Raw genomic sequence first — 112,573 nt, forward strand, 5'->3', positions numbered from 1 at the left:
TGGGGCTGGGTCTGCAGGATCTGGCGGTGGCCGACCTGCTGGTCGAACGGGCCCGGGCCCTGGGAGTCGGTACCGAACTGGAGCTGTCCGCATGAGCGAGGCCCTCGACCACGAGGTCCACATCCGCCGCTCCATCGAACTGGCCCACCTGGCCGTCGAGCGCGGCGACCACCCCTTCGGCGCCGTCCTGCTCTCGGCCGAGGGCGAGATGATCGCCGAGGGAATGAACGCCGTGCCCTCCACCGGCGACGTGCGCGCCCACGCCGAGCTGGAGGCCGTGGTGAACGCCCGTCGCCTGGGCCCGGCCGAGCAGATCCCCGGCGGCATCATGATCGCCAGCGGCGAGCCCTGCCCGATGTGCGCCACCGGCATGGTCTGGGCCGGCCTGTCCCGCATCGTCTTCGCCGCCGCCACACCCGACTTCGCCCAGTACCTGGCCCCCGGGCCGAGCTTCACCCTGCGCTGCCGCGACATCATCGAAAGCGCCTCCTCGAAGGTCGTTCTCGAGGGGCCGATCGAGGGTGTGGGCGCGCTCGAACCCTTCCTGGCCTTCGCCGCACGCTGAGGTGGGGGCGCCTGCAGTCAGGCGCCCCCACCCGTTCAGGCCGTGAAGTCGGACACCGAGACGCGGGAGACCTGGTAGGTGCTCTGCGAACCCGGCACGTCCGCGTCGGCCGCGCTGACCAGCGAGATCGGAGTGCCCGACTCGGCGTCGACGGTCAGCACCTGCGGTGCGCCGCCCCCGGACAGCGCCGCACCGGCGGTGAGGGTCAGGGTGGCCTGCCCCTCGGTGGTGGTCTTCTCGACCTTGACCTCGGGCACGGACGCGTACAGCCGCAGCACGCCGGCCCGCACCTCGGGGCTGCCGCTGCCGCCGTTCAGGGCGTCGAGCCCCTGGTTCCACAGGTGGGAGCCGACCAACTGCTCGAGCTTCTTGCCGGTGGGCGGGTTCTTCGGCGGCTGGTAGCCCTTGGCCTCGTAGACGTCGGCGTTCTCGGCCAGCGTCTCGTCCCAGATCTTCTGCCGCGCGGCCTCGTCCAGGCCCAGGCCCAGGCTGTTGGGCGCCGCGTCGACCATCCGGCGGCGGGCCTCCTCGAGGTCGCCGTCCACCGCGAACCGCGCTGCCTCGACACTGTTCGCGACGATCCGCGAGAAGCCCTCGTCCGAGCCCTCACCCATCGCCTGGCGCAGCGACGCCTCGTCCGCGGCGCCGAAGTAGCGGCCGTCGTCGGTGTAGAGGTTGTAGCTGACCGTGGGATCCTGACCGTCGATGGTCTGGGTGCGAACAACCAGGGACGCGTCTCCCGACCCGGTCTCGCCGGCGGCGGTCAGGCGGGTGGCCAGGGAGATCAACTCGGACTCGACCACCGGCCCCTGGGCCACCGGGGCATTCGGCGTAGCGGGCTGCGACATCGAACTGACCGCGAACACCACGGCCGCACCGGCCGCCAGCGCACCGATCCCGGCGCCGATCCACGGGGTGCGCCGCCGACGCGGCTTGAGGAAGGCCACCTTGCCCCGGCCGGAGGCTTCCTCCAGGGCCGCCCGCAGGTCGGCGCGGGCCCGCTCGTGCGCCTCCGGCCGCAGCGGCGACACCTGCAACGACTTCTTCGCCAGGTCCATCTCGTCCACCATTACCTGCTCCCTCTCACGCTGTTCAGTTCGGTCAGGAGAGCCGCGACCTCGGGGGTGCCGCGCAGTGTCTCGCGGGCCTGGTGCAGCAGACGCCGGGCCGTTCCGGCCGGAATGCCCAGCACCCGGGCGGCATCGGCGGCCGTCAGGTCCTCCCCGGCGACCAGGGTCAGCACCTCACGCTCGTCGGACCGCAGCCCCGCCAGGGCATCCCGGAACACAGCCTGGGCATCCACCCGCATCTGCACCATCGGCCACGGGTCCCACGCACCGCCCTGCTCGTTCAGGTCCGGCACCAGATCCTCGGGCGGCTGCGAGCGCCAGTGATGCCGGACCTGGTTCAACGCGACGGTGTAGAGCCAGGGGCGCGCGTCCGGGTACTGCTGGTCGTAGGTCTTACGGGCGGCGAAAGCGGCCACCCAGACCTCACCCAGCAGGTCCTCGGCCGTGTCCCGGCCCACCCGCCGCACCAGAAAGGCCCCGATCGCGGACTCGTGCCGAAGCACCATCTCCACGAAGGCCTCGGCCTCGCCGGTCAGCGACCGGCCGATCAGCTCGGCGTCCGATGCTCTGCGGCTCTTCACACCCACTAGTAGTCGGGGCGGAGGCAAAGCGTTCAGACGGCCGGCCGGCTCAGAGTGCCTCGGGGTTCTGCATGGCGGCCGACATCGCCTCGGCGTGCGGCCCGATCAGGATGAGCAGCCCGTCCGGCGTGAGCACGACCGGCTGGTCGGGGTAGGTACGCCGGGCCGCCTCCAGGTCGTCCTCGCCCCAGGCCTGCTTCAGCCCGGCCTCCTCGATCGGGAAGATCAGGGTGCCCTCGATCATCTCGATCCCGCCGACCGCCAGACCGGGCCAGCGCCACTGCCAGGCGGACGGGCTGCTGAGGGCTTGGTCCTGGTCGGACACGGTGACTCCTTGATCCGGGCGGGGCACCGGACCAGCCTAGGTCCTGTCCGAACTCGTCCCCGCGCGCCGATCAGGCGACCGGCGTGGCGATCGTCAGCAGGGCCGCGCGCAGCTTGCGCAGGTCCTCGTCGGGCGATTCGAGCAGCGGCAGGCGCACCGCGGCGCTGGGGACCACCCCGATCTCGGCGAGCGCGGCCTTGGCCATGATCGCGCCGGAGGAGGTGCGCATGATCGCGTCGGTCAGCGGGATCAGCGCCTTGGCCACCTCCTGGGCCCGCTCCAGGTCGTGCTCGCGCACCGCCTTGATCAGCTCGGCGTTGCGGTCGGCGACCACGTTGCCCACCACGCTGACCACGCCCACCGCGCCGCTGGCCAGGTAGGGCAGGTTCAGCTCGTCGATGCCGCTGTAGTAGGCCAGCCCGGTGCGGGCCATCACGGTCAGGGCCTCGAAGATGTCGCCCTTCGCGTCCTTGATCGCCTGGATCCGCGGGTGGGCGGCCAGCTCGACGATGGTGGCCGGGCTGAGCGCCAGGCCGGTCCGGGCCGGCACGTCGTAGAGCATGATCGGCAGACCGGTGGAGTCGGCCACGGCCCGGGTGTGCGCCACCACCCCGGCCTGGGTGGGGCGGTTGTAGTAGGGCGTGACCAGCAGCAGGGCGTCGGCGCCGGCCTCCTCGGCCGCCTGGGCGCGGGCGATCGTGGCCCTGGTGTCGTAGGTGCCGACCCCGGCGATCACCCGGGCCTGCCCCTGCACCTGGGCCTTGACCTGCCGGATCAGCTGCAGGCCCTCCTCGCCGGAGACGGTGGCCGACTCGCCGGTGGTGCCGTTGACCACGATGCCGTCGCAGCCGGTGCTCAGCAGGTGCGCGACCAGGCTGGTCACGGCGGCCTCGTCGATGGAGCCGTCCGGCTTCATCGGGCTCACCATGGCCACCACGTTGGAGCCGAAGAGCAGGTCAGCGGGCACACGCGTGTCGGTCATAGGTTCATCCTGACGGGCCGGAAGCCTGCGGTCCAGCGATGGATTCTTGGCGGTATTGCGTAGCCTGGCTTCATGATCGATGTGACCGCCCTGCGTGCGCTGCGTTCCGTGGCCACCCTGGGCACCCTGGCCCGGGCCGCCGAGGAGCTGGGCTTCACCGCCTCGGCAGTGTCTCAGCAGATCAAACGGCTGGAACGCGAGGTCGGCGTGCCCGTGCTGGCCCCGGCCGGTCGCGGCGTGGTGCTCACCCCAGCCGGTCAGGCCATCGTCGACACCGCTCCCTCAGTGTTCCAGGCCCTGGAGCAGTGCGCCGAGGCGGCCCGTTCCGTGGCCGACGGGGCTCCCAGCGGCACCCTGCGCGTCGTCGCCTTCTCCACCGGCGTCCGCGGCCTCCTCGCCCCCGTCGTCCCCGCGCTCGCCGCCCACGCTCCCGAGCTACGGCTGCACATCTCCGAGGAAGACCCCGAACAGGCGCTGCGTAGCGTCGAGGCCGGCACCGCCGATCTGGCCCTCACCCACGACGCCGACGGCCTGCCCGTCGCCCTCTCCCCCGCCATGATCCAGCGGCGCATCCACACAGACGTCGGCGACGTCGTCCTCCACCGCTCCCATCCCCTCGCATCCCTCGACCGCCCCCTGGCCGTCTCCGACCTGGCCGGTCACGCCTGGGTCACCTCACCCCCGGGAAGCGTGTGCCACCAATGGTTCCGCCGCCTCTTCGCCTCGTCCGGAGAAGACCCCGACGTACGCCACCTGATCGACGATTTCAGCACACAGCTGTCGTTGGTGGCCTCGGGCGACGTGATCGCCCTGATCCCCCGCCTGGCCCGCCCCCCACTACGCGAGGACCTGGTCTCACTCCCCCTGAAGCGAGCCCCCAAACGCGAGGTCTTCGCCGCCTGGCGCCGCAGTGCCAACGCCAGCCCTGCCATCCAGGCGGTCCTGCGAGAGCTGACCGCCGAGACCCCCTGGCCCGAGGCGCTTTGATGAGTTCTTCACCAACGCCGTGGCAGAACACCACCCACGACTGGGCCCGCACGGTAGACGCAAAGCACCTGGCCACCATCCGAGGCGACCCGACCGCATACGCGCCCACCGGCGTCCTTCATCTGGTGTTGGAAGTTCTGGCCTACGCGGCAGACGAGGCTGAAAGCGCTTCGCAGGTGGGGCATTGCACGGTGGCCCTGCATCGGGACGGCTCGGTGTCGGTGAGTGATGACGGGCGAGGTACCGACACGCGGCGCGACGAGCAGGGCGAGCCGGTGAAGAAGCCGGTGATGGCCACGAAAGACCTGCGCTTCTTCGACCTTCCCGATGCCGAGCAGTTGCCCGACGGACATCCGCGGCGGGGCATGTCGGTGGTGGCGGCGCTGAGTTCGTGGCTGGTGCACACCAATCGGCGGCTCGAGGGGTCCTGGACTCAGCGCTACGAGCACGGGATCCCGGTGACCGGCCTGCGGCCCGCCCCGCCGCAGAGCGGCACGGGCACGACTGTGCACTTTCTGCCCGACGCCTCGATCGATGCGCCGAAGCTGACGCTGGCCGCGGAGCTGGTGCCCGCGCTGGCCGCGTTCACGCAACTCGATGTCGAGATCGTGGGAGCGCGTGGGTGGTTGTGACACTGCCTGGAACAGCACCGGGGGCGTTCGTACGGTCGAGGCATGGTTTCTTATCAGCGCCCGATCGGGTCGGGTTTCGGTCACCACACCACCACTGAGGACGTCCTTGCCGGGGTTGATCTCACCGGTCGGGTCGCGATCGTGACGGGTGGGTATTCGGGGATCGGCATCACCACCACGCGCGCGCTCGCCGGGGCGGGCGCCACAGTGGTCGTGCCGGCGCGTCGCCCTGATGCGGCGGCCGAACAGTTGGCCGATGTGAAGAACGTCGAGATCGCTGAGCTGGATCTGGCCGACCTGGGCAGCGTGCGGGCCTTTGCACAGTCGTTCCTGGCCAGTGGCCGGGCCCTGGACATCCTGATCAACAACGCCGCGGTGATGGCGATCCCGCTGACCCGGGTGGGGCCGGGCTGGGAGGCGCAGTTCGCCACCAACCACCTCGGTCACTTCGTCCTGACCACCCAGGTGTGGCCGGCCCTGGTGCAGGCCGCAGGGGCCCGGGTGGTGAGCCTGAGTTCGTGGGGGCACAAGGGTTCCGACATCCAGTGGGACGACCTGCAGTTCCACAACTCCTACGAGAAGTGGCAGGCCTACGGGCAGGCCAAGACGGCCAACGTGCTTTTCGCCCGGCACCTGGACAAGCTCGGCGAACCCCATGGCGTGCGGGCGTTCTCGGTGTTCCCCGGGGGCATCAAGACGCCGTTGCAGCGGCATCTGCCCGACGGGGAGATGGTCGGCCTGGGGTGGATCGACGCCGAGGGCAACGACATCTACCCCTGGAAGACCCCGGAGGAGGGTGCGGCCACCAGCGTCTGGGCGGCCACGTCGGCGCAGCTCGCCGGCATGGGCGGGGTGTACTGCGAGGACGTCGACGTGGCGCACATCGCTGATCTGGGCACCCAGGAAGGCCTCGACCGGGGTGTGAACGCCTACGCGATCGACCCGGTGGCGGCCGAACGGCTGTGGACGCTCTCGGCCGGGCTGACCGGCACCGATCTTCCCTGACCCCCTTGTGACCACGGAGCCGGCGCCGGCCCGGACGGGCGCTTCAGGCCGTGGCTTCCTGCTGCTGAGCTGCGACGAACTCTTCGGGGCCCCTCTCGGCCGCCGCCGGGTCCATCCACATGATCTGCCAGCCGTGACCGTCCAGGTCGAAGAAGCTGCGCGAGCACATGAACCCGTAGTCCTCCAGGCCGTCGGCCTCGACCCCGCCGGCGGCCAGCGCGGCCTGGGAGACCGAGTCGACCTCTTCGCGGGAGGACACGCTGAAGCAGAACAGGGCCTGGGTGTGGGTGGCCGGGTCGGCCAGCGGCCGCTTCGCGAAGGTGGCGAACTTCTCCCGGGTGAGCAGCATGAAACTGGCCTGGTCGCTGACCTTCATGCAGGCCGCCGTGTCGTCGGTGAAGTTCGGGTCGAAGGTGAAGCCCAACTGGGCGAAGAAGGCCTTGCTGGCCCCGAGGTCGGCCACGGGGATGTTCACGAACAACATGCGTGCGGTCACAGCGGTCTCCAGGTGGGTGAAGCGTCGGATACGCAGTGAAGACCGGGCCGGCCGGCAGAACTCATCGCCCCCGCCCCGATAACGTGAGCCGCCAAGGACCTCCGGCGGATCGGGAGAGACATGCGCATCGTGGTCATCGGCGGGAGCGGCCACATCGGCACCTACCTCGTCCCCCGGCTCGTGCGGGCCGGTCACGAGGTGGTCAGCATCAGCCGCGGCACCCGCTCGGCCTACACCGAGGCTTCCGAGTGGACGTCGGTACAGCAGGTCGCTGCGGACCGGGAGCAGGAGGACGCGGCCGGCACGTTCGGCGACCGGGTCGCCGGACTCGGGCCCGACGTCGTCATCGATCTGATCTGCTTCACCGTCGCCTCGGCGACCGCCCTGGTCGAGCGCCTGCGCGGCGAGGTCGGGCACCTGCTGCACTGCGGATCGATCTGGCGTTACGGTCCCAGCCACCTGGCGCCGATCGCCGAGGGATCCGGCACCCCGCCGTTGGGGGAGTACGGGATCCAGAAGGACCAGATCGCTCGTCTGCTGCAGGCCGAGACCGCGGCGGGCGGCCTGGTCACGACGTCGCTGCACCCCGGCCACATCGTCGGCCCCGGCTGGATGCCGATCGGCCCGCTGGGCAACCTCGACCCCGGGGTCTGGCAGACCCTTTCCAGCGGTTCGCGGCTCCGCGTGCCCGGCCTGGGCAACGAGATGATGCATCACGTGCACGCCGACGACGTGGCCCAGGCGTTCGAACTGGCGGTGGCCCGCCGCGAGGCGGCCGCCGGCGAGGACTTCAACGTGGTGGCACCGACCGCGCTGACGGTGCGGGGTTTCGCCGAGGCCGCGGCCGGCTGGTTCGGGCAGCCGCTGTACCTGGAGCCGGTCGACTGGGACCGGTTCCGCGAGGGCATGTCCCATGAGCACGGCGAGGCCAGCTGGGAGCACCTCGTGCGCAGTCACTGCTGCTCGATCGAGAAGGCCCGCCGGCTACTGGGGTACGAACCGTCGTACACGTCACTGGAGGCGGTGCTGGAGGCGGTGCGCCGGCTGATCGAGAACGGTGACCTGACGGTCGAGCGTCCACTGGTTGTCTGATCCCTACCGTCGGCCGACCGCGACGAGCACCTCGGTCTCCGGATCGTGGGCGACCGCCGACAGCGTGCCCACGATCGCGTCGGCCCGTTCCCAGGGCTGGTCGTCGGCCAGGAAGGGGATCTCCTCGACCTCCCACTCCTCCCACTCCCGGGCGGCGGTCTCCTCGTCGAGATCGCTGCGCTGGAGCATGTCCCGGGCCAGACCGCGGCGCCGGGCCTCGTCCGGGTCCGACTGCACCCAGACGACGAAGTCGAGGTAGGGGGCCAGCGAGCGCCGGGAGACGCCGATGCCCTCGATGATCAGCATGGGCGCGTCGGCCGGGACGTCGAGGTGCCCCTCACGGCCGTGCGGAGCCCAGCCCAGCGGCTGGTAGTGCACGCCGCGGCCGGCCCGGAACGGCTCCAGCACGCCGTCCCGCATCAGGTCGCCCCAGTCGAAGCGGGCGTGGTTCCAGGCCACGTCGTCGGAGTGCACCACGACGGCCCCGGTGCGCGCGGCCAGCCGCTCGGCCAGCGAGGTCTTGCCGCTGCCGCCCCGGCCGTCGACGGCCACCACCCGTCGGCCGGTCAGCGTGGCGGCGAAGTCGTCCAAGGACGTCCTGCGCCAGTTCTCGATGCGAGGTTCCCCGGGTCCCATCCAAGAACGCTAACCGGGGGCGTCGGCCACTGGCCAGGTCGGCGACGGACGCAATCGCGGAGGCAGGTTGGTGGCGGTGGACTGGAACGCCACATAGCGTCCGTTCGGGGTGATCGACGGCTCGGCGCCCGGGCCGGTCGGGGCCAGGCCCCCGGCCCCCTTGGTGATCAGCTCGATCTACCGTCGCAGACGTTACACATGCCACGTACGAGGCGCGCGGCCACCAGGTGGCCGCGCGCCCGCCGAACTCCCGGATCAGGCCTTGCGCAGCTTCACCGTGATGCCGTCGCGGACATAACCGATGTCGGCCCGCAGGCCCTGCGGCACCTGTACGTCGCCGAACTTGCCCTTGACGCGGGCGGCCCGGATCACCACGGAGTCACCGGACTTGCCCTCCACCTGCAGCACGGTGTCGCCGCTCAGCACCAGGTCGTCGTCGATCGCGACCTTGACCTTGCCGTGGGCCTTGAGAACGCCGCCGTTCTGGCGGTATTCGCCGGACAGGCGCGCGTCTTCGGCGAACTCCAGTGTGGCGCCGTCAACCACGACGTCACCGTTACCCAGCGCGCGCTTGGCCGCCACCACGAGAGTGCCCCCGGCGACCGTGGTGCCACCCCGGTAGGAGTTCTCACCGGTCAGCGTCAGCGATCCGGTACCGGCCTTGGTCAGGCCACCCCGGCCGCTGATGTCGTTACGCCAGATGTCGCTCTTGGAGAACCCACCAGCGGACGCGTCCATGGTCACCTTGACGTCGCCGTCGAACGCGCCGTAACCGTCCGTCGCCACGAAAAGGTCCAGCCGCCCCCAGTTCTCCGGGCCGTCGAGCAGCGGGTGCCCGGCCTCCAGAGCGGTGGTGCGCAGCACCTCGCGGCGCTGTTCGGCGCTCAGGTACGGCTGGCGCGTCTCCAGCAGCACCTCCGCGCCCTTCGGCACCACCATGGCCGCCGACGAGCGCTTGGCCGGCAGGTCGTAGGTGAGCTTGTCCTCGATCAGGCGACGGTTCGCCTTGCGGTCGGCGTAGGCGTCGTTCTTACGGTCGGCGCTGTGCGCGTAGCCGATCACGTCCTCACCCACCTTGCTGGTGAAGAACGCGCGGGCCTGCTCGCGGGCCGCAGCCTTGAGCGGGGCGTTGTCCGGGTCGTTGAGGATCGCCGCGGCCAGCGCGGTGGCCAGGATCCGGCCGCCCATCACGTCCAGCGGCGAGTGCATGCCGGAGACCACGCGGGTGTGGGCCAGGTCGATGGACGAGGTGACCAGTTCCTGGAAACGCTCGGGCACGGCGTAGGCGTAGGCCAGCGAGGCCAGGTAGAAGGCGTTGGTGTGGCCGCTGGGGTAGCCGCCGTCGTCCGCCGGGGCGGTGCTGCGCTGGCGCAGGAGCTGCGGGATCACCGTCACCGGCGAGTCGTAGACCGGGTAGCCGAGTTCGTCGGTCTTCCCGGTGTCGACCACCTCGTTCTTCAGGTTCATCCGCCACGGCCGCGGGTACAGGTAGGCGGCCTTGCTCGGGTTGCCCGAGGAGTAGTTACCCCGCAGACGTCCGACCAGCGCCACGACCTGTCCGAGTTCCGAGTCCGCAGCTCCCGCACCCAGAGCCGAACCGGCCGGCGCATCGGCGGGGAGAGCGTCCTCGATCTTGGTGGCCGGCGTGCCCTTGGGAGCCTCGGTGATACCGGTGACCGCGCGGGCCGCCTCGCGGTAGAGCGGGGCCAGCGGGCCGAGGCCGACGATCGTGGCGTAGCTCTGGTGCTGGCGGTCGGCGATGAACGCGCGCTCTTCCTCGGCCAGGGTGCGGGTGCGGCTCACCTTGGCCATGTACTGCATGTTGGCGCGCAGCACCGACGACGAGAGCACGGTGCCGGTGTTCCAGGTGCTGCCGGTGCGCCACAGGCTCTGCATGCCGGACAGGGCCCGCACCGCCGCGTTGGTCTCGACGGTGACGTTGCCGGTGACGTTGGTCTTGTAGGAGTCGACGAAGGCCTCGACGGCGGCCTTGGTCGTGGCCAGGCTCTCGGCGTTGAGCGTTCTGGCGTTCGCGGTTCCGGACAGCAGGGTGGGGCCTGCGGCGATTCCGGCGGTGGAGACGAGGGCCGCGCGCAGGAGGGTGCGGCGGTTCATGGTGAGGGACACCCGCCGATGGTGGTTGGAGTGAGTCCGACCGCAGAGAACACCAGTGGGTCTCCCGGTTAACGGTGGGCGAATGTCCCTACCCACGGGTTTGCTGTGAACCGGCAGGTGAGGGACCGGTACTGACAGGGCCTCCCTCTCTGCGGCCCGGCTGCCTACGGTGAGGGCGTGCCCGTGAACGCAGCCGTCGAGGCCCCCGTCATGACCCGCCGGCTGACGCTGCTCTTCGCCGTCGCCGGAGGAGCCGCCGTCGCCAATCTCTACCTGGCCCAGCCCCTGCTCGACCTGATCGCCTCCGACCTGAACGCGTCCCCCCACACCGCGGGCTGGCTCGTGACCGCCACCCAGATCGGCTACGCAGCCGGGATCCTGCTCGTGGTCCCCCTCGGCGACGTCCGGGAGAGGCGCTATCTGCTGCCCATCGTGATGACTCTCGGCGCCGTCGCGCTGGCGGCCTGCGCGCTCGCGCCGTCGATGGGCGCACTTCTGGTCGCGATCACCCTGCTGGGCGCCACCACGGTCTCCGGGCAGATCCTCGCGCCCCTGGCCGGGGATCTCGCCGATCCGGGCAACCGAGGACGAGTGGTGGGCACCGTGGTCTCGGGCCTGCTGACCGGCATCCTGCTCTCGCGCACGCTCAGCGGCCTGATCGCCGACCGGGTCGGCTGGCGCGCGGTCTACGGCTGCGCGGTCGTGCTCACCGTGCTGCTGGCCGTCACCCTGTACCGGAACATCCCCGCCACCGGCCGTAAGACCCGGCTGCGCTACCCCAGCCTGATCGCCTCCGTGTTCCGGCTGGTGCGCACCGAACGGATCGTGCGCTGGACCCTCGCCCTGGGCCTGCTCACCTTCGCCACCTTCACGATGTTCTGGACGGCCCTGACCTTCCTGCTCAGCGCCGAGCCGTACGGCTACTCGGTCACCACGATCGGTCTGTTCGGGCTGGTCGGGCTCGCCGGCGCGGCCGCGGCCCGCAATGCCGGTTCGCTGCACGACCGCGGCCTCTCGCTGCCCGCCACCGGGATCGCGGTCGTGCTGCTGCTGGTCTCGTTCGGCATCGCCCTGGCCGGCCGCACTTCGGTGGCCGCGGTGATCGCCGCCGTCGCCCTGCTCGACGTTGCCGTGCAGGCCGTGATGATCCTCAGCCAGACCCGGCTGTTCCAGGCCGTTCCCGACGAGCTGCGCTCACGCGCCAACACGGCTTTCGTCACCTCGAACTTCATCGGCGGTGCGCTGGGTTCGGCGGCGGCTTCGGTGCTTTACGACGTCGGTGGCTGGGACGCCGTGTGCCTCACCGGGGCGGGGATCACCGCGGTGATCCTGGGGATCTGGGCGGTGGGGCGACGATCGGCACTGCGCCCGGTGGCCGCTGGTTCGCCGGCCTGATCCTCGGCGGGCGTTCTCAGACCGCGGCCAGCACCTCGACCTCGAGTTCCACACCGGGCAGGAACAGTCCGCTGACCTCCACGGTGGTGCTGGCCGGGCGCAGCGGTCCGGGGAAGAACTGGTTGCGGGCCTGGCCGTACTCCGGCAGCCGGCTGAGATCCCGCATGAAGGTTCGTAGGTGGGCTACGTCGGCCAGAGTGGCGCCGTGGGCGGTGAGCAGGTCCCGCACCATCTCGAAGATGGCCGTGGTCTGGGCGCCCACATTGCCCGGGCTCAGCACCTGCCCGGTCTCGTCCACAGCAACCTGCCCGGAGAGCACGAGCAGGGCACCGGAGCCGGTGGGGATGCGGGCGACATGGGCGAAGCGGTCGCCGAAAGGTGCTGGTACGGAGGCGGGGTTGTCCAGGGAGACGCTCATACCGACGAACGTAGGCGGCCTAATGGCATGCCACAATCAATGATCAGGCATGCTTCCCATGCGGGCTCCGCATATGGTTGCCGACGTGGACACGCAGTTGTTGAAGACGTTCCGCGCGGTGGCCGAGACCGGTTCCATCTCCCGGGCCGCCGCTCGGCTGGGATACACCCAGTCCGCGGTATCGCGTCAGATCGGCGTACTGGAGACGACTCTGGGGCGCGCTCTGCTGGATCGGCTCCCCCGCGGAGTTGCGCTGACCGAGGCCGGCCAGGCTCTGCTGCCGCACGCCCAGGCCGTGCTGGAGCGGCTGGACGCAGCCGGCCTCGAGCTGGAAGACCTGGACCAGCTTCGGCGGGGTCGCCTGCGGGTCGGGGCCTTCGCCACCGCCATCTCGACCCTGGTGCCGCAGGCCCTGGCTCGATTCCGTTCTCAGCACCCGCAGGTCACAACGACTCTGACTGAAGGCCGCACCCCGGAGCTGCTCCGGCGCCTGGACGCGGGCGAGGCCGATGTGGTGGTGGTCAGCACCGCCGAGGGCCACAACCTGCACGAACCCCGGTACCAGCTGCATCACCTGCTCGACGAGCCGATGATGCTGGCCGTGCCCCGCAACCACCGGCTGGCCCGGCGCCGCACCGTACGGCTGGCCGAGTTCACCGGCGAGGTCTTCGTGGTCGGCTCCCGCACCGACGACCAGAGTTTCCTGCAGGCCCGGCTCCCGGCGGACTCGCCACCGCGGGCCGACATCGTGGTGACCGGCTGGAATGCCAAATGGGGTTGCGTGGCAGCGGGTCTCGGGGTGGCACTGGTGCCCTCGCTGGCAGTGCGGGGCACACCGGGCGACATCGCACTGTTGCGGCTGCATCGTCAGGACGAGGCCGTTCGCCAGGTGTTCGCGGCCGTGCGGGCGGGGCGGACGATCGCCCCGCCCGTCGCGGCCTTCCTGCCCGAGCTCGGTCAGGTGGCGGCCGGGCTCCGTTGATTCAGACCTGAAGGGCCCTCAGCTGCCGACGAGTGCGCAGCCGGCCCAGGACCATCCCCATCGACAGCCCGAGAACAACCACCAGCGCTCCGCCGCCCGCGGTCCGCAGGGGGATCCCGGCGTACCGCATCACCCCGTACTCCGGGTCCAGGTCGTCCAGCTGATCGCTGCTGGCCTTGTCGCCGATGGCGTAGGCGACGATGCTGAACTTCTGATCCCCGAACCCGGACAGCTGCTGGTAAGGAAGCTTGACCTCGCCCTCGATCTGGCGGCCGGCCAGAGTCCACGAGGCCGGGCAGGTCTCGGTGGCCTGCCCGCCGCCACCTCGGCGGCGGATGACGATGCGTTCCGGCTGTTCCTCCGGCGGGCACGCTCCTGCCACGGTGACCTTGTCCCCGTAGTGGTACCGGTAGGAGTCGGCGGTGACGGTCCGCATGGCCAGGGCGCCCAGGCTGGCCACCACCAGGGCCAGACCCACCACGCAGACCACGGCCGGGATCGCGTCGTTCAGGTCTTCGCCGAAGATGGCGAGGGTGAACCCGACCACGGCGATCCCGATCAGGATCGGGCCGTAGAAGCTGAACTCGTAGGGGAAGAACAGCAGGACCACCCCGGCGATGCCGAGCAGCACGCTGACGATGGCGAGGAGGCCGAGCAGGGTGGTGCGCATCAGACGACCGGCCTTCCGGCGGCGCGAGCGGCTTCGGCGAGGCTCTCGTTGAACGGGTCATGGCCGTCGGTGAGCTCGACCGGCACGTTGATCGGCTGTCCGCTGCCGGGCACCACCTGGTACCGGTAGATCTGCCCGGCGTTCTCGCCGGCCTCGATCCGTTGCACCGTCACCTGCGCGATGTCCTCCCAGGTGTAGGCCCGCACCCTGCTGTTGTGCCGGTACACGAAGCCGCCGTCCCACAGGTAGAACGACCGCTCACCGCGCAGCAGGGCGACCAGTGCGGCGATCAGGAACCCGATGCCGAACACCAGCAGGCAGAGCGCGCCGAGCGCCAGCAGCTTGCCCAGGCTCCGGGGGAGGAAGTCGTCCGTAGACGTCGCGATCCAGGACAGGAGCAGGAAGAGCAGGCCCGCCCCCACTGCCGCGGCCAGGTAGCCGGCGGCGACCACCATGGGACGAGTGAGCTTACGGACGTCGGTCAGCGGGCCGAGGTTGTGGTCCCGGGCGGCCTGCTGGACGTCGTCGGGCACCTCGGGGGTGCCGGCGTCGGGGACGGGCGGGGTTGCGGAGTCGGACACGGGTTCTCCTGATGACAGGGCGGAGATGACCTGATCAGAAGACTGCAGCCGGGGTGTCAGGAGCAGCTTTTCCGGACCACACCAGACACTTGTGCCGTCGACGGACGGCCGGACCGGACACCTGACAGCCCAGGTGGGCGGGCGATCAGCCGGGGATCTGGGCGATCGCCACGTCGCTGATGGTCAGCTCGAAGTCCTCGGTGTTGTCCCCGACCTGGAACGTCAGCTCGCCCGCCGGATAGGTGCGGGCGGCGGTGAACGTGTAGCTGTAGGTCTTGCCGCCGGCCCCGATCTCGAGGTCGCGCTCGAACGACTCCAGGTTGGTCGGCGGGTTCTCCTGCACCCGCACCCTCATGTGCGCCGGGTGGTCGGCCTGGGCCTGGAACGTGAGCCGGTACTTGGCCCCGCCGGTCAGCGGTACACAGCTGCGCACCACGATCAGCTCCCAGGGTTCGCGTCGGCCGCCCTGCACCTGCGCATCGAAGCCGTGCTCGGCCAGGTGCCCGAACTGCAGCCACGCCTCGTTGCTGGACCACCAGAGCCGGTGCAGCGGATTCCCGGTCTGCTGCACGTCGGGCAGTGCGTCCAGCACGTTCTTCCCCTCGGCCGGTGCCGGTAGCGGGCACAGCTCCGCTCCCGTGACGGCTGCGGTGGTGGAGGTGCTCGGGGCCGGGGACGCGACCTTCGGTTCGTCCTCGTCGTCGGACAGCTGCGTCGTGACCACGGCCGTGATCACCGACAGCACCATGACCATCACCCCCGCCCCGGCCAGGAGCGCCCAGAGGTTGCGCGGCCGCACGTACTCGTACTGCGGTGCCCCCGCGCCGGCGTCGCCCCCAGGCGACCCACCGCTCTCGCCGCCGCTGCCCTCGGAGGCTGTACCCCGTCCTTTGTTCTGCCCTTCGGACCCCACCGCGGCCCGTTGCTGACGGCGCTGCTCCTCGTAGGAGCGCTCCAGCTCAGCGTGCCGCTTCCGCCACTGCGCCACCTCTTCGTCGGTACCCCCGCAGGCCCGGACGAACGGCTCCACGAAGCCGGAGAAATCCGGGGGACGCCGGATCTCGCCTTTGAGGATCGAGTAGAAGTGCCCCCGGCTGACCGACAACTGCGCCGCCAGGGCGGCCGCGCTGCGCGAGGACCGGCGCCGCAGTTCCCCCAGGTCGGCGCAGAAGGCAGGGACCGAATCCCCTGACATTGGACACTCTCCCCTTTTCTGGACTTCGCACATGCTAGGCATTGAAGGGACGATTGCCCGACCCGCACCGGTCCCGTCCATCCGTTCAGGCCCTGCCCGCTTCTGCCGATTGGCTCGCCATGGCCCCCGTGCATCAGCTGACGCAGGACAGCGCCGTCCGGGAGCTGGCGGCGCAGCTGAACTCCGGTCAGCGCACCCGCCCGGCCGTGGTGGTCACCGTGCCCACCGGCCGCGCCGAGCCCTGGATCAAGCCCGACCGGATCGCCGACGAACTGGCCGACCTGGCCGACGTGTACCTGCTGGCCAACGCCGCCACCGGCTGGGCCTTCACCTCCCAGATGCCCGACGGCACCAGCGTCTACGGGGGCGCGGGACGGGTGTACCCGCCCGACATCGCCTGGGTGCACAACCCCTTCCTGTCGCGACTGCACCTGGCCTACTCCGACGAGGAGGCCGAGCACGCCACCACCGCACTGATCGAGAGCGCTCTGGACGCGGCCGCCGCCTGCGGCCTGATCGGTGCTCCTCCACCCACCGGACACGCCAAGGAGGTCACCGGCGAGGTGGTGGGCTTCCCGACCGCCTCCCAGGTGATGGTCAACGCGAGCGACGGGTGGATCGCGATGATCCGGGTGTCCACGCTCGTGCCCGGGGTGGACTCGAACCAGCTCTTCTCGGTCGGCATGCAGGTGAAGGGCGTGCTCGACACCGAGAGCCGGGTACTGGACGTCCGTGGCCGGCTGCCCGACCCGAGGGCCCAGCTGGAGCAGCTGAGCGAGGGCCAGTACATCTGGGCCCGGGTCGAACGGGTCGAGGCCGACCGGGCCGTTCTGCTGCCCTGTCCGGGGGCACCGGTGACGGTGTCGGTGAAGGACGTGATCGCCGACGCCGTCGGTGACCTGCGCGACCTTCTCACCGAGAACGAGACGGTGGCCGTGCGCGTCGGGCCCGGCCGAGACGGCGTGACGCTGAAACTGGTGGCCTTCGAGTCGCTCAGCGAGCAGGCTCAGCAACGTATTTCGGCGCTGCCGTTCCTTCCGGGCGGGCCGCCCTGGCTCACCCCTCCGGGTCCTGCCGCACCACCACGCGAAACGCCGGCGGTGCGCTCCGACCCTGTTCCCAGCGCACCACCACCGGCCCGCATCCCCACCCCGGCCGAGCTTTACGGCATTCCACGCCCTCCCGAAACCCCGCCCGAGACCAGGGCTCCCACCCCGGCCCGCCGCGTCCCAACTCCCGCCGACCTGTTTCCCGGCGTTTTCCGCAGAGACAGCACCGACGAACTGCAGCAGCTGAGAACCCAGCTCGACGCCGCCCGCTCCTCGCTCAGCACGCTGAACCAGAGCCTGACCGACCTCACCGCGCGCCTGACCGATGCCCAGCACCAGATCCGGGTGCAGGAATCGGATGCGTCGCAGCAGCGAATGACGTTGAAGGAGAAGGACAAAGATCTCACCCGGCTACGACGCGAGCTCCGGGACGCCAAGCGCTCCCAGCGCTCCGGCGACTTCCTCTTCCTCGACCCCGAGGCCCAGTTCCGCCACGATCTGTACGAGCACTGGGTGCACCGGGTCCACGCCTCGGAGAAGGCCGAAAGACCGCTTCTGGACTACAGCCTGGGCCCCGAGTTCCTACCGTCGCTGGACGCTCTGGAAGGGGTTTCGCGCAGCAAGGTGCTAGACGTCCTGGTCGAGGTACTCACCGGCCGGGCCGAGACCATGACCTCCCGAGACCTGCACCGGCTACGCCGAGGGCTGGGCGGGAACGATGCACCGGTGCAGCGCGAGGACGGGGCGGTCTGCTGGCGGGTCTCGCTGCAGAACAACAGCCCTTCGGCCCGGCGGTTGCACTACTGGCGCTCGCCGGAGGGGATCGAGTTGTCGCGGGTCGTGGTGCACGACGACTACGAACCCTGAGATCGGCCACGTAATCCTCGACGTGCAGCCGCATACGATCTGCCCATGATCTCGATCCGTCCTGCCGAGACCGCAGACCACAGCACCCTGCTGGCCATCTGGCGCCGGGCCGTCGAAGCCACCCATCATTTCCTTACCCCCGCGGACATCGACGCATTAGCGCTTGATGTGGAGACGTACCTACCGCAGTTCCCTGACCTCCGTGTCGCTGCAGATACGGAAACGTCTTTCGTCGTCGGCTTCGTCGCTGTCGACGGCGACTTCATCGATGCGCTGTTCGTGGACACGTCCGCTCAGGGACGAGGCGTAGGAACGAAGCTGCTGGCGTCGGCCACGACCGGTCGTGATCTCGTGCGGGTAGACGTCAACGAGCAGAATCCCTCGGCTCTCGCCTTCTACGCTGCCCGGGGTTTCTCGGTGGTTGCCCGGTCGGAGACCGACGGCCAAGGGCGCCCCTTCCCTCTTCTCCACCTGCAGCGCAGGTTCGAGTAAGTGGTGCCCGCTCCGGCGGAAGCGAAGCCGGACCTGGTCAGGCCATGTGCATACGGCGGTCGTTCGCGACGACGATCTGCTGGTGCGGGACCCTGCGCTCGATGCTGGTCGCCGTAGCCGCACTGTGCTGCTGGGTGACCCGTTCGATGGCCTCAGCCTTCAGACGCGCAACCCGGGGCAGCGCGAACTCCTTGTCGTAGGAGAGCGGGAGGGCGGCTGCCTCGCTGGCCGCGATCGCATGGCTGATCGCCCGCCACTGCAGCTCCGTCATGGGTTCGTCCAGTTCGCCGCGGTTACGGGCCGCGGTGAACCATTCCAGCGCCTCGGAGTAGGTCAGGAGGAAGCTGCGGCGCCAGAGCTGGTCGTGGACCGTGGCGCGCACCGGGAGGTAGCCGGTGCCCCACTGCCTGGCCAGGAGGAACAGGCCCAGGTTGGCGGCCTCCAGGTGCGCGGGCGGGGCCAGCCGGCCTGCGGCCCGGAGACTGACCTGGTCGGCGGTCACGTGCATCCGGACCAGGGCCTGGTTGATGTGGCTGGGCGGTGTGGCCTCACGAATCGCGAAGAACCGGTGCTGGATCGACTCTTCGTAGGCATTCACGTACCGCTTGATACGCCGGGTGCCGAAATGTGTACCGAGAGCGCCGGACAATGTCCTCCCCAATCCCCGGAGCGCACTCATGCATCTCCGGCCCCAAAGGGAGTTATAGCGCGCCTGCGCACCTATCGGGCCGATCCGATCTCAATCGTTACGCCACCCGGGGGTCACGCACCACAGATGGTGCCCGGCACACTCTACTGAGTGAAGGCGCAGCGGCCGGTGGCTCCGTCCAGGCCCCAAGCACGCCCGAAGCCCGGGAGACGCTGCGGCAGTGCATCTCTGGACCCGTTCGGGGGACCGAAAAGCTTGCACGCGGACCCCGGTCTTGCTATATCAATAGTGCCGCCCGCGAGGCACCGGCCCCGCTGAGCGGCCCGGGATGACCGTGCAGACACAGTGTCAGGGTTTCTGTAGACGGAGGTGGTTCGCCATGCTTGTCCGCACCGATCCTTTCCGTGAGCTGGATCGTCTCACCGAGCAGTTCTTCGGCACGACCGCACGACCTGCGGTCATGCCGATGGACGCCTGGCGTGAGGGGGACAACTTCTACCTGGAGTTCGATCTGCCGGGGATCGACCCCGCATCGATCGACCTGGACCTCGAGCGCAACGCACTGACCGTGCGGGCCGAGCGTCCGATGACGGAGGTCCAGGGCCAGCACCTGGTCTCCGAGCGTCCTCGGGGCGTGTTCAGTCGCCAGGTGATCCTGGGCGACAACCTCGACACCGAGCAGATGACAGCACATTACGAGGCCGGCGTGCTGCGGCTGCAGGTGCCGGTCGCCGAGAAGGCCAAGCCACGCAAGATCGCCATCAACACGGCGTCCGACCGCCAGGCCATCAGCGCCTGAACCGGCCTTGGACTCCTCGGCCGAGGGCCGGGCCGGCGGCCCACCTTCGGGCACCGCGACCGTCGGCGACGCGTTCGTGCACCTGGTCTACGAAGACGAGGAACTGCTGCGCGCCGAGTTCGACGAGATCGTGGCTGCTCTGAAAGTTGTTCCGCCGCAGTTCAACTCTCCGTGTCCGACCACATTGTTCTGTGGTGCAGGCCGCTGTTTCGATCACCGGGAGGCCGCTCTTCCAATCCACGCCGATGACCCCGAGCGAAGAACGCCACTCCCCAAGGAGCGCTCTCCCCCGTGATTTTCGAAGCGGTCAGCAGGTTTTCTGATGAAGGGTGGTGATGTGCTGAGATCGATCGCAAGGTCGTCAACGCGCCGCATGCTTCACCTCGGCTGCGGCGGATCGGAAATGTGAGTTGCTGGCGAGCGGGTGCGGCGAATTCGGCCGCACCCGCTCTTCGTGTCCCAGGCCGGGCCTTCCGTTGCTTTATGCAACCACCGCCTCGGCGCGCTGTTCGAATGCCCGCTCAGTCGGAAGACTTACGACAGCCGTCCGCGCGATCGACCCAGTCGTCGGTCACGCATTGCAATCTCGAGTTGCCGCCACCAGCGATGCCTATTTAGGTATCAAACGGGCACCTGACTGCCCGCGATCCGGCGGACAACTCTTGCGGAGGAATGACGTGATGTTTCGGGTGCGGTCCAAGCGCTCCGTCCTGCAGGCGGCGGTAGCGATCCCGATGGCGGCGCTGCTGCTGACCGGTTGCGGTGACGAGGCGGAAGCGGAGCCGGAGGCAGCCCCGGCCACCAGTCAGGCCACCGAGACCAGTTCGGCCGCCACCGACGAGACCCAGCCCTCACCGTCGTCCTCAGCGACCCTCAAGAGCAACGAAGAGCTGGCCAGCGACATGCAGGAGCAGCTGAAACTGGCTGCCGAACAAGGCGGTTCCGCCCAGCTCGGCGCCGTGACCTGTGAGGCCGTGCGCGGGTTCATGATGACGGCCGACGAGGTGGCCGACAAGGAGGCGGTGAGCCAGGCGGCCGGCGACCTGCTGACCCCGATCCTGGAGGGTGCGAGCTCGGCCGACGAGAGCGTGAAGGCCTCCGACCTGGACAGCACCACCAAGAAGGAGTGCTCCGACCAGCGTCAGGAACTTCTGAAGGCCACCGACGCCAAGAGCCTGGAGTCCCTCACCAAGTGAGCCGCCGCCTGGGCATCGTCAGACCGCAGCAGAAGCCAGCGGCCCGACGATGCCCAGGCTGAGCCGCTCATCGACGGCCCGCGGGCTCAGCACCCGCCGCAGGGCCAGCACCGCCGTTCCCCGAGCCCCGGAATCAGCACCGTGGCTGGCGACCAGAACATCGAGGTCACGAGCGGCCACAGTGGTGGCGTCCCGGTAAAGGGTCTCCCGCAGCCCAGCCACCAGCAGGTCGTAGGCGGGCGCCATGTCCCCGCCGACCACGATCACCGCCGGGTCCAGCAAGGTGACCGCAGCCGCCAGAACCTCGCCGATGGCCTGCCCGCTGCCTCGAATAGCCCGGCGGGCCGCAACATCGCCTTCCAGGGCCAGCGCAACGACGTCGCGCACGTGTGAGACCGAACGCCCTTGGGCAGCCAGGTCCCGCACGAGCGCCCATCCGCCCGCCACCGCCTCGAGGCAACCGGTCTCCCCGCACCGGCACGGCACGTCCGAGGCACCGCGGTACTTCACGTGCCCGATGTCGCCGGCCGCGCCGCGGGCCCCGTGCTGCAGCACCCCACCGGCCACGATCCCCGCGCCCAGCCCGGTCGACGCCTTGACGATCAGGGCGTCCCGGTAGCGCGTGAGGTGATCGTCCAGCTCGGCCAGAGCGATCACGTTGGTGTCGTTCTCGATCACCACCGGCGCCGACGACAGCGCGGCGAAGTACGGCGCGATCGGCACCCCGTTCCAGCCGCGCATGATCGCCGAGTTCAGGCTCGTTCCGGCCACCGGGTCCACGGTGCCGGGGATGCTGACCCCGATCCCCAGGACATCCGCAGCGTCACGCCCGGTGCCTACGAGTAGCTGACGCAGGCGTTCAACTGCGAGCGGCATCACATCGTCAGGACCCAGTCCAACTTCCTGTTCATGTTCGTCAGCGCCCAGAACCCGCCCGGCGAGGTCACACACCGTGAACTGAGCGCGGCTGCGTCCGATGGCGGCAGCCAGGACGAGCCCGGCCCCGGCTTCGAACTCAAGACGTTTGGGAGGACGTCCGACGCCGACTCCCGGCGCTTCCGTCTCACTCACGAGCCGGGCCCCGACCAGCGCATCCACCCTGGCCGCGACCGCTGTACGGGACAGTCCGGTCATCCGGGCGACGTCCGCCCGGGAGTGCGCCTCTCCGTCCCGGACCAGCTGAAGTACATCACCAGCTGTGACCGGCGACACAGCGCCACTCACACGACCGCCTCCCCCACCGTCTCCACGCGTTCACTCTAATTTAGCTTTTGAAAATCAAAACCCCTGTACTCCGAAGACCAAACCGGCTTAGGCTCCCCGCCATGACCGGACCCACCGGGCCCATCCCGGCCATCCAGGAGATCACCGCCCGCATCGCGCGCCGTTCAGAGCCGACCCGCACCGCGTACCTCGAGCGGGTCTCCGAGGCCATCGCGTCCGGCACCTCGCGGGCCCGTCTCGGCTGCGCGAACCTCGCGCACGGGTTCGCCGCCAGCGACCCCGACGAGAAGCTGGTGCTGCGCGCCAACACCAAGCCGAACATCGCGATCGTCTCCGCGTACAACGACCTGCTCTCCGCCCACAAGCCGTTCGAGAACTACCCGGCGCGGATCAAGAAGGCGGTCGTGCGGGCGCACGGCATCGCGCAGTTCGCCGGTGGTGTGCCGGCCATGTGTGACGGGATCACCCAGGGCCGCGACGGCATGCAGCTGTCGCTGTTCAGCCGCGACGTGATCGCCATGTCCGCGGCGGTGGCCCTGTCCCACGAGATGTTCGACGGCGCCGTCATGCTCGGCGTCTGCGACAAGATCGTTCCTGGCCTGCTGATCGGCGCCCTGGCCTTCGGTCACCTGCCCACCGTCCTGATCCCGGCCGGTCCCATGACCAGTGGCATCCCCAACGGTGAGAAGGCGCGGATCCGCAAGCTCTTCGAACAGGGGCTGGTCGACCGCGAGACGCTGCTGGACACCGAGGCCGCCTCGTACCACGGCCCCGGCACGTGCACGTTCTACGGCACCGCCAACTCCAACCAGCTGCTGATGGAGATCATGGGCCTGCACCTGCCGGGTGCGAGCCTGCCCAACCCCGGCACGGAGCTGCGCGACGCGCTCACCGACGCGGCCGCCGCGCGCGTCACCAGCATCACGTCCCAGGGCTCCGAGTACACGCCCATCGCCCACGTGATCGACGAAAAGGCAGTCGTCAACGGGGTCGTGGGCCTGCTGGCCACGGGCGGCTCCACCAACCACACCATCCACCTGGTGGCCATCGCCCGCGCCGCCGGCATCGCTCTGACGTGGGACGACATCAGTGATTTAGGACGAGTCGTCCCCCTGTTGTCGCGCATCTACCCCAATGGTTCGGCGGACGTAAACCACTTCCATGCCGCCGGGGGCATCGGCCTGCTGATCCACGAACTGCTGAACGCAGGGCTCCTGCACGACGACGTCCAGACGGTCGCCGGTCCTGGGCTGCGGCGGTACACCGAGGAGCCGGTGGTCATCGACGGCACGCTGGAATGGCGCCCGGGCCCCACCAAGACGCTGGACCGCGACGTGCTGCGCCCAGTGAGCGATCCGTTCTCCCCCGAGGGCGGCGTGCGCATCATGCACGGCAACCTCGGCCAAGCCGTCGTCAAGGTTTCCGCCGTGGCCGCCGAGCACCAGGTCATCACCGCACCGGCCCGGGTCTTCGAGACCGACAAGGGCTTCCTGACCGCCTTCCGGTCCGGCGAACTCGACGGGGATGTCGTGGTCGTCATCCGGCAGCAGGGCCCGGCCGCCAACGGCATGCCCGAGCTGCACGGCCTGACCTCCGCTCTGGCCCTCATGCAGGACCGCGGTCAGCGGGTGGCGCTGGTGACCGACGGACGGATGTCCGGCGCCTCGGGCGCGATCCCGGCGGCCATCCACGTCACCCCGGAAGCGGCCTTCGGCGGTCCGATCGCCCGGGTCCAGGACGGCGACGTGATCACGCTCGACTGCACCACCAGCACCCTGCTCGTGGACGTGGACCAGGCCGAGTTCGCCGCCCGCCCGGCCGTCACCAACACCGCCCCGCCGGCCTTCGGCGCCGGCCGCGAACTGTTCGCCGCGTTCCGCGCCACGGTCGGCCCGGCCGACCTGGGCGCCAGCGTGTTCGGCGACGCCCTCGGCATGACCACCGCCCCCGCCGAACCCGCCGAACCCGCCACCCCCGGCATCACCACGTACGAATCCAGCGAAAGACTGCCCGCATGACCGCCGTTGAGGCCACCCCCGTCTCCACCACCACCTCGATCCTCGACATCGCCCCGGTCATCCCGGTCGTCGTCGTGGAAGACGTCACCAGCGCCGTGCCACTGGCCCAGGCCCTCCTGGCCGGGGGCATCGGCGTCATCGAGGTGACCCTGCGCTCGCCGGCCGCCATCGACGCGATCAAGGCCATCGCCGCCGAGGTCCCCGACATGCACGTCGGCGCCGGCACCGTCTGCTCCGAGCAGCAGGCCGAGGACTCCGCCGCCGCCGGGGCGAAGTTCCTGGTCAGCCCGGGCAGCACCGACCGTCTCCTCGACGGCTTCGCCCGGGTCGGTCTGCCCTTCCTGGCCGGCTGCGCCACGCCCTCGGACATGATGCGCCTGATCGAGCGCGGCCTGACCGAGGCCAAGCTCTTCCCGGCCACCGTGGTCGGCGGCACGGCCATGCTCAAGGCCGCCGCCGGCCCCCTGCCCCAGCTGCGCTTCTGCCCGACCGGCGGCATCACCCCCGAGACCGCGCCGGACTTCCTGGCCCTGCCCAACGTCGGCTGCGTCGGCGGCACCTGGCTCACCCCCAAAGAGGCGGTGCGCAACGCCGACTGGCAGGAGATCACCTCCCTGGCGGCCGCAACGCAGGAACTACGCCGGGCCGGCTAGACCACCGCGCCGTCGGTCTCCGTTTCGCCCGGAGACCGACGGCCGCCTGCTTCACCCCGCGGAACGGAACAGACCCACGCCCCACGCCGTTGGCGATCTGATAGAACCGTCAACTAAATGGCGACCAGGCTGGAGACACCGATGCGCGCACTGCGGAAGCTCGGATTCCTCACCATCGGGCTGTTCGACGCGGCCGACCCCCGGGCCGGGCACGAGTCGACGCTGCAGATCATCGAGCTCGGCGAGCAGCTCGGCTTCGACAGCGCGTGGCTGCGGCACCGTCACCTGCAGTTCGGCATCTCCTCGCCGGTCGCCGTGCTGGCGGCCGCCTCGCAGCGCACCCGCCGCATCGAACTGGGCACCGCAGTCACCCCGCTGGGCTGGGAAAACCCCCTGCGACTGGCCGAAGACTGGGCCACGGTGGACGTCTTGTCGGGCGGGCGGCTGAACCCCGGGCTGAGCGTGGGGCCGCCGATGAACTTCGACACGGTCAAGGACGCGCTGTACCCCGACACCGCCGAACAGGAAGATTTCTCGTACCAGCGGGTGAAGCGGCTGCTCGGCTTCGTCCGTGGCGAGAAGGCCTCCGACTTCAGCGGTGCCCGGGCCTTCGAGGAGTTCTCCGACCAGGTGCAGCCGCACTCCGCCGGTCTGGGCGAGCGGCTCTGGTACGGCGGCGGCAGCCTGAGCTCGGCGCGGTGGGCCGGGGAGAACGCGATGAACTTCCTGACCAGCAGCGTGGTCAAGGCCGAAGACGCCGAGCCCGACTTCGCCCAGATCCAGCTCAGCCACATCCAGGCCTTCCGGGCGGCGCATCCGCTGGGCGCGAAGGCGCGCGTTTCGCAGGGCCTCGTGGTCATACCGACCGACTCCGCCGGCCCCGAGCAGATTGCGAAGTACCAGGCGTACGTCGACCGGCGCACCCCGCGCACGGCCGAACCCCAGGGCCCGGCCCGGATGCTGTTCGCCCGCGACCTGATCGGCACCAGCGAGCAGATCGCTGAGCAGCTGCACGCCCACGCCGCCTTCGCCGAGGTCGACGAGGTGGCCTTCGCCCTGCCGTTCAGCTTCCAGCACGAGGACTACGTCCAGATCCTCACCGACATGGCCACCCGGCTGGGCCCGGCCCTGGGCTGGAGCAGTTCCGCCGCGGACTGAACCGGTCCGCACCCACCCGTTCCGGTTCTGTGACCCACGCCACCCTCAGTTCCGGCCCCGCTCCGGCCGATACCCACCCGATGAGTGCCGGGCCGGGCCGGACGGGGCGACGACCGAGGGAACAGCGTGGGTCAAGCGGACAGTGCGGACTTGGTCCGGCAGGCCATCGCCCGCTGGCGTGAAGAGCCGGCCGGTGACAGCCATCTGCTCGATTTCCGGCCCGACGGCACCACCACCGTCGAGATCGCCCAGCCCGACCTGCCCGGAACGCTGAGCGGTCTGCTCGCCGGGGCCAAGTACGGCTTCCGCGGACAGTCGGACCCTGGCGAAAGCACCCGGAACACCGACGTTCTGCTCACGCGGCTCGAGCAGGACGATCTGGGGGCAGCCCTGGGTGCCCTGAAACGCGCCTCCGTCCAGGAGTACACCGAACGCGGTATCTGGGTGCTGTATCTGGCGTTCGGCACCCTGAACTGGATCGATGAGAGCGGCGCGAAGCGGGTCAGCCCGCTGGTCCTGGTGCCGGTGAAGCTCACCAACGCCGCGCAGAAACTGAAGCTGGCCGATCAGGACACCACGCCGAACCCGGTCCTGGCCGCCCACCTGGCCTCGCTCGGCCTCGAACTGCCCGCGTTCGAAGACCTGACGTCACTGAACCTGGGTGAGTACTTCGAGGCGGTGGAGACCGCGGTCCGCCGTAACGCCTGGCAGGTCTCCCCCACGCTGCACCTGTCCTGTTTCCGGTTCGCCCACCACGCCGTGCACCGCGACCTGCTGGACAACGAGGACCAGATCGCCGCGCACCCGGGCGTTCAGGCGCTGGCCCTGGGATCGATCGGGTCCGGCCCGTCGTTCGACTTCGACCCCATTGCCGAGGACCGCCTCGACGAGCTGGCGTCCGTCTCCGACACCCCCCTCGTCCTGGACGCCGACTCCTACCAGAGGACGGCGGTGGCCGCCGCCCTCGCGGGTCGCTCGTTCGTGCTGGACGGGGCTCCCGGAACCGGGAAGTCCCAGACCATCGCGAACATGATCGGCGCCCTGCTGCACGCGGGCCGAAGCGTGCTGTTCGTGTCGCCCAAGGCGGCCGCGCTGGAGACGGTGCAACACCGGCTGGACCAGGCCGGCCTAGGGTCTTTCCTGCTTCCCCTGCACTCCGAACAGGCCCGCCGCAGCGCCGTCGCCCGGTCGCTGCAGCAGACCGACGATTCCGTTCCGACGCCGGTGAAGCCCCTGGACCGTGAGCAGCTCAAGCAGCGTCAGGAGGAGCTGAACGCCTACGCGGCAGCAGTCAACGACGTGCGGGAACCGCTGGGGCTGAGCCTGCACGAGGTTCTGGGCCGGCTCGAGCATCTGCGTGACGCGCCTGCGGTTCCGGTGAAGATCAAGGGTGTGAAGAGCCTGGACCGGGTGGCTCTGGCCGAGATCCAGGAGGCCGCCAACGGTCTGGCCGGTTCGTGGCGTCCACTGCTGGAAGGCCAGAACTTCCTGTGGCGGGGCGTGCGATCGCTCAAGCCGATCGATGACGCGATCGAAGGCGCCACCGCCGCGCTGCGAACTCTCACCCAGGAGCTGGCCGAACGCGCAGAAGCAGCCGAAGCCTTCGGTCTGAGCGCCGTTTCGGACGCGCCCAGACTGCGGGACCACCTGCACAAGGCCGCATCGCGCCCGCCCCGCACGCCCCAGGCCTGGCTCACCACCGCGGATCTCGAGGGTGTCCGCTCGGCCCTTCAGCACCTGCGCGACCGACCGCAGGGCGCCAGCGAGCCTGGCCCGCAGCGTGACCGCGATCGTCAGCTCATGCGGACCGCAGCCGTGCTCACCCAACGCCTGAAAGACCTGGAGAAGATTGCCTCGACGCTCGGCCTGCCCCGGCCGGGCACCCTGCGGGAGGCCATGACGCTGCTGAACGTGGCCGACATCGCCGACCAGCCGAACCGGCCGGAGCCGAACTGGTTCACCCGCGAGGGGCACCAGCGCGCCGCCGACGCCCTGACCGCGCTGAAGGCCGCGGTCAAGAAGCTGGGCGCGGCTCAGGCCTCCTGTGACGCAACCTTCACGCCGGAGGTGCTGAACGCCGACATCGAGGCCCTGATCGACGGTTTCGCCGAACCGACCACCGGCTGGCAACAACTCGTCGGCGGCCTGGCCCACAGCAGCCACACCGAACTGCAGCGCATCATCCGGGACCCCTCCCAGACCACCGAGGCCATCCAGAACCTGCACAAGGCCCGGCGCTGGAAAGAGGCCGACCACGCCTATCAAGAGGCCCTGGACGCGCACGGCCCGGCCCTGGGCGCCTACTTCCAGGGCCGCGAGACGGATTTCGACTTGGTCGCCGACGGCCTGGCGCTGAGTGAGCGGGCCCTGTCCACGGGGATGGACGTGTCGCAGGCCGGGCAGGTGCTCGGCAACGGCCGGGAGCGGCCGGACTGGCTGCCCGACCTGGCCCGCCGGGTTCGTCAGGACCTCAAGCACTGGCGCACGCAGGTCGTTCCCGACCCGAAGCTGGAGATCCCGTTCAAGCTCCTCGAGCGCCCGCTGCCGGAGAGTGTGGCCTGGCTTCTGGAACAGACCGAGAGCGGGCAGATCCCGCCCGAACTACTGCTCGACAGCTCGGCCGAGGAGGCGGATGACTTCGGCGAGCAGGAGCTCTCGGCGCTGCTGGGCGAGCTGTACCAGGGCGATGACACCGACCTGTCGAAGCTAGAACAAGCCCTTGAATGGGTCGAGAGCATGCGCCCGGAGGGGAATCCGCTGAGCGCTGAGCAGGCCGAGCACCTGCGATCGTGCGCTCCCCCGGTCGAGCTGACGATCGGGGTCAAGCGCTGGGAGGAGGCAAAGGCCGAACTTCTCGACGCCTTTGCCGACGATCAGCACCAGGACCTGGAAGACCTTTTCGAGGACTCCGAACTCACTCTGGCCTTCCTGCAGGCGCTCTGGGACGATCCGCTGGGCCGGGAAGAATGGATCGCGTACGAGGACCGGCGGAGCATCCTGCAGGACTGCGGTCTGGGGCCGGCCCTGGACCACTGCATCAGCCGGCAACTCGACGCCGAGCAGATCCCCGCCGCCTTGGAACGCAGCGTGCTGCAGACCTGGGTCGACGAGATCGTGGCCAGCGACCAGGTGCTGCGGCTGTCCAAGGGCGAGACGCGCGATTCCCAGGTGCAGGAGTACCGCGACCTCGACCGTACGGCTTCGCCCCACGCCGCGGCCGAGGTCGTGCGCACCTGCCGGTCCCGACAGCCGGTGGACGACCGACCGGTGCAAGATCTGCACGATGTCGTCCAGCAGTCGATCAGGCCCTGTTTCGTGCTCTCGCCGCTTTCGGTGAGCCGGATCCTGCCTCCGGAAACCCTTTTCGACGTGGTGGTCTTCGACGAGGCGAGCCTGATCGATGTGCCCACGGCGATCAGCTGCATCTACCGCGCCAAGAGTCTGATCGTGACCGGGGACCAGCAGCAGCTACCACCGCCCGGCGGCCCGGAGTCGATCCTGGATCTGGCCAAGAGCGCCGGCGCCCTGCGCACTCTGACCCTGCGCTGGCACTACCGTTCCCGCCACGAAGATCTGTTCTCGTTCAGCAATGCCTCCTACTACCGCAACCGCCGCATCATTTTTCCGGGTCCTCGAACCGGGGGCGCCGATGTCGGCATCGAGGTGTTCACAGCCGAGGGCGCACCAACGCCGAAGGTCGTCGAGCGGGTTCTCCATCACTACCGCACCCGGCCACACCTTTCGCTGGGCGTGATCACCTTCAGCGAGTCTCAGGCGGCCGGCATCGAGACCGCCGTCCGGGCCGCCCGGAGCGCCGATGCCGAACTCGACCAGCTCGTCCTGCGCGGTCGCCTCAACGGCTTCTTCGTCAAGCCGGTGGAATTCGCGCAGGGTGACGAACGGGACGTCATCATCCTCGTGCTCGAAGACGCCGACCGGGAGTCCGTTGATTCCAGGCGTCTCAATGTGGCCGTCACCCGGGCCCGTCACCGCAACGAGATCGTCAGCAGCATCAACGCTTCTGATGAGGACAGCGATCTCCAGCGTTACCTGAACTACGCCGTCAACGGCCAGGCAGCTCTGACCGGGGACGCCCCCCGCAGCTCGGACGGCGAGTCGCTGTTTGCCGATGCGGTTCTGGACGTCGTGCGCACCTGGGGGTACCAGGTCGAGTCGCCCACCGGCACTACCGGGCAACGGATCGATCTGGCCGTCCGCCACCCCGAACACCCGGAGTCGTTCGTGCTCGGCGTCATCTGCGACGGCCCGCGCTATCACTCCTACAAGGTGGCCCGCGACCGCGACCGGCTGCACGACAGCGTTCTGCAGGAACACGGCTGGAGCCTGTACCGCATCTGGAGTCCGGCCTGGAACCGCAACCGCACCGAAGAGACGAAGCGGCTGCGTTCAGCCATCGAGGCAGCGCTCCAGCGGCCCGTCCCGGAACCCCCGAAGCCGGAACAGCCCAAAAATACTGACAATGGACGAGTGTCAGCCTCGGTTCGCGAGCCCATCACCACCCTGCCGCACCCGCGGACACCGACGAGCACACCCGTCCATAATCAGACACCTTTGCCGCGCCCGCCGGCTCCCCGCACCGAATCCCCGGTGGCGATCGAACCCAAACACGCGTGGGCCGTCCCCTATGTCGTGACCGACACGGTGCCCCTGCGCATCGACAGCGACCCGGCCGCGTCCCACTCCCGTCCAGCGATCACCCGGGCCATCGAGGAGATCATCCGGATCGAGAGCCCCATTCACCTGGATCTGCTCGACGAGCGCCTCAAAGACGTTCTGCAGACTCAGGAACTCGGGGCGGACGTCCGCACCAACATCACCTTGGCCACCCACGCGTCCACCCAGATCCGCCAGTACGGACGTCATCTGGCCATCCCCGGCTTTCCGGTGGACCGCGCCCGCACCCCCACGCCCGCCTGCACACGCACGATCGGGCAGATCCACGACGCCGAACTGGCCGTTGCCGTGGTTCATCTCGCGGCCGAAGCGGGCAGTATCCAGACCAGCGCCCTGGTGGACCAGGTCACCGAGATCTTCGGCTGGCCCCGGATGATGGCCGATGCCCTGACCCGCCTGGACATCATCATCAACAAGCACTGTGCCAAGGGTCAGTTGGTGCGTGTCGGTACAGCGATCGCCCCGGCCGCGAGCGTGGGTGCCCGGCGTTCCTGATCCGTCGGGCGGACGGTCAGGAGAAGACGCCGGAATAGGCGTTGAGCGCAGGCTGGCCGCCGAGGTGGGCGTACAGCACCGTCGAGTCGGCGGAGATCTCACCGCCGCGGACCAGATCGATCAGTCCGGCCATCGACTTCCCCTCGTACACCGGGTCGATGATCATGCCTTCGAGCTCACCGGTCAGCCGGATCGCGTCGATCGTCGACTGCACCGGGATGCCGTACAGGTCGCCGGCCCAGCCCTCGAGCACGGTGATCTCGTCGTCCCGCAGGTCACGCTTCAGGCCGATCAGATCGGCCGTGTGCCGGGCGATCCGCTCCACCTGGGCCCGCGTCTTCTCCAGCGTGGCCGAGGCGTCGATCCCGATCACCCGGCGGGGCCGGTCCTGCTGGGCGAACCCGGCGATCATCCCGGCGTGGGTGGAGCCGGTGACCGTGCACACCACGACGGTGTCGAAGAAGACCCCGAGCTGTGCCTCCTGCTGCTCGACCTCGCGCGCCCAGTTGGCGAAACCGAGCCCGCCGAGGTGGTGTTCGGAGGCTCCGGCCGGAATGCCGTAGGGCGTGCCACCGGCCGCCCGCACGTCTTCCAGAGCCTGCTCCCACGAGCTGCGGATCCCGATGTCGAACCCGGCCGGGTCGAGCTGCACGTGCGCACCCATGATCCGGGACAACAGGATGTTGCCGACCTTGTCGTTGACCGCGTCCGGCCAGTCCACCCACTTCTCCTGCACCAGGCGGGCCTTGAGGCCCAGCTTGGCGGCCACCGCGGCCACCTGCCGGGTGTGGTTGGACTGGTAGCCACCGATCGAGACCAGCGTGTCGGCGCCGCTGGCCAGAGCATCGGGGACGATGTACTCCAGCTTGCGGGTCTTGTTGCCTCCGTAGGCCAGACCGGAGTTCACGTCCTCCCGCTTGGCCCAGATCCTCGGACCGCCCAGGTGCTGGCTCAGCCGCTCCAGCGGGTGCACCGGGCTGGGCCCGAACAGCAACGGGTAGCGGTCGAAATCGTCGAGCGACATGTGGTTCTCCTGAGGTCAGCTGGTCGGCGGCTGAAGGGTCAGCCAGTTGGCCCGGGCCAGGGCAGCAGCGCCGTCGGCGTCTGCCCGGGCGGCGTGCTCGATGATGGAACGATGCTGGGCCACCGATGAGCGGCCGCTGAGGCCGGCGAAACGCACCCGCTCCATCCGCCGGAGCAGGGGAGTGACGTCCCGCAGGACGCCGGCCAGCAACCGGTTGGCGGCCAGATCGACGAACACCCGGTGAAAGGCGTCATCCGCAGCGATCGCCCCGTCCACGTCGGCCCCGGCCAGCGCGGCCGCGAACTCGTCGTTGGCCTGCCGCATCGTGTGTAGGTGGGTCTCCTGCACGAGGGGCACCGCCTCGCGGGCCGCAAGCTCGTGCATGCTCGCCGCCACCGCCTGGGCCTCGACCGCAGCCCGCACGTCCAAGGGTGCGACAATCGTGCGGCTTCCCGGCTGGATCTGCACGAGCCCGGTCTTCTCGAGGTGGGTCAGCGCCTCCCGCACCGGCGTCCGGCTCACCCCGAGCCAGGCACAGAGCTCCGCATCGACCAGCCGCTCACCTGGTTCGAACGTGCCGTCCACGATGGCCGCCCGCAGAGTCTCGAGCGCGCGCTCCCTCAAGAGGACACGTGGGGCAGCAGCGCTGGAACGGGGAACCGGCATGTCGCCGACAGTATGCGAAATATTGCATGACGCAAAGACCCATTAGCTCGCCGCCCGGCCATCAGGACCGCCGTGCAGCCCGCCACTCATCGGCGCGCACCGCATAGATCACTTCGTCGGTCCACTCCCCCTTGCAGAACGCGTTCTGCCGCAGGCACGCCTCCTGCGTCATCCCCAGCCGCATGGCTGCCCGGGCCGAGGCAGTGTTCCGGGCATCCAGACTGGCGGTGATCCGGTGCAGGCCGAGTTCACCAAAGCCCAGCCGGAGCAGGAGTTCAGCACCTTCGGTGGCGTAGCCGTGGCCGGCGTGTTCGGGATGCGTGATGAAGCCGACCTCGCCCTGCCGGTGCTCGCGACTGGTCCACGTCAACTGCACGTCCCCGACCCGCTCACCGATCTCGTCCAGCACCATCACCAGCGTCAGCTCGTCGCCTTCGGCACGCAGGCTGGTCTGCTCCAGCTTCTGCGCCAGCGACACCCGCACCTGCTCCTCGCTGCGCGGCCCCCAGGAGATGAAGCGCAGCAGAGCGGGATCGGACTCCAGACTGAGCAGGAAGTCAAAGTCGTCCGGCCCGTAGGGGCGTAGCTGCAGCCGCTCAGTGCGCAGAGGAAAGGTTGGAAACAGCACCTCGCCGAGACTAGTCACCTGCACTGCACGGCTACCTGTAGTCACAGCGATGCAACTTTAGGTATGGTTCGCGGCTTATAAGACATCGTTGCAGCGGAGGGGCGGCCTGATGTCCAAGATCGACGAACTCGCGGAAGCGATCAGCGGCGTGACCAGCAAGATCGACGAGGCGACCAACGAGAGCACGGTCGCCTCACAGGAGGCCGAGGAGACCGCCGCCGTCGCCGAGGCCCTGGGCTCCGACGGCCTGGTCGAAGGGCTGAGCCACGTCAAGGAACAGCTGGACGCGCTGAGCGAGGTCCTCAAGGGCGCGTCCCAGCAGGCCAGCGAGATCCAGGCACTGGCCATGAGTCTGGCCGAGTCTTGAAGGCCAGGTGGCGTCACGGTCGTCACCAGCAAGAACACGGATACCTCGCCGGGCAACATACCGACGTTGTCGAGCGCCCCGAACGAGCGCGGGAAGGAGCAGAAGGCTCCGCTCTCCCGCAGGCTGAACAAGCGGATCGCCCGAGGTGCGAAGAAGACCGAAGACATCGCTGACGGCGCTGACCACTTCCAGAAGTCCTGGGAAGCGTCCGTCGAGGAACATTCGAACCTACCCGATCGCCCCACGGTCACCTCGACGCAGACCCGCGCCGACAGCTCCCCGCCGACGGTTTCCAGTGCTCCGGGGCAGGGCATCGAGGCGGGCACACTCACCAGCGCCGGCATGGCCGTAGCCGTGGCTGTGGCCGGCGCAAGTGAGATGATCAATCGCCGTCGACGGCATCGAGAGGCGTCCTCGGCCGGGTGACCCGGTGACCTCGCCCGTCAATGCACGTGATCAGAACGGCAGCGCCACACTTCCGGAATCGGGGTCTGATGTCAGACAAGATCAAGGATCTTCTGAGGTGGAACCTGGGAGCCGAGGGGGCCTCCAAGGTTTCGTTCTCCGAGGTCGGGCTCGAGGCTTCGCGGGCGGCCGGGTTCGCAGCTTTCGCACTCGCCCTGGAGAGGAGATTCGGCGAGGACCCCACCACCGAGACCATTCAGCAGTTCGTTGCGAGGACCAGAACATCGTGGGTGAAACCGGATGCGCTCAACCCGGTCCTGGCCGAACAGGTGATCCTGGCCGCCTACACCGATGATGACGACCTGCTCGACGGGGTTCCGGCAGCGGAACTGGCGCGCGTTCAGCTTCTGCTGACCTACGGGGTGGTGCGAGACATGAACATCACCGGTGATGCGTTCGAGGCGTTCCTGGACGAGATCGTCCAGTTGATGAACGAATCCGGTGACGAAGACGACTGACATGACTCGTTCACCGCGCGACATCCCCGACCTTGTGACGTCCTTCCTGCCCTTCGACGAAGACGCGATGGACACCATTTTCGCGGACAACGACGACATAGATGTTCTTGCGGCCTCCCTCGGGTCGTTCGCGGTGGCTGGATCATTCGCAATCCAGAAGCTGGACGAGTCAGGACGACGCGACTTCTGCAAGCGGCTGGCCGCCCTCTCCGAAGGGGTCGTGCCGTCCTGGACGGTGGAAGCTGTGCTGCGCAGCATTGAAGGCGATCACGACGCCCTGACCGGAACCGACCCCGCTTTGACGAGCCAGATTCACATGTATGGCCTGCTCTTGCTCAGCACCGACTACCTGACTCGGCAGGAGTGCCTGAAGCTGCATTCCGCGGCCGTCGAACGCGCCCGCGAATACAGACCCGGGCTCGCGTCGCTGCCCCGTTGAGCTACAACGACCAGCCACCCTTCATTCCAGAACCCGTTCTCCCCCAGCCTCATTGACCAGCACCATCCCCATCACCACGTCCCCGAACAACTCCACTTCCCCTTCCCCCAGGGCCTCGGCCAGCCCACGCGCCCGCGCATGCACCAGGTACAGGTTGGCCAGCGCCTCCGACGGCACGCCGGCCCGCGAGAGCTCCGGGGCCAGCCCGAGGGCCATCCGCAGTTCTTCGAGTAGCCCGGCCTGGTTCAGATCGCGCACCCGGATGGACGGGTCGCTCTCCAGGGCAGCGCGGATCTCCCGGGCGGGCCCGGCGTCGGTCACGGTGACGTCGCAGATGCCGCCGTCGAGGGAGCGCTGGTCGGTGCGCAGAACGATGAGGTGCTGGCGGGGGCCGCCGCCGAACACCATGCCGATGGCGGCGGCTCCGTCGAACTTGTACACAGCGCGCCAGGAACGCTCCAGGGTCCAGGCCACCGGCTCGGCCCAGTTCGGAAGCGTGACCCCGGCCATCCGCTCGGCCGCCTCGGTCGCGACGACGCGGGTGAGCGCGGGACCGAGCTGACCGGCGATGGTGAGGAAGCCCCGGGTGATCGGGTCGGGGACCTGCTCGCAGGCCTGGATCAGGTGTTTCACCATGTCCGCGGTCAGCATCAGGCGCTGCGCTTCGTCCACGTCGACCGGGACGTGTTCCTCGAAGACCGCGAACACCGAACCCACCACCAGTTCGGCCTCGAGCCGGTTGCGGGCGTCGAGCAGAGCCTCCAGGACGCTGTTCCCGAACGAGGCCATCCCCTGCGCCGCCCCCTCCCAGGTGACCGGCGAGGCCTCGTTCCCCACCGGCTCGAACTCGGCGAAGACCGAGATCGGCAGGGTCACCGGCACGGGAGTGGGCAGCAGACGCAGAACAGTGGACGATCGACCCGCCGGGCGCCGGGGACCTCGCCGCTTGCGGTTGGTCATGGTGCCAGCCTGCCAGGACTCGCCTGGCCGACGCGCCGAAACCGCAGCGTAGGGGCAGGATGCCAGCTGTTCTGCGGACGCCGGCTCAGTTCGTGACGTCGCCCGGGTCGAGGTGGTCGACCCGGTTCACCCACTCGGCCACTGCCTCCCCGTACTCCATCCGCAGTGACACGTGCCCCGTGTTGTCCACGGGAAACCGCCGCCACGGCGGATGCTCGAACCCGAGGGCGGAAGCGAGCACGAACTGCGCGAAGAACTGATGACTGACCAGGACCACCACGTCGTTCATCCGGTGCGTGGCCAGCAGAGCCGACAACAGACGGCGGGCGCGGGGCACCGCGGCTTCCAAGTCGGCCTCGAACCCGCCGTTCCACGGCTGCCCAGCCCCCGGGAACAGCCCCGCCGGCGCCAGCACATTACCCCCGTACACCTGCAGCTCTTCGAGAGTCGCCCCGGGCAGCGGGCCACGCTCACCGGTGTCCTCGTTCACATCCTGAATGCCGCCCACCTCATAGGCATCGGGCTGCAGCAGGATCGGCAGCCCGCTCGCCTCGGACAGCGGCCGGGCCGTGGCCACGGCCCGTAGCGTGGGGCTGGCGTAGAGATGGGTAGGGGTGAAGGGCACCTCACCGGCGGCCAGGGCCTTGCCCAGGGCCTGGGCCTGCCGCTCCCCCAGATCCGTCAGTGCGGGATCCGGCACCCGGGCCGGGTAGCCCACGATCTCCTCGGCGATCTGCGCATCCCCGGGTTCCCCCGTGTCCTGCGCCTGCTGCCGGGCCACGGCAGCGAGATAGTTGGCGTTGTTCGTCGACTGACCATGCCGGACAAGGACCAGCTGCATGCCGTTCAGTCAAGCACAGGCTCTTTCCACTGCCGGCCGGGTTGCGCTGCGAGTACCTTCCACAGGCTCTGGCATTGGAAGCCGTCAGTCCGGGCAGCGTCCGCCTGTCCAGCAACACTGCATCGGATCCAGGTCCCGGCGCGGGTGAGAAGCCAGAAACTTCTTCGTGGCCGTGAAAGACGGCTTGATGTAACGAGCGATGTTCAGTACCAAGATCTGCTCAGCCCCGGCGGCCCGGACAGCGAGCGCTGCCGACTGGGCGTGCGCACCGGTGGTCCAGGTGTCGTCGATGATCAGCACATGCTCACCAGGGACAGGGTGTTCCGACCGGTAGTGATCGGCGTTCAGAGTGCGCGGCGCAACTGTGGGCTGAGCGATGAGCTGCAGTTGTTCTCCCGGCGCGATGGCCTGGGCGATCATGTTGAGCGGGTGCTGGCGCTGGGCGGGCTTGGCCGGTAAGGAGGGCACAGTGGCCCAGAAGCGTGGGGGCCGACCGGTCAGCCGATTCAGGCAGTCCTCATGCGTGCTGAGAGCGTTCCACAGCAGGAGCGACACCACGAACTTCGAGTCGGAGTCGGGATGCGGCTGCTTGTAAAGCCGCATCATGTAGTGAGACTGCTCGCCCTCCACGGCGTACACAGCAGCTCCCACCCGATCCGCGACGGGCTGGCCCGCATGCGCGCTACAGGGGCGGCACCGGGTGTAGCCGTAGACCGGCGTGAAGCAGACGTCGCAGGTCTCGCCGACGACATAGGCCGTGTTGCGCACCGTTCCGCCGTAGGTGTCAGCCAACATGTGACGCACGTGGTCGGGGATGGCCGGAACGGGCACCTCAGGTATGGAGCAGGTTGCGCAGTGCAGCCCTTGCCTGACTTTGCTCTTCATCGATTGCGCAGATTGTCCGCATCACGTCGCTCAGCGTACGTGCTTGATGCACTCCCGGTCGCCCGATCAGCTCGGCTGCCCACTGATTGCGCGCAACCACCATGTCGGTCAGGATCACCGGCCGGCCGTGCTCCACCGCCACCCGTGCCTGGATGCGAGCCCCACTCTTCTCACCGGCCTCCACGATGACAGTCGCCATCCCGTAACCGGACATGGTGGCGTTGCGCAGCGGGAAGGTGTGCCGAGCCCCCGGCGCGTCGGGCCAGAACTGGGAGATGAGCAGGCCCCGCCGGGCGATGGTCTCCTGCAGTTCCCGGTTCTGAGCCGGGAACTGCCTCTGAATGCCGGTTCCGATGACAGCTACTGTGCGGCCACCGTTTTCGAGAGCGGCTGCGTGAGCGGCCGTGTCGATACCCTCGGCCAGGCCGGACAGAACGGTGAAGCCCTCCGCCACGAGTGACTGGGCAATGCTCGAGGCTCGCTTCAGCCCCTCGGGTGACGCCTTCCGGCTCCCCACCACGGAGACGGCGCGGTCTTCCGGGCGCACCTCGCCCCGGGTGAACAACAGCGCAGGCGCCTGATGCACGGCGCGCAGGCGCAGGGGGTAGTCCTCGTCCAGCACAGTGACGAGACGCAGCCCTTCACTGCCCCAGCGATCCACCTCCGCCGCTGCTTGCTGGCGAGGATCCGGGGCCGTGGGGTCGGCCAGTAGAGCATCGTCGGTCAGTTCGTTCCAGAGCTGCACGGCGCTACCACAATCGAGCAGCCGACTGGTCAACTGCGACAGGGGAAGCTTTTGCGGCGCACTTCGGAGCAGCGCGACGACTGCGATCCACTCTTCCCGCTGGTCGCCGCTCACAGAGCCCAGCCTAGAGGCAGACCGGGAGACCGGGTGGACAGTTCGCACACCCAGCAATACGAACACATGTTCGAGCGATGCGCCAGGCCGGCGCACCTGCCCCGAACGGCCGGAAGCCGCCGGAGACAGGCACGCCATCTGAAAGAGCTTTCACCGGGCAGAATCTGAATCGCCGAGGATGCCGTCAGGGCACCGCCGGCGATCGCCCGGACGGTGGATCAGCGGCGGGTGTCGGGGATGCCGTCACCGTCGACGTCGATGCGCTCCTTGCGCACCTCACCGCCCACGGTCTCGACCGACTCCTCGACCTCGGTGTCCAGGCGGACGCGCTCCTGCGGCACGGCCTCCTTGGAGACCACAGGACGCTCGGCGTTGAGGACGACCTCGTGCTCGTCCTCGGTGATGTCCCGGCCCGAGTAGGCCGCGTCGCGGTTGGTGTCGGTCACCGGCTCGGTGACGACGACCGCCTTCTCCTTGCGCACCGGCACGTCGACCTGCACGTTCTCGGTCTCCACCCACTTGCGCAGGCGGGCCTTGCCGGCCTGCACGCGCTCGGTGTCGACGTTCAGCTGCTCCTCGGAGCGGGTCATCGCCTGATCGGTGGTCCCGCCCGCGGTGCCGTGACCGGTGCCCGTGGTCCCGGCATTGCCGGTGGTGCTGCGGTCGGTGACGTCACTGACCTCGCGGTCGGAGTCCGCGTACTCGGTGCGTGCGGTGCCGGTGCCCGCGTAGGACGTTTCCTCGGGGTAGGAGACGTTGTAGTGGGCGTACAGCTCACGCTCTTCGGCCGGGCTCAGGTGCCCGGTCTCGTCGATGTTCGGGGCGTTCTTGATCTGCGACTTGCTGTACGGCACAACGAGATCCTCGTCGGAGATCGTGGCCTCGGCCAGCGGCACGAACGACTCGTTCGTGCCGAAGAAGCCGGTGTTCACGGTGGCCCACTCCGGCTGACCGGTCTGGTCGTCCACGTAGACCTGGCCGATGGTCCCGACCTTGTCACCATCGGTCGTGCGCAGCTTCTGGCCGATGAGCTGCTGAGCCTGAGCCTGGGTGATCATTGGTTACCTCCTGCGCAATTCGGGCGTGCGGGTGTCCTCACCCAGAAAGCCACGGATGCCGACATCGGACCATTCGAGGTGACCCCCTCCCCTGAATCCTCTTGCGGAGCACAGGTTCCTGTCCGATACAGACACGAATGGTTGAAACCACCCTTAACGGGCTTCGACTGGATGCCGACACGAGCCACCCGCACAAGTCCTGTGCGCCGACCGGCACTGCATCCCTACGGCACCGATCGGATCGCCAGGGAACGACCACAGGGCAACCGGGCTCGGCAGAGCCCCCAAGAACCGCCGCGCACACTGAACCAACCGCTCGGGCGCAGCGGCCGGGTGCACCAAGAAGGCACGCCCGTCCTGAAGCGCCACCGCCCATTTCGGCAGGTAGTCACCGAACGGGGTGGGGATGGCATAGCCGCGCGGAAGGCGGGCGTAGGCAGCAACGGCCGGGTCTGCCTCCAACTGAGCCACGAACGCCCGTTCAGCGTCGGAGGCCGGGGCAGCGTAGCGATAGACATGCTTGGCCACCGGCTCGCCTACGAGTTGCCGGGTCTGCGCGGCAGTGAAGAGGTTGTCGCCGTAGCGCTGGTCGAGCAGCTCGTAGGAGAGCCCTTCGACGATCAGGTCAGCCTTCTCAGCGCCGATCAGGCGAACGGCTTCTCCTATGAAATGCTCCACATTCAGCTGCAATTGAGCGAGGGTAGGATCAGCAATCCCTTGGAGAACTGCGCTGACCGTACGTCGCGTGAGGCCGGTGCCCGCGGCGATCTCGCCCACCACGTCGACCCGGCCGTTGGTCGACGCAGACGCTGGAGACAGGCGCTGATCAAGCACGGCGATACTGCGCCCGATCAGCCGGGCCGAGTCCAGCTGGATGCGATACGTCGCCCGGTGGTCGATCGCCTGCCACAGCGCCCGGAAATGTTCTCCGGCAAAGACTTCGCGGTTCAGAACGTTCCGGCGATAGATCCGGTCGTCGACCGGCCGGGGGAAGGCCCCCACGACTTCCCGCTGCAGTCCTTCCACGAATGCGGCGTACGACTCGTCGGTCACCACCGTCAGTTCATTGACCGAGCGATCGCGCACCCGTTCACCCTGCTGGTCGACCGCCAGCCGCAACCCTCGCCCGACCTCTTGGCGGCGGGAGATCGTGGTGCCGCTCTGCTTCAGCAGGCCCATCACGAAAACGTTCGGATTGTCCCACCCCTCACGCAGCGCCGAGTGAGAGAAGATGAACCGCACCGGCTCGGCCATCGACAACAGGCGTTCCTGGTCACGCAGGATCAGATCGTAGGCGCCCACGTCCTTCGACAGGCCGGCCTCGTCACCGCTCTTGCAGACCTCTCCGTCCACCCAGCGCTTCGTCTTCTTGTCCACCGAGAAGTAGCCCGCATGCACAGCCGAAACATCATCGCGCAGAAGATAATCGCCGTAACCCGGCTCGTCCAGGAACTCATCACGCAGGCGCAGGTACTCGTCCTCGAAAATGCCGGCATAAAGGCCCAGCGCTCCCGGCTGACTGTAGTCCCGGTACTTGACCACCTCGTCGATGAAGAACAATGACAGCACCTTCACCCCTCGGGCGAAGAGTTCCCGTTCCTTCTCCAGGTGAGCCCGGATCACCGCGCGGATCTGCAGCCGCCGCAGATCTTCGCCCGAGCAGTCCTGATCGCCCATCCCCCGCACGGCAATCTTCTTGACCAGCCCGCGATTCAGAGCGTTCACCGCGTCGAGGCGGTGAACCTTGACGTGCTCGACGCGGTGCGTGGCCGAGTACCGCACCATGAAAAGCGGCTCGAACCGGGACAACGCCTGGAGCGACTTCGCCGAACCGATCTTCTGCGGTTCGTCCAGGATCACGATCGGGCGGCTCTCCCGCAGCACATCGATGGGCCGACGCCCTTGAAAGGCGTCCAACTCTTCGTAGATCCGGCGGCTCTCCCGGCCAGGCGCATTGAACGCCTGAATGTTGATGATCAGGACCTGCACCCCTGGATCAGCGGCGAACCGTTCCACTCCGCGCAGGCCAACGGGCGAAGAGCGATAGACAGACGCTCGCGGCCGAGTTCCGTACATCTCCTGGAAGTGGTCGGCCGTTACGTCGAAAGACCGCTTCACGCCCTCACGAATCGCGATCGATGGCACCACGACCACGAACCGGCTCCACCCGTAACGCCGGTTCAGTTCGAGAATGGTCCGGATGTACACGTACGTCTTGCCGGTGCCCGTCTCCATCTCGACATCCAGATTGAGGACGCCGGGCGCGCCTGGGCTGTCAACCAGACTCATCGAGAGGGGAAGGTTCCGGATCCGCTGCCCGGCGTTCACGTTCTTCAGCAGATCAGCCGCGCTCAGAACTATCCCGGCATTGGCAACGCCCGAGCGACGAGGCTGCCCGGCGAAGACGTCGGCCACCGCATCAACGGCCTCCGTCTGGTACTGCTGTACCTTGAACCGCAGCTTCATCCCGGCTCAGATCGTCTTCACATCCGTGGCCGGCGAGAGCTCCCGGAAGATCTGCCCGGCATTGATCAGGTCCTGGTCGGATGCGAAGCCGGAATGGCGGAACGCCGCCCGCCCCGGGCATTCCCGAGCCAGGGCTTCCAGTAGGGCAAGATCGAGCCGATCCTCGAAACACGCCAGCAGATCGCCCACCGCGAAGACCCGGTGCCCGAGGACAGTGTTCTTCTTGATCACTGGATCGAGCGGCATCGCGCAGCCGAGCAGAGTCTGAAACAGCAGATCCTCGTCCGAACGATCCGGCTTCACCTTCTCCCGAAGTTGCGCGAGATCGACCCGACGGATCCCCGCTGAGTCGCGCCGCACGTCCACAAAGTTCGAAGTACTCACTCGCAGAACCCGAAAACCCACATCCAACAATGGACGATCGGTCGCCAGCAGGCGGCCGGCCCGCCTCAGGCGCTCCTTGGCTATTTCGGCAATCGTGCCGAACCCGGCCTTGGCCGCTTCGGTGGCCGGCGCGCACACCTCGGGCAGCTGAACCGCGATGAACCGACGCCGGCCGCCGTCCTCGTGATTCAGCGCGAGCACGGCATGAGCACTGCTTCCCGAGCCGGCGAAGAAGTCCAGCACCAGCGAGTCCGGGGTGGTCGCAATCGCGATCAGCTTCTTCAGCAACGCAACCGGTTTGGGATGATCGAATACGGCAACGCCGCCGAACAACTCCCGCACCTCGCGCGTTCCGGCCTCGGTGCGCACTTCCTTCTCGTCCCAGACCGTCTTCACCTTCTGCGTGGAGGGCCGGTGCTTCTCATAGATGTTCCAGGCACCACTCCGCACCCGCCGGGCCACCACTGCCGAAGCCGAAGGATCGTCCGGAACCAGCCCCGCGGCCACCTTCTCCCGCCCCCACCGCCAGCAGCCCTCCACACCCTGGCTGTTCAGCGGAACCGTCGTAACCTCATATCCAGCGGAGGATTCCAGAGCCACTGCCGCATAACCGTTGTCATCGGTCAGCGCCGGGTTCACAAACATCGGGTAGAACAGATTGGGGCGATTGGCCCGGCTGAACCGGGGATTACGGTTCCGGAGATCGCGCGGCGCGTACCGCCCCACCTCGTCGGTCAGCGGCAGGTCCGACCCGTCACGCGGCAGATCGTAGACACCGGCCCCACCACTACGCCCGTAGATCAGCAAATACTCGTGCGTCTGGGCCAGGGGCAGATAGTCCCGCCCGCCCTTGTTCGTCTGGACCACCACTTGGGCGACCCGACCGTCGTCGCCGAACAACTCGTCCAAAATCTGTGAGATCCGGGCCAGCTCATGGTCGTCGATGCTGACCGCCAGGATCCCGTCGTCGGTCAGCAGCGAGCGGGCCAGCTTCAGTCGCGCGTACATCATGCTCAGCCAGTCGCTGTGGAACCGCCCACCCGACTCCGGATTGGCCACCAGACGGGCGCCGGACTCGTCCGTCTGCCCTGAAGTTCGCAGGTACTCGGCGGCGCCGACGGTGAAATGGTCCTGGTACACGAAGTCGTTGCCGGTGTTGTAGGGCGGATCGATGTAGATCAGCTTGACCTGCCCCAGATACGACTCCTGCAGCAGCTTCAGCGCCTGAAGGTTGTCGCCCTCGATGAACAGGTTGCGCGTGGTGTCGAAGTGCACCGACTCGTCCCGCACCGGGCGCAGCGTCTGGTCAGTCGGCGCATTGGCCGCGAGCACCGCCTCGCGCTTGCCCGGCCACTCCAGGTGGTACCGCTCCTGCGGGCCCTCCACCAGCGCGCCGGCCAGCTCCTGACGCAGCAGGTCCAGATCGACCGCCGGACCCAGCACCCCGTCTTCCACCTGCTCGGTGACAACGTTGGGAAAGATCTCGGCGAGCGCAGCCACCTGGGCAGCCCTCAGGCCCGGGGAAGTGCGCCGTAGTCGCTCCGCCACTCATGCAGTATCCAGGCGCACGCCCCCGCCGTCAGCGATCCTGCTTTCCCGCAGCCCTCCGGGCCGGGCCGCAGCGCGTACGCTGACCCCCATGTCCGCAGATGAGGTTCAGCGGCCGGGCTCCTCACAGAACGGCCTGCTCGGCATCGCCCTGCGCATCCTGCTCATGTTCCTGTTCCTGTCGCTGTTCGGCCTGGCCAGCAACGGGGTCCGGCTCCCTCTGGTGCCGGGCCTGGTCGTGCTGGCCGCCGGCGTCGTCCTCAGCCTGGTCGCCGCGGTGTTCGTGTCCAACCTCGTGTGCGACCGTTACGACCGCTGGCGCGCGAGCCGGTAGACCGCGCTCACTCCTCGGCGAGGGCGGCTTCCAGGGCCTTGAGCACCTCGTCCAGGTAGGTGCTCCAGTCCTTGTCCTCGGGCAGGAACGCCGACACCAGCCACCCGCCCAGCGCGAAGCCGGTGACCGCGACGTCGCCCGGGCTCATCACGTCGAGCACGGCCTCCTCGCCCATCGCCGAGGCCATGTAGGTGCGGGCCAGATCGGCGCTCACCTCGGACCAGTCCTCCTGGGTCTCCGCGAAGTCCTCGGCCAGGTCGGAGATCTCCTGCGCCCCCGGCACCTCGCCGTCGTGCATGTCCTGCAGGACGATCGCGGTCACGTTGATGGCGAGCTGGAACGCCTCGATCGTGAAGTCGTCCCCCCGGTCCAGGATGTCCTCGATCGCCTCGTGAAAGCGGTCCGGGTCCTCCTCCACCGAAGCCTCGAAGGCGGCCCGGACGGCGGGCTCCACTGCGTCGATCTCCACGTGCGTTCTCCTGTACCTCGGGTTCAGCGCCGTGTGAACGGTAGTGCCAGTTCCGCCCGAGCTCCGCTTCAGAGCCTCTACGGCCGGCCCGCAAAAGGCGTAACCCCGGCGATGTGGCCGGAGGGCCAGTGATCGTTCCGGGGTCTTCACAGACCACGGTGACAGTGAGAGCAGCGGCCGTCAAACGCCGGGCGGGAGGTGCGAGACCGGTCTGGTGGGTCTCGCACCTCCCAGCCTGAGGGGGTGTCCTACTTCGCGTCGGCCGGGCTCAGGACCTGGTCGATCAGGTAGACCGTGGCGTTGGCGGTCTTCACGCCGCCGCAGACCACGTTCGCGCCGTTCACCATCAGCTCGTCGCCCGAGCCGGTGACCTCGACGTTGCCGCCCTGCACGGTCTTCTGCGTGCCCACCACGTCGTCGGCCGAGAGCTGGCCGGCCACCACGTGGTAGGTGAGGATGTCGGTCAGGGTCTTGGAGTCGGTCTCCAGGGTCTTCAGGGTCTTGGCCGGCACCGCCGCGAAAGCGTCGTCCACCGGGGCGAAGACGGTGAACTCGCCGCCGTTCAGGGTGTCGACCAGGTCGACGTCCGGGTTCAGCTTGCCCGAGACGGCCGCGGTAAGGGTCTTCAGCATGGGGTTGTTGCTGGCCGCGGTGGCGACCGGGTCGGTGGACATGCCCTCGACCGAACCGGCACCGTCCGGAACAGCCTCGGCATAGGCGGCGCAACCGGGGCCCACCAGGCCGGACATGGCGTCGTCGGCCGCCTCGGTGGTCATCGACGGGCTGGCCGCGGCCGTGGTGGTGTCCATCGGGGCGGCGGCGTCGGAGGTGCTCTCGTCGTCACTGCCGCAGGCGGTGAGGCTGACGGTGGCGGTGAGGGCCACTCCGGCCACCAGGATCCTGCGCATCGAGGCGTTCATGGTGATGAACCTTCTTTCCTTGGTGAGGCTTTCGGATCTTCGCCGGTAGTTCGGCGCGAGCTGTGCAGCGGATTGGTCTGAGAAGAAGATTTATTCGACGGTCACGACGACGGACTGCCAGCCGGAGGAACCGTTCGGGAAAGGCTCTGCCCTTTCCTCGATCTGGACCTCACCGTCGCCGTCGACGGCACGCACCTGAAGCGTGTGCGAGCCGGAACCGGCGTCCCAGCGCCAGACCCACTGTCGCCACAGGTCGTCGTTCACCTGTGCCGACAGTTCGGCCTCCTGCCAGGCGCCGCCGTCGACCCGCACCTCGACCTTCGAGATGCCGCGTTGCTGAGCCCAGGCCACGCCGGCCACGGCGACCGTGCCGGCCTTGGTCCGGGACAGCGGCCGGGGAGTGTCTATGCGGGAGCTGGTCTTGATCGGGGCCTGCTGGTCCCAGCCCCGGCGCACCCAGTACGGGTCGAACGCGTCGAATCGGGAGAGCTCCAGATCCACCAGCCATTTGGTGGCACTGACATAGCCGTACAGACCAGGGACGACCATCCGGCAGGGGAATCCGTGCTCCGGCAACAACGGCTCACCGTTCATGGCAATGGCCAGCATTGCTGCCCGTCCGTCCAGAACCGCCGAAACCGGTGTCCCGATCGTCATTCCGTCGATCGAGGTGCCCACCAGCTGATCGGAGTCCGGATCCACCCCGGCCTCGCGCAGCAGCGGGGCCAGTTCGACCCCCAGCCAGCGGGCGGTGCCGACCAGTTGCCCGCCGACCTCGTTGGACACACAGGTCATGGTGATGTCGTGCTCCACCATCGGCCGGGCCAGCAGGTCGTCGAAGTCGAGAGTCAGCTCTTTGCCGACCATCCCGTGAATGCGCAGCTTCCAGTCGTCCGTGGTGATTTTCGGCACCGAAAGTGCCGTGTCCACGCGATAGAAGTCAGCCGGGTCGGTGTAGAAACTGCTGACGCCCGACACCTCGAGCATGGCCCCCTCGGGCAGGGCGGCGGCCGGCTTGGCGGGAGTGGGAAGGCGCAGCGCTTTTCGGGACGCAGCCACGTCGGCCCGAATGTTCTGCAGTTGCCGACCAGCCACCCCAGCCGCACCGGCCGCGATCGCCAGCACCGACGTCATCAGTACCGCTCTTCGCCCGGGCCCTGCTGAATCGCGGTCTCGCGAACGCAGGAGCAGGGCAAGCAACCCGGCCAACCCGGCGACGGCGACCACTGCGGCCGCCAGAGAGGGCACCACGTCGATCAGTTCGAATTGAGGACGGGTCGCTGCGGCAGACGCTGCCACCAGGCCCAACAGGGCGGCACCCGCCAGTCCGATCCGGCGGTAGCGCGTGGCCACGATCCCGACCACGGCCGCGATCAGCGCGACCGTGACGAAAATACCGGCCAGAAGAACAATTTTGTCGTCCTCGCCGAACTGCTCGATGGCGAACTCCTTGAGCCACCGTGGCGTGCGGTCGATCGCCGCACCACCCACCACGATGGCCGGAGCCGCCGACCGGCCGATCGCACCCGCGACCAGCTCGGCCACTCCCAGCGCCAGACCGGCCGCGACGACCCCGGCCAAAGCGCCCCGAACGGGCCTGAACTTGCCGTTCTCCTGCGCGACCACGGTTCACCGCCTCCCGAACCCGTTGCTTGGACACAGCGGGTTCGGGGCGAGGACGGCAGCGGATTGGTCCGGATGTTGAGCGGCCCGGCGAAGTCCTTACTGCGCCTGGTCTGCGAACGCCGGCCGGAGGGCCGTGATCAGGCGATCCGGCAGACCTGCGGCGACTGCTTCCAGCGAGGGATATTCCATGACGAAGTGGTCGTCCTCGCACTGACGCACCGCTTCGATCACGTCCTCCAGCCCGACCCGGCGCTCCCGCCACCAGGGCTCGTGCTCGCCGAACAACCGGAACACCTCGTCCAGCAGCGGCCGCGACAACACCTGCTGCTCGGCCAGCAGAACGGCGTCGTACAGATCCTTGCCCTGCGGGTGCATGTCGCTGATCAACCAGAGCATCTTCCAGGCCAGCGACAACGCCGGCGACGCGGCCTGCACCTGGCCGCCGTCGGGAAGGGCGAGGGGCTGAGGAGGCTCCGGCAGCGGCTCGTTGAAGACGAAGTCGATCTGCACGTCGCCACCAGGCAGGCCCGGCGACGACCAGGGCAGCACCATGCGTCGGCCCGGTACCCGGTCGTAGGTCCAGATGTCCCCGAGTGTGGCCTGGTCGGCGGCAATCGTCAGACGGGCATCGCGCCGGCCGGCGCGCTCCTGCGCGGCCTGGGCGATGTCCGACACCATGGCTCCGGTACGCCGGCCATGAATGCTCCAGGTGTGCGGGACGACGACGAAGTCGAGGTCACGCGGCTGGCGGGCCGACTCGGGGAACCAGAGCGACATCGCCGTGCTGCCGCGCAGAACCAGGTTCTCGGCCCAGGGCGTTTCCACGATCGCCGCCAGCACCAGGTGCAGCGCTCGCCACCGGGCCTCCCGCCAGGCCCGGTCGACCGCCGGGTCCCGGAACGTCGGGTCACTCGCACGATAGGCGTTCGAGTTGTGCAGGTTCGCGGGATCGAAGACGTAACGCTGAACGGCTTCTTCGCTCCCGACCGTCCGGAACGTCCTCGGCAGCATCTGTTCCCGCAGGGCCTCGTCGCTCAGCGGCGTCTGGGGCACCTCGCGCCCCGAACCAGGCCGGCGCCCGTCCCAGTCGGCGGTCATGAGGTCTCCTCCTTGTCCTCGTCGACGATCCAGCCGTCGTCCAGCGAAAGGTCGCTGTCGTACAGCACGAACTCCTCCTCGACCTCGATGATCTGCACCCCGTCGAGATCGGCCAGCAACCGCTGCAGGGCTGCGTGCGCTGCCGGGGCGTCGACGTCGTGACACCGCTGGGTCACGAATCGCTCGTGGGCGCCGTCGGCCAGAACTCTGCGGGCGTTCCACGACACGTGCGCGCCGTGCGGCTCGGCCAGCCGAGCCAGCTGCGACAGGTCGGTCCCGGCATCCAGCCGCAGCTTGACGTGGTGCTCGAAATACTGTCCGGGACCGGGCTGCTGGGGAACTTCTGGCGCTGCCGGGGTGGACTCGATCTTCACCCGCAGCGGCTCGAATCCGGCCGTCTGCAGGCCGGCCCACAGCTCACGGGTGGCCTGCGCCTCCTGCTCGTAGGAAGCCGCGCCGGGCCGGGTCACCATGACCTGGGAACGAGTGCGGCCGCGGGCCAGCTGGATGTGGGTGAGCTTGAGGCCCGCTGTCTCCGTCCATCGTCGCAACCGTTCGGTCTCGCCCGGCCGACTACAGCGAACCGTCACATGGGTCTCGTAGAGGACATCGGTCACGGAACAGAGCGTGGCAGACCAGCCCGTTCCGAGCCGCCGAATTTCCCGGCGCGAAGCGTTTGCTCAGGCCAGTCCGGCCGATACCGCCCGCCGCACGGCGTCGGCGCGGTCGCGGATGCCGGCCTTGGCGAAAAGGTTGTTGATGTGGGTCTTCACCGTGGCCTCGCTGACGAAGAGGCGTTCGGCGATGGCCCGGTTGGACAGGCCCTGGCCGATCAGGGCGAACACCTCACGTTCGCGCGGGGTCAGGTACGCCGGGATCTCGCCCGCCGGTTCGGGAGTTCGCGTGCGGGCGGTGGCGAGCAACCGGTCCTGCACCGCGCGGTCGAGCACGGCCTGACCCGCGGCGGCCGCACGGATGGCGCGGGCGATGTCCTGGCGGCCGGCGTTCTTGGTGAGGTAGCCCCGGGCTCCGGCGCCGAGGGCGGCCAGGATCGACTCGTCGTCGGCGAAGGTGGTCAGCACGACGACGGCCACGTCGGGGAACCGCTCGCTGATGCGGCGGGTGGTCTCGGTGCCGTCGAGCACCGGCATGCGCAGGTCCATGAGAACGACGTGAGCCTGGTCGGTCTCGAGCGCCTGCAGCACCTGCTCGCCGTCGCCCACCGCCGCGACCACGTCGATGTCCGGCAGCAGGTCGAGCACCGCGGCCAGGGGTTCACGAACGGCGGCCTGGTCGTCGGCCACCACGACCTTGATGACGTCGGTGGTCACCGGGAGCCCTCCAGCGGGACGACGGCGGTGACCCGCCAGCCGCCGATCCAGTCTGCGGTATCGGCCGCCGTGATCGGCCCGGCCTCGAGGACACCCCCGAGCAGGGCCACGCGCTCGCGCATTCCGATCAGTCCCATCCCGCTTCCCGGACTCGCCGACACCGGCGCCACCACCCGTCCATTGTTGATCGTCAGCACCACATCTGCCGCGCGGCGCCGCAACTCGACCCGTACCGGTGCGCCGGGAGCGTGGCGCGCGGCGTTGGTCAGCGACTCCTGGGCGATCCGCAGCAGGTTCTGCACCACCTGGGCCGGCAGCTCACCGACGTCACCGTGGACGGTGAGGGCATCACGATGGCCGGACGACTCGATCATCGCGGTCAGGCTGTCCACCAGGGGCAAGGCGTCTTCCCGCAGGGCGTGCACGGTCCACTGCGCCTGCTGCAGGCTCTCGCGCACCAGGCTGTGCGCCTTGTCGTTGGCCTGGCGCACGCGGTCCAGGTCGCCGGTGTCGAGCAGCGCATCGGCCAGCTCGAGCTGCATGTTGATCCCGGCCAGGGAGTGCGCCAGCACGTCGTGCACATCGCGGGCGATCCGGGCCCGCTCGGCCAGCACCGCTGCCTGCGCCTCGGCCCGGGCGGCCCGCTCACCCGCCTGCGCTGCCGCCAACGCCGCCTGGGTCGCCTCCTGACGGCTGCGCCGGGCCAGGCCGATCAGGACCGGCAGGCCCAGAGTGAGGCCCACCGGCCAGGGCAGCACCGGCGCGACGGCGAACGCGGCGGCACCGGACAGGCCCGCGGCCACAGCCAGAGGAACGGCGCGGCGGGCTTCGAGGCGGACCCCGGCGTGGCCGACCAGGAAGTAGGTGAAGAGGTACGCGGTGCCCTGGTCACTGGTGGCGATCAGCGCGATCGAGGCCAGGATGCCGGTGGCCAGCCAGGGAAACGCCAGGTCGGGCCGGATGACGGGCAGGTGGCGGGCGGCCAGGGCCAGGCAGCACAGCGGCAGCAGGACGGCGATGACCAGGCCCGGGCCGGTGGCGCCGATCGGCCGGACCGTCGCCAGCCCGGCCACGCTCACGCCCACCGTGGCCAGCACCTGCAGCCCCTGCTCGCGGACCCAGGACGACACGCCGCGACGATAGCCCACCGGTCAGGCCGGCTGAGCGGCGAGCACCGGCACCGCTCCGGTCAGCGCCCGGCTGCGCAGGTAGATCGTGGCCAGCCGGGTCACCACCTCGGTCAGCGCCATCAGCACGAAGGCCGCCACCCAGGCGTCGGCACCGGTGATCGAGTGCTCGATGCTGAGCCGGGTGATCGCCTCGCCCCCGCCGTGCTCGCTCCACAGCTGGAACGCCATCCGTGAGCCCATCCCCAGCACCCACAGCAGCGCAGCCACCACCCCGGCCTTGACCAGTACGTCCTCACCCACACGCCGCACCAGGGTGAACAAGCCGCCGGCGATACCCAGCGCCGCTCCGACCGTCACCAGCGTCCCGATCAGGACGAGGTCGTTGCCGCCGGTCGGGATGGAGTGCAGATAGCTGTGGGCGACCACAGCGACGATGGCCAGCGGGAGGATGAAGCCCCGCGGGGTCAGGCGGCCCTCCCGCACCTGGCGCAGCACCAGGAGCAGGAGGACGAGGTCGGTGATCCACTCGGTCGTTGTCATGCCTCAAGACTGCTGCGACCTGCGGGAACGCACCTGCACCCAGGGGTGGAGATCCGGGTGGAGACGAGGCCTCAGGGGGCGATGAAGAAGTTGTCGCGGAACAGGCCGGTCGGGTCGTAGCGCCGCTTCAGCTCGCGCAGCCGGGTCAGGTGGGCCGGCGGGAAGGCCTCGGCCAGCACCTCCTCCCCCACGGCCGACTCGAAGCTGATGTAGAGGCCCTCGAGGTCCGGCTTCAGCCTCTCCCAGTGCTCGTCCAGCCCGCTGCGGGCCGAGCCCATGGCCACCAGGGAGAAGTTGGCCGAGCGCCAGCCGTACGCAGTGGCGTCGGCCGGTACGTCGGAGACCGCACCGCCCACCGCCCGCACCTGGAAGAAGTACGAGGCGCCGGTCTTCAGCAGCGCCTCGATCTTGCCGCCGATCTCCGGCGTCAGGTGCTCGACCAGGCCGGAGTGGGCCAGGGGCTCACCCTGCCCCTGTTGCGGGCCGTCGCTGACGAAGGCGCCGATGATCTCGTCGTAGCCCGCCAGCGACACCGACTGGTCGGCCAGCGGTGCGATCTCGGCGATCGGCTGAAGGTTCTCGATGATCACGCCCGGGTCGTCGGAGTCGACCACGAGCAGCGCCTGCGCCATGTACCGGCCACCCTGCGGCGGGCCGAGAATCACCTGCCCGGTCACGCTGCGGTCGGCCGCCTCGAGCGCCCTGCCCCAGTTCTCCAGGAACAAGGGCACATTGGGGACGTCGAACACCAGCTGGGCGAAGGCGACGCGGCCGACGCGGTGGGCGGTGAAGTCGAAGGACACGGCTACGCCGAAGTTGGCCCCGGCGCCGCGCATCCCCCAGAACAGGTCCGGATTCTCCTCGGCGGAGGCATGTTTCACGGTTCCGTCGGCCAGCACCACGTCGACCGAACGCAGGGCGTCGATGGTCAGCCCGTGCTCACGCGCGAACCAGCCCACGCCACCGGCCGTGGCCAGGCCACCCACTCCCACGCCGCCGTGGTCGCCACTGGTCAGAGCCAGACCATGAGGGGCCAGCGCCCGAGCCACGTCCACCCACCGCGCACCGGGACCGACCCGCACGTGCCCGGTGGAAGCGTCTACAATTTCGACGGTGTTGAGGGCGCCGACGTCGATGACCAGGCCGCCGTCGTTCAGCGAACGACCCGAAAGTCCGTGTCCAGCGCTGAAGATGCCCAAGGGGACGTCGCGGTGCCGGGTAGCGAAGACGACGGCGTCGGAGACTTCTGCGACGGTTTGCGGACGAAGAACCAGGCCCGGCCGGCCCGAGCGCAGATATCCGGACAGATAGCGGGCGTAGGCCGGATCAGCCGGTTCGACCGCCTTGGCCGCCAAAGACTCCGGAACACCGTCGTAGTCGATGCCGGGGCGACGACGTGCTCGCTGCGCGGCGGTGCGGGTCTGCGTCAGGCCCGAACTACGCGGTCGGGCGCGTTCCACCTTCTCCCGCACCGCCGGCGCGATCTCCTCAGCAAAACGGCGCAAGGTGCGCTCGTCGTCGCCCATCGAGATGAACGTGCTCACGCCCTCTTCGAGCGCCAGTTGCACCAGATCGTCCACTGATTCCTGGGGCGTGACATTGAGCAGACGGACGATCTCGGCCGGGTCCCGCCCGGCCTCGCGCGCTGCCTCGTCGATCACCTTGTTGCCCCGGGCCAGGTCGCCCGGCTGCAGGTAGGGCAGCGAAGGCAGCCAGCCGTCGCCCTTCTGGGCAATGAGCCGCTGCATGCGGGGTTTCAGCGCGCCGACCCAGATCGGGATGAGGTGCGCCGGAGCCGGGCCCCGCTTGGCCCCGGCCACCCGGTGGTACTGGCCGCCCGCGCGCAACGGCCCGGACTCGCTCACGTCCCAGATGCCCCGCATTACGTCGATGGCTTCCGAGAGCGCATCGACCGACTGCCCCGGGGTCAACCGCGGCCCGCCCATCGCCACGATCGGGTCCCAGAAACCGCCGGCGCCCAGGCCCACCGCCAGCCGGCCGCCGGTGAGCAGGTCCAGGCTGGCCGCAGAACGGGCGAGAACCGCGGGCTGGCGCAGCGGCACGTTGAGCACGTTGCCGGCCAGGTGGATGCGCTCGGTGCGGGCACCCACCCAGGTCAGCAGCGTCCAGGTGTCCAGGAACCCCGGCTGGTACGGGTGGTCCTGGAAAGTGACCAGGTCAAGGCCCAGTTCTTCGCTGAGCACAGCCAGCTCGCCGGGCTTGGCGGCGGGGGCGTTGGTGGGTGTGACGAAAGATCCGAAGCGCAGTGGGTGGCCGTAGTCGGGCATGTGCACCAGCGTTCGCCCTGAGCGCGGGAGCTGGCAACACGAGGGTAAGTCACTTACTCTTCACAAGTGACTATGCACCCCCTGGGGCAACCGATCAGCGACGAGGAGTGCCTGCGCGCCTCCGGCATCGTGGAGCTCACCACCGTTATCGGCAAGCGCTGGACCAGCGGCATCATGCTGGCCCTGGGCCGCGGGGCCGACCGCTTCGGGCAGATCGAGGCGATGGTGCAGGGCGTCTCCGCCCGCATGCTCTCAGTGCGCCTGCGCGAACTGGAACAGCACCGTCTGGTGGAACGGGTGGTCACTCCGACCATGCCGGTGTCGGTCACGTACTCGCTGACCCATCGCGGACGGGTGGTGCTGGCCTGGGTGCAGGATCTGGCCCTGGAGAAGCAGGGCGCACCAGTCGCCTGAGCGCCGATGAGTTCGCCCCGCCCCGAACGTCTATCTCTCCGACAGCACCGCCGCGCTCCGGGAGGCCGACATGGGCAAGCTGATCGTGACCGAGTACATGACGCTCGACGGGGTCGCCCAGGGGCCGGGCGGGCCCGAGGAGGACGAGGAAGGCAGCTTCGCGCACGGCGGCTGGCAGGCGCCGCTGATCGACCACGAGACCGGCGACGTGGTGTTCGAGCAGTCCCGGAGCATGGACGCACTGCTGCTGGGCCGCCGCACCTACGACATCTTCGCCTCCTACTGGCCGACGGCGCCCGACGACATCCCGTTCAAGGCGCTGCTCAACGGCGTGCCCAAGTACGTCGCCAGCAACACCCTGAGCGAACCGCTGAGCTGGGAGGGCACCAGCCTCCTGAAGGGCGACCTGGCCGAGTCGGTGGCCGAGATCAAGCAGCGGCACGAGACCGTCGCCGTGATCGGCAGTCTCGACCTGCTGCAGTCGCTGCTGCGCCTGGGCCTGGTCGACGAACTGCGCCTGTGGCAGTACCCGGTGCTGCTGGGCTCGGGCAAGAAGGTGTTCGGCAGCGGCACCGTACCCGCCGCCCTGCGCCTGGAGCAGGCGATCAGCTACCCCGGCGGGGCCGTGCAGCTGACCTACCAGGCTCTGGGCACCACCCCCGGCTACGGGGACATGGCCGAGGTCAGCGCAGGGTAGCCAGCGCCCCGGCGGCGATCTCGACCAGGATCTCGTCGCCCGCCTCCACCTCCATCACCTCGCCGTCGATCTGCAGCGGCGCGGCCTTGAGCACCCGGAACCGGAACTCGGTGTAGGCCGGCTGCGGCCCGAGCCCGGTGGTGGCGGCCTTGGCGGCCTTGGTCAGCACCCGCCAGCGCGGCTCGTGCGCGGTCAGCGTGACCTCGAACTCGCCGTCCTCCGGGTCGCCGTTCTCGCTCAGTTTGAGCACCTTGGCCATCTGCGGGATGTTCGAGAACACCAGGCTGTCGACCGGGAGCCGCCGGCCGTCTTCCAGCTCGATCCGCAGCGGCCGGAACTCCCCGAAAGACCGCGCCACGGTGACCAGCTCGCGCAGCGAACCCTTGGTGCCCTTCTCCAGCTCGACCGCGACCACCGGGGTCAGGCCGATGCCGATGTAGGAGTGCGCGTACCGCACGAGCTGCTTGCCCCGGCTCTGCACGGTCATCCGCAACAGGTCCATCGGGCGCACCTCTTCGGCGGCCACCGCCTCGGGCAGCGGGCGGGGGTCGGTGACCCGGTGGTGGTCGTTGGCATTGCCGGCGGCCACCACCGCGGCGACGGCATCGGGGTTGCCCGCGTCCATGATGCCGTTGACGACCTCGTTGTAGCCGCCGTCGCCGCTCACCGAGACAATCAATGGACGTCTGTGGGCACCACCGCTGCCCGGGTCGCCGAAGGCGGGGGCCGTGGTTGCGGGGGCCGAGTCGGCTGGGTCGGCCGAGGCATGGGCCCGGGTTGCTTCGGCGTCGGCACCGGCTTCGGCGTCGGCACCAGCTTCGGCGTCGGCACCGGCTTCGGCGTCGGCGCCGCTGTCGGCACCGGCTTCGGCCTTGGCAGCCTCGGCAGCACCGGTTCCGGCCAGGGGGCCAGAGGCTTCGGCAGCACCGGCTTCGGCGTCCGTGCCGGCTTCCGCGGCCTGGGCGGCCAGCAGCCGGGCGTGCCCGGCGTACTGGGTGGGCTGCATCTCGACCCGCAGACCAGGATCGAGGTCGTGCAGCGCCTTGCTGAGTTCCTCGGCCCGGCCCGGTGCATCACCGGTGCTGTTGGGGTTGAAGATCAGGACGACCCGGTCGAACGGCATGGAACGATCTTCCCGGTTCTGCGGGCAGGCGGCACCTCGGCGGGCACCCGGCCGACCCGGTGGTCGCGCGCGGCGGACCAGTGGGTCGTACCTCAGCCGCCGACCGGGCCGGAGGAGCGGCGGTGAACCGGACGATGCTGCTCATTGCGTACGCGTCGACTCCCGAGGCGTACCCGTGGAACAGTGCCGGCCGGCCCTTGTGCCCGACACCGAGCGATGCGAACCGAACCCGCTGAGGTACAGGCAGATTCGCGCTTGTTCCGGCCACCGATGAAGGTGGACCGTCAGCGCCTGGTTCCCCGAAACCCATGGGCAGCGAGACACGCTGCAGCCGAACGGGTTTGAGCTACCACCGAGAAGGGCCTACCGCCGCCTGCCAGTTACCACGCAGACGCCGTTCACCACGGTTCTGCACTTGCAGGAGGAGGATTACATCGAAGATCGCGGACCTTGCCGCGACCAGGTCGCTCATGAAGCGAAGGTGATCTCGACAATCACCAGAGGAATGAACACCAGAGCATCATGACGCCCCACCACCCCTGTGCGCAAGCCGAGAACTCACAGCCGCGCAGCGACCCGCACCAGCCGGGCCAGCGCCTCCGACCGGCTGTGCGCCGGCCAGGCGATCACGACGGTCACCGCCTCGGCATCCAAAACCGGCACTGCCGAAAGATCTTCGCGCAGATTCTCGGTGAACGACTCCGGCCCGACCACGGTGGCCCGGCCCGCGGCGATCAGCTCGAACAGCTGCGTCAGGTCCCGCACTTCCGGACCAGGACCATCGGCGTAGCGGCCGTCCGGGCCGGGCCATCGAGCCAGCGGCAGGTCGGGGAGCGCCGCCACGTCGGAGTGCCGCAGCGCATACTGCTGCCCGAGCGGGTGCGCGGCCGGAAAGACTGCGACCTGCCCCTCCGTCCAAAGGTTTTCCGACTCGAACCCGGAGACCGAATCGAGTGGCAGGTGCAGCAGCGCCACGTCGGCCCGGCCCTCCTGCAGCATCCGCCGGGTCTGGTGCACCTCACCCGGCACCACCTCGACCGCAACCGACCCCGGTTCGGCGCCGTAAGCGTCCACAAGCCTTTTCAGCAAGTCGTCCGAGGCGCCGGCCGGGGCCGCGAGCACCAGCCCGACCCGGCCGGTGGCGGCCTGCCGAGCCCGACGCTCGGCTGCCGCCATCGCACCCAACGCGGCGCGGCCCTGGGTCAGCAACACCGAGCCGGCCTCGGTCAGGCTCACCTTGCGGCTGGTGCGCTCGAGCAGAGCCACGCCGAGGCGCCGCTCAAGCTGGGTGATGGCGCGAGACAGCGGCGGCTGGGCGATTCCCAGCCGCTCCGCCGCCCGGCCGAAATGCAGCTCCTCGGCCACGGCGACGAAGTACCGCAGCTCGCGTGTCTCCACCCGACCACCCTACGCGGATCAATACCGCGCGGGTATCGCTGGCTTACCTCAGTGGTGATCGCCCTTACGCCCGAGCTCGGTCTCCGGGGTGGCGCCCGGACGCGTCCACTGCGGGGCGGGACGACCAGTACCGCCCCAGGTGGGCTTGCCCTCCGAGTCCACCCGCCAGTACCAGCACGGCCCCTCGCCCTCCGGCCAGCCCTCGGGCTTGTCCTGCCAGGTCTCGCCCCGGCCATACGGCGTCATGTCCAGTACGGCGAACGTGCCGCTGGCGACCTCGCTGCCCCGGCCGGTGGTGGAGTAGGTGAGGAAGGTGCGCTCACCCTCGCGTAGGTACGAGGTGTGGTGGCCCATCTCGCCGCCGATCGGCTCGTCCAGGTCGCGCACCGAGTACCAGGGCTCGGTGTAGCCCATGAACTCGGTGAAGGGCGCCACCTCGTCCCATACGCCGGTGGTGACGAAGGCCAGCGAGACCCCGCGCGCGTTGAGGTAGGGCTCGGTCTGCCGCAGGTGCCAGGCCGCCAGGGTGCAGCCCTCGCACTGCCCCTGGTGCGGCGCTCCGTCCCACCACATGTGCTTGTAGACCATCAGTTCCTCGCGCCCCTGGAACAACTCGATGAACGGGGTGGGCCCGTCGGGGCCGACCACCTCGATCGTTCCGTCGAACTCCACCATGGGCAGCCGGCGGCGTTCGGCGGCGAGGGCGTCACCGGCGCGGGTGTGCGCCTTCTCCTTGACCAGGAGCTCGTCACGGGCGGCCTGCCAGGTGGCCCGGTCGACTACGGGCGGGCGCTTGTCCTGCGTGCTCATGGTGCCTCCCCTGTTGGCTTGCGACGGTCACCAGATCCGACCGCCGAACCTCGCCGAACTCATCGCTCGTCCCTCGGCCGGTGGTGGTGCGTACCGGCAAAGGGGCCAATAGTGTCGAGCGGTGGACGACGCGCGGGCACGGCACTACGGATCCTTCTACGGCCTCGACCGCGTTCCGGAAGCTGACGGACGTCCATTGGTCGTTCTGCACGGAAACTGCCAGGCCGAATCGCTGCGGGTGCTCCTGAGCGCACCCGACTCGCCGGTGCGTACCGTGCGCATCCCGCCCGTGCACGAGCTCACCGGCGACGACCTGCCCTATCTGCACAAGCTTTTGGGCCAGGCCGACGGGGTGGTCTCGCAGCCGGTCCGCTCCGGCTACCGGGGTCTGCCCATCGGCACCGCCGACGTCCTGGCCGCGGCCGCGCCGGCCACCCGGCTCGTCCTGGTGCCGGTGATCCGTTGGGCCGCACTGCACCCGTTCCAGGTCATCGTGCGCTCGGCGGCCGGCGAACCGCCGATCGTCCCCTATCACGACCTGAGGACGATGGCCCTGGCGATCGATGTGAAGGCACCGCCCGTGGGTGAGGACTTCGTGCGAGCGGTACGGGACATCAGCGTGCGCGAACTGCGCGAGCGCCAGCACCGGCACGGCACCATCGACGTGGTCGACCTGCTCGTGGAGGCCGGACGGCAGGCCTGCCAGGTGGTGAACCACCCGGGCAACCCGGTGCTTCGAGGCGCAGCGGAGCGGATCGCGCTGGCGCTGGGCCAGACCTGGGAGTCACAGGACCCGGGGCGCGTGCTGCTCAACAGCGTGCACGCCCCCGTCTCGCCCCTGGTCGTCGACGCCCTGGGCCTGGACGGCGCCCCGACCCCCGACTGGCTCGTCCACGGTCGCACCGTCACCGACGACGAGGTCCGCGAGGCCCACCTGGACTGGTACCGCCGCAACCCCGGCGTGGCCTCCGACGGTCTGGAACGCCACGCCGAGGTCGCCCGGCTCCTGCTGGGGTAGCTACTCCACCCGGCGCAGCGTGGCCACCGTGACGTGCGGCCAGCTCAGCCCGGAGAAGTCCAGCAGCACGGTCTGCGTGTACTGCAGCTGCGAGGCACGGGCCTCGTTGTCCAGCTTCTCCAGCCAGAACGTCGACGTCACCTTCGCCGCCACCGCATTCGGCTCCGAGTCGCCCACCAGGAAGGCGGTGTTGGCCACCCCGCCGCCCCGCACCGCCTTGGTCTTGGTGCTGGTCGAGATCCGGATGGTGGAGGTGATGTTCTGCCCGGCGATGGCCTCGCGCAGCACGCTGTTGGGATCGTTCACCATCTTCTGGGTGATCCCCTTCAGGCCGGGGCCCGCGGTGCGGAACTTGGTCTTCGTCTTCAGGTCCATCTCTTCGAACTCGATCAGGCCCTGCGGGTCGCCGATGGTGAACGGCACGATGCTGGCCTTAGGGATCTCCGGCCGCGGGGTCTCGTCGGCGCTGGTGGAGTCACCCTGCGCCAGGATCACCGTGCCGTGCGGGATCGTCGCCATCCGCACCACCGTCACCCCTTCCTTGGGGTCGCTGGTGGCCGGCACCCGGGCGAAGATGCCGGGCTCGAAATGCAGCCCGGCCCCGACGTTCCGGTCGGTGATCTGCTGCAGGTAGTTCAGCCCGAACATGTTGACGTCCTTCTGCACCAGCCCACGGTTCGGGATCGCCCCGGCGATGCGCTGGAACTCCAGCGTCTCCGAGGTGAGGTTCAGCTCGAGGAAGTGCGCCACGTCGCCGCCGAAGTGCGGCCGCCAGATCGTGTTGAACCCGGTGCCCTGCCACTTGCCCCGCAGATCGGCCAGCCGCCCCAGCGGGTGCGGCGCCTTCGCCTTGGCCGCGACCCCGAACTCGCCCTCCTGGTCCATCTGGCTCTCGCCGATCGGCGGGAGGGGCTCGAACACGAAGCTCTTGGAGAGTTCCACGGATTCTTCTTTCGTGAGTGGGTGCCGCCACCAGAAACGCCCGACGTCCGATATGCCGGTTACGCCGGGGGTCTGCCGACCATATGCCCGCCGATCCGGCCCGAGCCAGACCTGACCGCAACACCCACCCAGACCTGCCCGAAGGTTCCTTGGGCCGAACTTTCTGCGCCGGGCCGGTGCGCGGCCAAGTCGCTCGATGGACATTTCTCTTATCACATTTGATAACATGAACCCATGGACCCGGACCTGGCCCACATGACCTCAGCCCTCTCTCGGGCGTTGGAGGACAGCGGCCTGCGGCAGGCCGACTTCGCCGCAGCCCTGGGCACCTCAGCATCCCGGTTCTCCACGTACCGCAGCGGGAAGACCATCCCGTCCGCCGTCTTCTACCTTCGGGCCCTGCGCATCGGCGCCGCCCTCGGACAAGCCGAAGAGAACGGCTGGATGACTCCACCGATGACCGCTGCAGCCATCGCCGGGGCCCTGGCCGAACCGGACGAGATCTGGGCCTTCAAGCTGGCTCTTCAGGCCCGCGACCACCTGCATGAACTTCTTGCCGTCCGACCCGATCTGGCCGGCTCCTGGGAGGCCGTTCCCTCAGAGACCGGCCGTCCCGAATGGGACACGTTCCTGGCTGCCTTGGCCGAGCACGAGTTCGACGATGCGGGACTGCCTGCTCCGGCCTGGACCCAGCACCCTGCTCTCGTCACCGACTGGGTTCTGGACAGTCCGCTGCTCGACGAGGTGGAGATCCGCCACCAGACACCTGATTGGCTGGCTCGCCGTCACATCTACGTCTCACCACGAGATCTGACCACCGTATGAATCCCGAGTTGGGCAGGAAACAGATCCAGCGCCTCCTGGATCTGCTGGACGCCCGGTTGCCAAGACCGAGAACCTGTCCCGGACATGGCTCAATCAGGCTGCTCGTCCCTGGATCCCCACTCCCGTGGTGCCCCCTCGGCCTCGGTCCTCGGGTCTGCAGGTGCTGTTCGCCCCGCCTGAGCATCTCCTGGCCATGAAGCTGGTCGCTATGAGGCGTCAGGATCTCAGGGACATAGTCACCCTCGTCGCCGAACTCGGGATGCTGAGCCGAAGCGGCTGACTACGCGGACCTCCTGCAACGGGTGTACGGGGACGAGGACGTCCTTCAGCAGCTTCTGGGCGTTCCCTATGACCAGGTCCGAACGGAGGCTCTGGCCAGGGGCGGAGCAGCAGTTCGGGCTGTGGCAAAGGTTCGGCCCGAATGAGCAAGCATCCCGCCGGCAGGCTGGTGCGGACCTCACCGCGCAGGCGTGTGCTCTTCGAAGTCGTCCGGGGACTCCTGGATCGGGATCGGGTCGAGACACAGGCCGGCCCTCACGAAGGAAGTCCGGCGTCGGCCAGGGGCTGTGGCACCTTGCTCGTGCGCCGCCCCTTCGCCTGAGTTGCGAAGCAGATGCTGACGCAGGTCAGAGGTTGTTCTGGAAGGTGGCCAGGGACGGGGTCGAACCGTCGACCTTCCGATTTTCAGTCGGACGCTCGTACCAACTGAGCTACCTGGCCGGGACCTGAGCCCTACGTTCCGGCTCAGGTGTGGCGACCCTGACGGGACTTGAACCCGCGACCTCCGCCTTGACAGGGCGGCGCGCTAACCAACTGCGCTACAGGGCCTCGTGCGTGCTGAGACAATCTACCGCACAGTGTGGGCCGCCCCGTTCACCGCCCGGTCGGAGCCGGCCGACGAACCCGGCCGGGACGCAGAAAAGCCCCCGGCCACAGGCTGGGGGCTTTTCTGGAAGGTGGCCAGGGACGGGGTCGAACCGTCGACCTTCCGATTTTCAGTCGGACGCTCGTACCAACTGAGCTACCTGGCCGAGTCCTGAGCCTCAACGAACTGACTCAAGCGCTGCGACCCTGACGGGACTTGAACCCGCGACCTCCGCCTTGACAGGGCGGCGCGCTAACCAACTGCGCTACAGGGCCTTGCATTTTCACTTTTGTGGTGCGAGCACCGTACCCCCAACGGGATTCGAACCCGTGCTACCGCCTTGAAAGGGCAGCGTCCTAGGCCACTAGACGATGGGGGCCTAGACACACGTTGGAGGTTTTGGTCTCCGTTGGTGACATGAAGAAGCATAGGGGGTCCGGGGCTTATCTCCAAAGCGACTTCCCGACCGGCGGCCAGGAAGACCCCGATCCTGCCCCTGACCTGCGAAGACACTGGTTGGCACCCAAGGTGGGCCGGGAGCCTCGAGGCGGGCCGACGTCCATAAAGAGGGTTTTTGGCTGCCCGGAAGAGACGGGCACCACACCGGACTCAGGCGAGGCGAGTGACTCTCTGCGGTGGTCGCCGTGGCGGTGGCCGACGGCGACACCACTCCTTCGTTCAGGACAGCCGGCGCACCTGGTCGGGGCCGAGCATCACATGGGGCGGGCGCAGCCCGTCCTGACCGCCGAACTCGACCTCGTAGGCCACTCTCGGATCGGTGAACACCGCCAGGACCGTACCGAGCGCACCTGGGAGCAGGCCGTGCTCGGGCAGGGTCACGGACAGGGAGACGAGGTCAAAGTTGTGCAGCACCAGCACACCTCACACGGTTGGTCGACGCTGACCGCCCGAACGCGCCCGGGCCGCACCGGCACCACCACCGGCACCCGCCGGCCCGGAAGTCGTTCATGGAAATCCCTGCTGTCGAACTTCTCAGCAATTACCCACGGCCACCATTGTCGGAGACTTCGGAAAGCTTTTCGGCCGGGTCCGGGGCCTCCTTGACAACGGTGGTCGAGGGCTAGCTTGCACGCAACCGCCGCAAAAGACGAACGACCAGGTCAGACCGGCTTTTAGCCGGATCCCCGGCCAGGTCCACAAGCACTCTGGGCAGCATCCATGTAGAGCCGACCGACAAAGGGACCTTTGGCGCCGTAGACCCCTTCTTTGGGCCGCTGCCCCTTTCTCCTGAGCGGACCAGACTCAAGGCATCAGCCGGAAAAGGAATTCCCCAGGAGGAATGATCATGTCGATCGAACCTGCCACCCCGGTCAGCCAGGGCTCGCCGTCGGCGAACAGCCACCCCGATTCCGCCGTAACCGACTGGGCCATACGGCTCTTCGCCGTACTGCGCCTGTCGGTCGGGTTCGTCTTCCTCTGGGCGGCCCTGGACAAGACCTTCGGCCTGGGCTATTCGTCCAGCGGCGAAAAGGCCTGGGTGAACGGCAATTCCCCGACCAAGGGGTTCCTGAGCTTCGTCGACCAGGGCCCCTTCGCCTCGGTCTTCAACGACCTGGCGGGCCTCGCGGTCGTCGACATCCTCTTCATGGTGGGCATGTTCGCGGTCGGAGTGGCCCTGATCGCCGGGGTGGCGATGAACGTGGCCGCCGTGAGCGGCGCCCTGATCATGGTGCTGATGTGGGCGGCCGAGTGGCCGATGGCCCAGAGCACGAACGCCGGCGAGCCCACCGGTAGCACCAACCCGTTCATGGACTACCACATCGTCTACGCCCTGGTCCTTTTCGCCCTGGTTGCGGTGCACGCGGGCCGGGTCTGGGGCCTGGGCCGCACCTGGGAACAGCTGCCGGTGGTCAAGAACCGGAAGTGGATGCACTGAGCAGGACCTTCGACCCTGCCGAGCGGCCCGCCCCGGACGCAGACTCGCTAGATCCGCACCTGGACCGCACCGGAAGGTCGAATTCGTGACCAGCACCGATCAGCAGACCACAGGCGAGGCGCCCCCCGAGGTCGGCGTGCGTGTCCTGGACCGGGCCGAGTGCCTGCGCCTGCTGGCCACCGCGCAGATCGGCCAGCTGGTCTTCACCTACCAGGCCATGCCCGACGTCCTGCCGGTCAACGTCGCGCTGGCCGACGACGCCCTGCTCATCCCCTTCGCCGACGGCTCGATGATCGAGCGCGCCGCCCGCAACACCGTGGTCGCGTTCCACGTGGACAAGATCGACGAGCAGACCCACCTGGGCTGGAGCGTCACCGTGGTGGGCCGCTCGTTCGAGCTGCGCGAGGGGGACTCGCCGGTGGTCCGGCCGCGCTCCTGGACACCCGGGCGCCACGACCGCACCCTGGCGGTCGCACTGGAACGGGTGACCGGGAGATATCTGGAACCCGGCGTGAAATGATTCAGCCGGGCAGATCCGACGGCCGGTGACGAGGTTCCAGCAGCGGTGAACGACCACCACGACAAGTCCGAAGAACGCTACGGGAACAACTGGGCGGCCAAGGAGGCGCACCGTTACTGGAGTGCCGGCCAGCCACCGCCGCTGCCCAAGCTCGGGCTCGAACGGCTGCTGCAGGAGCTGATCGGGCGCTCGCAGGAGATCATCGACACCGAGCAGCAGCTACACCGGCTGCTCGACGCGGTGGTGGCGGTGGCCAGCGACCTGAGCCTGCCCGACACCCTGCGGCGGATCACCGAACTGGCCGCCGACCTGGCCGAGGCCAAGTACGCGGCGCTGGGCCTGCTCGATCCGGAGGGCCGTGAGCTCTCCGACTTCATCACCGTGGGCATTCCGGGCCACGAGCGCATGAAGATCGGCGAACCTCCGCGCGGCAAGGGCATCCTCGGGGTGCTGATCGACCTGCCGGTGCCGTTGCGGCTGGACCGGCTGGCCGACCACCCGGCCTCGGCCGGTTTCCCCAAGCACCACCCGCCGATGGGCAGTTTCCTGGGGGTGCCGCTGCGGGTGCGCGGTGAAGTCTTCGGCAACCTCTACCTGACCGAGAAGCGTGGCGGCGGCACCTTCACCGAGCGGGACGAGCAGCTGATCATCGCGCTGGCCGCGGCGGCCGGCATCGCGATCGAGAACTCCCGCCTGTTCGACGTCACCCGCCGGCGGGAGGCCTGGCTCACGGCCGCCGGCGACGTGACCAAGTCGCTGCTGGCCGGTGCCGAGATCGAGGAGACGATGCGGCTGGTCGTCGAACGCGCGTCCACGGTGGCCGGCGGCGGGGCGAGTTTCCTGCTGCTGAACGACGCCGACGGTGGGCTGAGCGTGCGGGCCGCCCACGGCGAGAACACCGCCGCCACCCTGGGTACCTCGTACCACCCCGAAGATCCGCGGCTTACCGAGCGCCGGGCCTTCCTGGCCAACGGTTTCGTCACCGGCCCGGGCATCTCCAACCAGTACAGCGGCCCGGCGGTGCTGGTGCCGCTGGTGGTGGGGGAACACGTGATCGGGGTGCTGGCGATCGCCCGGGCGCTGCACCAGGAGCCGTACTCCGAGGCCGACATGAAGATGGTCGAGTCGTTCGCCGGCCACGCCGCCCTGGCCGTGCAGTTCAGCCGCCAGGCGGCCGACCGGCAGCGGCTGGCGGTGCTGGAGGATCGGGACCGGATCGCCCGCGACCTGCACGACCTGGTGATCCAGCGGATCTTCGCGGTCGGCCTGGGCCTGCAGAGCATCGGGATGAGCATCGCCAACCCGGCCACCGCGAGCAAGATGTCCGGGCTGATCGACGACCTGGACACCACCATCCACGCCATCCGGACCTCGATCTTCAGCCTGCAGCAGCAGGAGGAGGAGTCGACCAGCCTGCGCTCGGAGGCGCTGGGCGTGGTCAGCGAGGCCACCGGGGCCCTGGGGTTCGAGCCGGTGCTCACCTTCCGCGGCCCGGTGGACACGCTGGTGCCGGTGGAGGTGCACGGCGACCTGCTGGCCGTGCTGCGCGAGGCACTGTCGAACGCCGCCCGTCACGCCCGGGCCACCCACGTGGAGGTGCGGCTGGGGGTGGAGTCGGGGCAGGTCACGCTGGAGATCGAGGACGACGGTCAGGGCGTGGCGGCCGACGCCCGGCAGGGTACGGGCACCACGACCATGAGGACGCGGGCGGAACGTCACGGCGGTTCCTGCGCCTACGCGGCCCGGGACGACGGTTCTTCCGGCACGGTGGTGATCTGGCAGGTCCCGGTCGGCTGAAACCACGAGGGCGGGGAGGGCCATCGCCCTCCCCGCCCCCGTTCCACCCGGTTCAGCGGTGGATGAGCTCGATAACCCCTTCGACAATGGACGATCCGTCCCCGGCAACCAGCGTTCCGTCACCATCGGCGGAACGGCCCGAGAGCGTCCATCGGTAGTAGCCCTCCGGCAACTGGGCGCCCTTCGACGAGAGACCGCTCCACCACAGATCCCGCACGCTGCCGTCGGGCGCGGTGCCCTCCAGTTGGGCCACGGTCTTCTTCCCGGCCTGGTCCTGGATCTTCAGCGTGACCGAGCGCATCGGCTTGCTGATGTCGAACTGCGGCCTCCAGGCGTCGCCGTCGCCGTTGTCGTTCGGGCTGAAACCGAGCGGGGTCACCGTGGAGATCAGCCGGGGCCGGTACTTCGGCTGGAACGGCAGCGGTGACAGCTCGGCCCGGGGCATCACGCTCCAGCTCGGCGGCCGCTCGGCCAGCCGGGCGATCTGGTGGTCGTCGATCGAGAGCAGGGCCGACCGCCCGTCCAGCACCACCGGCGCGTTGTTGCCGGTGGTCAGGTCCATCACCCGGGTGCCGATGAAGCCGGTGTAGCTGTCCGACCAGGTCAGGGTGCCCTCACTGAGCGAGAGCCGGGCGAGCTCGCGGGCCTGGGTGGGAACCTGCCGCACCTGGCCGGTGTTCAGGTTCTTCCAATGGATCTGGTCGCCGCAGCTGCTGGACCAGGCCCCCAGCTCACCCCAGACGGTGACCAGCGGGGTGCCGCCGTCACAACCGGCCGCCACCTTCGCCACCTCCTTGTGGGTCTTCTTCTCGGCGTCGTCGAGCCAGACCGTCGAGCTCCCGTCGGCCTTGGTCTCGACGTAGACGACGTTGGGGCCGAACAGGTCGTCGGCGGTCGACGGAACCGGCTGGGTGTACATGTGTTTGCCGTCGGGCCGGAACGCCTTGCCCCCGATCAGCGTGTAGGCCCCCGACTGGTTCGGCTGCCCGAAGGCCTCGGCGTCGCCGGTCTCCTTCCCCCGGTCGATCAGTTGCCAGCGCCCGTTGTGCCCGGGCACCCCGACCACTCCGCGAGCGCCGGAGAAGGCGATCGCGCCGGAGGTCTGGGCGATGCTGGTCTCGGCCGAGAACGTGGCCCGCCGGTCGCTGGAGACACGGCGCTGATAGACCGGACGCGAGGCGAGGCTGGAGCGTTCGACGTAGCGCACCTGGCCTGCGCTCAGCGAGAGCTGCGCGGGCGGAAGGTCGGCCTGCGGCACGGTGGCCACTCGGGTGAACTCGTCGGCGGTGACCCGGTAGACCCCGGCATCGACGGACGCACGGGGGTCCGGCCCCAGGGTTCCGCTGCTGGCAGTGAGGAAGTGGTTCCCCACCGCGGCGAGACCGGAGGCGTCGTAGGGCAGCGCCTTGTACTTGGCGGCCGGGCCGTTGACGATCGCCAGGGTGGTCGAGGTCGCGCGGGGGCGGGCCGGATCGTCCGGGTGGTTGATCAGGTAGCCGACTCCGGCGGCGCCGACGGCCAGGTGGGCCACGTCGGCGTTCGGGTCGAGCTCGGCGTAGTGGGTGACAGCTCCTCCGGCGCGGGGCTTCTGGTGGATCTCGTAGCCACCGCCCGCGGCCTTGGTGGCCCAGACGATCCAGCCCTCCGACAGGCCCAGCCCGAGGACCTCGTCCGGGCTCTCGGCGATCCGGGTGACGGCCCCGGTCTTCAGAACGACCAGATCGAGGACGTGGGTGGCCGGCTGCACCCGGTTGTCGAGAGTCGTGCGCAGCACCGAAGTGCGGTCGGCAGCCAGGCCGTACCCGCCCAGAACACCCGGGACGTGCGGCATCAGGACATCGGCCTGCATCCCCTGGCCGGTGTCGGTGCCGGCCCGGTGGCGCACCAGCGGGTACCGCCACTGACTGGGAACGTTGGCGTAGCTCCCGGGCAGGTCGGAGAACCAGCCCTCACCGTTGAACGCGTCGGGCCGGGTGATCTGCCCGGCCTCGACCACGTCCTGGCCGGTGAGGATGTTGAGCCGGTGCGGCACCTTGGGCTGGCTACCGGCCCGTTGCAGGTTCTCGTACCAGGCCAGCTGCGTGCCGCTGACCGCCAGCAGGGTGGGCGCGGCGGAATTGCTGGTGCTCGGCCCGACCTGCGGGCGATGCTCCAGCTCCCCGCCCAGGGCACCGGTGAAGACCGGCCGGTTCTGACCGAGCGGCTGCCCCGTCGGATCGGCCTGCTGCACCGCCACACCGGCTTCGGAGGCGCCGACCAGGTGCAGGTCCGCCGCCACCGGGTGCAGCGAGATCGGCACGGTGTAGCTCGAGGCGGCCTGGCCCGGGGCGGCGGCCACCCCGGCGACCAGGGCGGTGGCCATCCCCCCCGGCCAGCCCCAGCCGTTTCAGCCCCAGCCGTTTCAGCCGGTGTGTGTTGCGCCTTCTCGTATTGATCTGAACTGCCATATTGTCCCCCCGACTCGTCGCAGTTGGGGGTGATCATGGCGGGACCCGGACGGTCCGGCCCGGCAGCCCGAACTCGGGCGAGTCCGGGACCACCCGGCCGGTACCGGATCGGCGCAGGGCTCAGGCGGGAGAGCGGGTGGCGGTGGGGGCCGGCCGGTGCATGGCGAGCTGCTGCGCGGCGGACAGCCGCACCGCCGCCTTGGCCGGGGCGAGCACCTCGGGTTCTGCCTGCCGGCCGGCCGGGCCCTGGGGCCGGGCGGAGATCCACAGCTGGGCCGTCTCGCCGGTCTTCCCGCCGAACGAGGCCAGGCTGCTGCCCCACTTCCGGGCCCGGGCCAGGTCTTCCGGCACGGCCGGGCCGAGCATCGCCTCGACCAGGAAGCGTTCGCTGGTCAGCACCTCCACCCCGCGCTGGTGCAGGCGCCGGGTGATCTGGTGCACGGCCGAGCCGTTGATGAAGCCGTTGCCGGTGCCGCAGTCGAAGGCCGCGGCCCGCCCGCCTTCCCAGTGCGGCATGCCCTCCAGCCATTCGGCCACCCCGAACGACTTGGGCGTGGCCCCCTGGGTGCCGGCCAGCGCCCGGGACAGCCGGTTGGGCAACCCCCGGTGGTGGATCGGCGCACCCACCACCAGGAGGTCGACATTCTCCAGATCCCACTCCTGGGCGGCCGCCTCGACCACCCTCGCGCTGACCCGGAACTCGGTCAGGCCGGCGGCCACGGCCTCGGCGAAGCGGTGGGTGTTGGAGAAGCAGGACTCGACGACGACCAGAACGTTCAACTCGTGATGCCCCCGTACATGCGGTTTTTCGATCGCAGACTTCCAGGACGGCGGTGGGCCGGACAGGGCCGAAGGTCCCGTCCGGACGTGCGGTGCGCATCGGATTTCCGGTCAGCACGCAACGCAGGCCGAGTGGCCCGACGAACCTCGCGTTCGTACAGGTCTCGCCCGTCCGCGGTGTCGTACAGCTTGGCACGAATCGGACCCGGCTGTCGTCGCCCCGGGCCGATCAATTTCCGGAAACCCGCATCACTGAACCCTTTACCCGGGAAATCTGCTCACGCGGGCGCTGGGTCCAGGGGTGCACCCCCGAACCCGCCGGTGACCGGGCCGACCCGGTGAGTGAGACCGCCGGACGCCGGAGCGGGTCTATCAGTCCGATCCCGTGAAACGGCTGAGATCCGGCGGGGCGACGCTGAACACCGGCCGGGCGATCTCGGTGCGCCACCACGACCCCTCCGGGCAGGCCGGGTGGGTTGCTGACGGCAGCGCCGAGCTCGGCCATGGCCCCGGCGTACCCGGTAAGTACCTCATCAAGGCTGACGCTGGCCTGAACGCCGGGGGGCGAGGGGGCGCGGCACAGCTCGACCTCGGTCCCCTCGAGGGCCGGCTGAAGCGAGAGTCGAGCAGCTCGCCTGTGCGCGAGTTCCCGCTCCAGCCGGTCCAGGTGGGAACCGCTGATGCCCGGTCGCCGGTTACTTGAAGGCGCTGGGCAGGCGCGGGGTGTAGGGCCGCTCCAGGATCTCGATCTCCTCGGCGCTCAGTTCCAGCTCGACCGCCGCGGCCGCGTCGGTGAGGTGCTCGGGCTTCGACGGGCCCACGATCGGCGCCGCCACCGACGGGTTCTTCAGCACCCAGGCCAGCGCGACCTGGGCCATCGGCACCCCGCGGGCCTCGGCCACCTGCTGCACGGCCTCGACGATCGGCCGGTTCTCGGCCTCCACGTCGTAGCGCTGGGTGAGGCGGTCGACCCCGGTGCGGCTGGTCCGGGTCTGCCACGGCCGGGCCACCCAGCCCTTGGCCAGCGGGCTCCACGGGATGCTGCCCACTCCCTGGTCGGCGAGCAGGCCGAACATCTCCCGCTCCTCCTCGCGCTGCAGCAGGCTGTACTGGTTCTGCATGGACACGAACCGGGTCCAGCCGCCCCGGTCGGCGGTGTGCTGCAGCTTGGCGAACTGCCAGGCCCACATCGACGAGGCGCCCAGGTAGCGGACCTTGCCCGCCTTCACCACGTCGTGCAGCGCCTCCATCGTCTCCTCGACCGGCGTCTCGTAGTCGAAGCGGTGGATCTGGTAGAGGTCCACGTGGTCCACCCCGAGCCGGGTCAGCGAGGCGTCGATCTGCTCGAGGATCGCCTTGCGGGAGAGCCCGGAGCCGCCCGGGCCGTCGTGCATCGGGAAGTAGACCTTGGTGGCCAGGACGATGTCCTCGCGGCGGGCGTATTTACGGATCGCCCGGCCCACCACCTCCTCGGACGAGCCGTCGACGTAGGCGTTGGCGGTGTCCCAGAAGGTGATGCCCAGCTCGACGGCCTGTTGGAAGAACGGCTGGGAGGCCTCTTCGGTCAGCGGCCAGCCGGCCTCCGGATCGGGCGGCGTACCGAAACCCATGGTGCCCAGGGCGATCCGGCTGACCTTGAGCCCCGAGCTACCGAGGCGGGTGTACTCCATGCTCCGACGGTCCCCTTCCGTGTGCGGTCACTGCAGCCTCCCCGAACATAAATGCAGTGACAATCCCTCGCCCGCCGGTCTATCAACATAGGTATGAAGAAAGGGATCACGCTCAGCAAGACCTGGACGGACGGCGAACTCGTCGCCCGCCGGGCCCTGAGCGCAGACGAACTGCAGCACCGCCTGGAGCTGAACCGTATTGCTGCGGCCGCGAACGGTGACGGCGCCCGCCGCAACCGCCGGGCCGAACGCAGCCGTCGGCTGGCCCGAGGGAAGGCCGGCCGCCATGACGACTGATGCGTTCCCAGAGGGAAAGAACCGGAGACCGGAGGCGCGCCGCACGGGCGCACCCCCGGTCTCCTTCGTTTTGCAGACCTAGTAATCGATCCGGCCGTGTCGGCTGTGGAACTCCCCCGTGGGCCCGTCCGGCCCGATCAACGCCAGCGCGACCGTCGCATCGGTACCTTCGGTGATGCTCTGGTGCCCGCTGAACCCGTTGAACTCCGTGGCCGTGTAACCGGGGTCGGAGACGTTGACCCACATCCCGGGCAGGCTCTTGGCGTACTGCACGGTCAAGGCGATCACAGCGGCCTTGGAGCTGGCGTAGGGCACACCGGTGACGTGGAACTCGTCGGCCTTGGGGTCGAGCAGGTAGCGCGGCCAGCCCACGCCGGAGGCCACGTTCACGATCACGGCGGAGGGGGAACGGCGCAGCAGGGGTAGGGCCGCCTGGGTGACACGGACGATGCCGAGCACGTTGGTGTCGAACACCTGCTGCATGGCGTCGGCGTCGAGGTCGTCGGTGCTGAACGACGTACCCAGCACGCCGGCGTTGTTGACCAGGACGTCCAGCTCGGGGAGGGACGCCAGGGCCCGGGTGATGCTCGCCTGATCGGTGACATCGAGCTGCACGGGTACGGCGCCCAGTTCGCGAGCCGCCTCGCCGTTGTCGAGGTTGCGCATCCCGGCGTAGACGGTGTGTCCGGCCTCCAGGAGGCGGCGGGTGGTTTCGAGACCGAGGCTCTTGTTGGCCCCGGTCACCAGGGTGGTGGTCATGTCTTCCAACTTGGGACGTCGGTGAGCACCTCACCAGGCATCTCTCGTCAGTGGGTCCACCGGTACCACCCACTGCGCCCGGCGCGGGAGCATGATGGCTGGATGGATGAGTTCGCCCAGGTACTGCGGGCCTGGCGGGACCGGGTCACCCCCGAACAGGCCGGGCTGGCTCCCGGGCTGAACCGCCGCACCCCCGGTCTGCGCCGAGAAGAGCTGGCCCTGCTCGCGGGGGTGAGCGTGGACTACATCGTGCGTCTGGAGCAGGGGCGCGCCCGCAACCCCTCCCCGCAGATGCTCACCGCCCTGGCCCGCGCGCTGCGCCTGGACGACAACGAACGCGAGCACCTGTTCCGGGTCGGTGGGGCGGCCCAGCCCGGCGGCGGCACGGTGCCGCGGCACGTCAGCCCCACGGTGCAGCGGATGGTCGACCGGCTGAGCGAGTTCCCGGTCGGCGTGCACACCGCCGCCTACGAGCTGGTGCTCTGGAACCCCCTGTGGGCCGCCCTGTTCGGAGACCCCTCGAGCCGCAGCCGGCTGCAGCGCAACATGGTCTGGCGCTACTTCGCCGAGGATCCGATGCCGGTGACGCACTCCCCGGCGGCCGAGGAGGAGTTCGCCTCCGACCTGGTCGGGCATCTGCGCTCGGCCCAGGGCCGCTACCCGGCCGACCCGGAGATCCCGCACCTGGTCTCCCGGCTGGTCAGGGCCTCTCCCGACTTCGCCCGGCGCTGGGCCGAGGCACCGGTCGCCGAGCTGCGCACCAGCCACAAGACGGTGCACACCCGGGTCGGTGACATCGCCATGGACTGCGACACCCTCAGCGAGGGGCCGAACGGACTGCTGATGGTGGTGATGACCGCCGAACCCGGCTCCGAGGACGAGCAGCGGCTGCAACTGCTGCGGGTGGTGGGGCTGCAGGAGCTTCTTCCCGGAGGTACTGCGTGAGGGCGTCGCGGGTCTGCGCCATCTGGGCGACCCGCTCGGCCATCTCGTCGCGGATGCGGGTGACCTGCTCCACCACGTTGCCGCAGACGTCCTGGTCGGTGTCGCCCCCGGTGCAGGGCAGCACGGTGCGCACCAGATCCATCGGGAAGCCCAGATCCATCAGCGACCGGATGGTGAGCACCGTGGCCACCGCATCGTCACCGTAGTCGCGGTAGCCGTTGGGCAGGCGCTCGGCCGCGAACAGGCCCTGCTGCTCGTAGTAGCGCAGGGACCGGGCGCTCACCCCGGTCCGGCGGCTCAGCTCGCTGATCCTCACCGGCGGTCGGCCTCCAGCCTTGACCTTGACACGATGTCAAAGTTTAGCGTTCAAACATGTCGCAGCAAACAGTCGAGGCCGGCGGACGGACCCGGACCTTCACCACGGTCGGCACATCGGCCCGGAACCTGCTTCTGGTCTTTCACGGCAGTACGCAGAACGGCCGTACCCACCAGAAGTTCACCGATCACTCCTACGACCGGCTGGCCGAGGACGGCACGGCCGTGGTGGCGTATCTGGACGGCTTCAAGGGCAACTGGAACGACGCCCGCCGTGAAAGTCGTTTCCCAGCACGTAAGAACAGCATTGATGACATTGCCTTCACCCGTGCGGTCGTCCGGAAACTAGCCGCCAGTCACGGTATCGACGAGCGCCGGGTGTTCGCGGCCGGCTACTCCAACGGCGGGCAGATGGTGATGCGCCTGATTCACGAGGCACCCGGCCTTCTCGCCGGGGCAGCCATTTTCGCCAGTACCATGCCGGTGCCGGAGAGCTTTCTGGCCCCCACGGAACCAGTCGTCGCGCTACCCGTGTTGCTCGCTCACGGCACCGCCGACCCTATCGTCCCCTTCGACGGGGGATCCATGACGTGGTGGAAGCAGAAGCTGTTCAGGGTGGGCGGGAGCAGCCTGTCGATGCCTCAGACCGCGGCCTACTTCGCCGAGCGCAACGGCATCTCCACCGAACCGGCCGTCACCCGCCTGCCCGCCCGCGAAACCACCACCTATCTGGAACGTTCCGAGTATCGCCAGGACAAACGTCCTTTAGTTGTGCTCTATCGCATTCACGGCGGCGGGCACACCGTGCCGGGCTCCAAGGACAAGCCCTTCGTCGGCCGGAGCAACCGGGACCGCACCGCTGCCGACCTGATCTCGGAACTTCTCGAGGCCCCTCAGATCGAGTGGCAACCGGACGAACAGCCCAGCCAGAGCTGAATATTGGCCCAGTCGGCGATCTCCACCCGACGCCCGGGCCGGCAGTTCAGCCATCCGCGGTCGGTGAACGCGGACAACAACGCGGCAGCCAGCGCCCCGGCCAGGTGCGGGCGGCGCTCGGTCCAGTCGAGGCAGTCCTTCAACAATGGACGTCGTTGGCGCCCCAAGGCGCTCACATCGATTTCCATTGCCGCGAGGGCCATTTCTCCTCGGGAGGTCACGCTGAGCCCGTCGAGCAACTGGTGCTCCAGCAACGCATCCCGCAGAGCCACACCGGCGCGGCCCGCGAGATGGTCGTAGCAGGTACGAGCCTCGGCCAGTCGCCGGGCCGCGGTGCTCTGCCGCAGGCTGCGCACCGGCCGGCCCGGAGCGATCGCGGCCAAGGACTCCACCGCCGTGGCCACCTCCGGCCGACTGATCCGGTAGTACCGGTGACGGCCCTGCTGAACCACTTCCAGATAGCCGGCCGCGACCAGCTGCTTCAGATGAGCACTGGCCGCCGGGCGCCCGATGCCCGCAGCCTCGGCCAGCGCCCCCGCCGGATGCGCACGCCCGTCCAGCAGCAGCGTCAGCATGGCCGCCCGGGACGCATCGGCCAGCAGCCGGGCTGCGGCGGCCACGTTCACGTCAGCGATCTGCATGTCTGACGGTAACCCGCCCACATTTCGCTGGTGGGCGAAGCGTGGGCGGGTCCAGGTCCTAGACGGAGGTCAGCTCGAGGGCCCGGTCGACGGCGGCCCCGATGTGCAGGCGGGTGGTGGGGAACGAGGGCACCGGGCAGTCGTCGGGCGAGATCAGCAGCTCGATCTCGGTGCAGCCGAGGATCACGCCCTCGGCGCCCTGTTCGACCAGACGGGTGATGATTTCGCGGTAGGCCTGGCGGGACTCGTCGCGCACGACGCCCACGCACAGCTCCTCGAAGATCACCCGGTGCACGAGCTCCCGGTCCTCGGCCGGGGGCACCAGCACCTCCAGGCCGTGCGAGGCCAGGCGGTCGCGGTAGAAGTCCTGCTCCATGGTGAAGGCGGTGCCCAGCAGGGCAACCTTGCGCACACCTTCGGCGCGGACCGCGGCGGCCGTGGTGTCGGCCAGGTGCACCAGCGGCACGGTGATCGCGGCGGCCACCTGGTCGGCCACCTTGTGCATGGTGTTCGTGCAGATCAGCACCATGTCGGCGCCGGCCGCCTGCAGATTGCGGGCCTCCTGGGCGAGCACCTGACCGGCCACGTCCCACTGGCCCGAACGCTGCAGCTGACCGATCTCGGCGAAGTCCACCGAGGACATCACCAGCCGGGCCGAGTGCAGCCCACCGAGGCGAGCGGCGACCAGCTCGTTGGCGATCCGGTAGTACTCCACCGTCGACTGCCAGCTCATTCCGCCGAGCAAACCGATCGTCAACATGTGGACCTCCCGAGGCTGTGGCTGTCCTTCTACGGTCACCCACCACGGAACCTGGGACAAGAACGTCTTGGTCAGAGCCATCCCCAAGCTCAGCTTTGGTTTCCGAGCCGGATGTGGGTGAATGGTCGACATGGCGGGAATGGGCGACGACGAAGAGCTCGCGACTCACCGGCACGTCCTGGAGCAGGCGCGGGAGTCCGGCGAACCGGTGCAGCGGCACGAGGCCGAGCACCCGGCGTCCGAGCAGGCCGACGAAGAGGTGCCGGAACGCTCGGTGCTGGGCGAGGGCAGCACCACCGCCAAGCTCGACCCGCGGCGCCTGCTGGTGTTCCGCGAAGTGGCGCACTCCGGCTCGATGGCCGCCGCCGCCCGCGAGCTCGGCTGGACCCAGCCGGCCGTCAGCCAGCACATCCGCAAGCTGGAGAAGGACCTCGGCCTGGCCCTGATCACCCGGGTCGGGCGCGGCATCGCGCTGACCGACCCGGGCCAGCTCCTGCTGCGCCACGCCGACGCCATCGACGCCCGGCTCGAGGCGGCCGGCGAAGCCCTGGCCGACCTGGCCCGCCGCCGCACCGGCCGGGTCCGCATCGCCGCCTTCCCCTCTGCCAGCGCCATTCTGGTCTCCACCGCCCTGGCCAACCTGAGCGCCGAGCACCCCGGCCTCGACGTGCGCCTCACCCAGGTGGAGCCGCCCGAGGCCCTGGTCCTGCTGGCCGAGGGCCAGTGCGATCTGGCGATCGTGTTCGACTACCCGGGAGAAGATTTCGAGCGCGGCCCACTCGAGGCGGTGACCCTGCTGAACGACCCGCTGCGCGCCGTGCTCGGGCCGGGCCACCCCCTGGCCGGGCGCGATTCGGTGAGCATGGGCGACCTGGCCGGGCAACGCTGGATCGCCGGCTGCGTCTCCTGCCGCAAACACCTGGTGCGCGAAGCGGTCAAGGCCGGCTTCACCCCCGACATCCGGCACAGCACCGACGACTACGTGGTGGTGCAGGCCCTGGTCGCCGCCGGCATCGCCGTGGCCGCCCTGCCCGGCATGGCCCTGCGGGCCAGCCTGAACCCGGCCGTCAAAGTCCTTCCCCTGGAAGGCTACCCGTCGCGAACCGTGTCCGCGGTACTGGCCCCCAGCAGCCACGGGGTGCCCGCGGTCGAGGCGGTGCTGGAACAGCTGCGCCTCGCCACGGTCTGAGGTTCAGCCGCGCTTGAGGGCTCGGTGGCTGCCGTCGCAGTAGGGGAACAGGGCGGAGGCGTCGCAGCGGCAGAGGGCGATGCAGCGGCGTCGGACCGGGGTGTCCTGGCCGTCGGCGCCGCGCACGGTGAGGGCGCCGCGGACCAGGAGGGGGCCGTCGGGGCAGTCGGTGACCCGGACCTCGGGGCCGGTGCTGGTCACCGCCTCGGGCAGGACCACCGGCTCGGCCGCCTTCACGCTGCGCTCACCTTGACTCGGGCCTGCTCGCGCAGGGCGCTGCGGCCGGCCTTCCAGTTGCTCAGCAGATGGCCGCTCGCCTCCTCGTCGAGCACCAGGGCGGTGGCCGCGCCGAAGAGGACGTCGGCGGCCAGCTCGGGCTGCTGCTCGATCAGGGCGCCGACCAGCTCGCGCAGCGCGATCTGCTCGTGCACCGCGTCGGCCTCGACGTGCTCGTCGAAGTAGAGGGTGGCGGCCTCGCCGAAGCCCAGGCGGCGAAGACCCTGGGCGTAGCGGCGGTTCGGGGTGGTCGAGGTCATCTCGAAGGCGGCCAGGTGGCCGGCCACGGCCCCGCGCAGGCGGCGGTGCAGGCCGAACAGCGACATCGCGTTGACCCCGGCCAGGATCACCGCGGGCACCTGGTCGAGGTAGTGGCCGTAGCGGGCATCCAGGCCGAGGGCCCGCATCGTCCGGGCGAACAGGTCTGCGTGGATCCAGTCGGGCCGCCCGCCGCCGTACTCGTCGGACTGCACCTCGACCATCGCGGCCTTCGGGGCTCCGGTGAGCCGGGGCAGCGCGAAGGTGTGCGGGTCGGCCTCTTTCAGGTGGTAGATCGAGCGGGTGACCAGCAGTTCGCGGTACTGGTCGGCGGTGGCCTGGCGGGCCAGGTAGGTGGACAGGCCGGGCGCCGACGTGGGGGCGGTGAGGGCCAGCAGCGTCTGCGCGACCTGTTCGCCGGTAGGCCTGGTCTCGGGGGCCGCGCCGGTGAACTCGGTGAGCATGGTGTGCACCCGTTCGCGCACGGCCCGCTCGAACACCTCCTCCAGGCCCGCCCGCACTCCGAGCAGGTCCGGATCCCACTCCCAGCGGTCGTCCACCCCCTCGACGCCGCGGTAGTGCAGTTCGTAGAGCAGGGTCAGGGCGAGCTGAACATCTTCGGCGTGCACCGGATCGGCCACGGTGACCGCCTCGGCGGCGTGTTCACGCACCGCGAGCAGACCCGTCTGCGCCTCGACCCGGCCGGTGAGAAGTTCGATCAGGGACGCGCTCAAAGGACCGCGAGCAGAAGGAGTTCGGAGCGGTAGAGCGGTGCTGTCCATGAAGGCATGCTCTGGCAGCCCCGCAGGCGGCGCACCTTCAGGCGCCCCCCTCACCCGAGCCGGCGAACCGGGCGGATCAGGGCAGATCGAAGCCCTCAGGCCCGGATACCCGTAAGGGCCAGGGCGGTCAGCCGGGCCGCCTCACCGGCTGCGTCGGGGTGCGTCTCGGTGGCCAGCGACACGGCGTTGACCAGGATCAGGAGATCGCAGGAGGCCACCTCGGAACGCACGGCTCCGGCCGCCTGCGCCCGCTGCAGCAACCGCTCGGCGGCCTCTCCGAGCAGGACGTCGCAGTCGCTCCCGGCCGGTGAGGCCGATCTGGAGATACCGGTGAGCACGGCCGAGGCCAGGCCGCGGCTGGTGGCCCCGTAGACCGCCACCGCCTGCAGCCAGTCGACCAGGGCCGTTCCCGGGTCGGCCGCATCGGCCAGCTCGTCGGCTTGGCGACAGAGCACCTCGACCCGGTCATGGAAGACCGCATCCAGCAGCGCCCAGCGGTTGGGGAAGTGCCGGTGCAGCGTGGCCGAACCGACTCCGGCCTTGCGGGCGATCTCTTCGAGCGAGGCGTTCGCCCCCGACCGGGCGATCTCGACCTCGGCCGCCGCCACGATCTGGTCGTAGTTGCGGCGGGCGTCGGCCCGCCGGGGCCGGCCGCCGAGAGTGGCCGTCCGGGTGACGACGTCCTGGTTGGCCACGGTTCGGCACTCACTTCTGCTCGTGTGCGGGAAACCCGCATCCTACGCCACGAACCATCGAAGTGGAGGGGAGCCCCGCTTGTCGTTGACAAAGTGGGGTGGCCCTCCATATCTTCGTCACGACGAAGTGGGGGCACACCCCACTTACCTGAGCGACACCTTCCGGGAGCTTCACGATGACCGAGCCCACCCCGTCCGAAATCCGAACTGTGCTGGTCACCGGGGCCAGCACCGGCTTCGGGCGACTGACTGTCGAGACCCTGGCCCGCCGGGGCCACCGGGTCTTCGCCGGCCTGCGCGACGTTTCCGGCCGCAACGCCCCGGCCGCCGCCGAGCTCACCGCGCTGGCCGCGGCGGAGCACCTCGATCTGAAGGTGCTCGAGATCGACGTGACCGACGACGCCTCCGTCGCCACCGCCGTCCGTACATTGATCGAAACCGCTGGGCAGCTCGACGTTGTCGTGAACAACGCAGGCCGCAACTTCGCCGGGCCCTTGGAGGCCTACACCGCCCACGAGGCGCAGCAACAGTTCGACGTGAACACGCTCGGCGCCCTGCGCGTGAACAACGCCGTGCTCCCCCACCTGCGGGCACAGGGGCACGGCGTACTGATCCAGGTCGGATCGCTCTCGGCCTGGATGACCCCACCGTTCAACGGGCTGTACGCCGCCAGCAAGGCGGCGCTACGCGCCCTGACCGAAGCCTGGCACCACGAACTGGCGCCCTACGGCGTCGAATCCGTCATCATCGAGCCCGCCTCGTACCCCACGAACATCGGCGCGAACGCTGCCCTGCCCGCCGACCAGGAACGGCTCGGGCTGTACAGCGAGGCGCTGACCGGTTTCGTCACCGACCTGACCCGGCGGGCCACCGAGAACGCCGAAAGCATCGGCACCGCAAGCCAGGTCAGCGACGCCCTGACCTCCTTGGTCGAGACTGCGCCGGGGAAGCGGCCGCTGCAGACGCTGGTCGCACCGTCGGCCCAGCTCGCAGCGGTGCAGGAAGTTCACCGGAAGGCGGCCCAGGCCACGCGAATCGTCGCGGACGACATGGGCATTGGTGCGTACCTGGCACTCAGGTAACAGTGGGACGCGTGCGGTTCAGTCCCCGAACGAGGGATGAGGCGCAGGCGTGACCACGGCGCTGGAGGGGCCTGCCGACCCGGCGACTGTCGCGGGGTGCGGCGGCCCGAAGGCACTCAGGACGCGGGCGGTGAGGCGTCCGGACGAAGTAATCGGCGAGCCGTGTGTCTGACGCGATGAGCCATGGTTCCCTCCGTGCTCGCCCCCGCCATTGGGTGGAACAAGCTTTCACTGCGGATACGCCTGACTGCAAGATGTAGCCGAGAATCGGAGCCAAGCGGGCACCCGAACCGGCCCGCACAACCGGCGTAACGCTCCTGGCTCGCTGCAGAACTGATTCCGGCCCGTTTCCCGGGCATCGCGCCCGGCCTGCCCACCACCGGGCGGCCCCCCTGACTCGCGCACCCGCGGAGGGGCTGCTGGTATGAACACGGAAGCAGCACGGACACGGGCAAGGCCGGGCAGCCGGCAGAACGGGAGTGCAGCAGCGTGGAGACCGTCGACGCCGTGGTCATCGGAGCGGGCCCGAACGGCCTGGTCGCCGCCTCTGCCTTGGCCGATGCCGGGTGGGACGTGCTGGTCCTGGAGGCCCAGGACGAGGTGGGCGGCGCCGTACGCTCCGGCTCGCTGTGGCCGGAGTCCCCCGAGGCCACCTCCGACCTGTTCAGCGCCTTCTACCCGCTGGCCGCCGCCTCCCCCGTGATCAAGCGCCTGGGGCTGGAGCAGCACGGCCTGACCTGGGTGCAGGCGCCCAACGTGATCGCACACGTGGCCGGCCCGGAGGACGAGACGGCCGCCGTGATCCACCGCGACCCCGACGAGACCGCCGCTGCGCTCGACCGCGACCACCCTGGGGACGGCGAGTCCTGGCTGAAGCTGCACCAGCAGTGGATGCGGGTGCGCGACCCCCTGCTGGAAGCTCTCTTCACCCCGTTCCCCCCGGTGCGCTCGGGCGCCAAGCTCCTCTGGCGCGCTGGCACGCACGACACGCTGGAACTGGCGCGCATCGCCGCTGCACCGGTGATCCGGCTTACCCAGGAGTGGTTCGGTGGCGAGCACGGCAAGTTGCTCGTCTCCGGCAACGCGATGCATGCCGACGTCCCGATGGAAGCCCCCGGCAGCGGCCTGTTCGGCTGGCTGCTGGTGATGCTCGCCCAAGACGTGGGCTTCCCCGTTCCGCAGGGCGGCGCGGGCATGCTGTCCCAGGCCATGGCCAATCGGGCCCGGGCGGCCGGGGCCCGCATCGACGTGGGCGAGAACGTCACCGACGTGGTGGTGCGCGGCGGTCGGGCCACAGCCGTACGCACAGCTTCGGGCCGGGAGGTCTCGGTGCGCCGGGCCGTTCTCGCCGATGTCGACGCACCGCGCCTGTTCAACGATCTCGTCGGGGAAGAGCACCTTCCGGCCCGCCTGCGCGCCGACCTGAACCGCTTCGAGTGGGACCTGCCCACGGTGAAGGTGAACTGGCTGGTCGACGGCGGCATCCCGTGGAAGGCCGAGCAGGCCCGGCAGGCCGGAACGGTGCACTACGGCACCGATCTGCAGGGTCTGTCGCGCTGGTCGGGCGACCTGGCCGCGGGCCGCGAGCCCGAGCAGGTGTTCGCCCTCCTGGGGCAGATGACCACGGCCGACCCGACCCGTTCCCCGGCCGGCACCGAGAGCGTCTGGGCCTACACCCACCTGCCCCGCCACCGGCACGACAACGCGCACGCCGGGAAGATCGCCGAGACGATGGAGGAGACGCTGGAAGGCATGGCCCCCGGCTTCCGCGACCGGGTGCGCCACCGCACCGTCCAGCACCCCTCCGACCTCGAGGCCGCCGACGGCAACCTGCACCACGGCGCGATCAACGGCGGCACCGCCCAGCTGCACCAGCAGCTGGTCTTCCGCCCCGCCACCGGCCTGGGCCGCCCCGAGACCGCGATCGACGGCCTCTACATCGCCAGCGCCGCCACCCACCCGGGCGGCGGCGTGCACGGCGCCTGCGGCTGGATCGCGGCCCGCTCGGCCCTGGCCGCCGAAGGCCGGCTGGGCAAGCCGACAAAGGCGGTGCGCAAGGCCGCGATGCGCAAGATCTACGGCGGTTAGTCCTCAGTTCTCGCCGAGGGGGAACTGGTCGATCCAGGCCCGGAACGAGGGCTCGTAGCGCTCCTGGGCGACCTTGACCAGGGAGTCGGCGTCGTCGATGGGCTGTAGGCCCTGGGTCTCGAGCCAGGCCACGAACTCGTCGTGGGAAGGGCTCGGCTCGTCGTACTCCTCGTCCTTGTAGAAGCTGACCCCGTCCCAGTCGACCATCGGCTCCACGTCGAAGGTCAGGATCCGGAACAGGTCACGGACGTCGGTGGCGACCACGTGGATGCCGCCCTCGTCGCCGAAGACCACTACCGGAGACGAGCCGTCTTCGGCCTGCCACAGCGCGTACATCGAGCCGCCGCCGGTGGCCCGGGCGAACGACTTGAGCCGGGCGTGGAAGGCGTCGGCGTCGCTCCAGCCCGGGGCCAGGTCCTCGCGGTCGCCGAACTCCTCGTACAGGCCGAAGCCCTGGGCGTAGCTCTCCGAGCCGTGCACCGCCTGGAAGTCCCACAGGGCGTTCAGTTCGGGAACCGGGGAATAGGTCATGATCGGCAGACTAGAGACCTTTACGAACGCGCGGTGGGCGGCCTACCGTCCTTGAGGGACGAGGGCGTCGCGTAGGAGGAGCCGTGTGTGCTGTGCCCACCTGCTGCTCACCTGACACTCGTCCGACGCCGACCCCGATCTGCCTCCCCGATCCGGAACTTCCGGTGAGCCCGGCGTTCTCCGCCGCCAGCCGCGGCCCCTGACGGCGAGCGTCCGTGAATCCCCGCTGTTCCGAGCTCTCGGATCTGGAGGATCCAGACATGAGGACCACCTCGGTGCCGACGACGTCACCAACCCGGCCCAGCTCGTCCACCATCGGGATCGTCCTGGCCGGCCATCCGGCGAAGGTGCGCCAGGGGCTGCGTGAGGTGCTGGAACTTCAGGACGATCTGCGCCTGGTCGGCGAGGCGGGCTCGCCTGCGGAGGTGGTGGCCCGGGTGGAGCAGGGCCGGCCCGACGTGGTGCTGCTGGAAGCCTCGGCCGCCGGGAGCCTGGCCACCTGCGCGGCCCTGACCAGTCGCTTCCCCGGGCTCGGGGTGCTGATGCTGAGCAGCCTGCCGGACGACCGGCTGGTCCTGGCCGCCATCCAGCACGGTGCCCGCGGCTACGTGGTGCAGGACGCCGACACGACCGAGCTGGTGCGAGCGATCCGGGCGGTGGGGCGGGGTGACAGCGCTCTGGACGCCCGCAGCACCGCCGCCATGGTCCGCAGCCTCAGCCCGGGCCCCGACCCGCACCGCCCACGCCTGACCGAGCGCGAGGTGGAGGTGCTGCGCCTGCTGGCCCAGGGCTGCTCGAACCGCATGATCGGCGGCCGGCTCTACATCTCCGAGACCACGGTGAAGTTCCACGTCAGCAATCTGATGCGCAAGCTCACCGTGTCGAGGCGGGCCGAGGCGGTGTACGCGGCCAGCAAGCTCGGCTACATCTGAGCCGCAACGATGATCTTGAAAGTCGTTGTGCGGTACTGAAACGCCTGTGAGCTTTACCTCTTCGTTACCTGGCACCGCAGCCGCCGAACCCCTGCTGAGCAGGCAACACGGCGCAATCACGAGCCTCGCGACCCGGACCTACCGACGAGCCGCTCTAGCCAGACAACCTTCGCGCGCGTAGGTTACTCTTCCGAAGGCGTAACTTACGAAAGCGTAGGTTGCCAGATCCAGCAGGAAGGCCCACCCGTGCAGACTGGACAGACCATGCCCGGCACCGACACGGCTGCGCACCCCGTGGCCGGCGGTGCCCCGCTGCCCACCGTCATCCAGGGCGGGATGGGCGCGGCGGTCTCCGACTGGAACCTGGCCAAGCAGGTGGCCATGGCCGGTCAGCTCGGTGTGGTCTCCGGCACCGCACTGGACTCCGTGGTGGTGCGCCGCCTGCAGGACGGCGACCCCGGTGGCCACATGCGCCGCGCGCTGGAGCACTTCCCGGTGCCCGCCGTGGCCGAGTGGATCATCGAGCGCTACTACAAGCCTGAGGGCCGGGAAGAGGGCCAGGCCTACCTGCCGGTGCCCAACCTGACCATGAACCCGGTGAGCAAGAGCCGCGACCTGATGGTGGCCAGCGCCTTCGTGGAGGTGTGGCTGGCCAAGGAGGGGCACTCCGGCCTGGTCGGGATCAACATCCTGGAGAAGATCCAGCTGGCGATCGTGCCCGCGCTGTACGGCTCGATGCTCGCCGGGGTCGACTACGTGCTGGTCGGGGCGGGTATCCCGTCGAAGCTGCCGCGCCTGATCAACCAGCTCAGCCGGCACGAGTACACCGAGATGGACGTCCACGTCGACGGTGCCACCCAGACCTACGCCACCGCGCTCGACCCGGCCACCGTGGTCCCGGCCGGCACCCTGCCGCCGCTGAAGCGCCCGATGTTCCTGGCGATCATCTCCTCGCACCCGCTGGCCGCCTACCTCACCAAGGAAAAGGTCACCACGCCGGACGGTTTCGTGATCGAGGGTCACGTGGCCGGCGGTCACAACACCCCGCCGCGGGGCCGCGTGCAGATCGACGAGAACGGCGAGCCGGTCTACGGCGCACGCGACGAGGCCGACCTCACCAAGATCGCCAAGTACGGCCTCCCGTTCTGGCTGGCCGGCGCCTACGCCACCCCCGAGCACGTGCAGGAGGCCAAGGCCCTTGGCGCCGCGGGTGTCCAGGTCGGCACGATCTTCGCGCTCAGCAGCGACTCCGGCACCAGCCCGGAGAACCGCGGCAAGCTGCTCGGGGCGCTGGCCGAGGACCGCCTGGAAGTGAAGACCGACGCCCTGGCCTCGCCCACCGGCTTCCCGTTCAAGGTCGCCGAGCTCGACGGCACCACCGGTACGCCCGAGGGCTACGCGGCCCGCACCCGGATCTGCGACCTGGCCTACCTGCGCACCCCCTTCGAGCGCGCCCCCGGCAAGGTCGGCTACCGGTGCCCCTCCGAGCCCGAGGACGACTACGTGCGCAAGGGCGGCGAGCTGGACAACACCATCGGCCGCAAGTGCCTGTGCAACGGCCTGATGGCCACGATCGGCATGCCCCAGGTGCGTTCCGGCATCAAGGAGGACCCGCTGCTCACCCTGGGCTCGGACCTCACCGCGGCCAAGGAGCTGCTGCGCCGGCACCCGCAGGGCTGGAACGCCACGCAGGCGCTGGAGTACCTGCTCGGCGGCCCGCAGCTGGCTCAGGCCCCGCGGGAGAGCCTGGCTCTGGCCACCCAGTAGCCGCACTCCTTCCCCACCACGCACCTGAGGGCCACCGACGTACGGACGTCGGTGGCCCTCGTCCTTTGTTTCGGCACCTTTGGTTTTCGGGCCGGGAACAAAAACGGGACAAATACCCTTGGACGTGGGTGGAGGCAAGGCACATGTCCGGCGCTCGCGGAAGTTCCCCGCACCGCATGTGTCGTTGTTCACCGGTAGTGGACCCGCCGGAAGCGGCGGGGCACACTGTGCCAGTAGTGGAGGGGAGTACTCCCTAAGCGGTGACGTCGTCAACACGGCATCCAGACACCAGACCGATCAGCGTCGTTCGGTCGTGCCCGGCGTCACTGGCCCGATCGCGTTCCTCGCGACCAGGTGGAGGAGACCTCCGGTTCCTTTTGCATGCAAAGAAACCGGAGGCCCTTGAATGGACGTCAGCGCGGCCTGGTGGATCGCCACCATCGCCCTGGTCCTTGGGATCACAGCCGTCGACCTGGTCGCGAACCGGGGTCAGACGCACATCACCATCCAGCACGCGACCCGCTGGGTGCTCTTCTACGTAGGCGTGGCACTGGCTTTCGGGGTCGCGATCTGGATCGGCTTCGGGCCCAGCTACGGCGGCCAGTTCATCGCCGGCTGGCTCACCGAGTACAGCCTCAGTGCCGACAACCTCTTCGTCTTCCTGGTCCTGATGACCAGGTTCTCGGTGCCGGAGTACCTGCAGCTGCGGGTGCTGACCATCGGCATCCTGCTGGCCCTGGTGCTGCGGGCCGGGCTGATCGCCGTCGGTGCCGCGGCCATCTCGCAGTTCTCCTGGGTGTTCTTCATCTTCGCGGCGTTCCTGCTCTACACCGCCTGGAACCTGTTGCGTTCCAAGCACGGTGACCCGGAGCACGAGGCCGAGGACGAGGCCCCGCCGGCCGTGGTCGGCTTCATCGGCCGGGTCATCCCCAGCACCCCGGTGTGGCACGGCGGCCGGCCGTTCGTGAAGCAGAACCACCGCTGGATCGCCACCCCGATGCTGATCACGATGATCGCGATCGGGGTCACCGACGTGCTCTTCGCGCTCGACTCGATCCCGGCCATCTTCGGCCTCACCAAGGAGCCGTTCCTGGTGGTCACGGCCAACGCCTTCGCCCTGATGGGGCTGCGGCAGCTGTTCTTCGTGGTCCGCGACCTGCTGGACCGGCTGCGCCACCTGGACACCGGCCTCTCGGTGATCCTGGCCTTCATCGGCGTGAAGCTGGTGATGGAGGCCTTCCACGAGAACTCGCTGCCGTTCCTCAACGGCGGTGAGCCGATCCACTCGGTGCCGGTGGTGCCGACCTGGGCGTCGCTCGGCTTCATCGTGGCCGTCCTGATCACCGTGACCATCACCAGCACGCTCGCCAACCGGCGGGACGCTCGGGCGGCGGCCGCCGCCGAGATCGAGGTCAAGGACGACGAGCCCACCCGGGCCGCCTGATCTCTTCGCCGAAGGACGCCGGTTCAGTGCTCTGAACCGGCGTCCTCGTATGTGGACGCCCTGTTAGGGTGACGCCTCCGCGTCCCCCTTGATTGGAGCGCCCGTGTCCACAGCGTCGTCGAACTCGGGAAGCCCGGCAGAACCCGTGGAGAGCAGCGGCGTTCGCGAGGTCAAGTCCGCCGCCCGCACGGTCGAGCTGCTCGAGCACCTGGCCGCCCGGCAGAACCGCCCGGCCCGGCTCCGCGAGCTCAGCGAGGCCCTCGGAGTGCCCCGCAGCAGCCTGCACGCCCTGCTGCGCACCCTGGCCAAGCACGGCTGGGTGCGGGCCGACAGCACCGGCACCCTGTACGGCATCGGCATCCGCGCACTCCTGGCCGGCACCAGCTACCTGGACACCGACCCGTACCTGCCGCTGGTCGCCCCGGTGCTCGACGAACTGCGCGAGCAGCTCGACGAGACCTTCCACTTCGGCCGCCTGGACGGGCAGGACGTGGTCTACCTGGCCACCCGCGAGTCCAGCCAGTACCTGCGCCCCTACAGCCGGATCGGCCGCCGGCTGCCCGCCTACAGCACCTCGCTGGGCAAGGCGCTGCTGAGCGACCGGGACCAGGACGAGCGGGACGAGCACCTGCCCGACACCCTCGACGCCCTGACCCCGCACACGATCGTCGAACGGGCCGCGCTGGAGGAGGATCTCGAGCAGACCCGGCAACGCGGTTACGCGGTGGACAACCAGGAGAACAGCCTGGGGCTGAAGTGCTTCGCCGTGCCGCTGCACTACGCCGAGCCCGCGGCCGACGCGATCAGCGCCTCGATCCCGATCGCCCGGCTGACCCCGCAGCGGGAGGCCGAGGTGATCCAGGCGCTGCGCAACGCCGGTGACCGGATCGATCGCGTGGTCTCCCCGATCATGCTGAATACTGCCTGGGTATGAGCTTGATCAGGATGTTCGTGAACGGCCAGGGCATGCGCGGCGGGGAGTTCAACGACGCCTTCGCCGAGGCCCGGTTCGTGGGTGAGTTCGACACCGCCCCGCGCTACCGCTTCTTCTCGGTGCGCGACGAGTTCCCCGGCCTGCACCCGGTCGAGAGCGGCGGCGCGGCCGTGCCCGGCGAGGTCTACGAGCTGCCCTACCTGATGCTGGCCGACCGCCTCCTGCCCCGCGAACCGGCCGAGCTGGAGCTGGGCATCATCGAACTGGCCGACGGCTCCGGCTCGCTGGCCATGCGGATGCGGGCCGAGGCGCTGCACCGCTCCGATGTCGAGGACATCAGCGCGGTGGGCGGCTGGCGGGCTCACCTGCAGGCCAAGGGCCTGCCGTTCGGCGCCCGCTGAACTGAGCCGGCCCGGACCGGGCCCCTTCATGCACAGGTGTCGTCCACATCCCTGACTCTTGTCCACACATGTGAACCGTGTCAGGATGCAGAGGACGTCTCCCAATGAAGGGTTGCCATGTCCGAGCTGATTTCTGCCGTCCGGGTGACACCCGTGGCCTTCCGGGATCTCCCGCTGCTGAACAGTGTTGGCGTGCACGAGCCGTTCGCCCTGCGCACGATCGTCGAGGTGGTGACGTCGGGCGGATGGTACGGGCTGGGCGAGACCTACGGCGACGAGCCGCACCTGCGGCGCATCGAGCGGGCGGCGGCCGCCCTGGTCGGCGCCGACGTCTTCGACCTGCACGAGATCCAGCGCCGGGTGGTCGTCTCCCTGCAGGAGGACACCGAGGTCGGCGGGCACGGCATGGCCGGCATGGTCACCACCTCCTCGACCAGCGACCGGGTGCTCTCCCCGTTCGAGGTCGCGGCGCTCGACCTGCAGGGCAAGCTCGTCGGCCGCCCGGTCAGCGACCTGCTCGGCGGCGCGGTGCGCGACCGGGTGAGCTTCACCGGCTACCTGTTCTACAAGTGGGCCGGCCATCCGGGCCACGACGAGGACGAGTGGGGGGCCGCGCTCGATCCCGACGGCCTGGTCCGCCAGGCCACGAAAATGATCGGCGATTACGGCTTCTCGTCGATCAAGCTGAAGGGCGGCGTGTTCCACCCCGAGGAGGAGGTGGCCGCGATCAAGGCGCTGCGGCAGGCCTTCCCCGACACCCCGCTGCGCCTGGACCCGAACGCGGTCTGGACGGTGCCCACCTCGATCAAGGTCGGCCACGACCTCGAGGGTGTGCTGGAGTACCTGGAGGACCCGACCGCCGGCCTCGAAGGCATGGCCCAGGTGGCCCGCGACGTGCCGATGCCCCTGGCCACGAACATGTGCGTGGTCGCCTTCGACCAGCTGAAGCCCGCCGTCCGGCAGGACGCGGTGCAGGTGGTGCTGTCCGACCACCACTTCTGGGGCGGTCTGCGCCGCTCGCAGGCCCTGGCCTCGATCTGCGACACCTTCGACCTGGGCCTGTCGATGCACTCGAACTCGCACCTGGGCATCAGCCTGGCCGCGATGGTGCACCTGGCCTCGGCCACCCCGAACCTCGACTACACCTGCGACACGCACTGGCCCTGGAAGCAGGCCGAGGACGACGTGATCGTGCCGGGGGAGCTGTCTTTCGAGGACGGGTCGGTGCGGGTTCCGACGAAACCCGGGCTGGGCGTCGAGCTGGACCGGGACGCGCTGGCCCGGATGCACCAGCAGTACCTGGACAGCGGCATCCGCAACCGCGACGACACCGGCTACATGCGCAGCATCGACCCCGGGTGGAAGCAGCCGCTCTGGTGAAGATCCTCGTCACCGAGCAGATCCTGCAGCGGTTCCGGACCCGGCTCGAATCGAACTCCCCGCACGAGTGGGTCTTCGCGCAAGATCTCCGGGCCGCGCCGGGAACCCAGGTCCTGGTCGGCGCCTCGGCCTCGGCGGAGCTGATCCGGGCCTGTGGTGAAGACCTTCGGCTGGTGCAGGTCACCGGGGCCGGCCTGGACAAGATCGCAGTAGACGCCCTACCACCCAGCACGTTGCTGGCCAACACCTTTCACCACGGTCGCTCGATCGCCGAGCACGTGGTGATGGTCTCGATGATGCTGCTGCGGCACGTGCCCCGGGCCTCCCGGGAGCTGGCGGCCGGCCAGTGGCGCACGGTGATGACCGATCCGGCCGTGCCCTTCGGTGGCGTCCTGGCCGGGCGCACCATGGGCATCGTCGGATTCGGTGAGATCGGCTCTCAGGTAGCCGTTCTGGCCCGGGCGTTGGGGATGAGGGTGCGGGCCGTGCGGCACTCCGGCCGCGCTGCCGAGGGAGTCGAGTGGATGGGGACCTCCGCCCAACTGCCCGAGCTGCTGCGGACGTCCGACATCGTGGTGGCCACCGTGCCGCTCAGCGAAAAGACCCGTGGCCTGCTGGACTCCGAGGCCCTGGCCGCCATGAGGCCCGACGCCATCCTGGTCAACGTGGCCCGCGGGGCCGTGGTGGACGAGCAGGCGCTGCACAACGCCCTCACCGAGGGCACCATCGGCGGCGCCGCGATCGACGTGTGGTGGCGCAACCCCCGCGACCCCGACGCGCCCCCGCCCTCACACCTGGACTTCACCGGTTTCGATAACGTGGTGCTCACCCCGCACCAGTCGGGACACACCGAAGAGACCTTCCAGGGCCGGGTCGCCGACGTGGTGGCGAATGTCGAGGCGCTGGCCTCTGGCCGGCCCCTACGCAATCTGGTCCGTCGCTGACTCTCAGGCCAAGGTCAAGGCAAGGACGGCGCCCGCGGCCATGAGTACGCCGGTGCCGGCGCAGACCGCTGCGGCCCCGGCCTGCGCCCTGGGGCCGTCTGCACGTTCGGCGCGAGCCATCAGGGTGACGCTGGTGAGCGCTACAGCCGTGCCCAGCACGAAGTACAACGGAGTGCGGTAGAGCCAGCTGTAGGGCGCGAAATGCACTACCAGCAGTAGAGCCATGGCCAGCGGGACGAGTTCGTAACGGCGTGAGAGGACTAGGCAGACCACGATCGGCAGGCCCAGGAGCTGGCCGGTGGCCAGGACGACGGACAGGTCGTCGAGAACCGGGTGGTCGGGCCGATCAGGGCCAGCCGCAGTGAGGACGAGGGCGGCCGGCAAGGCGACCATCCCCTGGAACAGGGTGGCCAGGGCCGCGGTGCACGGGTTCGCCCGGGTCCAGACCCAGGCGCAGAGCAGCCAGGTGGCGCCGTAGGCGGCGAGGAAGGCCCAGCCGTGCCCAGTGGCCCGCGCCAGAGCGTCCAGGTGACTACCGACGTCCACCTACCGAACCATAAAGGACGGCGGTGGTGACCACCGCCGTCCTCTGGTCGTTCTGTTCTAGGCGAGCGCCAGTTGCTTGGGCGTCTCCATCGGGTGGTGGCACTCGGCGCCGTGGTCCGGTGATTCCGGGTCCTTCACCAGCGGGGGCGCGGTGGAGGCGCAGATGTCGGTCGCCTTCCAGCAGCGGGTGCGGAAGCGGCAGCCCGAGGGCGGGTTCAGCGGTGAGGGGATCTCGCCCTTGAGCAGGATCCGCTCGCCCCGGTCGGACTCGTGCAGCTTCGGGGCCGCCGACATCAGCGCGGCCGTGTACGGGTGCCGGGGGCGCTCGAAGACCGCCTCGGTCGGGCCCTGTTCGACGATCCGGCCCAGGTACATCACCGCCACCCGGTCGGCCACGTGCCGCACCACCGAGAGGTCGTGCGAGATGAACACGTAGCTGACCCCGAGCTGGCGCTGCAGGTCGTTGAGCAGGTTCAGCACCTGCGCCTGCACCGACAGGTCGAGCGCCGACACCGGCTCGTCACAGATGATCACGTCCGGCTGCAGGGCCAGGGCCCGGGCGATGCCCAGACGCTGCCGCTGACCGCCGGAGAACTCCTGCGGGTAGCGGTCGGCGTCGCTCGGGCGAAGACCCACCAGGTGCAACAGCTCTCGCACCCGGGCGGCCCGGTCGCGGGAGTTGGCGTACATGTGCTTGTGGGTCTTCCACGGCTCGGCGATGATCTGGCCGGCCGTCATCCGGGAGTTCAGCGAACCGTACGGGTCCTGGAACACCATCTGCACCCGGCGCCGCCAGGCCAGCAGTTCCTTGCCGCGCAGGCCGAACGGGTCGGTGCCGTCGAACCGCACGGTGCCGCCGTCCGGCTTCTCCAGCATCAGCAGGGTGCGGGCGAGAGTCGACTTGCCGCAACCGGACTCGCCGACCAGGCCCAGGGTCTCGCCCTTGCCCAGCTTCAGGCTGATCCCGTCGAGCGCCTTCAGCCGCCCGTCCCGCACGTCGAACGTCTTGGTCAGGCCGTTCACCTCGAGCAGGTCGCTCATGATCAGACCTCCTCGGTGAAGTGGCAGGCGGCCTTGCGGCCGTCGGCGACGGGTTTCAATGAAGGACGTTCGTCCCGGCACTTCTGTCGGGCCAGGGGGCAGCGGGCCTGGTAGACGCAGCCGCTCGGGATCGAGGCCAGGTCCGGGGGCGTGCCGCCGATCGAGGACAGCTCCTCCCCCCGGGCCACGTGCACCGGCACCGAGTCCAGAAGGCCCTTGGTGTAGGGGTGTTTCGGCTTACCGAAGACCTCGGACACCGGGCCGGTCTCGACCACGTGCCCGGCGTACATCACCGCCACCTTGTCGGCCTCCTCGGCGACCAGGGCCAGGTCGTGGGTGATCAGCACGACGGCCATCTCCCGCTCGGCCCGTAGGTCCTTCAGCAGCGCCATGATCTGGGCCTGCACGGTGACGTCGAGCGCGGTGGTGGGCTCGTCGGCCAGCAGCACGCTCGGGTTCAGCGCCACCGCCATGGCGATCAGCAGGCGCTGGCGCATGCCGCCGGAGAACTGGTGCGGGTAGGCGTCGACCCGGTTCTCCGGGTGCGGGATGCCGACCCGGCGCATCAGCTCGACGGCCTCGGCCCGGGCCGCCCGGGCCGACATCTTCCGGTGGATCCGGAACGGCTCGGCCAGCTGGGTGCCCACCGTGTAGACCGGGTTCAGCGCGGTCAGCGCGTCCTGGAACACGATCGCCAGCTCCGGGCCGGCCACCGCCCGGCGCTGCCGGCGCGAGGCCTTGACCAGGTCGGTGCCGTTGAGGTTGACCGAGCCCCGGGTGACCGAGGCGACCGGCTCGAGCAGCCCGACGATGGCCTGGGCGGTCATCGACTTGCCGCAGCCGGACTCCCCGAGCAGGGCCAGGGTCTCGCCCTGCTCGGCCTCGAACCCGACCCCGTCGACGGCCCGCAGGGTGCCGTTGGGGGTCTCGATGTCGACGGTCAGATCGGTGACGCTGAGGACGGACATCAGTTGGCCTCCGGGGCGACGGCCTTGCGGCCGCGCTTTCCTCTGGGAAGGGTCAGGCGCCAGCGTTGGGCCGGGTCGGTGGCCAGCCGGGCCCAGGAGGCCAGGACCGTGGCCGACACGGTGGTGATCACGATGGCCAGACCGGGGAAGAACGAGAGCCACCAGGCGGTCTGGAGGTAGGTGCGACCCTGCGAGACCATCAGGCCCCAGCTCACCGAGGGCGGCTGGATGCCGATGCCGAGGAAGCTCAGCGACGACTCCGAGAGCATCACGAAGCAGAAGTCCAGGGTGGCCACGGTGAGCAGGGTGGGCAGGATGATCGGCAGGACGTGCCGGAAGATGATCGCCGACGGCTTCGTGCCGAAGGTCCGGGCGGCGTCGACGAACAGCCGGCTCTGCAGCTCGGCCGACTCGGCCCGGGCGGTGCGCAGGTAGATCGGGATCCGGGTGATCGCCAGCACCAGCACCAGGTTGGCCGAGCTGGGCGAGAAGATGTACAGCACCACCACGGCCATCAGCAGCGAGGGGAAGCTGAGGATGATGTCGGCGATCCGCATCACCACGGTCTCCCGCCAGCCCCGGTGGTAGCCGGCCCACATGCCCACCAGCGAGCCGATGACCAGCGAGAGCAGCACCGCCGGCACGGCCACCGAGAGGGTGGTGCGACTGGCCACGATCAGCCGGGCCAGCACACTGCGCCCCAGCGGGTCGGTGCCCAGGAAGTTCAGCCAGCCGTCGTCGAGACTGAACGGGGCCGCGTTGGCGTTGAGCAGGTTCTGCTCGCGGGCCTCGTCGCCGACCAGCATCGGGCCGAACACGGCGACCAGGACGACGAAGGCCAGGACCAGGGCGGCCAGGGTGGCCACCCGGTCGCGCAGCAGCATGCGCCACAGCTTCGGCGCCTGGGGCCGGGCCTCGACCGGGGCCTCCACAGTGGCGGTCATGCCGAAACCTTCTCTCGCACGCGGGCATCGAGCAGGGCGTAACCGATGTCGATGACGATGTTGAGGACGAAGATCGAGACCGCGGTGAGCAGCACGCAGGCCTGCAGCACGGCGAAGTCCCGGCCGAGGATGGAGTCGATCATCAGCTTGCCGATCCCCGGCCAGCCGAAGATGGTCTCGACCACCACGGCGCCGTTGATCAGGCCGACCATCAGGTCACCGGCCACGGTCAGGGCCGGGGCGGCGGCGTTGCGCAGGGCGTGGTGGGTGACCACCCGCAGGTCGCCGGCGCCCTTGCTGCGAGCCAGCCGCACGTAGGGGGCGCTCAGGGCGCTCACCATCGCCCCTCGCACCACCTGGGTCAGCACCCCCAGGGGCCGGATCACCAGGGTGGCCACCGGCAGCACCCAGGAGGCCATGCCCCCGGTCACACCCGAGGTAGGCAGCCAGCCCAGGCTCACGGCGAAGATCCAGACCCCGACGATGGCGAACCAGAAGTCCGGCACGCTGGCCGCGGTCATCGACAGGAAGCTGGAGATCCGGTCGGCCACCGAGTTCGGCCGGTAGGCCGCCCAGCTGCCGATCACGATCGCTCCCACGACCGCGATCAGCATGGTCGAGAAGGCCAGCTGCAGGGTGGCCGGGAAGGCGCGCAGGGCCATCGTGGCCGCCGACTCCCCGGTGCGCAGCGACTCCCCGAAGTCCAGGGTCAGGATGCCGCCCAGGTAGTCCCACATCTGGGCCCACACCGAGTCGTCCAGGCCGTTGGCCTCGATGAAGTTCTGCCGCTGCTCGGGGGTGGCCGACTCGGGCAGGTAGAGGTTGGCCGGGTCGCCGGTCAGCCGGGCGAGGAAGAAGACGCCCAGCAGAACGGCGATCAGCGGCAGCAGGCTGGTGACCGCGCGGCGGCGGAGGAATCCGGTCATGACACAGGACTCATCTCTGCCAGGCGCATCTCGTCACCGCTGGCCGAGTTCGGCTCGTAGGAGACGCTCGCGGACTTGGCCAGGACCGCGCTCATGTGCGCGATGTAGGCGTACTGGGTGATCTCGTCCTGCTCGTACTGCCAGAGCTTCTCCAGCGCACTCTGCCGCTCGGCCCCGACCAGGGCCTCGGCGTCGCGGATCTTCTGGTCGAACTCCGGCGTGCCCCAGGAACTCTGGTAGCCCTCGGCGAGCATGTACTGGTCCAGTGTGAACGCCGCGTCACCGGCCTGGTTACCGTGCATGATCATCAGCAGGTACGGTCCGGTGTCCTCGGGGAAGGGCCGGATCTGGTACTCCAGCTGGGCGTTCGTGTCCATCATCTCGATCTTCACGTTCAGCCCGGCCTTCTCCAGCTCGCCCTGGATCACCTCGATCGTCTCGGTGATCCGCGGGAACTGGGCGTTGCGGCCGATCAGCCGGATCTCGGTGTCCACCGGCACGCCGTCGGCGCGGGCCTCGTCGACCAGGGCCTTGGCCTTGGCCGCGTCGTAGGGCCAGACCTTCTCGTCCGGGTTGTAGCCGACGATGCCCTCGGGAATGAGCTCACCGGCAGGGGTGGCCAGATTCTCGAACAGCGTCTGGCTGAGCAGGTTCCGGTCGATCACGTAGTTCACCGCCTGCCGGATCCGCTGGTCGTCCAGCGGGGGCTGGTCGGCCTGCATGCGCAGCGCGGTGGTCTCGTTGTTGCGGTAGGCCACGGCCAGTTCGCCGGCGCCGTCCTCGGGCGCCAGGCTGGTGGCGATGTCGGCCTCGCCGTTGGCCACCATCGCGGCCCGCACGCTGCCCTCGGCCCGCCAGACGTAGTTCACGTTGTTGTAGGCCGGTGCCTCACCCCAGTAGTCCGGGTTGGCCTCCAGCGAAAGTCTCTGTCCGGCCTGCCAGTCGGCCACCTGGTAGGGGCCGGTCCCGATCGGCTCGCGCACCTTCTCGGTCGTGCTGGTCCGGGTGGAGACCATCTCGATGAACGAAAGGCGCAGCGGAAGGATCGGGTCGGGCTCGGGCGAGGTGACGGTCAGCGTGGTGTCGTCCACGGCCTCCACCTCCAGGTCGGTGTCGCCGAACACGTAACCCTCCACCTCGCAGGCGAGGTCGGAGTTCACCGCGCGGTCGATGGTGAAGGCCGCGGCCTCGGCGTCGAAGGGGGTGCCGTCGGTGAACGTCACGCCCTCGCGGAGGGTGAAGGTCCAGGTCTCGTCGGTGGTCTGCTCCCACTCGGTGGCCAGCAGCGGCTGCAGCTCACCGGAGTCGGGGTCGCGCTCCACCAGCGGTTCGGTGATGTTCGAGCGCACCACCACGCCGGTGGCGGTGAGCGAGCTCTGGCACGCCTCCAGGGTCGGTGGCTCCTGCGGCAGAACGATTCTCAGACCGTCGGCGCCGCCGCCGGTGACGTACTCGGAGTTGGCGACCGTGCAGCCGCCGACCGCGCTGGTGGCCAGCGCCAGACCGAGCAGGCCGGCCACGGGCCGCCATCTACGCAGCCTCGAAATGGGTGGGCTCAACATTGAGTTCCTTTCGGCTGTCCACGGATGTGAACGCGATCCGAATTCGTAGACGTACCGTAGGTCTGCTCCTTTGTGACGTCAACCACGAGGTAGCCATGCTCTTCGGGTATCGCCCCATGCCCAAGTTAGCTTGGACAGGTATCGAGCTGGCTGCCTAGCGTGGAGGAGAACCCACGACTTTCTGGAGCCGTCGATGTCTCGTTTCTCGCCCACCGAACTGCGCGATGCCCTGGGCTCGGGTCTGCTGTCGTTCCCGGTCACGCACACCGACGCCGAGCTGAACCTGGACGAGGAAGGGCTGCGCTCGCACCTGCGGTACCTGCGCGAGTTCGACGCGACCGGGCTGTTCGCGGCCGGCGGCACGGGCGAGTTCTTCTGCCTGACCCCGGCCGAGGTCGAGCGGGTCGTGCGGATCAGCGCCGAAGAGGTCACCGAGGTGCCGGTGGTCGGCCCGGCCGGGTACGGCACCGCGATCGCGGTGGAGATGGCCCAGGCCGCCGAGGGGGCCGGCGCCGACGGGGTCTTCCTGCTGCCGCCCTACCTCACCGAGATGGACCAGGAGGGCCTGTACTCCCACGTGGCCCGGGTCTGCGCCAACACGAGCCTGGGCGTGGTGGTCTACCACCGGGCCAACGCCCGCTTCCACCACAGCACGGTCGACCGGCTGGTCGCCGAGTTCGACAACTTCGTCGGCTTCAAGGACGGCATCGGCGATATCGACCTGATGGCCCGCCTGTACGCCACCCACGGCGACCGCCTGGTCTACGTCGGCGGCCTGCCCACCGCCGAGACCTACGCGCTGCCCTACCTCGAGCTGGGCGCCACCACCTACTCCAGCGCCATCTACAACTTCGCCCCGCGCTGGGCCGGCGACTTCTACCAGTCGGTGCGCAACCGCGACCGGGAGGACGTGTACCGCCGGCTGCGCGAGTTCGTCCTGCCCTACCTGGAGATCCGCAACCGCCGCTCCGGCTACGCGGTCTCCATCGTCAAGGCCGGGCTGCAGGCCGTCGGCCGCCCGGCCGGATCGGTGCGCCCGCCCCTGGTGGACCTCACCGCCGAAGAGCTGTCCGACCTCACCGACCTGGTCAAGAAGGTGGTCTGAGCGATGCCGACCGTTGAACTCACCGGCGAGATGCTGATCGGCGCCTCCGCCGTGCTCGGCTCCGCGGGCACCGTGACCGGCCGCGACCCGCGCACCGGCGAGGAGCTCAAGCCCACCTACGGCCTGGGCGGCAGCGCCGAGGTCGACCGCGCCGCCGAGCTGGCCTGGGCCGCGTTCGGCACCTACCGCCAGACCGACGGCGAGCAGCGGGCCGCCTTCCTCGACCGGATCGCCGCCAACCTCGAGGCGGTGGCCGAACCACTGGTCGCCCGGGTGATCGCCGAGACCGGGATCGCCGAGCCCCGGGTGCGCGGCGAACTCGCCCGCACGGTGAACCAGCTGAGGCTGTTCGGCCGGGTGCTGCGCGAAGGAAGCTGGATCGGCGCCCGGATCGAGCCCCCGCTGCCCGACCGCAAGCCCCTGCCCCGCCCCGACCTGCGTCAGCGCAAGATCCCGCTGGGGCCGGTGGCCGTGTTCGGTGCCTCGAACTTCCCCCTGGCGTTCTCGGTGGCCGGGGGTGACACCGCTTCGGCCCTGGCCGCCGGCTGCCCGGTGATCGTGAAGGCGCACAGCTCGCACCCCGGTACGTCGGAGATCGTCGGGCGCGCAATTCAGTCGGCGGTTGCCGAATCCGGCCTTCCGGAGGGCGTCTTCTCCCTGTTGTACGGCGGCGGTTCCTCTCTGGGCACCGCACTGGTGGCCCATCCCCGAGTGCGCGCGGTGGGTTTCACCGGCTCCCGCTCGGGCGGTCTGGCGCTGGCCGCCACGGCTGCCGCTCGCCCGGTGCCGATCCCGGTCTACGCCGAGATGTCCAGCGTGAACCCGGTCTTCCTGCTCCCCTCCGCACTGGAGGCAGCCCCGGAGGCACTGGGGGCGTCCTTTGTTACTTCCCTGACCACAGGGGTCGGGCAGCTGTGCACCAATCCCGGTCTGGTCTTCGCCGTCGACTCCCCCGCGCTCGACGCGTTCCTGAGTGCGGCGTCTGCTGCCGTGAGCTCCTCGGCCGCTGCCCCCATGCTCAGTCGGGGTATCTGCGCCGCCTACGGGGAAGGTGCTCAGCGCTACGCCGGTCACCCGCAGGTGAAGGCCGTGGCCGACGGGCTCACCGACGACTCGATCGACGCGCCCGGGGTCGCACACCTCTACACCACCTCCGGTTCGGCCTTCCTGAGCGATCACACGCTGCACGAAGAGGTTTTCGGGGCTACCTCGCTGGTGGTCCGGCTTGAGGACGTCTCTCAGCTGCCTTCGGTGGTGGAGGCGTTGGAAGGGCAGCTCACCGCGTCGGTGCACGCGAACGACGACGACCTGGAAGTGGCCGGCGAACTGCTGCCCGAGCTCGAGCTGAAGGTCGGCCGGGTGATCTTCAACGGCTGGCCGACCGGCGTGGACGTGGGGCAGGCGATGGTGCACGGCGGGCCGTTCCCGAGCACCTACGACGGCCGCAGCACCTCGGTCGGCACCCTGGCGATCGAGCGGTTCCTGCGGCCGGTGGCCTACCAGGACCTGCCCGCGGCGCTGCGGCCGGCCGGGCTGGACGACGCGAACGAGCTGGGCATCTTCCGGCAGCTCGACGGACAGTTCGGCCGGGACTAGAGGGGGATCGGCGATGACCGTTGCAGTGCCCGTGGTCACCGACCTGCGCGTGGTGCCGGTGGCCGGGCAGGACAGCATGCTGCTGAACCTGAGCGGCGCCCACGGCCCGTACTTCACCCGCAACGTGGTGATCCTGACCGACTCGGCCGGCAACACCGGCCTGGGCGAGGTGCCCGGCGGCGAGGCGATCCGCGCCACCCTCGCCGACAGCACGCCGTTCGTGGTCGGACAGCCGATCAGCCGGTACAACGCCGTGCTGCGCCAGGTGCGGGCCGCTTTCGCCGACCGGGACTCCGGCGGCCGGGGTAGGCAGACCTTCGACCTGCGCACCACCGTGCACGTGCTCACTGCACTGGAGTCGGCGCTGCTCGACCTTTTCGGGCAACACCTCGGGGTGTCGGTGGCGGATCTGCTCGGCGAGGGGCAACAGCGCGACTCGGTACGCATGCTCGGGTACCTGTTCTTCGTCGGCGACTCCGCCAAGACCGATCTGCCGTACCGACGTCAGACCGACGGCGACGCCTGGGACGTGCTGCGCGACCAGGAGGCCCTGACCCCCGAAGCAGTGGTGGCGCTGGCCGAGGCGGCCCAGGCTCGTTACGGGTTCGCCGATTTCAAGCTCAAGGGCGGTGTCCTGCCCGGGCCCGACGAGGTCGCGGCCGTGACCGCGCTGCACGAGCGATTCCCGGACGCCCGGATCACCCTGGATCCCAACGGCGCCTGGCCGTTGCGGCAGGCGATCGAGTACGGACGCTCGATGCGGGGTGTGGTGGCCTACGCGGAGGATCCGTGTGGTGCGGAGGGCGACTACTCCGGGCGTGAGGTGATGGCCGAGTTCCGCCGGGCCACCGGGCTTCCCACCGCCACCAACATGATTGCTACCGACTGGCGTCAGCTCGGGCACGCGGTGCAGGCGCAGGCGGTGGACATCCCGCTGGCCGACCCGCACTTCTGGACGATGGCCGGCTCGGTGCGGGTCGCCCAGCTCTGCGAGGCCTGGGGGCTGACCTGGGGCTCGCACTCCAACAACCACTTCGACATCTCCCTGGCCATGTTCACGCACGTGGCCGCGGCCGCCCCGGGCGAGATCACGGCGATCGACACGCACTGGATCTGGCAGGACGGGCAACGGCTGACCGAGAAGCCGCCGCTGATCGAGGACGGCTGTGTGCGGGTACCGGAGGCGGCCGGGCTGGGGCTGCGGCTGGACGAGGAGAAGCTCGCCGAGGCGCACGAGGTGTACCTGCGCAACGGCCTCGGCGCGCGGGACGACGCGGTCGCCATGCAGTATCTGATCCCCGGCTGGTCGTTCGATCCCAAGCGCCCGGCCCTGGACCGCTGACAAGGAGTTCCGAGATGACAGTGCTACAGGTCGGGCCGCTCATGCCCACCCTCGCCGAGACCCTCGAACGACGCCACCAGGCCCTGGTGCTGCCCGACGAGGGGGAACAGCGCACCGCCTTCCTGACCCAGCAGGCCGCGGACGTGACCGCGGTGGTCACCTCCGGCGGCGTCGGGGTGTCGGCCGACCTGATGGCGCAACTGCCTGCATTGAAGGCGATCATCAACTTCGGGGTCGGCTACGACACCACCGACGTCGAGGCCGCCCGACAGCGCAGCATCCTGGTCAGCAACACCCCCGACGTGCTCACCGACTGCGTGGCCGACACCGCGGTCGGGCTGATGCTCGACGTGATGCGCGGTTTCAGTGCCTCGGACCGGTTCGTCCGGGCCGGGCAGTGGGCTCAGGGCCGGTTCCCCCTCAGGCGCCAGGCCAGCAATCGTGAGGTCGGCATCCTGGGCCTGGGCCGGATCGGCGGCGCCATCGCCCACCGGCTGGTCGCTTTCGGCTGCACGATCAGCTACCACAACCGCAATCAGGTGGCCGACAGCCCGTACACCTACTCCGCCGACCTCACCGAGATGGCCCGGGACGTGGACGTTCTCGTGGTGGCGGCGGCCGGGGGCAGCAGCACCCGGGGACTGGTGAGCCGAGAGGTGCTCACCGCTCTCGGGCCGGAGGGCTACCTGGTCAACATCGCCCGCGGCAGCGTGGTCGACGAGGACGCCCTGGTGGATCTGCTCACCAGCGGCGGCCTGGCCGGAGCCGGGCTGGACGTGTTCGCCCACGAGCCGAAGGTGCCCCAGGGGCTGCTCGACCTCGACAACGTGGTGCTGCTGCCGCATCTGGGCAGCGGCACGGTCGAGACCCGGGCCGCGATGGCCGACCTCACCCTGGCCAACCTCGACAGCTTCCTGCACACCGGCAGTGTGCTGAATCCGGTCTACTGAGAAGGGATGCCGCGATGAGCATCGTGGTCGGTTACTGGCCCACCCCCGAGGGCCGCGCCGCGCTCCGGCACGGCCTCGACGAGGCCCTGCACCACCAGAGCGATCTGCTGGTGATCAGCGACGCGGCCGACGCCGAGGCCTGCGCCCTCGACGTCAAGGCGGCCTCCGCATCGGGCGTGCGGATCACCACCAAGCAGGCCTCGGACGCCGGGATGGCGGCCGAACTGATCGACGCCTCGTACGTCGAGGGGGTGACCCTGCTGGTGATCGGCCTGCGGCGGCGCTCGCCGGTGGGCAAGCTGCTGCTCGGCAGCATCTCGCAGCAGGTCCTGCTCGACGCCCAGTGCCCCGTGGTGGCAGTCAAGCCGCAGGTCAGCACGGTCGGCTAGCCGTTGCGGTAGCGAAGATCGACATCTACCCGGACACTGCATGCATGCCCAGCTCAGGACAGCGCACCCACGGCGCCGTTAGGGCCGTCGACGGCGCCGTGGACGACACCATGGACGGTGTGGACGGCACCAGCCACCGCATCGCGAACATCGGCGAGCGCACGCTGCGCCTGGCCGAGGACGCGGTCTACGTGTGCGTGGCGGCCCTGCTCGTGGTGGGCGCGGTGGTCCTGCTGGGTGACGCGGCGCTGGAACTGAGGCACGTCGGCGACAAGCCCGACCAGGCGGTGCTCAAGCTGCTGGACCGGCTGCTGCTGGTGTTCATCCTGGTCGAGCTCATCTTCGCGGTGCGCACCACGCTGGCCCGCCGGGAGATCGTGGCCGAGCCGTTCCTGATCGTCGGGATCATCGTCTCGATCAAGGAGATCATCCTGCTGTCGGTCGAGGTGGCCAACGTGCTGGAGGGCAACCCCACCACCGAGGGCACGAAGGACCCGACGGCCTTCGCCGTGCAGATCGGCCTGCTCGGCCTGCTGGTGATCGTGCTGTCGGTCAGCGTGCTGCTGCTGCGGATGAAGGAGCGCGAGCCGGTCGAGGGCCAGCGCAACCAGGAGCACGACCAGAAGCCGCAGTCGGACGTCGGCCCGGTGCCGGAGGGCGCCCGGGACAAGAAGGACACCGAGCGGCACCAGGCCGGCGAGAACGACCGCTGATCAGAACTTCTGGTACATCACGTGCAGCCCGACCAGACCGTGGGCCCGGCTGTCGAAGGCCTCGGGCACGATCCCGATCGTCTCGAAACCCAGTGAGTGCCACAGCTTCACGGCCACCGTGTTGCTCTCCACCACGGCGTTGAACTGCATGCTGTGATAGCCGGCCGAGCGGGCCCAGGCCAGCACGTACTCGCCCAGGGCCCGCCCCACGCCCTTGCCCCGGGCCTGACCGGAGACCATGAAACTCGCGGTGGAGACGTGTGATCCGCGCCCGGGCCGGTTAGGGCCGGAGTGCGCGGTGCCGAGGATCGTGCCGTCGTCGTCGACCGCGACCACGGTGATCGTGTGCGCCGGCCCGGCCCACACCTCGCGGCACTCGTCCTCCGACCACTGCGGGTCGTAGGCGTACGTCTCGCCGCCCTCGATCACCTCCTGGATGATCGCGTACACAGCCGGCCAGTCGGCGTCCTCGAAAGCTCTGATCTTCACTGCGACAGCCAACCACACACCTGAAGACGTCTGTGGGCACCATCGGTGCCCACGAACGTCCTCAATCGGAGACTTTTCAGCGGCCCTGGATCAGCTTGGTGGCCAGGATCGCGGCCTGGGTGCGGCGCTCCACCCCCAGCTTGGCCAGCAGCGAGGACACGTAGTTCTTGACCGTCTTCTCGGCCAGGAACAACGTCTCGCCGATCTGCCGGTTGGTCATGCCCTGGGCGATCAGCTCCAGGATGCGGCGTTCCTGGGCGGTGAGGGCGGCCAGCTGGTCCGGCTCCGCGGGCTTGTCGCCGTTGCGGATGCGTTCCAGCACCTTCTGGGTGACCGCCGGGTCGAGCAGGCTCTGCCCCTGCGCCACCGTGCGCACCGCGTCGAGCAGGTCGGTGCCGCGCACCTGCTTCAGCACGTAGCCGGCCGCCCCGGCCATGATCGCGCTGAACAGCGCCTCGTCGTCCTGGTAGGAGGTGAGGATCAGCGCCTTGATCTCCGGATCGGCCGAGCGCACCTCGCGGCAGACGTCGATACCGCTGCCGTCGGGCAGCCGGGCGTCGAGGATGGCGACATCGGGACGCAGCGCGGGGATGCGGCGCTGGGCCTCCTGGGCGGAGCCGGACTCGCCGATCACCTCGATGTCCCCGGCCGCCTCGAGCAGGGCGACCAGCCCACGCCGGACCACCTCGTGGTCGTCGAGCAGGAAGACCCGGATCACAGTCCGTTCCTCGCCTTCGTCCGTCTGCGGAAAGACCTTCGTCTCCACCGTATCCAGCGGGCCGGGCCGGGTCGAAAGTCCTTGGACCCCGGTCGGGCCCCTGATCGCAGGACCTTGGTCCCGAACCCCCGATGCCGCCCGCCTCTGACCGCCGGGCGGTAGCGCCCCGCAGGCTGGGGGTGCGGTTCACGAGGCCGCCCTAGACGACGGGAGCGGGCCATGCAGGGTGAGCACACGCCGCGGATCGTGGCCGGGTTCGACGGTCGTTGGCAGCACACCCGGCTGCTCGACCGGGCCGCCCAGGAGGCCGAGCGCCGGCACCTGCCGCTCACGCTGATCACCGATCTGCGCCGACGCACCGGCGCCGGGCACCAGCCGCGCGATCAGCACACCGACGACGCCCCCGGGGTGGTGGCGGCCTGGCGGGGGCTGACCGATGCGGTGGAGGCCCTGCGGCTGCGCTACCCCCTGCCCAACATCAGTGGGTACTGCCTGGACGATGCCGACATTCAGCCCGGCGCGTTCCCGATCAGCGCGGCCCGCCTGCTGGTGATCGGTTCCTCCGGCCGCTACAACGCCCCCGCCTGTGAGCCCGGCTCGGTGAGCGCCGCCCTGCTGCGAGCGGCCCGGTGTCCGGTGCTGGTGGTGCCGGAGGACCAGCCCCGCCGACCGCTGGGTGCCCACCCGTTCGTCCTGGCGGCGGTGGGCTCGCACCCCTCCGACGCCGAGGTGGTCAAGGCCGCGGCCCAGGAGGCCCGGCGCCGGGGCTTCGACCTGCAGGTGCTGCACGTCGAGCCGAGCCACGGCAATTCCGGCTGGGGCGTGCACGAGGCCGTCCGGAGTGTTCCCGACGTCCAGTTCAGCGTGGTGCGCACTACCGGCGACCCGGCCGACGCCCTGGCCGAGCTGGGGCAGGACGCCGAACTCCTGGTGGTCGGGAGCCGCCCGGGTGAGCTCTACCGCCCGGTGCGCGAGTCGATCAGCCGTGGGGTGCTGCTGGCCCCGCCGTGCCCGGTTCTGGCGATCCCCCGGGAACTGCCGGTGATCATCGATCCACACACCGCAGCCGAAGCCGGCGCAGTGCATCGCCAGGACTCCTGACCTCGGGTTTCAGCGCGCCGTTCGGCGCCCGCCTGAGTAGCCTCGATCCCGATGTCCGAGTCTGATCAGCGCTCCGAAGAACCGGCCGCCCCGAGCCCGGCGGGCACCTTCCGCCGCAGGCTGTCCTCCGTGCGCCGTTACACCGTCCAGCAGATGTTCCGTCGGCCCGAGCACCCGTGGCGGGCCGCGGTCCGGTTCGTCGTGTCTCTGCTGGCGGCGCTGGCCATGGCCGGCATCGCCGTCTCGATCTACCCCTACCGGACGACAGTCGCGAATGTGGACATCGTTGTCTCCGGTTCGGTGACCCCGGCCCACAAGGGCATCACGGTCGACTCCAGCCTCGGCTCGCTGCAGTTCCGCGACGTCACCGCCGTCCCACTGGGCCTGCACGTGACCCCACGGATCGACCTCGATGCGGTGCGCGAGGCCACCAACGGGGGCGCGACCTTCACCACCGACTTCCGGTCCCAGCTGGAAGACCGGATCCCCTCGATGGTCCTGCACTTCGCCGGGGCCGCGATCATCGGTCTGGCCGTGGGCGCCCTGATCGGCGACCTGCTGGTCGACGGGGCGGTGTCGGTCCTGGCCAACCGCGACCCGGTGCGCTCCGGCAGCCGGCGGCACCGGCTGGCCGCCACCGGCACCCTGGTGGCCACCTCGACCGTGCTGGCCATGGTCGGCCTGGCCGCCACGGCCGGCCTCACCTACCGCTCGGACTGGTGGCAGAGGTACGCCGTCACCGGACTGCTGGCCGACATCGCCGCCACCCCGGACAAGCTGGCCGCGCTCGACGCGCGGGACGCCGGAGCGGCCGACAAGGTGCGCGCGGTGCTGCGCCTGCAGGACGCCCTCACCCGGCCCCCCACGTCCACCGACACCCCGCCCACGGCCTACAACGTCATGCTGATCTCCGACGTGCACCGTCGCGACATCTACAACTACCTGCAGGAGTACATCGACGCGAACGACGTGCGGCTGATCATCAACACCGGTGACGAGACGCTGGTGGGCAACACCGCCGAACTCACCGGCAGCTACGTCGACTCGATCCGGCGGATCACCGAGACCACCCCGATGATCTGGATCAAGGGCAACCACGACTCCGGCAGCGTGGCCCGGCGGATGGCCGACATCCCCGGGGTGACCGTGCTGGACCAGGAAGTCGTGGCCGCGATGGGCCTGCAGATCTACGGTGTGGGCGATCCCCGCACCTACGGCGCCCCCGGGGACGCGGGCTCGGACGACGTCGAGGTGGTCACCCGGGTACAGACCGAGGCGGCCGTCTCAGCCGTGGAGAACCTGAACCGCGAAACCTATTTCGACCTGCTCCTGGCCCACGAACCGATCATGGCCGACGCCATGGCCACCACCCTGGGCCCCTCGGTCCGTGCGGTCGGCGCCGGGCACGTGCACAACCAGAACGACACCGCCGACCTGCAGTCCGGCGACCGCGACTACATCCGGCTGATCGAGGGCACCACCGGCCTGGGTGGCCTGCTGGCCCAGGGCAGCACCCCGATGGAGTTCTCCATCCTCTCGGTGGGCACCAACTGTCAGTACACCCGGATCATCCGCTACGCCCTGGCCGACCCCGCCCTGCCCGACCTCACCCGGGGCGAGACCTACGGCAACAACTCGGCTTTCGACGTGCACTACTTCCAGCCCCAGCCGATCGACGCCGAGCGCACCTGCTCGGTCGACGACGGGCTGGGCGAGCCGGTCCCGGCCAGCGCCACCAACCTGACCACCGTTCAGGAGTGGTCCAGCGTGGAACTGTCCGACGACGCGCTGGCCACGCCCGACGAGATCACACCGGAACCGGTGAGCACGGCCGACGAGGCGGGCGACGCCTCGATCGCCGCCACCGCCGGCGACTCCACCCCGACCCAGGCGACCGACCCCTCCCCCAGTTCCACCGGCACGCCCTAGGTTCTAGGCCTGCGAGGTGGCGGGGCGGGCGACCGGGAGCTTCCAGGTCACCCAGCCCGCGTCCTTGAAGGTCAGGGCGGGCTTCTCAACCAGCTTCCAGGAGAGCAGGGCCACCACCGCCGACAGGGCCATGCCGACCGGGACGAACACCCAGAGGCTGAACGCGGCCAGACCGACGATGTTGAGGATCTGCAGCAGGGGCCAATGGTACACGTACAGCCCGTACGAGATGTCGGTGCGCGGCTCCCACAGCTTCACCCGGGAGACCGCCAGGGCCATCAGGACGTAGCCGAAGGCCGGCCCGGCGATCACCCGGTAGTCGTCGAAGAACAGCACCCCGACCACCATCACCCCGCCGGCGGCCAGCGTGAGCAGTCGGTTGACCGGCACCTGGTGGGCGTAGAGGTAGAGCACCGAGCCGATCAGGAACATGAAAGACAGCCGCAGGATGCGCTCCTGGCCGATGTACATGATCTGGTAGTCGTTCAGCACCGTGACCACCCAGAGCGCGCCGACCGCCCCCAGCGTCATCACCGGACGCCGCCGCAGACCGCCGCACACGCCCAGCGCGATGATCGAGGCGTAGCAGGCCGCTTCGTAGAACAGCGTCCAGAGCGAGCCGTTCAGCACCCCGGCCATCTCCACGTCGGTGGGCAGGCCGCTGATCCCCCACTGCCGCATCAGCAGCGAGGCGTTGCGGATCACGTAGTCGACCGCCGAGTCCTCGCCGGTGAGAAGGGTGTTCATCGGCTGGTCCTGCAGCCAGGCGATCAGCGGGGCCAGCAGGGTGGCGCTGACCACCAGGCACACCCAGAAGCCGGGCATGATGCGCAGGAACCGGTGCCAGGCGTAGCGCCGCACCGAGTCCAGCCGCAGGTAGCTGCCGACCAGCAGGAACCCGCTGAGCACGAAGAACGCATCGACACAGAGCTCACCGATCTCGGCGTGCCCGATCATCGGCTGCCAGCCGTACCCGATCACCGCCGCGTGGGTGAAGCCGACCACCAGGGCCAGCGAAAGCCGCATCAGGCCGAGATGGTTCGCCCGCGGACTGAACCGGGTGCCCAGGGTGTTCGGATCGGCACCCCGCCGGTGGGGACGCGTCTCCCGCCGCCCCAGAGCCTTTTTCAGCACACCGAGCGCGGTGCTGAGGCGGGATCGACGCGGCGCCGGCTCGCTGTGCTGCTCGCGGACCTCACGCCGCAGCGGGAGGGCGGTGGTGGGTGCGGTGGGTGGGCCATCCACCGTTGTGTTCACGGCATTCGAAACAATGGACGGGTTCTGGTCACCACCGCTGCGGATCTCACCGGCCGGGGTGGCTGGGGTGACGGGGATGAGTGGCACTGGCGCGGTGATCGGGGTGGCCGCGCTGGGGGCTTGGGTGGGGGCTGCCCAGGTGGACGGCTGAGCCGAGGCCGCCTGGGTGCGCGACTGAGCCAGGTTCGTATCGGTGCGCGACTGAATCCGGGACGCCTCAACGCGCGACCGAACCGGGGTCGCCTCAATGTGTGACGGAGCCAGGACCGCATCGGTGCGCGACTGACCCCGGGCCGCCTCAGCGCGCGACCGGACCGGGACCGCATCGGTGCGCGACTGGCCCCGGGCCCCCTCAGCGTCTGACCGACCCGGCGCCGCCTCAGCACGCGACCGGCCCCGGGCCCCCTCAGCGTCCGACCGACCCGGCGCCGCCTCAGCACGCGACCGGCCCCGAACCCCCTCAGCGTCCAACCGAACCGGCGCCGCCTCAGCACGCGACCGGCCCCGAACCCCCTCAGCGTCCAACCGAACCGGCGCCGCCTCGGTGCGCGGCTGACCCCAGGCCGCTGAGGCTGGGGTCTGGCCCTTGGCCGCCGGATCGGGCGACTGGCGGTGGACCTCGTCGGCGAACGCCGGGGACGGCTCGTCGAAGATCTGCGGATAGTTCCAGCCCGCCTCGCGGGGGGCCTGCGCCCAGGCCTCGTCGGCGCTGGGGAGCCGCAGACTCGCCGTCCAGGCGGCGTCGTCGTCCTGCCGCGGGACGGGCCTGCGTTTCTCGGGTTCCTCTTCGGCCTCGAACGACTCGACCGGCTGGGCGGCGACCGTCTGGCCGGGCTGCGGGTCGATCACCGGGATCTGGCCGGTGGCCAGCGTCGCACCGGTGACCGGACCGGCCTCGAAGTCCAGCCGCGGGCGGACGGGGAGCGGCGCCGGCTCCTGGGGGACCAAGGTCTCTCTCCCTCCGGCCCCTTCGAGCAGGCCGATCACGTTTCAGTTGTGGTCACCGGGCGGAACACCGTCATTACGCACCGACTGCACAACACATCTCGAAAATGCTGCTGGTCGCGATGTCAGGGGAAGATCAAGAAGCCATGAATCTGCCGTCAATCCGCAAAATCCGGACCCGGCCCGCAAGCGACCCTGACGCGACGTGCGATTTGGGTCGCAGACTGGATTGACCGCAGGTCAGAGGCAGTTGCGCAGATCGGGGAGGCGGTCGGCAGCAAAAGGTTGCCGCGACAAGGCTCACATCCGAGCGTTAAACAATATTCAGCAATGAATGGGTGCCGCACTCTACGGAATGGGCATCACACCGAGCGTTCGTATTCGACCGCGGATTCAGCTGCCTACCCATTAAGCCACTTCAGGCCACACCCACCAGCCGAAGCCCGGCAGCGGCACCCGCTGCCGCGATCACCACCACCGGAAAAGGCGCCTTCAGAAGCACCAGCAGCACAGCCACACCCACCCCGGCGGTGCGCGCCCAACCCGCGAAGGCGCCGTCCTGAATCAGGGTGGAGGTGGCGATCAGCCCGGCCAGGAGGACGGTGGCGGCCGAGGTCATCCAGGCCTGGGCGGCCGGGGAGAAGTCGTAGCGGCCGGCCAGCAGGGGACCGGCGATGCGGAAGGCGAAAGTGCCTGCAGCGAGAACGAGAATGGCCAGGAGAGACATCAGAGGCAGCCTTCGTGGGAAGGGGAGTTGTCGGGTGGGCAATCACCCGGCGGGCCCGAGCCTTCCGGGAGAGAGGAATTTCCGGGCGAGCGGCGACCCGGCAGGCCCGAACCTTCCATGGAGGAGGAATCACCGGACGAGCCGCGCCCCGGCCGCCCCGAGCCCTCGGGAGAAGGGGAAGCCCCGGGCGAACGGCGACCCGGCAGACCCGAGCCTTCCAGGGAGGACGAATCACCGGACGAGCCGCGCCCCGGCCGCCCCGAACCCTTCGAAGACGAGGAACCCCCAGGCGCGCGGCGACCCAGCAGACCTGAGCCCTCGGGAGAAGATGAAGCCCCGGGCGAGCCGCGACCCAGCAGACCCGAACCCTCGGGAGAAGGGGAATCCCCGGGCGAGCGGCGACCCGCCAGACTCGACCCCTCAGAGGGAGAAGAGATCTCGGGTGAGCGGTGTCCCGGGAGACTCGAGACTTCCGCTGAGCGTGGCGTCTCCCGTGAACCCGAAACCTCGGGCGAACGCGGTTCTTCAGCAGGGCTTTTGCTCTTCTTGGCACGTCGCCTGGCCAGGGCGGCCAGGCCGGTCAGCGAGGCAAGCACCGGCAGGCCGGCCGCCAGCACCGGGGCACTGGCAACTGCTGCGGCGCTGCCGATTCCGGCTGCCAGCCGGAGGCGGCGGGTGTTCAGGGCGGGGAGCACGATGGCCACCAGTACGGCCGGGAACGCTGCGTCCAGGCCAAGTGCGTCGGTGTCGCCGATCTGCGCGCCGAGCCCGGCGCCGATGAGTACCCCGAGATTCCAGCAGACGAACAGGCACAGCCCGCAGACCCAGAAGGCGGCCGCCCGGCGCTCGGGATCGCGCTCGGCGATCGCCATGGCCACGGTTTCGTCGGTGACGATCTGGGCACCCACCGCCTGCTTCAGGGGGCTGCGCCCGCGGATGACGTCGGAGACGCTGAAGCTGAAGGGCAGGAGGCGGGCGTTGAGCAGGAGGCCGGTGACCACTGCGGCGGTGGCGGAGCCGCCCGAGAGCACCGTGCCGACCGCGGCGAACTGGGCCCCACCGGCGAAGACGAGGATCGAGAGGGCGATGGGGATCCAGGGGGCGAGCCCGCCGCCGACCGCCACCGCGCCGAAGGACACGGCCACCAATCCGTCCGCAACGCACAAAAGGGCGATGACCCGGGTGCGCTCCCTATCCACCGTTCGCCATACTGAACGCATGACCGTAAGGATGAACGTAACCTCATGCGTTCGTCAAACAGAACGAGTGATCGGTACAGCGAACTGATGCTTCCCGACGAAGAGGCCCCGCTCGATCCCAAGGCCGTCCTGGCCACGGCCCTGCGCACCGAGCGCGAGCGCAGCGGCCTGTCCCTGAGCGAGCTGGCCAAGCAGGCCAAGCTGGCCAAGTCCACGCTGTCGCAACTGGAGTCGGGGTCGGGCAACCCGAACGTGGAGACGCTGTGGGCCCTGGCCACCGCGCTCGACCTGCCGGTGAGCCGGCTGATCGACCCCCCGCGGCCGAAGATCGACGTGGTCCGCAACGGCGAGGGCACGGCGCTGATGAACGAGCAGGGCGACTACGCGGCCTACCTGATGTCGGCCGGTCCGGCCGGGGTCACCCGGGACGTGTACCGGCTGAACGTGGAGATCGGCCCCGGCCGGATCTCCGACCCGCACAAGGTGGGCACGATCGAGCACGTGGTGATGGGCGCCGGGCGGGCCCTGGTCGGGCCGACCAGCAACCCGGTCGAGCTCGGCCCGGGCGACTACATGGTCTATCCCGGCGACGTCGAGCACATGTTCCAGGCCCTCACCCCCGGGGTCCTGGCCACGATGATCAGCGAGAGCCGCTGACCGGACCACCCGCGAAGGCGAGATCCTGGACGGATCGTGCCCGAGAGCGTCCGTACGCTCGTCTGCGTCGGGTGGCCACTAGTGTCTCAGGGCATGAGTGACGACCCCTTCGACCTGACCCGCTTCGTCGAGGCGCAGGACGCCGACGGCACCTACCAGCGGGCGCTGGGCGAACTGCGGGCCGGGAACAAGACCAGCCACTGGATGTGGTTCGTGTTCCCCCAGGTGGCCGGGCTCGGCCTGAGCGCCACGTCGGTGCGCTACGCGATCAGCGGCCTGCCCGAGGCGCAGGCCTACCTGCAGCACCCGGTGCTCGGGCCGCGTCTGCTGGAGTGCACCACGACCCTGATGGACCTGCAGGACCTCAGCGCCGAGCGCGTCCTCGGCCCGGTGGACGCGGCCAAACTGCGTTCTTCGATGACGCTTTTCGCCTACGCCGATCCCGAGCGCACGGTGTTCCGCTCGGTGCTGAAGAAGTATTTCGGCGGGCAGGAGGACAGCGCCACCACCTCGCGGCTGGGCGAGGTCACCGACGAGGAGTGAGCAGCTCCCGCACGGCCTGGAGCACGGCGGCGGGCTGCTCGACGTTGGCCAGGTGCGCGGCGCCGGGCAGGACCACCAGGTCGGCGCCCGGGATGCCCTGCGCCAGCTGCTGGGCCATGGCGACCGGGGTGGCCACGTCCTCGGCGCCCGCGATCACCCGGGTGGGCACGCGGATCCGGCCCAGCTCGGCGCGGGTGTCGAAGGCGGCCAGGGCCTCGCAGCAGGCCGCGTAGCCCTCCGGGTCGATCAGTTTCTGGGCCTCGAGCAGCTCCCGGCCCAGTGGCGGCACCGGCTGCTCGAGCGCGAACCAGCGCCCCCGGGACAGCTCGACCAGGAAGCCCGGGCCCTCGGCGCGCACCCGGGCCGCCCGATCCAGCCAGGGCTGCGGGCTGTCGCCGAAGGTGGCCGAGGTGCAGACCAGCACCAGCCCGGTCAGCCGGGTGGGGTTCTCGAGCGCGAGCTGCTGGCCGATCGCCCCGCCCATCGAGAGCCCGCAGTAGGCGAAGGACCCGATGCCCAGGCTGTCGACGACCTCGATCACCTGGGCGGCCAGCCCGGCCG

General features: G+C 69.5%; 111 protein-coding genes, 5 tRNA genes and 1 pseudogene (2 of these 117 running past the window's edge). 52 read left to right on the forward strand and 65 right to left on the reverse strand.

Annotated elements, in window-relative coordinates:
* Window positions 1-95, forward strand: the end of a protein-coding gene (locus LWF15_RS00980; RefSeq protein WP_232808393.1) for an ornithine cyclodeaminase family protein. It extends 886 nt beyond the left edge of the window; 95 of the gene's 981 nt are visible here — the last part of the coding sequence; its start codon lies off the left edge, out of view; the stop codon is at window positions 93-95.
* Window positions 92-565, forward strand: a complete 474-nt coding sequence (locus LWF15_RS00985) for a nucleoside deaminase (protein WP_232808394.1) — start codon at window positions 92-94, stop codon at window positions 563-565. Before LWF15_RS00980 ends, LWF15_RS00985 begins: the two co-directional genes overlap by 4 nt.
* Before the next feature lie 35 nt (window positions 566-600).
* Here LWF15_RS00985 and LWF15_RS00990 read toward each other — a convergent pair whose 3' ends face one another.
* The 4 genes from LWF15_RS00990 to dapA form a co-directional block, all read right to left on the reverse strand.
* Complete coding sequence (locus LWF15_RS00990; RefSeq protein ID WP_232808395.1) at window positions 601-1,635, reverse strand: hypothetical protein; 1,035 nt, start codon at window positions 1,633-1,635, stop codon at window positions 601-603.
* Window positions 1,635-2,216, reverse strand: a complete 582-nt coding sequence (locus LWF15_RS00995; protein WP_232808396.1) for an RNA polymerase sigma factor — start codon at window positions 2,214-2,216, stop codon at window positions 1,635-1,637. Before LWF15_RS00995 ends, LWF15_RS00990 begins: the two co-directional genes overlap by 1 nt.
* A gap of 49 nt (window positions 2,217-2,265) precedes the next feature.
* Entirely contained in the window at window positions 2,266-2,541 is a 276-nt protein-coding gene (locus LWF15_RS01000) for a hypothetical protein (RefSeq protein ID WP_232808397.1), read from the reverse strand.
* 70 nt (window positions 2,542-2,611) lie between these two features.
* Window positions 2,612-3,523 (reverse strand): 4-hydroxy-tetrahydrodipicolinate synthase, encoded by a 912-nt coding sequence (gene dapA / locus LWF15_RS01005; RefSeq protein WP_232808398.1) that lies wholly within the window; start codon window positions 3,521-3,523, stop codon window positions 2,612-2,614.
* Between the two features lie 72 nt (window positions 3,524-3,595).
* Between dapA and LWF15_RS01010 the strand changes: the two genes are divergently transcribed.
* From LWF15_RS01010 to LWF15_RS01020, 3 genes are all read left to right on the forward strand, one after another.
* The gene (locus tag LWF15_RS01010; protein WP_232808399.1) at window positions 3,596-4,510 is read left to right on the forward strand and encodes a LysR family transcriptional regulator; all 915 of its coding nucleotides are present in this window, start codon (window positions 3,596-3,598) and stop codon (window positions 4,508-4,510) included.
* 125 nt (window positions 4,511-4,635) lie between these two features.
* Window positions 4,636-5,142, forward strand: coding sequence for a hypothetical protein (locus tag LWF15_RS01015; RefSeq protein ID WP_232808400.1), 507 nt, complete (start codon window positions 4,636-4,638; stop codon window positions 5,140-5,142).
* Window positions 5,143-5,184: 42 nt separating this feature from the next.
* On the forward strand, window positions 5,185-6,147 hold the full coding sequence (locus LWF15_RS01020; RefSeq protein ID WP_232808401.1) for an SDR family NAD(P)-dependent oxidoreductase: 963 nt from the start codon (window positions 5,185-5,187) through the stop codon (window positions 6,145-6,147).
* Window positions 6,148-6,190: 43 nt separating this feature from the next.
* Here the strand turns inward: LWF15_RS01020 and LWF15_RS01025 are convergent, their stop codons facing one another.
* Window positions 6,191-6,631, reverse strand: coding sequence for a VOC family protein (locus tag LWF15_RS01025; RefSeq protein WP_408622465.1), 441 nt, complete (start codon window positions 6,629-6,631; stop codon window positions 6,191-6,193).
* A 132-nt stretch (window positions 6,632-6,763) separates the two neighbouring features.
* On the opposite strand from LWF15_RS01025, the gene LWF15_RS01030 reads away from it, so the two are divergent.
* On the forward strand, window positions 6,764-7,735 hold the full coding sequence (locus LWF15_RS01030; protein WP_232808403.1) for an NAD-dependent epimerase/dehydratase family protein: 972 nt from the start codon (window positions 6,764-6,766) through the stop codon (window positions 7,733-7,735).
* A 3-nt stretch (window positions 7,736-7,738) separates the two neighbouring features.
* Here the strand turns inward: LWF15_RS01030 and LWF15_RS01035 are convergent, their stop codons facing one another.
* Together LWF15_RS01035 and LWF15_RS35840 are read right to left on the reverse strand one after the other, a co-directional pair.
* Window positions 7,739-8,371 (reverse strand): uridine kinase family protein, encoded by a 633-nt coding sequence (locus LWF15_RS01035; RefSeq protein ID WP_232808404.1) that lies wholly within the window; start codon window positions 8,369-8,371, stop codon window positions 7,739-7,741.
* Between the two features lie 255 nt (window positions 8,372-8,626).
* Window positions 8,627-10,486, reverse strand: a complete 1,860-nt coding sequence (locus tag LWF15_RS35840; protein ID WP_408622467.1) for a phosphatase PAP2 family protein — start codon at window positions 10,484-10,486, stop codon at window positions 8,627-8,629.
* Window positions 10,487-10,663: 177 nt separating this feature from the next.
* Here LWF15_RS35840 and LWF15_RS01050 point away from each other — a divergent pair, with 177 nt between their 5' ends.
* Window positions 10,664-11,881, forward strand: a complete 1,218-nt coding sequence (locus tag LWF15_RS01050) for an MFS transporter (protein ID WP_232808405.1) — start codon at window positions 10,664-10,666, stop codon at window positions 11,879-11,881.
* A gap of 16 nt (window positions 11,882-11,897) precedes the next feature.
* Here LWF15_RS01050 and LWF15_RS01055 read toward each other — a convergent pair whose 3' ends face one another.
* Entirely contained in the window at window positions 11,898-12,299 is a 402-nt protein-coding gene (locus LWF15_RS01055) for a RidA family protein (protein WP_232808406.1), read from the reverse strand.
* An 85-nt stretch (window positions 12,300-12,384) separates the two neighbouring features.
* Here LWF15_RS01055 and LWF15_RS01060 point away from each other — a divergent pair, with 85 nt between their 5' ends.
* A complete protein-coding gene (locus LWF15_RS01060; protein ID WP_232808407.1) occupies window positions 12,385-13,281 on the forward strand; it encodes a LysR family transcriptional regulator in 897 nt (298 codons plus the stop codon).
* Between the two features lies 1 nt (window position 13,282).
* Here the strand turns inward: LWF15_RS01060 and LWF15_RS01065 are convergent, their stop codons facing one another.
* From LWF15_RS01065 to LWF15_RS01075, 3 genes are all read right to left on the reverse strand, one after another.
* Window positions 13,283-13,951 carry a hypothetical protein gene (locus LWF15_RS01065; protein ID WP_232808408.1) on the reverse strand — a complete coding sequence of 223 codons (669 nt, stop codon included), beginning with the start codon at window positions 13,949-13,951 and terminating at the stop codon, window positions 13,283-13,285.
* A complete protein-coding gene (locus LWF15_RS01070; protein ID WP_232808409.1) occupies window positions 13,951-14,532 on the reverse strand; it encodes a DUF6585 family protein in 582 nt (193 codons plus the stop codon). Before LWF15_RS01070 ends, LWF15_RS01065 begins: the two co-directional genes overlap by 1 nt.
* Window positions 14,533-14,677: 145 nt before the next feature.
* Complete coding sequence (locus LWF15_RS01075) at window positions 14,678-15,727, reverse strand: helix-turn-helix domain-containing protein (protein WP_232808410.1); 1,050 nt, start codon at window positions 15,725-15,727, stop codon at window positions 14,678-14,680.
* 128 nt (window positions 15,728-15,855) lie between these two features.
* Between LWF15_RS01075 and LWF15_RS01080 the strand changes: the two genes are divergently transcribed.
* On the forward strand, window positions 15,856-17,643 hold the full coding sequence (locus tag LWF15_RS01080; protein ID WP_232808411.1) for an atrophin-1 family protein: 1,788 nt from the start codon (window positions 15,856-15,858) through the stop codon (window positions 17,641-17,643).
* Between the two features lie 45 nt (window positions 17,644-17,688).
* The gene (locus LWF15_RS01085; protein ID WP_232808412.1) at window positions 17,689-18,135 is read left to right on the forward strand and encodes an acetyltransferase; all 447 of its coding nucleotides are present in this window, start codon (window positions 17,689-17,691) and stop codon (window positions 18,133-18,135) included.
* Between the two features lie 37 nt (window positions 18,136-18,172).
* On the opposite strand, the gene LWF15_RS01090 is transcribed toward LWF15_RS01085, so the two are convergent.
* On the reverse strand, window positions 18,173-18,733 hold the full coding sequence (locus tag LWF15_RS01090; RefSeq protein WP_232808413.1) for a hypothetical protein: 561 nt from the start codon (window positions 18,731-18,733) through the stop codon (window positions 18,173-18,175).
* A 430-nt stretch (window positions 18,734-19,163) separates the two neighbouring features.
* Between LWF15_RS01090 and LWF15_RS01095 the strand changes: the two genes are divergently transcribed.
* The 3 genes from LWF15_RS01095 to LWF15_RS01105 all read left to right on the forward strand — a co-directional run bounded on the left by LWF15_RS01095 (window position 19,164) and on the right by LWF15_RS01105 (window position 20,779).
* The gene (locus LWF15_RS01095; RefSeq protein ID WP_232808414.1) at window positions 19,164-19,583 is read left to right on the forward strand and encodes an Hsp20/alpha crystallin family protein; all 420 of its coding nucleotides are present in this window, start codon (window positions 19,164-19,166) and stop codon (window positions 19,581-19,583) included.
* Window positions 19,584-19,590: 7 nt separating this feature from the next.
* The gene (locus LWF15_RS01100; RefSeq protein ID WP_232808415.1) at window positions 19,591-19,878 is read left to right on the forward strand and encodes a hypothetical protein; all 288 of its coding nucleotides are present in this window, start codon (window positions 19,591-19,593) and stop codon (window positions 19,876-19,878) included.
* 385 nt (window positions 19,879-20,263) lie between these two features.
* On the forward strand, window positions 20,264-20,779 hold the full coding sequence (locus LWF15_RS01105) for a hypothetical protein (protein ID WP_232808416.1): 516 nt from the start codon (window positions 20,264-20,266) through the stop codon (window positions 20,777-20,779).
* 18 nt (window positions 20,780-20,797) lie between these two features.
* On the opposite strand, the gene LWF15_RS01110 is transcribed toward LWF15_RS01105, so the two are convergent.
* Entirely contained in the window at window positions 20,798-21,913 is a 1,116-nt protein-coding gene (locus LWF15_RS01110; RefSeq protein WP_232808847.1) for an ROK family protein, read from the reverse strand.
* A gap of 191 nt (window positions 21,914-22,104) precedes the next feature.
* Between LWF15_RS01110 and edd the strand changes: the two genes are divergently transcribed.
* The 4 genes from edd to LWF15_RS01135 all read left to right on the forward strand — a co-directional run bounded on the left by edd (window position 22,105) and on the right by LWF15_RS01135 (window position 31,022).
* Entirely contained in the window at window positions 22,105-24,021 is a 1,917-nt protein-coding gene (gene edd / locus LWF15_RS01115) for a phosphogluconate dehydratase (protein ID WP_269809405.1), read from the forward strand.
* Entirely contained in the window at window positions 24,018-24,674 is a 657-nt protein-coding gene (eda, locus tag LWF15_RS01125; protein ID WP_269809406.1) for a bifunctional 4-hydroxy-2-oxoglutarate aldolase/2-dehydro-3-deoxy-phosphogluconate aldolase, read from the forward strand. Before edd ends, eda begins: the two co-directional genes overlap by 4 nt.
* 141 nt (window positions 24,675-24,815) lie before the next feature.
* Window positions 24,816-25,832 (forward strand): LLM class flavin-dependent oxidoreductase, encoded by a 1,017-nt coding sequence (locus tag LWF15_RS01130; RefSeq protein ID WP_232808417.1) that lies wholly within the window; start codon window positions 24,816-24,818, stop codon window positions 25,830-25,832.
* A 150-nt stretch (window positions 25,833-25,982) separates the two neighbouring features.
* Window positions 25,983-31,022: a DUF3320 domain-containing protein gene (locus LWF15_RS01135; protein ID WP_232808418.1), complete on the forward strand. Its 5,040-nt coding sequence runs from the start codon at window positions 25,983-25,985 to the stop codon at window positions 31,020-31,022.
* 16 nt (window positions 31,023-31,038) lie between these two features.
* On the opposite strand, the gene LWF15_RS01140 is transcribed toward LWF15_RS01135, so the two are convergent.
* The 3 genes from LWF15_RS01140 to LWF15_RS01150 all read right to left on the reverse strand — a co-directional run bounded on the left by LWF15_RS01140 (window position 31,039) and on the right by LWF15_RS01150 (window position 33,385).
* Window positions 31,039-32,046 (reverse strand): 1-aminocyclopropane-1-carboxylate deaminase, encoded by a 1,008-nt coding sequence (locus LWF15_RS01140; RefSeq protein ID WP_232808419.1) that lies wholly within the window; start codon window positions 32,044-32,046, stop codon window positions 31,039-31,041.
* A 15-nt stretch (window positions 32,047-32,061) separates the two neighbouring features.
* Window positions 32,062-32,712, reverse strand: a complete 651-nt coding sequence (locus LWF15_RS01145) for a GntR family transcriptional regulator (RefSeq protein WP_232808420.1) — start codon at window positions 32,710-32,712, stop codon at window positions 32,062-32,064.
* Between the two features lie 61 nt (window positions 32,713-32,773).
* A complete protein-coding gene (locus tag LWF15_RS01150; protein WP_232808421.1) occupies window positions 32,774-33,385 on the reverse strand; it encodes a GNAT family N-acetyltransferase in 612 nt (203 codons plus the stop codon).
* Window positions 33,386-33,449: 64 nt separating this feature from the next.
* Between LWF15_RS01150 and LWF15_RS01155 the strand changes: the two genes are divergently transcribed.
* The 4 genes from LWF15_RS01155 (at window position 33,450) to LWF15_RS01170 (ending at window position 35,069) form a co-directional block, all read left to right on the forward strand.
* A complete protein-coding gene (locus LWF15_RS01155) occupies window positions 33,450-33,707 on the forward strand; it encodes a hypothetical protein (RefSeq protein WP_232808422.1) in 258 nt (85 codons plus the stop codon).
* Between the two features lie 66 nt (window positions 33,708-33,773).
* Window positions 33,774-34,133: a hypothetical protein gene (locus LWF15_RS01160; RefSeq protein ID WP_232808423.1), complete on the forward strand. Its 360-nt coding sequence runs from the start codon at window positions 33,774-33,776 to the stop codon at window positions 34,131-34,133.
* A 68-nt stretch (window positions 34,134-34,201) separates the two neighbouring features.
* On the forward strand, window positions 34,202-34,630 hold the full coding sequence (locus LWF15_RS01165; RefSeq protein ID WP_232808424.1) for a hypothetical protein: 429 nt from the start codon (window positions 34,202-34,204) through the stop codon (window positions 34,628-34,630).
* Entirely contained in the window at window positions 34,614-35,069 is a 456-nt protein-coding gene (locus tag LWF15_RS01170) for a hypothetical protein (RefSeq protein WP_232808425.1), read from the forward strand. Before LWF15_RS01165 ends, LWF15_RS01170 begins: the two co-directional genes overlap by 17 nt.
* A 21-nt stretch (window positions 35,070-35,090) precedes the next feature.
* On the opposite strand, the gene LWF15_RS01175 is transcribed toward LWF15_RS01170, so the two are convergent.
* From LWF15_RS01175 to LWF15_RS01205, 7 genes are all read right to left on the reverse strand, one after another.
* Window positions 35,091-36,029, reverse strand: coding sequence for a hypothetical protein (locus LWF15_RS01175; protein WP_232808426.1), 939 nt, complete (start codon window positions 36,027-36,029; stop codon window positions 35,091-35,093).
* Window positions 36,030-36,114: 85 nt separating this feature from the next.
* Window positions 36,115-36,870 (reverse strand): histidine phosphatase family protein, encoded by a 756-nt coding sequence (locus LWF15_RS01180; protein WP_232808427.1) that lies wholly within the window; start codon window positions 36,868-36,870, stop codon window positions 36,115-36,117.
* 84 nt (window positions 36,871-36,954) lie between these two features.
* The gene (locus LWF15_RS01185) at window positions 36,955-37,701 is read right to left on the reverse strand and encodes a hypothetical protein (protein WP_232808428.1); all 747 of its coding nucleotides are present in this window, start codon (window positions 37,699-37,701) and stop codon (window positions 36,955-36,957) included.
* A 1-nt stretch (window position 37,702) separates the two neighbouring features.
* Window positions 37,703-38,614, reverse strand: a complete 912-nt coding sequence (locus LWF15_RS01190) for a DNA-processing protein DprA (RefSeq protein ID WP_232808429.1) — start codon at window positions 38,612-38,614, stop codon at window positions 37,703-37,705.
* A 218-nt stretch (window positions 38,615-38,832) separates the two neighbouring features.
* Window positions 38,833-39,672: a DUF2382 domain-containing protein gene (locus LWF15_RS01195; RefSeq protein ID WP_232808430.1), complete on the reverse strand. Its 840-nt coding sequence runs from the start codon at window positions 39,670-39,672 to the stop codon at window positions 38,833-38,835.
* Between the two features lie 153 nt (window positions 39,673-39,825).
* Window positions 39,826-42,138 (reverse strand): DEAD/DEAH box helicase family protein, encoded by a 2,313-nt coding sequence (locus LWF15_RS01200; protein ID WP_232808431.1) that lies wholly within the window; start codon window positions 42,136-42,138, stop codon window positions 39,826-39,828.
* A gap of 6 nt (window positions 42,139-42,144) precedes the next feature.
* On the reverse strand, window positions 42,145-44,022 hold the full coding sequence (locus tag LWF15_RS01205; RefSeq protein ID WP_232808432.1) for a site-specific DNA-methyltransferase: 1,878 nt from the start codon (window positions 44,020-44,022) through the stop codon (window positions 42,145-42,147).
* A gap of 139 nt (window positions 44,023-44,161) precedes the next feature.
* Between LWF15_RS01205 and LWF15_RS01210 the strand changes: the two genes are divergently transcribed.
* Window positions 44,162-44,404, forward strand: coding sequence for a hypothetical protein (locus tag LWF15_RS01210; RefSeq protein WP_232808433.1), 243 nt, complete (start codon window positions 44,162-44,164; stop codon window positions 44,402-44,404).
* A gap of 7 nt (window positions 44,405-44,411) precedes the next feature.
* Here LWF15_RS01210 and LWF15_RS01215 read toward each other — a convergent pair whose 3' ends face one another.
* From LWF15_RS01215 to LWF15_RS01255, 9 genes are all read right to left on the reverse strand, one after another.
* Complete coding sequence (locus LWF15_RS01215) at window positions 44,412-44,873, reverse strand: hypothetical protein (protein ID WP_232808434.1); 462 nt, start codon at window positions 44,871-44,873, stop codon at window positions 44,412-44,414.
* Window positions 44,874-45,121: 248 nt separating this feature from the next.
* Window positions 45,122-45,793, reverse strand: coding sequence for a fasciclin domain-containing protein (locus LWF15_RS01220; protein ID WP_269809408.1), 672 nt, complete (start codon window positions 45,791-45,793; stop codon window positions 45,122-45,124).
* A gap of 90 nt (window positions 45,794-45,883) precedes the next feature.
* The gene (locus tag LWF15_RS37220) at window positions 45,884-47,419 is read right to left on the reverse strand and encodes a molybdopterin-dependent oxidoreductase (protein WP_232808435.1); all 1,536 of its coding nucleotides are present in this window, start codon (window positions 47,417-47,419) and stop codon (window positions 45,884-45,886) included.
* Window positions 47,420-47,515: 96 nt separating this feature from the next.
* Window positions 47,516-48,517: a nucleotidyl transferase AbiEii/AbiGii toxin family protein gene (locus LWF15_RS01230; protein WP_232808436.1), complete on the reverse strand. Its 1,002-nt coding sequence runs from the start codon at window positions 48,515-48,517 to the stop codon at window positions 47,516-47,518.
* Window positions 48,514-49,134, reverse strand: coding sequence for a hypothetical protein (locus tag LWF15_RS01235; protein ID WP_232808437.1), 621 nt, complete (start codon window positions 49,132-49,134; stop codon window positions 48,514-48,516). Before LWF15_RS01235 ends, LWF15_RS01230 begins: the two co-directional genes overlap by 4 nt.
* Window positions 49,135-49,197: 63 nt before the next feature.
* Window positions 49,198-49,848: a response regulator transcription factor gene (locus tag LWF15_RS01240; protein WP_232808438.1), complete on the reverse strand. Its 651-nt coding sequence runs from the start codon at window positions 49,846-49,848 to the stop codon at window positions 49,198-49,200.
* Entirely contained in the window at window positions 49,845-50,951 is a 1,107-nt protein-coding gene (locus LWF15_RS37225) for a sensor histidine kinase (protein WP_408622469.1), read from the reverse strand. The genes LWF15_RS01240 and LWF15_RS37225 overlap by 4 nt, the downstream gene beginning before the upstream one ends.
* 48 nt (window positions 50,952-50,999) lie before the next feature.
* The gene (locus LWF15_RS01250; RefSeq protein ID WP_232808440.1) at window positions 51,000-51,518 is read right to left on the reverse strand and encodes a hypothetical protein; all 519 of its coding nucleotides are present in this window, start codon (window positions 51,516-51,518) and stop codon (window positions 51,000-51,002) included.
* A gap of 71 nt (window positions 51,519-51,589) precedes the next feature.
* Window positions 51,590-53,806 carry an LLM class flavin-dependent oxidoreductase gene (locus LWF15_RS01255; protein ID WP_232808441.1) on the reverse strand — a complete coding sequence of 739 codons (2,217 nt, stop codon included), beginning with the start codon at window positions 53,804-53,806 and terminating at the stop codon, window positions 51,590-51,592.
* 72 nt (window positions 53,807-53,878) lie between these two features.
* Between LWF15_RS01255 and LWF15_RS01260 the strand changes: the two genes are divergently transcribed.
* Window positions 53,879-54,220, forward strand: a complete 342-nt coding sequence (locus LWF15_RS01260) for a winged helix-turn-helix transcriptional regulator (protein WP_232808849.1) — start codon at window positions 53,879-53,881, stop codon at window positions 54,218-54,220.
* 70 nt (window positions 54,221-54,290) lie between these two features.
* Window positions 54,291-54,917 (forward strand): dihydrofolate reductase family protein, encoded by a 627-nt coding sequence (locus tag LWF15_RS01265; protein WP_232808442.1) that lies wholly within the window; start codon window positions 54,291-54,293, stop codon window positions 54,915-54,917.
* Here LWF15_RS01265 and LWF15_RS35855 read toward each other — a convergent pair.
* The 3 genes from LWF15_RS35855 to LWF15_RS01285 all read right to left on the reverse strand — a co-directional run bounded on the left by LWF15_RS35855 (window position 54,904) and on the right by LWF15_RS01285 (window position 58,248).
* Complete coding sequence (locus LWF15_RS35855) at window positions 54,904-56,040, reverse strand: diacylglycerol/lipid kinase family protein (protein WP_269809409.1); 1,137 nt, start codon at window positions 56,038-56,040, stop codon at window positions 54,904-54,906. The genes LWF15_RS01265 and LWF15_RS35855 overlap by 14 nt on opposite strands.
* Before the next feature lie 558 nt (window positions 56,041-56,598).
* On the reverse strand, window positions 56,599-57,438 hold the full coding sequence (locus tag LWF15_RS01280; protein WP_232808444.1) for a LysR family transcriptional regulator: 840 nt from the start codon (window positions 57,436-57,438) through the stop codon (window positions 56,599-56,601).
* A gap of 48 nt (window positions 57,439-57,486) precedes the next feature.
* Entirely contained in the window at window positions 57,487-58,248 is a 762-nt protein-coding gene (locus LWF15_RS01285; RefSeq protein ID WP_232808445.1) for a DUF899 family protein, read from the reverse strand.
* 121 nt (window positions 58,249-58,369) lie between these two features.
* Between LWF15_RS01285 and LWF15_RS01290 the strand changes: the two genes are divergently transcribed.
* A complete protein-coding gene (locus tag LWF15_RS01290; RefSeq protein ID WP_232808446.1) occupies window positions 58,370-59,266 on the forward strand; it encodes a WcbI family polysaccharide biosynthesis putative acetyltransferase in 897 nt (298 codons plus the stop codon).
* On the opposite strand, the gene LWF15_RS01295 is transcribed toward LWF15_RS01290, so the two are convergent.
* Window positions 59,267-60,208 carry a heme-binding protein gene (locus tag LWF15_RS01295; protein WP_232808447.1) on the reverse strand — a complete coding sequence of 314 codons (942 nt, stop codon included), beginning with the start codon at window positions 60,206-60,208 and terminating at the stop codon, window positions 59,267-59,269.
* 234 nt (window positions 60,209-60,442) lie between these two features.
* On the opposite strand from LWF15_RS01295, the gene LWF15_RS01300 reads away from it, so the two are divergent.
* Window positions 60,443-61,033 (forward strand): helix-turn-helix domain-containing protein, encoded by a 591-nt coding sequence (locus LWF15_RS01300; protein ID WP_232808448.1) that lies wholly within the window; start codon window positions 60,443-60,445, stop codon window positions 61,031-61,033.
* Window positions 61,034-61,679: 646 nt separating this feature from the next.
* Here the strand turns inward: LWF15_RS01300 and LWF15_RS01305 are convergent.
* The 6 genes from LWF15_RS01305 to LWF15_RS01330 form a co-directional block, all read right to left on the reverse strand.
* A tRNA-Phe gene (locus LWF15_RS01305) sits at window positions 61,680-61,753 on the reverse strand.
* Window positions 61,754-61,784: 31 nt separating this feature from the next.
* Window positions 61,785-61,861, reverse strand: a tRNA-Asp gene (locus LWF15_RS01310).
* A gap of 129 nt (window positions 61,862-61,990) precedes the next feature.
* Window positions 61,991-62,064 (reverse strand) — tRNA-Phe (locus tag LWF15_RS01315).
* Between the two features lie 35 nt (window positions 62,065-62,099).
* Window positions 62,100-62,173: transfer RNA gene (locus LWF15_RS01320), tRNA-Asp, on the reverse strand.
* A gap of 31 nt (window positions 62,174-62,204) precedes the next feature.
* Window positions 62,205-62,277, reverse strand: a tRNA-Glu gene (locus LWF15_RS01325).
* Window positions 62,278-62,576: 299 nt separating this feature from the next.
* Window positions 62,577-62,771, reverse strand: coding sequence for a DUF4926 domain-containing protein (locus tag LWF15_RS01330; RefSeq protein WP_232808449.1), 195 nt, complete (start codon window positions 62,769-62,771; stop codon window positions 62,577-62,579).
* Window positions 62,772-63,204: 433 nt separating this feature from the next.
* Here LWF15_RS01330 and LWF15_RS01335 point away from each other — a divergent pair, with 433 nt between their 5' ends.
* From LWF15_RS01335 to LWF15_RS01345, 3 genes are all read left to right on the forward strand, one after another.
* Window positions 63,205-63,795 carry a hypothetical protein gene (locus LWF15_RS01335; RefSeq protein ID WP_232808450.1) on the forward strand — a complete coding sequence of 197 codons (591 nt, stop codon included), beginning with the start codon at window positions 63,205-63,207 and terminating at the stop codon, window positions 63,793-63,795.
* A gap of 85 nt (window positions 63,796-63,880) precedes the next feature.
* Window positions 63,881-64,315, forward strand: a complete 435-nt coding sequence (locus tag LWF15_RS01340; protein WP_232808451.1) for a pyridoxamine 5'-phosphate oxidase family protein — start codon at window positions 63,881-63,883, stop codon at window positions 64,313-64,315.
* Between the two features lie 45 nt (window positions 64,316-64,360).
* Window positions 64,361-66,112 carry a sensor histidine kinase gene (locus tag LWF15_RS01345; protein WP_232808452.1) on the forward strand — a complete coding sequence of 584 codons (1,752 nt, stop codon included), beginning with the start codon at window positions 64,361-64,363 and terminating at the stop codon, window positions 66,110-66,112.
* A 52-nt stretch (window positions 66,113-66,164) separates the two neighbouring features.
* Here LWF15_RS01345 and LWF15_RS01350 read toward each other — a convergent pair whose 3' ends face one another.
* The 3 genes from LWF15_RS01350 to LWF15_RS01360 all read right to left on the reverse strand — a co-directional run bounded on the left by LWF15_RS01350 (window position 66,165) and on the right by LWF15_RS01360 (window position 71,009).
* A complete protein-coding gene (locus LWF15_RS01350; RefSeq protein WP_232808453.1) occupies window positions 66,165-68,474 on the reverse strand; it encodes a flagellar hook assembly protein FlgD in 2,310 nt (769 codons plus the stop codon).
* A 205-nt stretch (window positions 68,475-68,679) separates the two neighbouring features.
* Complete coding sequence (locus LWF15_RS01355) at window positions 68,680-69,339, reverse strand: flavodoxin family protein (protein ID WP_232808454.1); 660 nt, start codon at window positions 69,337-69,339, stop codon at window positions 68,680-68,682.
* A 695-nt stretch (window positions 69,340-70,034) separates the two neighbouring features.
* Window positions 70,035-71,009 (reverse strand): aldo/keto reductase, encoded by a 975-nt coding sequence (locus LWF15_RS01360; protein WP_232808455.1) that lies wholly within the window; start codon window positions 71,007-71,009, stop codon window positions 70,035-70,037.
* A 93-nt stretch (window positions 71,010-71,102) separates the two neighbouring features.
* Between LWF15_RS01360 and LWF15_RS01365 the strand changes: the two genes are divergently transcribed.
* A complete protein-coding gene (locus LWF15_RS01365; RefSeq protein WP_232808456.1) occupies window positions 71,103-71,306 on the forward strand; it encodes a hypothetical protein in 204 nt (67 codons plus the stop codon).
* Window positions 71,307-71,384: 78 nt separating this feature from the next.
* On the opposite strand, the gene LWF15_RS01370 is transcribed toward LWF15_RS01365, so the two are convergent.
* Window positions 71,385-72,065 (reverse strand): SDR family NAD(P)-dependent oxidoreductase, encoded by a 681-nt coding sequence (locus LWF15_RS01370; protein WP_232808457.1) that lies wholly within the window; start codon window positions 72,063-72,065, stop codon window positions 71,385-71,387.
* 102 nt (window positions 72,066-72,167) lie between these two features.
* On the opposite strand from LWF15_RS01370, the gene LWF15_RS01375 reads away from it, so the two are divergent.
* Window positions 72,168-73,010 carry a helix-turn-helix transcriptional regulator gene (locus tag LWF15_RS01375; protein ID WP_232808458.1) on the forward strand — a complete coding sequence of 281 codons (843 nt, stop codon included), beginning with the start codon at window positions 72,168-72,170 and terminating at the stop codon, window positions 73,008-73,010.
* A 130-nt stretch (window positions 73,011-73,140) separates the two neighbouring features.
* Here LWF15_RS01375 and LWF15_RS35860 read toward each other — a convergent pair.
* Window positions 73,141-73,326 (reverse strand): annotated as a pseudogene (locus LWF15_RS35860) (MerR family transcriptional regulator); the annotation flags it as partial.
* A 56-nt stretch (window positions 73,327-73,382) separates the two neighbouring features.
* Between LWF15_RS35860 and LWF15_RS01385 the strand changes: the two are divergent.
* On the forward strand, window positions 73,383-74,261 hold the full coding sequence (locus tag LWF15_RS01385; protein WP_232808459.1) for an alpha/beta hydrolase family esterase: 879 nt from the start codon (window positions 73,383-73,385) through the stop codon (window positions 74,259-74,261).
* Here the strand turns inward: LWF15_RS01385 and LWF15_RS01390 are convergent.
* Both LWF15_RS01390 and LWF15_RS01395 read right to left on the reverse strand, forming a co-directional pair.
* Window positions 74,219-74,902 (reverse strand): ArsR/SmtB family transcription factor, encoded by a 684-nt coding sequence (locus LWF15_RS01390; RefSeq protein ID WP_232808460.1) that lies wholly within the window; start codon window positions 74,900-74,902, stop codon window positions 74,219-74,221. The two genes, LWF15_RS01385 and LWF15_RS01390, sit on opposite strands and share 43 nt — an antisense overlap.
* 58 nt (window positions 74,903-74,960) lie before the next feature.
* Complete coding sequence (locus LWF15_RS01395) at window positions 74,961-75,662, reverse strand: aspartate/glutamate racemase family protein (RefSeq protein ID WP_232808461.1); 702 nt, start codon at window positions 75,660-75,662, stop codon at window positions 74,961-74,963.
* A gap of 121 nt (window positions 75,663-75,783) precedes the next feature.
* Here LWF15_RS01395 and LWF15_RS01400 point away from each other — a divergent pair, with 121 nt between their 5' ends.
* Window positions 75,784-76,851, forward strand: a complete 1,068-nt coding sequence (locus tag LWF15_RS01400; protein WP_232808462.1) for a LysR family transcriptional regulator — start codon at window positions 75,784-75,786, stop codon at window positions 76,849-76,851.
* A 3-nt stretch (window positions 76,852-76,854) separates the two neighbouring features.
* Here LWF15_RS01400 and LWF15_RS37230 read toward each other — a convergent pair whose 3' ends face one another.
* From LWF15_RS37230 to LWF15_RS01415, 3 genes are all read right to left on the reverse strand, one after another.
* Window positions 76,855-77,088: a CDGSH iron-sulfur domain-containing protein gene (locus LWF15_RS37230; RefSeq protein WP_232808463.1), complete on the reverse strand. Its 234-nt coding sequence runs from the start codon at window positions 77,086-77,088 to the stop codon at window positions 76,855-76,857.
* Complete coding sequence (locus LWF15_RS01410; protein ID WP_232808464.1) at window positions 77,085-78,119, reverse strand: iron-containing redox enzyme family protein; 1,035 nt, start codon at window positions 78,117-78,119, stop codon at window positions 77,085-77,087. The genes LWF15_RS37230 and LWF15_RS01410 overlap by 4 nt, the downstream gene beginning before the upstream one ends.
* A 143-nt stretch (window positions 78,120-78,262) precedes the next feature.
* Window positions 78,263-78,862: a TetR/AcrR family transcriptional regulator gene (locus tag LWF15_RS01415; RefSeq protein WP_232808465.1), complete on the reverse strand. Its 600-nt coding sequence runs from the start codon at window positions 78,860-78,862 to the stop codon at window positions 78,263-78,265.
* A gap of 176 nt (window positions 78,863-79,038) precedes the next feature.
* Here LWF15_RS01415 and LWF15_RS01420 point away from each other — a divergent pair, with 176 nt between their 5' ends.
* Both LWF15_RS01420 and LWF15_RS01425 read left to right on the forward strand, forming a co-directional pair.
* On the forward strand, window positions 79,039-79,944 hold the full coding sequence (locus LWF15_RS01420) for an SDR family oxidoreductase (RefSeq protein ID WP_232808466.1): 906 nt from the start codon (window positions 79,039-79,041) through the stop codon (window positions 79,942-79,944).
* Between the two features lie 489 nt (window positions 79,945-80,433).
* A complete protein-coding gene (locus LWF15_RS01425) occupies window positions 80,434-82,032 on the forward strand; it encodes a phytoene desaturase family protein (RefSeq protein WP_232808467.1) in 1,599 nt (532 codons plus the stop codon).
* Between the two features lie 3 nt (window positions 82,033-82,035).
* On the opposite strand, the gene LWF15_RS01430 is transcribed toward LWF15_RS01425, so the two are convergent.
* Window positions 82,036-82,563, reverse strand: a complete 528-nt coding sequence (locus LWF15_RS01430) for a hypothetical protein (protein WP_232808468.1) — start codon at window positions 82,561-82,563, stop codon at window positions 82,036-82,038.
* 260 nt (window positions 82,564-82,823) lie between these two features.
* Between LWF15_RS01430 and LWF15_RS01435 the strand changes: the two genes are divergently transcribed.
* The 7 genes from LWF15_RS01435 to LWF15_RS01465 all read left to right on the forward strand — a co-directional run bounded on the left by LWF15_RS01435 (window position 82,824) and on the right by LWF15_RS01465 (window position 90,365).
* On the forward strand, window positions 82,824-83,495 hold the full coding sequence (locus LWF15_RS01435) for a LuxR C-terminal-related transcriptional regulator (RefSeq protein ID WP_232808469.1): 672 nt from the start codon (window positions 82,824-82,826) through the stop codon (window positions 83,493-83,495).
* A 246-nt stretch (window positions 83,496-83,741) separates the two neighbouring features.
* Window positions 83,742-85,262 carry a nitronate monooxygenase gene (locus tag LWF15_RS37235; protein WP_232808470.1) on the forward strand — a complete coding sequence of 507 codons (1,521 nt, stop codon included), beginning with the start codon at window positions 83,742-83,744 and terminating at the stop codon, window positions 85,260-85,262.
* Window positions 85,263-85,668: 406 nt separating this feature from the next.
* Window positions 85,669-86,706 carry a TerC/Alx family metal homeostasis membrane protein gene (locus LWF15_RS01445; protein WP_232808471.1) on the forward strand — a complete coding sequence of 346 codons (1,038 nt, stop codon included), beginning with the start codon at window positions 85,669-85,671 and terminating at the stop codon, window positions 86,704-86,706.
* Window positions 86,707-86,809: 103 nt separating this feature from the next.
* Window positions 86,810-87,640, forward strand: a complete 831-nt coding sequence (locus LWF15_RS01450; RefSeq protein ID WP_232808472.1) for an IclR family transcriptional regulator — start codon at window positions 86,810-86,812, stop codon at window positions 87,638-87,640.
* Window positions 87,637-88,041, forward strand: a complete 405-nt coding sequence (locus LWF15_RS01455) for an allophanate hydrolase-related protein (protein ID WP_232808473.1) — start codon at window positions 87,637-87,639, stop codon at window positions 88,039-88,041. Before LWF15_RS01450 ends, LWF15_RS01455 begins: the two co-directional genes overlap by 4 nt.
* Window positions 88,042-88,158: 117 nt before the next feature.
* Entirely contained in the window at window positions 88,159-89,421 is a 1,263-nt protein-coding gene (locus LWF15_RS01460; RefSeq protein ID WP_232808474.1) for a glucarate dehydratase family protein, read from the forward strand.
* The gene (locus LWF15_RS01465) at window positions 89,418-90,365 is read left to right on the forward strand and encodes a 2-hydroxyacid dehydrogenase (protein ID WP_232808475.1); all 948 of its coding nucleotides are present in this window, start codon (window positions 89,418-89,420) and stop codon (window positions 90,363-90,365) included. The genes LWF15_RS01460 and LWF15_RS01465 overlap by 4 nt, the downstream gene beginning before the upstream one ends.
* A gap of 3 nt (window positions 90,366-90,368) precedes the next feature.
* Here LWF15_RS01465 and LWF15_RS01470 read toward each other — a convergent pair whose 3' ends face one another.
* The 6 genes from LWF15_RS01470 to LWF15_RS01495 are packed head-to-tail and all read right to left on the reverse strand — an operon-like array spanning window position 90,369 to window position 96,352.
* Entirely contained in the window at window positions 90,369-90,911 is a 543-nt protein-coding gene (locus tag LWF15_RS01470) for a DUF7010 family protein (RefSeq protein ID WP_232808476.1), read from the reverse strand.
* A gap of 57 nt (window positions 90,912-90,968) precedes the next feature.
* Complete coding sequence (locus LWF15_RS01475; protein ID WP_232808477.1) at window positions 90,969-91,952, reverse strand: ABC transporter ATP-binding protein; 984 nt, start codon at window positions 91,950-91,952, stop codon at window positions 90,969-90,971.
* A 2-nt stretch (window positions 91,953-91,954) separates the two neighbouring features.
* Window positions 91,955-92,920, reverse strand: a complete 966-nt coding sequence (locus LWF15_RS01480) for an ABC transporter ATP-binding protein (RefSeq protein ID WP_232808478.1) — start codon at window positions 92,918-92,920, stop codon at window positions 91,955-91,957.
* On the reverse strand, window positions 92,920-93,864 hold the full coding sequence (locus tag LWF15_RS01485; RefSeq protein ID WP_232808479.1) for an ABC transporter permease: 945 nt from the start codon (window positions 93,862-93,864) through the stop codon (window positions 92,920-92,922). The genes LWF15_RS01480 and LWF15_RS01485 overlap by 1 nt, the downstream gene beginning before the upstream one ends.
* On the reverse strand, window positions 93,861-94,790 hold the full coding sequence (locus tag LWF15_RS01490) for an ABC transporter permease (RefSeq protein ID WP_232808480.1): 930 nt from the start codon (window positions 94,788-94,790) through the stop codon (window positions 93,861-93,863). Before LWF15_RS01490 ends, LWF15_RS01485 begins: the two co-directional genes overlap by 4 nt.
* A complete protein-coding gene (locus LWF15_RS01495) occupies window positions 94,787-96,352 on the reverse strand; it encodes an ABC transporter substrate-binding protein (protein ID WP_408622341.1) in 1,566 nt (521 codons plus the stop codon). The genes LWF15_RS01490 and LWF15_RS01495 overlap by 4 nt, the downstream gene beginning before the upstream one ends.
* Window positions 96,353-96,545: 193 nt before the next feature.
* On the opposite strand from LWF15_RS01495, the gene kdgD reads away from it, so the two are divergent.
* Genes kdgD through LWF15_RS01525 form a run of 6 tightly spaced genes read left to right on the forward strand, consistent with a single transcriptional unit; the run spans window position 96,546 to window position 102,447 of the window.
* Complete coding sequence (gene kdgD, locus LWF15_RS01500; RefSeq protein ID WP_232808482.1) at window positions 96,546-97,457, forward strand: 5-dehydro-4-deoxyglucarate dehydratase; 912 nt, start codon at window positions 96,546-96,548, stop codon at window positions 97,455-97,457.
* Window positions 97,458-97,460: 3 nt separating this feature from the next.
* Window positions 97,461-99,053 carry an aldehyde dehydrogenase (NADP(+)) gene (locus tag LWF15_RS01505; protein ID WP_232808483.1) on the forward strand — a complete coding sequence of 531 codons (1,593 nt, stop codon included), beginning with the start codon at window positions 97,461-97,463 and terminating at the stop codon, window positions 99,051-99,053.
* 13 nt (window positions 99,054-99,066) lie between these two features.
* On the forward strand, window positions 99,067-100,395 hold the full coding sequence (locus LWF15_RS01510) for an enolase C-terminal domain-like protein (protein WP_232808484.1): 1,329 nt from the start codon (window positions 99,067-99,069) through the stop codon (window positions 100,393-100,395).
* Window positions 100,396-100,409: 14 nt separating this feature from the next.
* The gene (locus LWF15_RS01515; protein WP_232808485.1) at window positions 100,410-101,345 is read left to right on the forward strand and encodes a 2-hydroxyacid dehydrogenase; all 936 of its coding nucleotides are present in this window, start codon (window positions 100,410-100,412) and stop codon (window positions 101,343-101,345) included.
* Window positions 101,346-101,359: 14 nt separating this feature from the next.
* Complete coding sequence (locus LWF15_RS01520; protein WP_232808486.1) at window positions 101,360-101,734, forward strand: universal stress protein; 375 nt, start codon at window positions 101,360-101,362, stop codon at window positions 101,732-101,734.
* 44 nt (window positions 101,735-101,778) lie between these two features.
* The gene (locus LWF15_RS01525) at window positions 101,779-102,447 is read left to right on the forward strand and encodes a phosphate-starvation-inducible PsiE family protein (protein ID WP_232808487.1); all 669 of its coding nucleotides are present in this window, start codon (window positions 101,779-101,781) and stop codon (window positions 102,445-102,447) included.
* Here the strand turns inward: LWF15_RS01525 and LWF15_RS01530 are convergent, their stop codons facing one another.
* Together LWF15_RS01530 and LWF15_RS01535 are read right to left on the reverse strand one after the other, a co-directional pair.
* Entirely contained in the window at window positions 102,448-102,936 is a 489-nt protein-coding gene (locus LWF15_RS01530; protein ID WP_232808488.1) for a GNAT family N-acetyltransferase, read from the reverse strand.
* A gap of 76 nt (window positions 102,937-103,012) precedes the next feature.
* A complete protein-coding gene (locus LWF15_RS01535) occupies window positions 103,013-103,654 on the reverse strand; it encodes a response regulator (RefSeq protein WP_232808489.1) in 642 nt (213 codons plus the stop codon).
* Window positions 103,655-103,873: 219 nt separating this feature from the next.
* On the opposite strand from LWF15_RS01535, the gene LWF15_RS01540 reads away from it, so the two are divergent.
* Both LWF15_RS01540 and LWF15_RS01545 read left to right on the forward strand, forming a co-directional pair.
* Window positions 103,874-104,755, forward strand: a complete 882-nt coding sequence (locus LWF15_RS01540) for a universal stress protein (protein ID WP_232808490.1) — start codon at window positions 103,874-103,876, stop codon at window positions 104,753-104,755.
* Window positions 104,756-104,806: 51 nt separating this feature from the next.
* A complete protein-coding gene (locus LWF15_RS01545) occupies window positions 104,807-106,684 on the forward strand; it encodes a metallophosphoesterase (protein WP_232808491.1) in 1,878 nt (625 codons plus the stop codon).
* Window positions 106,685-106,687: 3 nt separating this feature from the next.
* Here the strand turns inward: LWF15_RS01545 and LWF15_RS01550 are convergent, their stop codons facing one another.
* From LWF15_RS01550 to LWF15_RS01560, 3 genes are all read right to left on the reverse strand, one after another.
* Window positions 106,688-108,889: an acyltransferase family protein gene (locus LWF15_RS01550; protein WP_232808492.1), complete on the reverse strand. Its 2,202-nt coding sequence runs from the start codon at window positions 108,887-108,889 to the stop codon at window positions 106,688-106,690.
* Between the two features lie 415 nt (window positions 108,890-109,304).
* Complete coding sequence (locus LWF15_RS01555; RefSeq protein WP_232808493.1) at window positions 109,305-109,613, reverse strand: AzlD domain-containing protein; 309 nt, start codon at window positions 109,611-109,613, stop codon at window positions 109,305-109,307.
* Complete coding sequence (locus LWF15_RS01560) at window positions 109,613-110,833, reverse strand: AzlC family ABC transporter permease (RefSeq protein ID WP_269809413.1); 1,221 nt, start codon at window positions 110,831-110,833, stop codon at window positions 109,613-109,615. The genes LWF15_RS01555 and LWF15_RS01560 overlap by 1 nt, the downstream gene beginning before the upstream one ends.
* 66 nt (window positions 110,834-110,899) lie before the next feature.
* Here LWF15_RS01560 and LWF15_RS01565 point away from each other — a divergent pair, with 66 nt between their 5' ends.
* Window positions 110,900-111,469, forward strand: coding sequence for a helix-turn-helix domain-containing protein (locus LWF15_RS01565; RefSeq protein ID WP_232808495.1), 570 nt, complete (start codon window positions 110,900-110,902; stop codon window positions 111,467-111,469).
* A 93-nt stretch (window positions 111,470-111,562) separates the two neighbouring features.
* Entirely contained in the window at window positions 111,563-112,012 is a 450-nt protein-coding gene (locus LWF15_RS01570; RefSeq protein WP_232808496.1) for a DUF1810 domain-containing protein, read from the forward strand.
* Here LWF15_RS01570 and LWF15_RS01575 read toward each other — a convergent pair.
* A protein-coding gene (locus LWF15_RS01575; protein WP_232808497.1) for an alpha/beta fold hydrolase crosses the window boundary here: on the reverse strand, window positions 111,996-112,573 show its 3' portion. The gene runs 181 nt beyond the window's last position; only the last 578 of its 759 coding nucleotides appear in the window; the start codon falls outside the window, past its right edge; its stop codon occupies window positions 111,996-111,998. The genes LWF15_RS01570 and LWF15_RS01575 overlap by 17 nt on opposite strands.

The sequence above is a fragment of the Kineosporia rhizophila genome (genome assembly GCF_021277265.1).
GTDB classification, from domain to species: Bacteria; Actinomycetota; Actinomycetes; order Actinomycetales; family Kineosporiaceae; genus Kineosporia; species Kineosporia rhizophila.

Bases quoted from the DNA above. Each gene is read 5' to 3' on its own strand.
- LWF15_RS00985 (WP_232808394.1), top strand. From the start codon at position 92: ATGAGCGAGGCCCTCGACCACGAGGTCCACATCCGCCGCTCCATCGAA.
- LWF15_RS00990 (WP_232808395.1), bottom strand. From the start codon at position 1,635: ATGGTGGACGAGATGGACCTGGCGAAGAAGTCGTTGCAGGTGTCGCCG.
- dapA (WP_232808398.1), bottom strand. From the start codon at position 3,523: ATGACCGACACGCGTGTGCCCGCTGACCTGCTCTTCGGCTCCAACGTG.
- LWF15_RS01010 (WP_232808399.1), top strand. From the start codon at position 3,596: ATGATCGATGTGACCGCCCTGCGTGCGCTGCGTTCCGTGGCCACCCTG.
- LWF15_RS01020 (WP_232808401.1), top strand. From the start codon at position 5,185: ATGGTTTCTTATCAGCGCCCGATCGGGTCGGGTTTCGGTCACCACACC.
- LWF15_RS01025 (WP_408622465.1), bottom strand. From the start codon at position 6,631: ATGTTGTTCGTGAACATCCCCGTGGCCGACCTCGGGGCCAGCAAGGCC.
- LWF15_RS01030 (WP_232808403.1), top strand. From the start codon at position 6,764: ATGCGCATCGTGGTCATCGGCGGGAGCGGCCACATCGGCACCTACCTC.
- LWF15_RS01035 (WP_232808404.1), bottom strand. From the start codon at position 8,371: ATGGGACCCGGGGAACCTCGCATCGAGAACTGGCGCAGGACGTCCTTG.
- LWF15_RS35840 (WP_408622467.1), bottom strand. From the start codon at position 10,486: ATGAACCGCCGCACCCTCCTGCGCGCGGCCCTCGTCTCCACCGCCGGA.
- LWF15_RS01055 (WP_232808406.1), bottom strand. From the start codon at position 12,299: ATGAGCGTCTCCCTGGACAACCCCGCCTCCGTACCAGCACCTTTCGGC.
- LWF15_RS01065 (WP_232808408.1), bottom strand. From the start codon at position 13,951: ATGCGCACCACCCTGCTCGGCCTCCTCGCCATCGTCAGCGTGCTGCTC.
- LWF15_RS01075 (WP_232808410.1), bottom strand. From the start codon at position 15,727: ATGTCAGGGGATTCGGTCCCTGCCTTCTGCGCCGACCTGGGGGAACTG.
- LWF15_RS01085 (WP_232808412.1), top strand. From the start codon at position 17,689: ATGATCTCGATCCGTCCTGCCGAGACCGCAGACCACAGCACCCTGCTG.
- LWF15_RS01095 (WP_232808414.1), top strand. From the start codon at position 19,164: ATGCTTGTCCGCACCGATCCTTTCCGTGAGCTGGATCGTCTCACCGAG.
- LWF15_RS01105 (WP_232808416.1), top strand. From the start codon at position 20,264: ATGTTTCGGGTGCGGTCCAAGCGCTCCGTCCTGCAGGCGGCGGTAGCG.
- LWF15_RS01110 (WP_232808847.1), bottom strand. From the start codon at position 21,913: ATGACCGGACTGTCCCGTACAGCGGTCGCGGCCAGGGTGGATGCGCTG.
- edd (WP_269809405.1), top strand. From the start codon at position 22,105: ATGACCGGACCCACCGGGCCCATCCCGGCCATCCAGGAGATCACCGCC.
- eda (WP_269809406.1), top strand. From the start codon at position 24,018: ATGACCGCCGTTGAGGCCACCCCCGTCTCCACCACCACCTCGATCCTC.
- LWF15_RS01130 (WP_232808417.1), top strand. From the start codon at position 24,816: ATGCGCGCACTGCGGAAGCTCGGATTCCTCACCATCGGGCTGTTCGAC.
- LWF15_RS01140 (WP_232808419.1), bottom strand. From the start codon at position 32,046: ATGTCGCTCGACGATTTCGACCGCTACCCGTTGCTGTTCGGGCCCAGC.
- LWF15_RS01145 (WP_232808420.1), bottom strand. From the start codon at position 32,712: ATGCCGGTTCCCCGTTCCAGCGCTGCTGCCCCACGTGTCCTCTTGAGG.
- LWF15_RS01155 (WP_232808422.1), top strand. From the start codon at position 33,450: ATGTCCAAGATCGACGAACTCGCGGAAGCGATCAGCGGCGTGACCAGC.
- LWF15_RS01165 (WP_232808424.1), top strand. From the start codon at position 34,202: ATGTCAGACAAGATCAAGGATCTTCTGAGGTGGAACCTGGGAGCCGAG.
- LWF15_RS01175 (WP_232808426.1), bottom strand. From the start codon at position 36,029: ATGACCAACCGCAAGCGGCGAGGTCCCCGGCGCCCGGCGGGTCGATCG.
- LWF15_RS01180 (WP_232808427.1), bottom strand. From the start codon at position 36,870: ATGCAGCTGGTCCTTGTCCGGCATGGTCAGTCGACGAACAACGCCAAC.
- LWF15_RS01195 (WP_232808430.1), bottom strand. From the start codon at position 39,672: ATGATCACCCAGGCTCAGGCTCAGCAGCTCATCGGCCAGAAGCTGCGC.
- LWF15_RS01200 (WP_232808431.1), bottom strand. From the start codon at position 42,138: ATGAAGCTGCGGTTCAAGGTACAGCAGTACCAGACGGAGGCCGTTGAT.
- LWF15_RS01210 (WP_232808433.1), top strand. From the start codon at position 44,162: ATGTCCGCAGATGAGGTTCAGCGGCCGGGCTCCTCACAGAACGGCCTG.
- LWF15_RS01220 (WP_269809408.1), bottom strand. From the start codon at position 45,793: ATGAACGCCTCGATGCGCAGGATCCTGGTGGCCGGAGTGGCCCTCACC.
- LWF15_RS01230 (WP_232808436.1), bottom strand. From the start codon at position 48,517: ATGACCGCCGACTGGGACGGGCGCCGGCCTGGTTCGGGGCGCGAGGTG.
- LWF15_RS01250 (WP_232808440.1), bottom strand. From the start codon at position 51,518: ATGACAACGACCGAGTGGATCACCGACCTCGTCCTCCTGCTCCTGGTG.
- LWF15_RS01255 (WP_232808441.1), bottom strand. From the start codon at position 53,806: ATGCCCGACTACGGCCACCCACTGCGCTTCGGATCTTTCGTCACACCC.
- LWF15_RS01260 (WP_232808849.1), top strand. From the start codon at position 53,879: ATGCACCCCCTGGGGCAACCGATCAGCGACGAGGAGTGCCTGCGCGCC.
- LWF15_RS01265 (WP_232808442.1), top strand. From the start codon at position 54,291: ATGGGCAAGCTGATCGTGACCGAGTACATGACGCTCGACGGGGTCGCC.
- LWF15_RS35855 (WP_269809409.1), bottom strand. From the start codon at position 56,040: ATGCCGTTCGACCGGGTCGTCCTGATCTTCAACCCCAACAGCACCGGT.
- LWF15_RS01285 (WP_232808445.1), bottom strand. From the start codon at position 58,248: ATGAGCACGCAGGACAAGCGCCCGCCCGTAGTCGACCGGGCCACCTGG.
- LWF15_RS01300 (WP_232808448.1), top strand. From the start codon at position 60,443: ATGGACCCGGACCTGGCCCACATGACCTCAGCCCTCTCTCGGGCGTTG.
- LWF15_RS01335 (WP_232808450.1), top strand. From the start codon at position 63,205: ATGTCGATCGAACCTGCCACCCCGGTCAGCCAGGGCTCGCCGTCGGCG.
- LWF15_RS01350 (WP_232808453.1), bottom strand. From the start codon at position 68,474: ATGGCCACCGCCCTGGTCGCCGGGGTGGCCGCCGCCCCGGGCCAGGCC.
- LWF15_RS01360 (WP_232808455.1), bottom strand. From the start codon at position 71,009: ATGGAGTACACCCGCCTCGGTAGCTCGGGGCTCAAGGTCAGCCGGATC.
- LWF15_RS01365 (WP_232808456.1), top strand. From the start codon at position 71,103: ATGAAGAAAGGGATCACGCTCAGCAAGACCTGGACGGACGGCGAACTC.
- LWF15_RS01370 (WP_232808457.1), bottom strand. From the start codon at position 72,065: ATGACCACCACCCTGGTGACCGGGGCCAACAAGAGCCTCGGTCTCGAA.
- LWF15_RS01375 (WP_232808458.1), top strand. From the start codon at position 72,168: ATGGATGAGTTCGCCCAGGTACTGCGGGCCTGGCGGGACCGGGTCACC.
- LWF15_RS01385 (WP_232808459.1), top strand. From the start codon at position 73,383: ATGTCGCAGCAAACAGTCGAGGCCGGCGGACGGACCCGGACCTTCACC.
- LWF15_RS01390 (WP_232808460.1), bottom strand. From the start codon at position 74,902: ATGCAGATCGCTGACGTGAACGTGGCCGCCGCAGCCCGGCTGCTGGCC.
- LWF15_RS01395 (WP_232808461.1), bottom strand. From the start codon at position 75,662: ATGTTGACGATCGGTTTGCTCGGCGGAATGAGCTGGCAGTCGACGGTG.
- LWF15_RS01400 (WP_232808462.1), top strand. From the start codon at position 75,784: ATGGTCGACATGGCGGGAATGGGCGACGACGAAGAGCTCGCGACTCAC.
- LWF15_RS01420 (WP_232808466.1), top strand. From the start codon at position 79,039: ATGACCGAGCCCACCCCGTCCGAAATCCGAACTGTGCTGGTCACCGGG.
- LWF15_RS01430 (WP_232808468.1), bottom strand. From the start codon at position 82,563: ATGACCTATTCCCCGGTTCCCGAACTGAACGCCCTGTGGGACTTCCAG.
- LWF15_RS01435 (WP_232808469.1), top strand. From the start codon at position 82,824: ATGAGGACCACCTCGGTGCCGACGACGTCACCAACCCGGCCCAGCTCG.
- LWF15_RS01445 (WP_232808471.1), top strand. From the start codon at position 85,669: ATGGACGTCAGCGCGGCCTGGTGGATCGCCACCATCGCCCTGGTCCTT.
- LWF15_RS01455 (WP_232808473.1), top strand. From the start codon at position 87,637: ATGAGCTTGATCAGGATGTTCGTGAACGGCCAGGGCATGCGCGGCGGG.
- LWF15_RS01460 (WP_232808474.1), top strand. From the start codon at position 88,159: ATGTCCGAGCTGATTTCTGCCGTCCGGGTGACACCCGTGGCCTTCCGG.
- LWF15_RS01475 (WP_232808477.1), bottom strand. From the start codon at position 91,952: ATGAGCGACCTGCTCGAGGTGAACGGCCTGACCAAGACGTTCGACGTG.
- LWF15_RS01480 (WP_232808478.1), bottom strand. From the start codon at position 92,920: ATGTCCGTCCTCAGCGTCACCGATCTGACCGTCGACATCGAGACCCCC.
- LWF15_RS01485 (WP_232808479.1), bottom strand. From the start codon at position 93,864: ATGACCGCCACTGTGGAGGCCCCGGTCGAGGCCCGGCCCCAGGCGCCG.
- LWF15_RS01490 (WP_232808480.1), bottom strand. From the start codon at position 94,790: ATGACCGGATTCCTCCGCCGCCGCGCGGTCACCAGCCTGCTGCCGCTG.
- LWF15_RS01495 (WP_408622341.1), bottom strand. From the start codon at position 96,352: ATGTTGAGCCCACCCATTTCGAGGCTGCGTAGATGGCGGCCCGTGGCC.
- kdgD (WP_232808482.1), top strand. From the start codon at position 96,546: ATGTCTCGTTTCTCGCCCACCGAACTGCGCGATGCCCTGGGCTCGGGT.
- LWF15_RS01505 (WP_232808483.1), top strand. From the start codon at position 97,461: ATGCCGACCGTTGAACTCACCGGCGAGATGCTGATCGGCGCCTCCGCC.
- LWF15_RS01510 (WP_232808484.1), top strand. From the start codon at position 99,067: ATGACCGTTGCAGTGCCCGTGGTCACCGACCTGCGCGTGGTGCCGGTG.
- LWF15_RS01515 (WP_232808485.1), top strand. From the start codon at position 100,410: ATGACAGTGCTACAGGTCGGGCCGCTCATGCCCACCCTCGCCGAGACC.
- LWF15_RS01520 (WP_232808486.1), top strand. From the start codon at position 101,360: ATGAGCATCGTGGTCGGTTACTGGCCCACCCCCGAGGGCCGCGCCGCG.
- LWF15_RS01525 (WP_232808487.1), top strand. From the start codon at position 101,779: ATGCCCAGCTCAGGACAGCGCACCCACGGCGCCGTTAGGGCCGTCGAC.
- LWF15_RS01540 (WP_232808490.1), top strand. From the start codon at position 103,874: ATGCAGGGTGAGCACACGCCGCGGATCGTGGCCGGGTTCGACGGTCGT.
- LWF15_RS01545 (WP_232808491.1), top strand. From the start codon at position 104,807: ATGTCCGAGTCTGATCAGCGCTCCGAAGAACCGGCCGCCCCGAGCCCG.
- LWF15_RS01555 (WP_232808493.1), bottom strand. From the start codon at position 109,613: ATGTCTCTCCTGGCCATTCTCGTTCTCGCTGCAGGCACTTTCGCCTTC.
- LWF15_RS01560 (WP_269809413.1), bottom strand. From the start codon at position 110,833: ATGCGTTCAGTATGGCGAACGGTGGATAGGGAGCGCACCCGGGTCATC.
- LWF15_RS01565 (WP_232808495.1), top strand. From the start codon at position 110,900: ATGCTTCCCGACGAAGAGGCCCCGCTCGATCCCAAGGCCGTCCTGGCC.
- LWF15_RS01570 (WP_232808496.1), top strand. From the start codon at position 111,563: ATGAGTGACGACCCCTTCGACCTGACCCGCTTCGTCGAGGCGCAGGAC.